Raw genomic sequence first — 115343 nt, forward strand, 5'->3', positions numbered from 1 at the left:
GCGGCCCAATATCCTTGAATAAAGCGGGTTAGGGGAAACTTATCGGCATAACCATCACTATAAATGATAAAATTTCGGCAATATTTAACCTGATTTATATTTAACCGATCCTGGCAGGAGAAATACCAGATCATGGATTACAGCAAGATTATCAAAGAAATTGGACGCGGTAAGAACCACGCGCGTGATCTGGATCAGTCCACTGCCTATGAACTGTATAAAGCGATGTTAGCAGGACGGGTTCCGGCGCTGGAATTGGGCGCTATCCTAATCGCTTTTCGTATTAAAGGTGAGTCCGATCAGGAAATACTGGGTTTCTATCAGGCGATGCAAGAGCAGGTGATGTCATTACGTGCACCACAGGGCCGCCCGTTACCGGTGGTTATCCCCAGTTATAATGGTGCGCGCAAACAAGCTAATCTGACCCCGTTGTTGGCGCTGCTGCTATCACGTATGGGGTTACCCGTGGTTGTGCACGGTGTGACAGAAGACAGTAGCCGCGTTACCAGTGCTGAGATTTTCCAGCAGTTGAACATGCCGTGGTCGCTTAATGCACAAGAGGCTCAACAGCGGCTAGATCATGGTTTGCCGGTTTTTGTTCCCGTAGCCGCATTGTCGTCTCAACTTGACCAGCAATTGCAGCAACGCTGGCGTATGGGGGTGAGAAACAGTAGCCATACGCTGGCAAAACTGGCAACACCGTTTATTCACGATAACGCGCTCCGGTTAGCCAGTGTTTCTCATCCCGAATATATGCAGAAAGTGGGTGGTTTTTTCCAGGCTATCAATGCGCCAGCCTTGTTGCAACAAGGTACTGAAGGGGAGGTTTACGCCAACCCATTACGTTGTCCACCAATTCATCGTATCAATGATGGTGAGCAGAGTATCTTGTTGGAGCGTCAAATCGAGCCAAACGAAGCTGAACTCCCCCCGTCGCGAGATGCCGCCATCACGGCTCGTTGGATCGAATCCTGTTTGGCTGGCAAGCAACTGATCCCTGAGGCAATTTTAAAGCAGGTTGCGTGTTGTCTGGTGGCAGTAGGGCGGGCGGAGAATGTCGGGCAAGGGCTGCAACAGATCGGCTTACTTCATTTTGATGGAAATGGCCATTCACCCGCTTTGCAGTGATTTATGCTATCTTACGCGCCAGAAAATGCTTATCAGAGAGTCAGTACGATGGAAAACAAAAAAATATTCCCAAAAGAAAAAAGCGGATTACATCCACGAAATCGGCATCGTTCGCGCTATGATTTTGATGTACTTTCAGTTAGTTGCCCAGAGTTGGTTTCTTTCCTGGCACCGACCGCCTACGGGGATATTTCTATCGATTTTTCTGATCCTCTGGCAGTAAAAATGCTTAATCGGGCATTGTTGAAACACTTCTATGGTATCGAGCATTGGGATATTCCTGCTGATTTTCTGTGTCCACCGATCCCTGGTCGTGCCGATTATCTGCATCATCTGGCCGATTTACTGGCGAGCAGTAATGCTGGCGTGATCCCGCAGGGTAAAAATATTGCGCTGCTGGATATTGGTGTCGGCGCTAACTGTATTTACCCGATTATTGGTCAGCGTGAATATGGCTGGCGTTTCACCGGTACTGAGATTGATCCACAAGCTGTCAGCGCGGCAAAAATGGTGGTATCAATGAATCCTACCTTGAGGAATGCGTTACGCCTGCGGCAGCAAAAAGATCCACAAGCCATTTTCGACGGTGTCTGGCTACCTAATGAACGCTATGATGCTACGCTGTGCAACCCGCCGTTCCACGCCTCTGCCGAAGAAGCGGCCGCAACGACCCGCCGTAAACTGCACAAACTGGGTAAAGGCGATGTTGCCGCCAAGCCTGTGCAGAATTTTGGGGGCAAAAACAGTGAGTTATGGTGTGACGGTGGCGAGGAAGGGTTCGTCAAGCGCATGGTTGTGGAGAGTGTTGCTAAGGGGCAGAACTGCTTCTGGTTTACCTCACTGATTTCCAAAAAAACCACCTTGCCAGCGATTTATCATGCACTACGTTACGCGAACGCTGTTGAGGTGCGCACCATTGATATGGCGCAAGGGCAAAAGGTCAGCCGTTTCGTTGCCTGGACATTCCTGACGCCAGAGCAGCAAGCCGCCTGGGCCGCAGAGCGCTGGTAATATTATGGCGCTGATAGCGATTTTTACTCAGATTAAGAATCAGCAAACAGTGATATAAGCAGTGTCAGTTACCGCAAATTGCATGAAAAAGGCGGGTGTCATTGAAGATACCCGCCTTTTTTCACGTAATGCCAAATGGCTTATCAGGAAACGTGTTGCAAGAATTCCCGTAAACGATCACTTGGTGGATGGGTGATGAGAGTATCCGGATCACCGTCCTGCGCCACCCGGCCTTTATCAATAAAGATCAGGCGTGATGCCACTTTCTGCGCGAAACCCACTTCGTGCGTCACGATGACCATTGTCATGCCTTCTTCCGCCAAATCTTTCATTACGGTCAAGACTTCATGACGCAACTCTGGGTCCAGCGCCGAGGTTGGCTCATCAAACAGCATTAGCTTGGGTTTAACCGCCAGTGCGCGGGCGATAGCCACACGCTGCTGCTGGCCACCAGACAACTCTGACGGATAATGATGGGCACGATCTTCCAAACCGACCTTAGCCAACAACGCGAGAGCCTGCTTATTAGCGGCTTCTTTGGATGCGCCGCGAACCCGTATTGGGCCGAAAGCGACATTTTCCAGTGCGGTAAGATGCGGGAACAGGTAAAACTGCTGGAACACCATGCCCGCTTCCTGACGAATCAGGCGTTCATCCACTTTGGGGTCATTGACATCCAGGCCATCGACAATCAACTGACCGCTGGTAATGACTTCCAGTTTATTGATACAACGCAGCAGGGTAGATTTCCCCGAGCCGGATGGACCAATAATCACCACCACTTCTCCCTTGGTGATATTCAGATTGATGTCGTGGAGCACCTGGGTTTTACCAAAGTGTTTGGAGACGTTTTTGAATTCAATCATATTATTTTCAGCTTTCTTTCTAACCGACGCAGAACGAAGCTCAGCGCCAGCGTGATAATCAGGTAAATAACCGCCACCGCACTCCATATTTCCATCGCGCGGAAGTTCCCGGCAATAATTTCCTGCCCCTGACGAGTCAGTTCAGCGACGCCGATGACGATAAACAATGAAGTATCTTTGATGCTGACGATCCATTGGTTACCTAACGGTGGCAGCATACGGCGTAGTGCCAGCGGTGCAATCACATAACGTAAGGTATCGCGTTTGGACAAACCCAGCGCCAGACCCGCTTCACGGAACCCATTATGGATTGACAGCACCGCACCACGGGTAATTTCCGCAATGTAGGCACCGGAGTTAATCATGATGGTGACGATCGCTGCGGTTAAGGGATCGATGCGCATTGGCATCATCATTGGCAGCGCAAAGTAGATAAACATCACCTGGACCACAATTGGCGTGCCACGGATCAATTCGATAAAAACTAATGCGATATTTCTACTCAGCCAACCGCCGTAAGCGCGGGCAAAACCTGCTACAACCCCAATAATCAGGCCGCCAAGCAACCCCAGGACCGAAATCCACAGGGTTAACTTGGCACCTTCAAGCAGGATTGGGATGGCGGGCCAAATAGCGCTCCATTCAAACTGCATGGATATTCTCCTGGTCTATACTCGTCAGACTTCGAACTGCATGTGTTGGCCGCTTTCATAGACCCGAATCATTGACAGGTGTCAACTCATCGGGGCTTATTCGCTTGCCGCCTTCCTGCAACTCGAATTAGTTAGAGTATAAAAATTTTAAAAAAAAGAATTACTTAGGTTCTACACCGAACCATTTTTTATAAATTACAGCGTAAGTGCCGTCTTCTTTCAGGGATTTCAGCGCGGCGTTAACTTTTTCACGCAGGTCACTGCCTTGTGGGAATGCGACACCATACTGCTGAGCTTTAATGGGTTCACCCACCGCTTTGAACTGGCCATTACCGGCAGTTTTAATGAAGTAAAGGATGTTTGGTGTGTCATGTAGCACCGCATCAGCGTTGCCCGTACCTAACTCAAGATAGGCGTTATCGATATTCGGGAATTGGCGCAGATCCTTGGTTTTGATGTTGGCTTTCGCGTAATCGACCGAACCGGTGCCGCTTTTCACTGCCAGCACTTTGCCTTTCAAGTCAGCTTCGCTTTTGATGTCGTTATTATTCGCTTTGACCATCACCAGCAGGCCGCTGTTGTAATAGCCATCAGAGAAGTCGACAGCTTTTTTACGCTCGTCGGTGATAGTGATCCCAGCCAATGCCAGGTCAACATTTTTGGTTTGTAGCGCAGGAATGATACCGCTGAAGTCCATTGGTTTCAGGGTATATTTCAGATCGAGTTTTTTCGCGATGGCATCCCACAAATCGATATCAAAACCGACATATTTATCCCCCTGTTTGAATTCAAAAGGAACGAAAGCGGTATCTGTAGCGACGATCAGTTCTTTTTCTGCGGCGTAGGTGTTAACGGCAAAGGCCAGCGTAAGTGCGGCCAATGAAACTTTGACAAGTGACTTCATAAGTGGGAGTTCCTTTATGCTTTTGTGGATTACCCTTGGTACATGGTGTCGCAGCAGTGCTGGCGGTTCCTGTTACTCGGCCCGAAAACAGGCCTCACTTTCAGGAGGCCGCTGCAAGCAGCGTGAAAATTTGCTTCAGACAGATTTGACACCCTATTTTCTGAACTAAATCAGTCTATTGGGATTTTCTGGTCGGTCTGGCTACAACGCCAATTACTTTGAGCATGGAGATCCGTTTTTTATATTTCAGAGTGCAATATGAAAAGATCGTGCCAGAAATGCAAGTTATTTAAAAATAACGATATTTTACTAAGTGATTAGCGTGCAATTACTTAGCTGACACCATTTGCACCAATATGACTCACCAAAACGGTGCGTTAATATCATTTTGGTGCAACTAATCCATTATTTGTTTATTATTAACTAGGAAGTAAATAATATGCAATCAATAGCTAACATTTATATAACAATATTGTTAACTATCTCTTATTTTGTTTGAAAAGGGGGTGATAAGGGTTTAGACGCTGGGGGTTATCTGAGTTGGCTATCTTTACTACCACGGCGGTTATATCCGGCATGGTTAGCCTGATGTTTATCTAATTCATTTTGGCAGGTCAGGCAATACTTAACTCCGGCGAGGGCTTTGCGCCGCGCTGCGGGAATAGCTTGTCCACACTCAAGGCAATACATTTCACTGTCACCTTTACCGAGTGCCTGGCGAGCGCGTTGCACGGCATCATCAAGGGTGGAGTCAATTTGATCCTGCACTGCGCCGTCACCTGCCCATCCGCTTGCCATATGGCCTCCGTAAACAGGGCCGGAATACCGGCCCTGTTGCGTAATAATAATGCATCTAATGCGCGTGATTACTCAATATTTGCTTCAAGGAACCACAGGAATTTATCCAGATCACGCGATGCGGCAGTGAACATGTCTGCGCTATCCTCATCCTTGACTTCTGTTATGGCCTTACGCACACAGTTCGCCACCACACCATATCTGTCTGCCAACTCTTTTAGGTGATCTTGCACCTTTTGAATGTGAGTTGGATAGCTCTTCAGTGGTGTTTTATCTGTAACGAGTTGTGCAGTACCCAGTGCCACGCCACCTAATTGCACTGCGCGTTCTGCAAAGGTATCCAGATGATCGGTGAGGGCAGTGCGGAAGCCATCCAGCATTTCGTGAACCGCGATGAAGTTAGCACCACGCATGTTCCAGTGAGCCTGCTTAGTGATAAGCGACAGATCGATAAACTGGATAACCATCTGGTTTAATAGCTTAATCGTAAGCTCTTTAGTATGTTCATCAACATTATTACGCGTATAGAGGAGTTCGGAGGATTTAGCTTTCACCAGTTTTGCTGTACTCATAATAGGTATCCCTTTATTGAGTTGATTACCAATTTCTTCACCGCAATAAGTATAACAAAGATATTCTATTTTGCAGGTTAGATTCGGCCTATCAATTAAATCGTCGACAACGACAGTTATTTTTAAATGTAATTTAATGTTTCGCTTTGAGAATAACGCGGATTTTATCCCAAGGTCTAATCGATAAAGGCTATCACTGTGATTTTTATGTTTCTTATTATTTAAATAGGGGGGTGAGCTGTTACATAACGCTGATTTATATGTAGCGATGGGGGAAGTCATTATTAATTAATGACTTGTCACCGTACTGGTGGAATGACATAGAAAGTAAGTAATATATTAAATAGAGAGTTTATTAGGTGGGCTGTTTGGCGAGCATATTATTTATAGGAATGAGCTGGAGAATGAATCTCACCAGCACTGCCGACGCGGTTATTATCGGGCCTGGGCGACAATAAATAAACGTGGCAACCCCAGTAAGCGGCGGACATCGGCTTGTTGCGGGCTGCTGTATCAATGCGAGCCAGATAATCTTGCAGGAAATCCTGCTGTGAGGTGTCGGGAGTGGCGCGCAGACAGTCGGCAATCGCCGCTGATAAGAACATTCGGTGGTAATAGATGGTGCGCCAAGTATCTATCTGATTAACATGGGAGGACAGCAAATCGGCATCAACGCCCACCAACTGGGCATCAGGAAAGTGTAAATGCAATATCAACGCTAACGTTGCTCCAGTGAACGGTGCATCACGTAAGCATCAACGTAGCCCAACTGACTATGATTAAAGGCTTTTGGCAAAGTGGCGATAATGTCGAAACCGAGTTTTTGCCACAATGTGACCGCCAAGGTATTGGTGCTGACAACAAAATTAAATTGAATAGCCCGATAACCGAGTGCTGTTGCCTGCTCAATACAATGTATCCCGAGAGCCTTGCCAATACCCAAACCGCGTACTTTGCTATCCACCATAAATGATGCATTCGCAACGTGACTACCGAGTCCGCGCTGATTATCGATCAATTTATAAATGCCAACCACTTGCCCCTCATGCAATGCAACCCAGCAACGAACCCCTGTACCAAACCAGTAATCGTAGGCATCCTGTTTGGGTGTGTCTGGGGTGAAAACATAGGTATCACCATGACCAATTATGGCCTGAAATAGTGGCCATATTGCGGCAAAGTCTGCTGATGTGGCGGTTCTGACGTCCATGACAACTCCCCTTTTATTCGGTGATTTGCTCTAACTGTGGCTTGGGTTTGATGGTCAGGGTGGCACCGATGGATGCGCAGATAATTGATGCCAGCGCCAACCATTGCACCATCGTCAGATGCTCATTTAAGAAAACCAGCCCTGAAACAGCCGCTAAAGCAGGCTCCAAACTCATTAATGTGCCAAATGTACGGGCAGGAAGGCGGGTCAGAGCGACCATCTCCAGCGAGTAGGGGAGGGCTGTAGACAATATTGCTACCGCCAGCGCAATAGGCAATATTGCCGGATCGAACAGCGCCATGCCGTTATAGACGACACCAATCGGGCAGAAAATAAGTGCGGCAATCAACGAACCGATCGCAACAGTTCCAGGGCCGTGATCGCCACCGGCCTTTTGCCCTGAAACAATATAGATTGCCCAGCAGGCACCGGCTCCTAATGCACAAGCTGCACCAAACAAGTCAATAGTATCGACGCTATGTCCCAGAGGCAGCAGGAACCATAACCCCAGAATCGCCAGCCCTACCCAGATAAAATCCACCGCGCGACGGGAGGAGAACATAGCGACCGCCAACGGGCCGGTAAACTCCAATGCAACAGCAATACCCAGTGGCACGGTTTTCAATGACAGATAAAACAGAAAATTCATGCCACCTAACGCAACCCCATAGACGAGCAGGGGCAAACGACTCCCCGCAGCAAATCGCATTCGCCAGGGTTTGAAGATAATAAATAGAATAAGAGTGCCAATTCCCAGACGCAACGAGGTAATTCCTTGCGCGCCAACCAATGGGAATAGGCTTTTTGCCAGTGATGCTCCACTTTGTATTGAGATCATGGCGATCACCAGCAACAAAATAGGGAGCAATGGGAGTGTATTTTTGGATGAAGGAGACAAAGACATCCTTTTGAGCCTCAAAGAAAAGTAGACGAACCCGTTTTTGCTAGTGTAAATGAAATGTCAGCGGAGTGTTTAAAAATCATCAATGCGGAAAAAAAAGAAAAAAAGAGCGTAAAAATTTATTATTGTTGTTTTTTTATTCTGTGATTGGTGTTTATTTGCACTGTTAAATTAAGAATTATCTGGAATGACTCTTAGTGATGTATGTCACAATAAGAGGTATAATGCACCAAAATATCTGAAGTATTAGTAACATAGAAGATGCTTGAAACTGTTTGTTACACCAAATAAATGATTAGACAACCATTAGCGGGCAGAGTTTCCCGCTGTTTATTGTTATAATTACATGGTGTTTTTGTTTCACTCTAAAATTTGCGTTTTTCGAGGTGGTTATGAAAAAAATTACATGTCTTTCAGCAGTGGCAGCTTGTGTATTAGCAGTGTCCGCAGGTTCAGCTTTTGCCGGTCAAAGCACCGTTTCTGGTGGTTATGCCCAGAGCGACTACCAAGGTGTTGCTAACAAATCTTCTGGTTTCAACCTGAAGTACCGTTACGAGTGGAGTGATTCTCAACTGGGTTACATCACTTCTTTCACTCACACTGAAAAAAGCAGCTTCGGCGATAGTTCAACTGTTTACAACAAAGCACAGTACAACTCTATCACCGCAGGTCCAGCTTACCGTATCAATGACTGGGCTAGCATTTATGGCCTGGTAGGTGTGGGTCACGGTCGTTTCAGCCAGAACTACCCAACTTATGCTAGCGACAAAAACAGCACCAGCGACTATGGTTTCACCTACGGCGCAGGTTTACAGTTCAACCCAATGCAAAATGTTGCACTGGACGTCTCTTACGAACAGAGCCGTATCCGCAATGTTGATATTGGTACTTGGGTTGCTGGCGTAGGTTATACTTTCTAAGTATAACCTGTGCTCATCAGCATTCACCCTCAACAGTGATATGCTGTGTCTGATAAAAATCCGCCTTCGTGCGGATTTTTTTCGTCTGTCGTTTGCGGCATAAGCAGGCAGTTGCAGAGTTTTGTGCTATTTCATTGTTGATAATGATAATTGATTTCATTATTATTGCTCACCTGATTTAATTAATAACAGGGAGTAATTAATGAGGTACGGCACAATAGGGTTGCTGGCATTACTGCTAACCGGATGCGGTGGCACATGGTTTCCTGAGCAAGGCAACTCAGAACCTCGCAAAGCAAAATTCAGTGTTTATGGCGATCAGCGAACCAGCGCACAGCGGGCATTATCATGCCATCGCACCCGCCATTGCACTAATGATGATTGGATGAACCCTGATCCAGACTATGTCGGGTTTGGTGTGAGTTACTGATGATATTATTGCGCGGGTATATTGCTTTGCCCGCGTTTGTCACAATTATACGCATCATCCGACCGTTTTTATCGCATCGTCAATCAGTGCGAGTACCTGCTGAGGGTGGGAGACTAAGGCAAGGTGACTCGAAGGCAATTCAACAACTTTTTGTGCCTGAATTCGTTCTGCTAATTCGCGTTGTGTCTCGACCGGCAACATTCGGTCTTCTGTCGATATCTGATACCAACAAGGTTTAATCCGCCAAGCCGGTTGAGCTGACTTATCTGTAAACACACGGGCGGCGAGCGGTTTTTGTGTCAACGCCATGACCAATGCTTCGTTTTTATCGATGTCATGACACATATTTTCATGGTACTTGTCAGTATCAATCCACAGAAAACCATTATCATCAGGGCGAATAGAAGCTGCGCCAATGGGCGGTTTACGTAATGCGAAAGTACTGGACAAACTTTCACCGGCATCGGGGGCAAAGGCCGAAAGATAAACCATGCCGACTACATTCTGTAGGTGGCCGACCTGTGTAATCACCATGCCACCATAGGAGTGACCGACTAAAAGTGTAGGGCCATATAACGCAGCGGTAATCTTTATAGCACGTTCTACATCGTATGCCAGCGATGTTAAGGGATTTTGGATCGCAATAACCCGGTGGCCCTGGGCATGTAAATCAGGAATGATATGACGCCATTGCGAGCCATCAGCCCAAGCGCCATGTACCAGCAAAATATTAAATTTCTTCGCCATATCATCCTCAGCATACTTGCAGTTACGGATACTATCTTGATGTAAAAATAGCGTTATATAAAGATAACCTTATGCAGAAATAACGTTTTTACGAATAGTACTTTTCGGTAGTTTAGCCATTGGCTAATGGTTTATACGGCGATGCTTAAATAACGCCATTACTAAAATTAAGTATAAGGAACTTTCAGGAAATAGCCTTAAGATAAAGATGAAAATGACAGACTAAATTAATATACCAAAGTGTAGTAGGCGATATAATATCATTGATGACAAAAACATCATATTTTAAATAAGTGAAAACAATAGATTAACACAGGATATGGCTAAGGACTTATTGTGCTATTTATTTGTAAAACTAGAATTATATGACAAACTATTATCAGCTCTGATTTATCTTCACTGTTCTAATTGTGATTCACTTGTCAAGGTGGATTGTAATTAAAAACAATGGGTTGTAATAAAAATAGGTGTAATCATGACGATACTCAGTGAGTCGGTTCCACCCATGCTGCATGACACCAAGCTTGAGCAGCAAATCCTAAGGCGTTCAATTTTTTGTACGCTATTTATTGCATCAATGGGGATAGTCTTCGGTATCGTATGTGGTTCAATGTCGATTATTTTCGATGGAATGTTCTCTGCACTGGATGCTGGAATGTGCAGTTTATCTCTGCTGGTTTCACGATTACTCGGGCAGCCTCACAGCCGGCGTTTTCAATATGGTTTCTGGCATGTTGAGCCGTTAGTATTGGCTTTCAACGGCAGTTTGCTGGCCTTTCTCTGCCTTTACGCATTTGTTAATGCGATCAAAGGTATTTTTGAGGGGGGGCGCGAACTGGAGTTGGGCTGGGCGATTGTGTATGCATTAGTTGTCAGTATTTTCTGTTTCACTCTCTTTTTAAAACAACGTCGTTTAAATAAGCGGGTTAAATCTGAGTTGATTGCACTGGATACCAAAAGCTGGTTGATGTCAGCCTGCATCAGCGCAGCCTTATTAGTGGCGTTTCTGATCTCCTGGAGTTTGGAGGGCACCCGGTATGAACACCTGATTGTTTATACCGATCCTAGTGTTCTGGCGCTATTAACACTGATATTAATACCTGTTCCGATTAAAACGGTGATTGCAGCTGTGCGCGAAGTGTTACAGATGACGCCGGATAGACTGGATAATGCCATTGAAACGCTAATGGAGCGGTTAATGGCAAAATATAAATTTATCGATTATTCCCACTATGCCACCCGCATGGGGCGAGGACTATTTATAGAGATTCATGTGGTTATTCCACCGGAAATGGAGACCCGTGGCGTGAGTTATTTCGACAAGATACGTGATGAGATCGCTAAAGAAATTGGTGAGTCTGGGCCTCATCGCTGGCTAACAATCTCTTTTACCCGTGATGCCAAGTGGCTTTAAACTGATTAACCAGGGAAATAATTATTATGGAAAAGATGATAGCTAAACGCCGTGTAACACTGAACTCGGTTGTGGCACCAATGGGCTTTAATACTGCTTGCTGTGTTCCACTGAGTGATAAAACCATCACTTTTCGCAAAGAAAAAATAATCAATAATATGCTCCGTGACGATATCGATTACCTATTGGTTTATGCCGATAAAGAGCATGGTGGTAATTTTGAGTATCTAACTGGATTTATCCCCCGATTCGAAGAGGCCGTAATGGTGCTGCATGTTTCAGGGGCCGTCTATTTATTGTTGGGTAATGAAAATTTAAAATTGTCTCAACATGCAAGGATCAATAATACTGCGATTCATGTGCCCTATTTTTCCCTGTCTAACCAACCGATGGAAAATAGCAAAACCTTGCCAGAATTATTAGCAGAAACAGGTATTGGGCAAGCTAATAAAGTGGGTGTGGCAGGTTGGAAACTATTTACCAGTAAGTTAGAGGGTAACGATCAACTATTTGATATACCTCATTTTATTTTGGATGCTATCAAGCAGGCCGTTTTACCCACAACAGCGGTTATTAATGCGACAAACGTATTTATTGGTTGCGACAACGCTGCCAGAATGACCAATAATGCCAATGAACTGGCACATTATGAATACGGAGCCAATTTAGCCTCCAATTGTATCCTCAATGCCTTGGCCGCAGTAGATATTGGCAAAACAGAAAAACAGCTTGGCAGTTATTTGGCGGGAGAAGGGCAACCCACTAGTGTTGTCATGATTGCGGCCACCGGTAATCGTTTTGAGCAGGCTAATTTGTATCCTGGCGATAAGGTTGTACAACAGGGCGATAAAATATCACTGACGACTGGGTTTAAAGGCGGCTTAAGCAGTAGAACCGGCTATGCAGTCCATCAGGCAGAGGAGTTGCCAGCAGCGGAAAAGGATTATCTCGATAAAGTCGCGATACCTTATTACACCGCCGTCGTGGCCTGGCTGGAAAATATCCGAATCGGTATGTCTGGCAAAGAGATGTATGCATTGGTTGAGTCTGTATTCCCAAAATCGCAATACCATTGGTCGTTAAATCCAGGCCATCTGGTGGCGGATGAAGAGTGGCTATGTTCGCCTATCTACAGTGGCTCCGAAGAGAAGATTAACAGCGGGATGATATTCCAAATCGATATTATTCCCTCGGTGAAAGGTTATGCGGGGGTGAGTGCCGAGGATGGTATTGCATTAGCTGATCAACAGCTTCGCCACCAACTGGCCACTGAGTACCCCGAAGTATGGCAACGGATTCAACAGCGGCGCGACTATATCCGTAACGTATTAAATATTTGTCTCAGTGAAGAGGTATTACCGATGTCGAATACCGTGGGTTATCTGCGGCCTTTCCTATTGGATAAATGCAGCGCACTGCACTGTATTGCGCAGTGATAACACAGATAACGTTATCAACTTGAGGGGCTATATCGCCCCTTTTATCGGTATCTGGCATTACCTTAATAGCCACTAGCCCCGGTATTTACCCGCTTGGTGAGATTTCGTGCAAAACTGAGGGCGATACTCTCGCCATCTTGTGGCATAATGCGCGCCGAATCACATTTTCTAATATTCTTGAATATCCCTATTCAGTAATCCAATCGAGAGCGAGCGCTGTGCTAAGTACTAACAATATCACCATGCAATTCGGCAGCAAGCCGCTGTTTGAAAACATTTCAGTAAAATTCGGTGGCGGTAATCGCTATGGCCTGATCGGCGCTAATGGTTGTGGTAAATCCACCTTCATGAAAATCCTTGGTGGTGACCTGGTGCCAAGCGGCGGTAACGTATTCCTCGATCCGAATGAGCGTCTGGGTAAGTTACGTCAGGACCAATTCGCCTTTGAAAACAACACAGTGCTGGATACCGTTATTATGGGTCACGGCGAACTGTGGGAAGTGAAAGAAGAGCGCGACCGCATCTACGCGATGGCTGAAATGAGCGAAGCCGACGGCTATAAAGTGGCTGATCTGGAAGTTGCCTACGGTGAAATGGATGGGTACAGCGCAGAAGCCCGTGCTGGTGAATTGCTGCTCGGTGTCGGTATTCCGGTTGAACAACACTATGGTTTGATGAGCGAAATCGCTCCCGGCTTTAAATTGCGTGTATTGTTGGCGCAGGCCCTGTTTTCAGACCCGGAAATTTTATTACTCGACGAACCAACCAACAACCTGGATATCGATACTATCCGCTGGTTGGAGCAAGTGCTGAATGAACGTAGCAGCACCATGATCATTATTTCCCATGACCGTCACTTCCTCAATATGGTGTGTACGCATATGGCGGATCTGGATTATGGCGAATTGCGTGTTTATCCGGGTAACTATGACGAATACATGACGGCAGCGACTCAAGCGCGTGATCGTCTGCTGTCTGATAACGCGAAGAAAAAAGCCCAGATCTCAGAGCTGCAATCTTTCGTCAGCCGCTTTAGTGCTAACGCCTCTAAATCCAAGCAGGCGACTTCACGCGCCCGTCAGATTGATAAAATTCAGCTTGATGAAGTGAAAGCGTCCAGCCGTCAGAACCCGTTTATCCGTTTTGATCAGGATAAAAAACTATTCCGTAATGCGCTGGAAGTTGAACTATTGACCAAAGGTTTTGATAACGGCCCGCTGTTTAAAAAACTGGATCTGCGCCTGGAAGTGGGTGAGAAAGTGGCTATCCTCGGGCCAAATGGTATCGGTAAATCGACTTTGCTGAAAACTCTGGTAGGGGATTACGAGCCGGATTCTGGCACCGTGAAATGGTCTGAAAACAGTAAGATCGGTTACTACGCACAGGATCACGCCAGCGATTTTGAAATTGACCTGACAGTATTTGACTGGATGAGCCAGTGGAAACAGGAAAAAGACGACGAGCAGGCTGTGCGCAGTGTGCTGGGCCGTTTGCTGTTTAGCCAGGATGATATCAAGAAGAAAGTTAAAGTACTTTCTGGTGGTGAGAAAGGCCGGATGCTGTTTGGTAAGCTGATGATGCAGCGCCCTAACATTATGGTAATGGATGAGCCAACCAACCATTTGGATATGGAATCGATTGAAGCTCTTAACATGGCATTGGAAATGTACGAAGGCACGTTGATCTTCGTTTCCCATGACCGTGAGTTTGTCAGTTCCTTGGCAACCCGAGTGATTGAAATGACACCGAACAAGTTAGTCGACTTTACCGGTAATTATGAAGATTACCTGCGTAGCCAGGGTATTCAGTCGTAATAAACGGATGAGTTGTTGATTGAATTGATTTTTAATAAAAAGCTGATGCATCGATAGCATCAGCTCAGTTTTTTAAAGGCAGGATTTCCCCCTGCCTTTATCTGTTATGTCTTCTCAGCCGTACTTAGCAGGCTCCTTTATCCTCCCAGACCTTATTCCAGCCGGTGCCGTTGCCTGTGGTGTCGGTTACTGCGTTATCACCGGGTATAGTCTCAGCAGAGACCCACCACTTGTTGATATAAACTCGCCCATCTTTACTGACTGTCGTCGGGGCGCTATAGACTTTCTGCTGCCAGGATGGCGCGCTACACTGTTGCGCAGCGACAGGTTTTGACTGGATTTTCAGCTCATCTTCAAGCGTGGTATCGCATATTCCATCGTCTTTCCAAACCTTACTCCCATCGGTGCCGTTACTGGTGGTGTCAGTTACTGCGGCATCACCTGGTACGGTTGCGGCGGATACCCACCACTTGTTGGTGTAAACACGCCCGTCTTTACTGATAGTAGTTGGTCCGTTATAAACTTTCTGCTGCCAGGATGGTACACTGCACTGCACTGGTTTTTCTACCGTTTCTGGCGTGGCTTCCTCAATAATTTCACCGCTTAGATATTGAGTGCCATCGTAACTTTCCAAGTATTCCCAATATGAATTGCTGGTTTGATTACTAGGGAAATACCAATATGATTTTGTTTTTAAACGGAAATAATCTCGAGTACCAGTGTAGTGATTATCGTATAGATAGAATGTACCTGGGATACCTTGACGGGATGCTTCACTCCAGTGATTAAAATCGCCCCCTACTTGGTAGCGCTGTTTGATCAGTTCATTGTAGGCTTCGCGGGGCGAACTATTTTCACCACTGGTTTTCAATTGCGTCGAACTGGCCAGTCTCATGGCCATATTATTGCTATCCGTTACAGTAACCGGAATGGACAGCATGGCATTTTGTAATACGTTACGTGGTGCTCGCAGGGTAATTTCTTTGCCATTATCCGCAATAACGTCAATGCCCTTTGGAATATCCCATTGGTAGGTCAAGGCTGATACATTGCGATTCGTCACCTCTACAGATACGCTGAATATATCCCCCGCATTGACTGTGTCAGGCACTCGTACATCGCCGGTAATATTTTGCTGGGTTAACGGGTAACTATGGACAACATTACTGTCTCTATTTTCCCAAATAGGTGTCCTTAAATCAGATAAATTCATTGCCTTTAATTGGGCGCTGGTTTCTTTTGTCGGTTTTATTCCCCATTTATGGAAAAAGGCTTTCAGATTAATACCAGAAACTCGGCTGGTTTCGAGCAGGAAACGCTGTTTTTTCTCATCGTTATTCTTTGGCCATTCTGCTGGCGGAAGTGTGCGATAACGATCACCAAGGCGTTGGTAGAAGTCCTTGCCGAATGCTAAATCCAGTTGCCAAAACATACCCAAACGGACAAATCCGTCGCCATCTTCATAGTTTTTGCTTCTTTCATTTAAAAAGGCGGTGATAGCATCCCAGCGTGATTCAGCTTCAAGACGTGAGGTTTCTCCCAGCGCTCGCTGAACATACAAAGAGGTCAGGTTTACCGTGGTTTCAGTATCATTATCAAAAGTCCATGCTGGCATTTGATAGTGGTGGCCCAATTCATGCCACGGTCCCCAGCCATCACTTTGTAATTTTTGGGGATTAATGACTTCTGCAATACCGCCAGTGTTGGAACCCAGCCAGTAATTGGATGCTGACATATAGCCGCCCGTACTATCTGGCTTGCTGACAAACTGGTATTGGAAAGGCGTTGCGCGATGGGGGAAAGCCCTCTCGTTACTGAGGCCGAACTGTTTTTCTGCGAGGTCGACAATACGATCCCACAACACCAATACACCTTTAGGATCGCTCGCTTTATCACGCATATCTTCGAGCGGCATGGTGAGAATCATGCGTTTGCCCACCAGTTCGGCAAAAGGAGCATCACCAAATTGTGCCAACTGTTGCCGCCAGTCTTCAACAGTATTTTCATCCAGAATAAAGCGAGGCATTGGCTTGCCGCCCTCTAGCAGATTAACTGTAATCTCACTGCTACCGGGTTGATTCGTTGCTGTAAAATAAATGGGGCCAGTATTCTGAACCTCAATCTCATTGATGCCTTGCTGTAGTTTAACGACCTGGCGATCAAAGTCCTTTTGCTGACCTTTATTAACCGGCACAATCCACAGCTCAGGCAACGTATCAATATCTTCCCCCTGATGTTGGTACTCAATGCGCAGACTGTCACCTTTACTTGCCCAAAAACCGCTGGATTGCGTTGGATGTGTAAGGAATTGACGCTTTTGTTGTGTATTAAAGTAATACGGAGAACCCTTTTGAGTCAGATGAATTTGTCTCGATGCTTCAGATGTACTATTGCTATTTGCAATTTCAGTTTGCTGAATTGACATGTTGGTCGGAATATCTGCAACGGAGGCGGATAATGTGGAAGAGAAGCCCAGTGCCAATAATAGGCTCAAAGCAATAGGTGTAGTACGTAAAACAGGGGGCAACATAAAGCTAACTCCGGATAGCATTCAACTCCACCATGAATAAATGAAGATTGAATTAAGTTAAGAAAATAATTTACGAGGAAAACATATTAGTACATCAATTATTAACTCACTATTTGACTAAGACGGAACAAAGAAAAGTCGAAAAAGGTAATGGTAATTAATGGAAAATAAGGGTTGTTGGTATCACTTACGCCCTTATTCCTTAAGAAAGAGAAGTAATAGATAAGCCTTAAAATATCGGAATCCAAAAAATAAGGGAGGCTATTAGCCTCCCGCAGGAGAGCGTTCATAATTCTGTGTCACGTTAAAAAATCATTACAACGTAATCACTTTATCGAGGCGGCCTTCAAAATAAATCGCCAACTGGGACAATGTCAAATTCCAGCTCTGGATCGGCATTGTCCATTTTTCCTGCGCATTCATTAATCCCAGATACAGTAATTTCAACAGACTGTTTTCATTCGGGAACGCGTCTTTCGTTTTTGTTAGTTTTCTGAACTGCCGATGCACCGATTCAATGGCGTTTGTCGTGTAAATGACCTTGCGGATCGTTGCCGGATATCGGAAGTAACACGACAGATTGGCCCATTTTCTCCGCCACGACTGAAGTACCACTGGATATTGTTGGCCCCATTTTTCTTCCAGTTCGTCCAGTGCGATTTCCGCTGCCTCTTTTGATACCGCACGATAAACTGGCTTTAAATCAGCCATAAACACCTTGTGATGCTTCGATGCGACATATTTTATCGAGTTACGGATCTGGTGGATGACGCACAACTGAACTTCTGTATCGGGGTAAATGCTGTTTATCGCTTCCGGGAACCCTGTCAGACCATCCACACAGGCAATCAGAATATCGTTCACACCACGATTTTGTAGGTCGGTCAGTACCGACAGCCAGAAATTAGCGCCTTCACTTTCAGACAGATACAGGCCCAGTATCTCTTTTTTGCCTTCCAGATTCAGGGCGAGAACAGTGTAGACCGCTTTGCTCTGATAACGCCCGTCTTCGCGGATTTTATAGTGGATAGCATCCAACCAGACGAAGGGGTATACCGCTTCCAGCGGGCGTTGTTGCCACTGTTTCAGCTCAGGAATAACTTTATCGGTGACCGCGCTGATGGTGGCACTGGACACGCTGAAAGCATATAAATCCTCAATTTCCTGGCTGATATCTTTGTAGCTCATGCCAAGTGCGAACATACGGATGATCTTGCGCTCGATCTCATCGGAAAGTGTGGTCTGGTGCTTCTTCACCAACTGAGGTTCAAAAGTACCATTGCGATCGCGGAGCGTGGCCAGTTCAAAGCTGCCAGTGGGTGTTTTAACGGTCTTTTTGCCTGAGCCGTTTTTACGGTTGGCTTCAACGTCCTGAGTCAGATGCGAATCGAGTTCAGCAGCTAATGCAGCTTCGGTTAACTGTTTGATTAATGGCGTTAAGATGCCATCTTTCCCGGTTAATGCCTGACCGGACTGGAGTGCCTTAAGCGCTTTGTCGAAATCGAAGGGTTGGGACATGTGTCATTCCTTTTTGATTGCATATTACTGGAATGACACAGAATTTCTAACACTCCCTCCCGCAGAGCGATAACAACGTTGATGAGCCGGGAATATACCGAGTGGGCCGTGGTGATGCCAGTTGCCAGAACGCGAACTGGCCCAGTTGTCTCGGTGCTATAAAATAGGTATATCAGCAACCTTACTGTTGCTGCAAACTTCACACTGGGGATCTTTTGCCAGCTTCAGGCTACGAAATTCAGCGGTCATGGCGTCATACATCAACAAGCGCCCAGCGATTACCTGACCATAGTTCGCCAGCAGTTTTATCGCTTCCATCGCTTGTAAATTACCAATAATCCCAACCAGCGGGGCCATCACGCCAGCTTCAACACAGGTTAAGGCATTGCTGCCAAATAACCGGCTCAGGCAGCGATAACAGGGCTGATTTTCCTGATAAGTAAACACACTCACTTGCCCCTCCATGCGGATTGCTGCACCGGAAACCAGTGGCTTTTGCTGTGCATAGCAAAGGCGGTTGAGTTGCTCGCGGCTGATAACATTGTCGGTACAATCCAACACGGCCTGGTGTTCTGCGATAACGGCGGAGAGTTTTTCGTCATCTAACTGAGAATCAAGGGTATTAAGTGTCAGGTGGGGATTGATTTCTGCTAGTGCTAGTGCCGCTGAAGCGACTTTTGGCAGCCCGATACGATCATCGTGATGCAGAATTTGCCGTTGTAAGTTAGAAAGAGAAACGGTATCAAAATCCAGTAGCGTAAGGTGGCCCACGCCTGCGGCAGCCAGATATTGCGCTGCCGCACAGCCAAGGCCGCCTAAGCCTACGATCAATACTCTGGCTGCTTTGAGTTTTTCTTGCCCGTCAAAATCGAAACCGCGCAAGACAATTTGCCGATTGTAACGCAGGGTTTCAGCATCGGAAAGTTCAGGCAACATATCTGTCTCCCAGCAATTTATTAACTCAATAAGCCATTAAACAGTTCTATTTCAACCGGCTCGCCAACAGCGACTGAACCGCGTTCACGTTCAAGGACGATAAAACAATTTCCCTGACTAAATGAGCTAAATACGTGAGAACCTTGATGGCCGGTGGTGCGTACTTCCAATTCACCTTGTGGGGTGGTAGAGAAAATTCCGCGCTGAAAATCTAAACGTCCCGGCGATTTCTTCAAGGCGGTGGTAGTTTTGGCTTTCAGGCGCAACGGTGGCTGCCATTGTGAGTGACCTGAGAGTTTTGCCACCAGAGGTTGCACCAATTGATAGAATGTCAGCGCGGCAGACACCGGATTACCCGGTAAGCCACAGAACCAGGCATTATCCAGTTTGCCAAAAGCAAAGGGTTTACCGGGTTTGATGGCTAATTTCCAAAAAGCGATATCGCCTAGCTCTTCCAACATCTGTTTGGTGTAATCCGCTTCACCGACTGACACACCACCGCTACTGATGACCAGGTCTGCTGTGGCATCTGCTTGCTGAAACGCGTGGCGCAGGGCGTCTTGATCATCATGGATAACACCTAAATCAATAATTTGGCAGCCTAACTGTTGCAGCATCAATCTGACAGCAAAACGATTAGTGTCGTAAATCTGCCCCTCAGCTAGCGGTTGACCGACCGGCTGTAACTCATCACCGGTTGAGAAAATGGCTACTTTTAGAGCGCGGAATACGCTGACTTCAGCAATCCCCAATGATGCTAACAGCGGGAGTTGCGCGGCACCTAATTTAACGCCTGCGGGGAAAACGGCTGCATTTTGTTCGATATCTTCACCTGCCAGCCGGATATTTTGCCCGATACGCGCATTACCATTAAAGGTAACACCTTGCTCACTAATAACGGCTTGCTCTTGCATGATAACGGCATCGGCCCCAGGAGGAATTGGAGCACCGGTCATTATTCGAATACAGCTATTGGCTGGCCATGCATCTTTAAACGGCGCACCGGCAAAGGCTTTTCCCGCCACCGGTAATGGCATTCCACTGCTAAGCTCATTACAGCGAACGGCGTAACCATCCATAGCTGAGTTCGCAAACGGCGGGACGGCAATCGGGGAGATAATTGCGCAGGCGGTGATACGGCTCGCAGCTTGCGTCAATGCGACCACTTCGGTTGCTTGTAATGGTGTGACCTGTGACAGCATTTTGCTCAGTGCTTGTTCCAGAGAGAGTAAATCCGAGGTATTACAGTGATCCATGCTGGACTCCGAGGTCTGGGGCACCGCAGTAAAAGGTGTCGTGGGTGCGGGGCTGTCATTCAAATAAGTATGGCATTATGGCAGAGATTACCTGGTGGGTGAATGGATGGGCGTGCCAAACCAGCCACAGACTGATGTTATCTTGATAAGTGTTATCCTTTTGCATTGGTATTAACATTATTTAGACAAAATAGGGGGCTGACATGGATTATCAAACAATTCTGAAGTTCTGGTTTAGTGAGATGGACTCTGCGTTGTGGTTCAAAAAAGATGAGGATTTTGACACCCTTCTACGCCAGCGTTTTGGCCCGGTTTGGCAGGCTGCATCGAAAGGGGAGTTAGCCCGTTGGCGGCAAAATATTGAAGGGCGCCTGGCAGAGATATTGATTCTGGATCAATTCAGCCGTAATTTATTCCGCGATTTACCGGCTTCTTTTTCCTGTGACGGTATGGCACTGGTATTAGCGCAGGAAGCCATCAGCCGTGGGCAGGCGGGGCAATTATCGGATACTCAGCGCGGTTTTCTTTACCTACCTTTTATGCACTCAGAATCGGCATTAATTCATCAACAGGCGTTAGAACTCTATACTGAATTAGGTAATGATATTCAGTTGGATTATGAATTACGCCATAAAGCGATTATTGATCGCTTTGGCCGTTATCCACACCGAAACCTTATTCTCGGGCGAGTCTCTAGCGCGGAAGAGCAGGCTTTCCTGTTGCAACCTGGATCTGCTTTTTAGTCTATAATGCGTACAGCGATAAGTTGCCAGTGGCATAGTTACGCAGGTCACTTATCGTTGTCTTATTTATTAATTATCAATTTTGCAATTGCTCTCACAAAAATATTCTCACTGAACAGTTGGGGCGACATATTTATCTGTTATGCCTCACAGGTTCATTTGAGGTTATTCCTAAACTACTGCCCGGTCTATAACTCCCATTGAAACAATATTGCCACCAATATATAACAATCTAGCAATAGGCAATATGTAAATGAGAGTTCGGTATCTGCGATGTCTTGGCTCTGAGCTCATATCAGCATGGAAGTTTAATAATATGGCAGACGCATCAATATGACTGAAACAACATCATTAGATACTACTGCGGCAAAGGGTAAGGCGACATCAGTACGTCTGACGGAGAGTGCGGATACCCGGCAACGGATACGAGCCATAGTAGGGGCTTCTTCTGGTAATTTAGTTGAATGGTTCGATTTCTATATTTACTCTTTCTGCGCGCTCTATTTTGCTCCGTTATTCTTTCCAAGCGATAATCCGACGACTCAATTAGTGCAAACCGCGGGGGTTTTTGCTGCCGGCTTTCTGATGCGGCCTATTGGTGGGTGGCTGTTTGGTTATATTGCGGATAAGCATGGTCGCAAGTTATCCATGTTAATTTCAGTCTATATGATGTGTGCCGGGTCACTGATGATTGCTTGCCTGCCAACCTATGCTTCAATAGGCAGCCTGGCACCGGTTTTGCTACTGGTTGCCCGCTTATTCCAAGGGTTATCTGTTGGTGGTGAGTACGGCACCAGCGCGACTTATATGAGTGAAGTGGCAGTGAAAGGGCGCAAAGGGTTTTATGCCTCTTTTCAGTATGTCACCTTGATTGGCGGCCAGTTGCTGGCGTTACTGGTATTAGTTTTGCTTCAGCAAACCCTGTCATCTGAAGTGCTTCACAGTTGGGGCTGGCGAATTCCCTTTGTTCTCGGCGCATTGCTGGCAGTAGTTGCACTTTATTTACGCCGTTCACTGAATGAAACGTCAGATGAAAAAACACGCAATAAGAAAGATGCGGGCAGCCTGAAAGGGCTATGGAAGAATCGTCGTGCATTTATTATGGTGCTAGGTTTTACTGCTGGCGGTTCACTCTCTTTTTATACTTACACCACTTATATGCAAAAATATCTGGTCAATACGGCGGGAATGGATGTGAAAACAGCCAGTCTGGTAATGACTGCGGCGCTGTTTATTTTCATGCTGATTCAGCCATTATTTGGTGCGCTCTCAGATCGTATAAGCCGGCGAACGTCTATGCTGACTTTCGGTTTGTTGTCTATGTTACTGACAGTGCCGATTCTCCATGCGCTGAAAGGAGTAACCAGCCCATATATTGCATTTATGCTAATCATAACCGCTTTAATTATCATTAGCTTCTATACTTCGATTGGCGGATTACTGAAAGCAGAAATGTTCCCACCGGAGGTCAGGGCATTAGGTGTGGGCCTGTCTTATGCTATTGCCAATGCTATGTTTGGTGGTAGCGCTGAATATGTCGCGTTATCCCTTAAATCATTTGATATGGAAAATAGCTTCTTTTGGTATGTATCGGCCATGTGTTTCCTAACTTTCTTAGTTTCATTACGTTTGCATCGTAAAGGACAAGAGATTGAGTTATAAAGAGAAACGTCAGATAATCGCTAAAGCCATGTAGCTATGGGGTTTTAGCGAGCTGTGATTAAATAATTCTCAATAGTCGTAAGCAATTTTCCTGTGCCACAGCATGTATCATTATATCCTTTGGTGTGCCTGCGGTTAATAACACGATCATGGGGGCAGCCACCGTGGCAGATAGGAAACCATTTACAATGGCGCATTTTTTCTGTTGCGGCTATCTCTTCACTGATAGCGTGCTGATCTTTCAATATTTCTGATAGGTATGATATCATCCATGTTACATTCCTTTGTTTTATATTAAATATCCATCCTGCATATTTATAATTCTATTGGCATAGGTAGACGCCTCATTAGAATGCGTGACCATAATAATGGTGGTGCCTGATTGGTTAATATTCCGGAGTTGTTCAAGTACACCTCGGGCATTTTTGCTATCCAGATTACCTGTAGGTTCATCAGCTAGCAGAAGTGCAGGACAAGACACCATCGCGCGCGCAATAGCAACGCGCTGTTGTTGACCACCAGAGAGTTGCATCGGTTTATGGTTTCTTCGGTTATCGATATTGAAATTTTTCAAAACCTGATTGATACGCTCAAGGCGGGCCTTTTTGGCAACGCCACGATACTTCAGTGGCAGTGCGATATTATCAAAGATGGAGAGATGTGGAATAAGGTTAAATGACTGGAATATATAACCTATTAAATCTCTCCTTAAGGCAATACGCTGTGAGTTACGAAGGTTGGCAACATCCTTCCCGCCCAGGGTAAGTGAGCCACTATCCAGTACGTCAAACATACCGATAATGTTGAGAAGGGTTGATTTCCCCGATCCTGATGGCCCCATAATCGAGACGAATTCACCTTTCTCGACATTAAGGTTCAGATGATGAATTACTCTGGTTTTAACTGTTTTTGTTATGTGGCATTTTTCTGCATTTTGTATCATTAGCATATTATTTAAACTCTATAGTAGTTGGGTCTATATTATTTTCTTTTTGGTATATAACAATCTGTTGCCCAGGATTTAGCCCCGATAAAATTTGTGTATTCGTTGCATCTCGACGTTTTGCTTCAACTTTAGTTTTAATGGCCAGATCATTTTCTTGTTGATAAATATATAAAAAATCATCCCCTTTTTTATTGGATATAATACTGTCGTTAGGGACTAACAAAATATGGTTATCTTCTTCCTGCAATGTAATACGTACCTCAACGGACTGGCCTCTTTTAAGATTGACAGTAGAACGTCCTATTGGTGTAAGTTTGGCTTTGAATTTACCGTTGTCAATAATGGTGGATACTGTTTCAATCAATAGTGGGATATCCTGACCATTTACTCTCGAAGTAATACGACTTTGTGGTATTATCTTGTCGAGGTAATACTCGCTGAAGTGAATATTTAAATAATATGAATCCAAATTATCAATTACCGCTATTTTTCCTCCCGGTTTTATTTGCTGGCCTAATTCAATGTCGAGAACTGATAACGTTCCATCAATAGGTGCTTTAATCACTAATTGCTCCATACCATTCTCAATGGTTTTCATTACTCCTTCAAGTAAAAAAATAGAATCATCAATACTTTTAAATTGTGATGGAAGTGACTTTGTATTTTTATTATCGTGATCTTGTAATATATTACATTTCATCTTCCAATTATTCAGTGTGTCAATTTGATACTCTAATTCGGACTTTGCAATCATTGATTTTTTGTCAAGCTCTTGATGTCTTATAAGTTTCTTAGATATGATCTCAATCTGATGTTTCGCTTCTTGTAATCTGAGTTTAGTATCCCGATTGTCTTGTTCTAATTGAATCTTAATTGTTCTTAGACTATTTATTTGCTCTGTAATATCTGCCATGCGGGATGTTGCTTCCAGCATGAAATCATAATTAGATAATTGGACTATAACCTCTCCTTTTTGGACGTTTTCAAATGCTTTCTTGGTTATTTTAGTGATTTTACCTCCACGTTCACTGGAAATAATAACGCTTTGATTAGGAACGGCTATAGCACGGCTAATGAGAACGTTTTCGTATAATGTAGGTTGAATTGTTTGAAAAATAACATCATCTCGTGAAATTAATAATTTATCTTTTGTTGTGGTTAAATGATAAATATAAAAAATACAAGAAAATAAAACAAGCACTATACAAAAAATTAGTAATTTAGGAAGTATTGTGTTCCGCTCTAGTTTTATATCCATAGGATCTGTTTTTTCTGTATGATATTCAATGTTTTTTGCTTGAAATTAATACTGCTGTCATAACTATCAGGATACTAACAATGAAGGTTAGAAATGCTCCTGTAGCATAGGCATATGACAGATGAGTGACAATGCTATATTGATGTAGCCATTTAGTTAATAACAAAATCCCTATAGGGTAGGATATTATTGCTGCAATAGCTATCGGAGTAATGTTTTGTTGTATAAAGAAAATAATATGAGTGAAAAAGGAACCTCCAATAAAATCCATTATTTTAAAAGTTTTTTCGAAACGTTTATATTCGGAGGATCCAATTATCATCGTGCTTATTAATATTATCGTAACAGATATTAAAGTTACAATGTTAATGACATTTTGAATTGACTTATTAATTCTAAGATATTCTTTATGTATCTCTTTTACGGTTTTTATTTGTTCAGAGTTGATACTATATGACTCAAGTATTTTCTTCGCTATATTAATATCTTGCTTGTCTTGAAGTTTCAATATGCCATATCTTTGTATATCATCCCTGATAAAGATCAGTATTGGCGGAGAATTTCCATTGCTACTGGCAAGATGAAAATCATTGACTACTTTTAGTATTCTTACCTCTCGTTTTGAATCTCCATCGCTAATGTAAAAAACATTATTCAGGATTTCATCATAGGACGTTTTTTTCATTGAATTCATAAATGATTTTGTAGCAATTGCATGATGGATATTTTTATTTTTACTTGCCTTTATCGTATTGTCATGGCCTGCTAACACTTTTAATCCCCAGGTGTTGATGAACTCTCTGTTTGCATTAAAAGTATTGATAGTAAGTAAATTATCTTCCTCTTGTTGATGAGAATGAGATATTGATGTAACTGACTTAGACATGTTAAATGGACGCCAACTACTTAATGTTAATGGCGATGTTTTAATAGTGTGTTTTAATTTATCTTGTAAGTTGTTTATAGATTCCGGTCTTTTTAGTTCATCACTTAATTGAAATGTGATGATGTTTTCTTTTTCATAGCCAAAATCATGTTGTTGCATGAAGCTATTTTGCGTTATAACGCCTGCCCATAAATAAATAATGACTCCTGCTATGATTATTTGCAGACATAATGTCCCTTGGTGCAGGTGGCGTGACAGAGGTTGTTCATTATAAGTCTTGTTATGACTTGAACGGTTAGGGAAAATCACAACACAAAGGTAGATGATATGAGAAAGAAGTATTGTAACGTAGACAGCGATGAATGTTGAAAAGAAGGTAATTAGACGCACCTTATTCTCTTGTTCTAATATTAGTGTTTTAATTGTGTCAGATGAATGTATTAGATATAAAAGGATGATGACGCCTACCAGCAGAACGAATATTGTTTGTATCGTTGCGATATAAAATGACTCTGCTAACAATTGAGTTTGGGATGCACCCATTGATTTCTTTATTTGAAAACTGTTTTTCTTGTTTGTATAAATAACGCTATTGATATTAAAGAAATTCATGATGGTTGTGAAAAAAACAAAAATGCCAGCAGCATATAAAGCATAAATATAGGATTTTGAAATGACCATACTCATTTCATCAGGTAATTCATCATCGTAATGGATATCGGCAATGTTGCTGTAAGTATCCCAGCTTTAGTTCCACGCACTTTTTGAGATTTCCGGGTTTTCAGCCATCAGCCGGTATTCTTCCGGTGTCAGGTTATTCAGGGATTCATGGGGCCGCTCACTGTTATATTCATTCAGCCAACGTTCCGTAATTTCCCGTGCTTCGTTCAACGTTCTAAACAGGTAAAAATCCAGTATTTCTGTCCGGTACGTCCTGTTAAACCGTTCGATAAATGCGTTTTGCGTCGGTTTGCCCGGCTTGATAAATTCCAGCATCACGCCATGCTCTTCGGCCCATTGCGCCAGAGCCAGTGATATCAGTTCCGGCCCATTATCCATCCGCATCTTCAGCGGATATCCACGGTTTGCTACTATTCTGTCTAGCACCCGCACGACCCGTTGCGCCGGGATATTTAGGTCAATTTCGATAGCCAGAGCTTCACGGTTAAAATCATCGACAACATTGAAAGTCCGAAAACGTCGGCCACATGTCAGCGCGTCGTGCATAAAATCAATCGACCAACTTTGGTTCAGGGCTTCCGGCGTTGCCAGCGGAGCCGGATTGCGTATCGGCAGACGTTGTTTACCCTTACGACGAAAATTCAGTTTCAGCAGACAGTAAATCCGGTGTACGCGCTTGTGGTTCCAGACGTGTCCCTGCCTGCGAAGTACCTGAAAAAGCTTCTTAAAGCCGTAGCGGGGATAGCGCTCGGCCACCTCTGTCAGCATTTGGATCACCGGTTCATCACGTCGTGTATCCGGTTGATAACGAAACACCGTCCTGCTCAGCGATAACGTCCTGCATGTCTGGCGTATGCTCATCGTAAACTGCGTGGTCAGATAGTTGACGAGCTCACGCTTTATCGCTGGTTTTAAAGCTTTTTTTCGATGACGTCTTTCAGTGCCCGGCATTCCAGACTCAGATCGGCAAACATCTGCTTCAGACGACGATTCTCGTCCTCAAGATCTTTGATTTTTTTGATGTCAGCGGCTTCCATCCCGCCATATTTCGCCTTCCAGTTGTAATAGCTGGCTTCGGAAATAGCAGCCTCACGGCACACATCTTTGACGGTCCTGCCCGCTTCGACTGATTTCAGTACGGCGATGATCTGGTGCTCTGTGAATCGGATCTTACGCATAGCGATCTCCTCAGGTGACATAATCAGTATGTCGGAAGATCTCTAAAAGTGAATGGGCCGTTTTGAGGGGATACTTACATTGCGAGCAGATAATTTAATGAATTCCTGTGGGCTAAAGGGTGCTCCGGGGAGCTGTGGTGCATAGCGGATAACAAGTGATTTTAGCTGCTCAATACTGGGTGTTGCTTGTGCTAACAGAGTGATAAAAGTGTAGGCGTGAGTATCATACCAATCATGTCTTTTTTCATGATAGCCATCTAACAGGTCGGGAGAGAACGCGATAACTGCGCCTGTTTTGAAGCGACTTGCCTTATTCAAACTCATGACCTCCTTGATAACAAAGGTTCCTTTATCCCCAAGTGTGATGGTATGACCCTTGGGATTATCGAATTTAAGATATTGCTGATTAAACTCAGGTGTAATAATAATCTCATTCATAGAGAGCTTGGGTGGGGGAAGTTGGTAAGGATTGAGGGCACTGAAAAAACCATCACTGACGGCATAAATCTCTACATCAGAATAGGTGCGGTTCTTCACCTGTAAGTTGAGGAAAAGGCGTAAAACATAATCGACACGTTTGATGTCTTTATCGTTCTGCAATGCAGAAATAAGCGGTAAGGGAGCGCGAGCCGATTTCACTTCATCGCCATTGGGTAAATTGAATTGTGTTTCTACCCGATAAATATTTTGGTAATCATCATGATATTTATCAATACGATTATCTGTTATGTAAAGCAGCAAGACTAAAAATGATGAAAGTAACCCGATCGCTGTGATTATTATTGCCATTATACTGGGTATAGGGCTAAGTTTCAGGTCACTAAAAAATTCACGTATCAACATGTTGTGATGTCTCGCTGGGTTTAATAACATCTAGTGATATCATCGCGTATAGTAAAAATTGTTAGTAATGCTCAGTTTAATCAAGTGAAAATTGATAGAGTAAACATATTATATATATGAGATGATTCAATAAGGATTAAGGCAGTGACGATTCAGCCTTAATCCCTTTCTTGAATGACTCATCGGCTATTTCAGTCTTGAGAGAAACTCTTCGACCAGTTCCATGCGGTTATTTTATTATTAGATGTACTATTTCTTAAGTCTTCTATTTCATTGCTATTAATATGTATCGGAATACTTTTAAAAAATTCTTGTAACGATAGTAACTTACTTCTCAATGCCGTTGCATTATTTACTCTGTGGTTTTTTGGGTGTGATGTTGAATTATACATATGATTCTCCATTTCAACTATTCCATTTTTATACCATTACGATCCCATTCAGTGAAACTGTTTATTTTTAATTCTTTTACATTAACTTATCAATGTTTTTTTTGATTTTCTATTTTAATTCGGATTTATTGTTAGTTGCTGTTATTATTATGTTGTTAGTTATTATCTATTTATATATTTTTAATATAGCGATAATTATTAATAGTTAAAAATAAGACCAATAAACCATGTGAGTCTTTCCGGCAACTGACAAACGACGGCGGTGCAATTTCAAAGGGTGAAGGGCAGGCAACAGAAAGCTTTCGCGCCAGGAATGGCGTGGCTAGAGCCTACATGGACTTTTTTTACTGCCAAGGGAATACGGTATCTTTACTCTCTGCCTATTCGCTCGATAGCGAGCACGTTGTCATTAATCTCAAGCCCCTTGCAGAGCTTGAGATTTAGGGCAAGGTTATGGATGCAAATATTCTGCATGGAAGCGCAGGTGATCTTCAATAAATGTCGCTATGGTGAAATAGCTATGATCATAACCCGGCTGAATACGCAGAGTTAACGGCCAGTCACGCTGACGTGCCAATTCGGCTAATTTTGCCGGCTGTAATTGATCGGCAAGGAACTGATCTCCATCACCTTGATCGACTAATATCGGCAGTGTGGTTTCTGCGTGTGTGAGTAAGTGACAGCTATCATATTGCAACCATTGGCTTTCATCAGCACCCAGATAGGCTGCAAAGGCTTTTCGCCCCCACGGAACCTGGCACGGGTTGACTATCGGCGCGAAAGCAGAAGCGGATTGATATTGCTGCGGATTACGCAGTGCCAACATTAGCGCACCGTGGCCGCCCATTGAGTGACCACAGATAGATTGACGATCACTGACACTAAAATGCTGGCGAATCAATGCGGGCAATTCCTGACTGATATAGTCGTACATATGAAAATGCTCAGACCAGGGTGCTTGGGTTGCATTGAGGTAAAATCCTGCCCCTTGGCCTAAATCGTAGCCCTCGTCATTTGGCACCTCATCGCCACGCGGGCTGGTATCTGGCATCACCAGTACCAGCCCCAGCTCTGCCGCGATCCGCTGTGCGCCTGCTTTTAGCGTGAAATTTTCATCATTACAGGTTAGCCCCGATAGCCAGTAAAGCACCGGCGGCGGGTTATCATCCCGTGGTGGTGGCAGATAGATGCTGAAAGTCATATTGCAATTCAGGCTGCTGGCGGCATGGCGATAGCGTTGCTGCCATCCACCAAACATCCGGTGCTCTTCGAGAAGTTCAAGTGACGTGTTCATGCGTTGTCTGCCTTCCTGCTCTATTTGTTTTGTAAAGAATGGTTTTGTGACGATTGATCAAAATGGATAACGGTACGGATAGATTTACCTTCATGCATTAAATCAAAGGCTTCATTGATCTGATCCAGCCCCATGGTGTGAGTAATGAAGTCGTTCAAGGCAAACTTTCCATCCAGATATTGCTGCACAATACCGGGTAATTCTGAGCGGCCTTTGACTCCGCCAAAAGCAGAACCACGCCAGATTCGGCCCGTTACCAGTTGGAATGGGCGAGTTGAAATTTCCTCACCTGCGCCAGCGACACCGATAATGACTGATTCGCCCCAACCTTTATGGCAGCACTCTAAAGCTGAACGCATAATATTGACGTTACCTATGCATTCAAATGAGAAATCGACGCCGCCATCGGTCAGCTCGATAATCACATCCTGAATAGGTTTATCATAATCTTTCGGGTTAATCAGGTCAGTCGCCCCCAGTTTGCGGGCCAGCTCGAATTTACTGGTATTAAGATCGATACCGATAATCCGGCTGGCACCGGCCATTTGTGCGCCAATAACTGCAGATAAACCAATGCCACCCAAGCCGAAGATAGCCACTGTATCGCCCGGTTTCACTTTGGCCGTGTTGATAACCGCCCCCATGCCAGTGGTGACGCCACAACCCAGCAAGCAAACTTCTTCTAATGGCGCTTCTTTATTGATTTTTGCCAGTGATATTTCTGGCACCACAGTCAATTCTGAGAAGGTTGAGGTGCCCATGTAATGAAAAATAGGCTGGCCATTCTTCGAGAAGCGAGTGGTGCCATCGGGCATCAAACCTTTACCTTGGGTACTGCGGATTGCCTGACACAGGTTGGTCTTACCGGAACGGCAGAATTTACATTCACCGCATTCAGGTGTGTACAGCGGAATGACGTGATCACCCACCGCAACACTGGTCACCCCTTCGCCGATAGCTTCCACAATCCCGCCCCCTTCATGGCCGAGGATGACTGGAAATATCCCTTCAGGATCTTTGCCCGATAAGGTGTAGGCGTCGGTGTGGCAAACCCCGCTGGCGACAATTCGCACCAACACTTCGCCTTTTTGTGGTGGCATCAAGTCAACTTCTTCAACGGATAGCGGCTGGTTTGGTCCCCAGGCGACAGCGGCGCGAGTTTTAATCATCTGCATGGTGTTGCTCCTATAGCTTACGTGTGATGAGTGTTATATAAATATATCTTTTATGTATCATATTTGTTGCGTGTATCTGTTTGTGATTTCAGCAACAGTACTTGTATAAATTATGGCCGAGAAGATGCTGTCCGTCAGGTATGTCACTGAGTTTCAATCTGTTCGATAATCAGCTCTTTTAACGCGCGGACATTAGGGCTAAAGGCATCCTTGCGCCAAATGAGCCAGGTTGCTGTCTCGGCAATATCGGGTGGCAGGTGATGCACTTTTACCCGCTCGTGGCCGGGGAGCAGCGCCAATACCGAATGCGGGATCAGTGCCAACCCCGCGCCACTTGCCACACAAGCGAGCATAGCGTGGTAAGACTGGATTTCCATGATATGCCCAGGTATACAGCCTGCCTGTCGGAACCAGCTTTCCAGTCGCAATCGGTATGAACAACTGGGGCGGAAGGCAAACAGAGTTTCATCCACGGCATCACGAGCTTGATTAATCGATAGATGATCCAGACAGGAAATGATAACTAATCGCTCTTCGAAAGAGCGGCAGCCGTGCAGTTCATCATGCTGTACCGGGCCATCAACCAATGCTGTCGCCAGTGTTCCGGCTCGGACTTGTTCGATGATTTCACCGGAGGTTCCTGTGATTAGCGACAAAGAGACTTTGGGATAGCGCTGATGATATACCGCGAGCAGGTTGGGCAGGCGAGTGGCTGCGGTGCTTTCCATTGAGCCTAACGGGAAATTACCCGCCGGTTCACCGGCATGGGTAATGCGCATCGCTTCTTCGCTCAGGGCCAGAATACGGTTGGCGTAGCAGAGAAAGTTATGCCCCATCGGTGACAGGCGCAGACGCTGCTTTTCACGAATGAATAGATCTGCACCCAGCTCAATTTCAAGCTGGCGCAGGCGTGTCGTCAGATTTGACGGGACGCGGTGCATCTGCTCCGCTGCTCGGGCAACGGAACCGGTTTCTGCCACGCAGCAAAACATGCGTAGCTGGGTCAGATCCATAACTGTTCTCTTTTTGTGATGAACTTGGTTAGTATTATTCATTTTTTGTGATTCTAATACTCAGGCATGATATTGGCAACTTTCTTTTAACCGGCTGGCAGTGCAATGAGCTGACAGCAACCAATGGGCAGGGCAGATGGCATTAAGAATCGCATTAAGTGGTTTTTTGGCATTGGTAGTAGCAATGGGTATTGGCCGTTTTGCTTTTACACCACAAGTACCGCTGATGATTGCAGAGCATCAATTCACTCTGACTGGTGCGGGGCTGGTCGCGGCGTTTAATTATCTGGGATATCTGTTTGGTGCTTTTGATGCCATGCGGGCCAGCCGCCATGTCGAGCGCCGTTTATGGCTCGGCTTGTGGGGGGCGGTAACATTAACATTGCTATCTGCGCTGGTAGATGGGCTGTGGTGGCATGGTGTGGTGCGTTTTGCTATCGGCTGGGCCAGTGGTTGGTCGATGGTATTGATCGCGGCCTGGACCAATGAACGATTGGCGCATTTTGGTCGCCCGGCACTCAGCGCCGCAGTTTTCGCCGGGCCGGGGGCTGGAATATTCATTAGCGGTATGTTGGCTGTGACGATTCATAACTATGGCCTATCAGCAGCCCAAGCATGGGGCGTTTATGGCGTATTGGCGCTAATTATTATTGCGGCCATTAGCATCAATCTGCCGCGTAGTGGTGAGTTACATCGACCGCATATTGCCGCCATCCCACTGACGTTGACACCCGCGCTGAAACGGCTGGTGTGGAGCTACAGTCTGGCGGGCTTTGGCTATATCTTACCGGCAACCTTTTTATCGCAGATGGCAAGCGCTCGTTTCCCGGATAGCCTGTTTGCCCAGTTTGTCTGGCCAGTGTTTGGTGGGGCGGCGGTGATTGGTATTATGCTCGGTATTGCAACCCGCCATCGGCTGACATCGCAGACACGTCTGGCATTGACGCTGTGGGTTCAGGCATTGGGTGTGTTGTGTGCTGAATGGGTGCCTGGGGTGAATGGGCTGGTTCTGGGCGCGTTGCTGACTGGTGGTGGCTTCCTCAGTGTGGTGCAACTTTCATTACAACATGGCCGTGAGCTGGCACCCGATCACACCCGTTATATGGCGGGTTTGCTAACCACAGGTTATGCCATCGGGCAGTTAGTCGGCCCGCTGTTATCTGCCACATCGACAGCATTAACTCATCGGCTGGAGCCTGCATTGTATGTCGCAGTGGTAGCGCTGATCATCGCCGGTGGCCTGGTGATTAAAACGCCAGCCCGCACCTGTGAAGCCGCTATCGGTTGATTGAGAGGGGGAGCGGTGCCGCAGATGCAGTTATTTCATCTTATTATGAGAAAAAAGCACTTTGAATATCTGCCCGCGATGGAGAACAATCACTGGATAATCATTTTGCTCTCCACTACAGTGGGGAGCAAAATCCGAACGTGATCTACATCATGTTTATCTGTTCGGACGCGTACGCCTGTTGGAGAAAAGAATGTCATCGCTAAGTAAAGAAGCCGAGTTGGTTCATGAAGCACTGCTGGCCCGTGGCCTTGAAACCCCATTGCGCAAACAAGAATTAGATGCACAAACGCGCAAGACCCGGATTCAGGAACATATGACGCAAGTTATGCAATTGTTGAATCTTGATTTATCTGACGATAGCCTGGCCGATACACCAAGACGTATTGCCAAGATGTATGTTGATGAGATTTTCTCTGGACTGGATTACGAAAATTTCCCTAAAATCACGCTGATCCAGAATAAAATGAAGGTTGATGAGATGGTGACGGTGCGAGATATCACGTTGACCAGCACTTGTGAGCATCATTTTGTCACCATCGACGGTAAAGCTACTGTGGCCTATATTCCGAAAGACAGTGTGATCGGATTATCTAAAATCAACCGTATCGTGCAGTTTTTCGCCCAGCGCCCACAAGTCCAAGAGCGGCTGACACAGCAAATCCTGTTGGCGTTGCAGACCTTGCTAGGGACAAATAATGTCGCTGTTTCCATTGATGCGGTACATTATTGTGTCAAAGCACGCGGCATCCGCGATGCAACCAGTGCGACCACAACAACATCGTTAGGCGGGTTGTTTAAATCCAGCCAGAATACTCGCCAGGAGTTCCTGCGCGCTGTTCGTCATAATAGCTAACACTACAACGGCTAATTAGCCTTTTGCCAGAGCGGGCACCAATGGGTGCCCCTAATACAGGATGTCGGGTATGCGTCAACGCATCGCAACGTTAGACAGTGCGCGAGGGCTGGCCATCCTTGGCATTTTGCTGCTCAATATCAGTGCCTTTGGCTTACCAAAAGCCGCTTATCTTAATCCCGCTTACCTTGGTCTGCCTTCTGTGTCTGATAGTTGGACGTGGGCCATTCTTGATATCGTCGCGCAAGCCAAGTTTCTGTCTATTTTTGCTATCTTATTTGGTGCCGGTCTGGAGCTGCTGCTTAAACGTGGTAAAGGCTGGATTAGGGCGCGGCTTTCTATCTTGTTGTTGCTGGGATTAATCCACGGCATCTTCTTTTGGGATGGAGACATACTGTTCGCTTATGGGTTAATTGGCCTGGTATGTTGGCGAATGATTCGTGATGCCAAAGATGCCGCCAGCTTATTACGCACCGGGGCGGTGCTTTATTTACTCGGGGTGGCGGTATTATTGCTGCTGGGGTTTGTCACCAGCGGGGAGCCGGGCCGTTTCTGGCAACCGGGGCCGGCAGATTTGCAATATGAGCAATTCTGGAAATTACAAGGTGGGGTTGAAGCCTGGAAAAACCGGCTCGATCTATTGTCATCCAATTTGATTGCTATCGGCGCACAATATGGCTGGGAACTGGCGGGTTCAATGCTATTGGGGGCCGGACTGATGCGTTGCGGTTGGTTGCGTGGTGAGTTCAGTTTGCGTCATTACCGTTTGCTGGCTGCCTGTTTGGTAGCGCTTTCATTAGTTATCCAAATATCAGGTGTGGCACTGCAATGGATGGTCGGATGGGATTTCCGTTGGGCCGGTTTCTTGCTACAAGTACCGCGTGAGCTTGGCGCACCCTTGCAGGCGGTAGGCTATCTGGCCTTACTTTATGGCTTCTGGCCAACATTATCGCGCTGGTGCGTCAGCCATTGGCTGGCACAGGTTGGCCGCATGGCATTGAGCAATTATTTATTGCAGACATTGCTATGTACGCTGATCTTCTATCACTTCGGCTTATATCAGCAGCTGGATCGTTTACAACTGTTAGCGGTTGTTCCGCTGGTCTGGCTGTGCAACGTGATTTTTTCACTGCTTTGGCTGCGCTATTTTACTCAGGGTCCAGTGGAGTGGCTGTGGCGTAAACTGACCGCCTATGCCTGCGGTCAATCGTTACAACCTCGTAACACTAAGCTATGAATAACACTGTAAAGTGAAAGTGGTCTGGCGGGTTGCAAATTTGTATGTAAACGTTTTCTTTCTTGTGACGTATTTCACGTGGCAATTTCAACAAACTGGGTAGGATAGGCCACCTACCATGCCCGGTTGCCTCAATATGCGCATGGTGACTTATTGACAAAATAAGACACAGGATAAGGTCATGGCCGCACTGCATCTCCCTGGAAATAGCATTACCATTCGCGATGTCGCCTCAAGGGCGGGTGTTTCGCAGGCTACAGTATCGCGTGTTCTCAATAACAGCGCAGCTATCCGGCCTGAAACCCGAGCAGCCGTATTGAAGGCTGTATCTGATCTGGGTTACCGCCCTAATGCTAATGCGCAGGCATTGGCCACTCAAAGTAGCGATACGATCGGTGTGGTGGTGATGGATGTGTCCGATCCCTTTTTTGGTGCATTGGTGAAAGCGGTAGACACTGTGGCACAGCGGCATCAAAAATATCTGTTAATCGGTAATAGCTATCACCAGGCAGACAAAGAACGCCATGCTATCGAGGTGTTGCTGCGCCAACGCTGCAATGCCCTGGTAGTTCACGCTAAGGCTTTGAGTGACCGCGAGTTAATTGCCTTTTTAGAGCAAGTTCCCGGTATGATTCTGATTAATCGAATTATTCCCGGATTTGAGCACCGTTGTGTCGGATTAGACAATGTTAGCGGTGCGCAAATGGCGTGTCGTCTGCTGCTCAAAAAAGGCCATCAGCGTATTGGTTTTCTCGGTTCCAATCACCCTATCGATGATGTCATTCAACGTCAGTGCGGCTACCTGAATGCTCTTAAAGAGGCAGGCATCACCGCGCCAGAAAGTTGGTGTGCATGGGGTACGCCTGATTTGGTTGGGGGCGAGCGTGCCATGATTGACCTGCTGGGGCGCAATTTACAGCTCAGTGCGGTGTTTGCCTATAACGACTCAATGGCTGCTGGCGCCTTGGCAGTGCTGAAGGAGAACGGTATCAGCGTTCCGGAGCAGTTCTCGCTGGTGGGGTTCGATGACATCCCCATTGCTCACTATACCAGCCCCAATCTGACTACAGTGCGTTATCCCATTGTTTCTATGGCGACTTTAGCTACCGAACTGGCTCTGGATGGGGCAAGTCGTGAATCTGATCCACATGCTGCTTATTGTTTCCAACCCACATTAGTGCCGCGTCATTCTGTCGCAAATTGTGGTATCGCTCACTAGTTCGGAATTTATTCTTGTGTAACCGTTTTCAATCTGTGAGAAAATTCACAGATTCTTAACAACGCCACGTCTATGCTCTAGTGGTTTTCTACCTTAATGTATCAATATGTCATCAGTTGCCGGATAAAAACATCACCCTGTACAACCCTACATAAACCCGGAGATACAAATGAATAAGAAGGTTTTCACATTAGCAACCCTGGCTGCCAGCATGATGTTTGGCGCGGTTGCTCAAGCTGATACCCGTATTGGTGTCACTATTTATAAGTATGATGACAACTTTATGTCCGTGGTACGTAAAGCTATTGAGAAAGATGCTAAAGCATCCCCTGACGTTACCCTGCTGATGAATGACTCCCAGAATGACCAATCCAAGCAAAACGATCAAATTGACGTGTTGCTGGCTAAAGGCGTAAAAGCGCTGGCAATCAACCTGGTTGACCCGGCAGCAGCGCCAGTGGTTATTGATAAAGCCCGCGCAAACGATGTCCCAATTGTGTTCTATAACAAAGAACCTTCACGCAAGGCGCTTGATAGCTACGACAAAGCTTATTATGTCGGTACTGACTCCAAAGAATCTGGCGTTATTCAGGGGGAGTTGATCGCCAAACATTGGCAGGCCAATCCAAATTGGGATCTGAACAAAGATGGCAAAATTCAATTTGTGCTGTTGAAAGGCGAGCCGGGCCACCCAGATGCTGAAGCCCGTACCACTTATGTTATCAAGACTCTTAACGAGAAAGGGATCGAAACCCAGCAATTGCAGTTAGACACTGCGATGTGGGATACCGCTCAGGCGAAAGATAAGATGGATGCCTGGTTGTCTGGCCCGAATGCGAACAAAATCGAAGTGGTTATTGCCAATAACGATGCTATGGCAATGGGCGCAGTTGAAGCGTTGAAAGCGCATAACAAAGCCAGCATTCCAGTGTTTGGTGTGGATGCCTTACCAGAAGCTCTGGCTCTGGTGAAATCAGGTAAAATGGCCGGTACTGTTCTAAATGATGCCAACAATCAGGCGAAAGCGACCTTTGATCTGGCTAAAAACCTGGCGGCCGGCAAACCTGCTGCTGAAGGCACCACCTGGAAAATCGACAACAAAATTGTACGTATTCCATACGTTGGTGTTGATAAAGATAACCTGGCTGAATTTACTAAATAACAGTCGATATTTGCTAGATGCCCAACAACAACGGGTAGGAAATAAATATTAACCTTCAGGTCCTGATACTTAAGCGGGCTGTCCAGTGTCGGGGCTGAAGGTTTTCTGTTGCATTGATCCTTATTTTAGAGTGCGCGCTGGCAGGCGGGAATTTTATACCCAGCAATTCAGTAGCGATTCTTAGCCAGGTACAACTATGGCCGATATTAATACAGCACAACCTCGCGAGTGGTTGCTGGAAATGAGTAATATTAATAAATCATTTCCAGGCGTAAAGGCGTTAGATAACGTAAATCTTAAAGTGCGGCCAAATTCTATCCATGCCTTAATGGGCGAAAATGGTGCAGGTAAGTCAACGCTATTAAAATGTCTGTTTGGTATCTATAAAAAAGACTCCGGGAGTATTCTCTTTCAGGGGCAAGAAATAGAATTTAAAAGTTCTAAAGAAGCATTAGAGCACGGTGTTTCGATGGTACATCAGGAATTAAACCTGGTATTACAACGCACGGTGATGGACAACATGTGGCTGGGGCGTTACCCAACCAAAGGTTTCTTTGTCGATCAGGATAAAATGTACAAAGATACCAAAGCTATTTTCGATGAATTGGATATTGATATTGATCCACGCGATAAAGTTGCCACTTTATCGGTATCCCAAATGCAAATGATCGAGATTGCTAAAGCTTTCTCCTACAATGCAAAAATTGTCATTATGGATGAGCCGACTTCCTCGTTAACCGAGAAAGAAGTTAATCATCTATTTACTATTATCCGTAAATTGAAAGAACGCGGCTGCGGAATTGTTTATATCTCCCATAAGATGGAAGAGATATTCCAACTGTGTGATGAAATCACTATTTTACGTGATGGTCAGTGGATTGCTACTCAGCCGCTGGAAGGGCTGAGCATGGATCAAATAATCTCGATGATGGTCGGGCGCTCACTGAGTCAGCGTTTTCCTGACCGCCTCAACAAGCCAGGTGAGGTCATTCTGGAAGTGAAGAATCTGACCTCACTGCGTCAGCCTTCAATCCGTGATATCTCCTTTGATCTACATAAAGGTGAGATTCTGGGGATTGCCGGATTGGTGGGTGCTAAGCGCACCGATATTGTTGAAACATTATTTGGTATCCGTGAGAAAGTGGCTGGTACGATTAAATTGCATGGTAAGAGCATTAATAACCACAGCGCCAATGAAGCCATTAATCACGGTTTTGCATTAGTGACGGAAGAGCGTCGCTCCACCGGGATTTATGCTTATCTCGATGTGGGTTTTAATTCCCTGATTTCTAATATTCGTAATTATAAAAATAAATTCGGGCTGCTGGATAATACTCGCATGAAGAGCGATACCCAATGGGTTATCGATGCTATGCGAGTAAAAACCCCAGGCCATCGCACCAGTATTGGTTCTTTATCGGGTGGAAACCAGCAGAAAGTTATTATTGGCCGCTGGCTATTAACTCAACCAGAAATATTAATGTTGGATGAACCGACTAGGGGGATCGATGTCGGTGCTAAGTTTGAAATCTATCAGTTAATGACTGAACTAGCGAAGAAAGGCAAAGGAATTATTATTATTTCCTCTGAAATGCCGGAGCTATTAGGGATCACTGACAGAATTTTGGTAATGAGTAATGGTCAAGTTGCGGGGATTGTTGAAACCAAACAAACCACGCAAAATGAAATATTACGTCTTGCATCCTTGCATCTCTAATCTAGTCGAAGGTTCTTATTATGAATGCGTTAAATAAGAAAAGTATGCTCACTTACCTTAAAGAGGGCGGGATTTACGTCGTATTATTCGTATTACTGGCAGTCATTATTGTCAAGGATCCGACATTTTTAAGTCTTATGAACTTAAGCAATATTCTGACCCAATCTTCCGTGCGTATTATTATCGCGCTCGGTGTTGCGGGGCTGATTGTGACTCAAGGTACCGACCTATCAGCCGGTCGTCAGGTGGGGTTAGCGGCGGTGGTTGCAGCAACCATGCTGCAAGCTATGGATAACGTTAATAAAGTTTTCCCAGATTTGCAGACTGTACCTATCCCAATCGTTATTTTAACCGTGTGTTTGATTGGCGCAATTATCGGTTTGGTCAACGGTATTATCATTGCTTATCTGAATGTGACACCATTTATTACCACATTGGGCACCATGATTATTGTTTACGGGATTAACTCCTTGTATTACGACTTCGTGGGTGCATCACCGATTGCCGGTTTTGACCCTGCATTCTCAACCTTTGCACAAGGGTTCTTGCGATTTGGTGATTTCAAACTCTCTTACATTACCTTCTATGCATTGATTGCTATCGGGTTTGTTTGGGTGTTATGGAATAAAACGCGCTTTGGTAAAAATATTTTCGCCATCGGCGGTAACCCAGAAGCAGCAAAAGTTTCTGGTGTGAATGTGCCACTAAACTTAATCATGATTTATGCGCTGTCTGGGGTGTTCTATGCCTTCGGCGGGATGTTGGAAGCAGGCCGAATCGGTAGTGCGACCAATAACTTGGGCTTTATGTATGAGTTAGATGCGATAGCTGCTTGCGTGGTGGGCGGGGTATCCTTCAGTGGCGGTGTCGGTACTGTTATCGGCGTGGTGACTGGGGTCATCATCTTTACCGTGATTAACTATGGGTTGACTTATATCGGTGTGAACCCGTACTGGCAGTACATTATTAAAGGTGCGATCATTATCTTTGCGGTCGCTCTGGACTCACTGAAATACGCCAAAAAGAAATAATCGGTCATTGGCTGTGAAAAATAGAGCAAGAATGGAAGCCAGTTTGGAGTTAATCAGACTGGCTTTTTATATTTATGTCAGAGTTCGGTATTGGGACATTTAAAATTACTATAAATAATGGCAATATGCATTTTATTATATAGCGGTGGCGACGTATTCTGTAAATGAGACGTGATTGCAATAGGACTGTGCCCTGTAATTTTGCTGAAATAGTTTGTTAATCCAGATCAAGCTTATCGCGATTTAATATATATTTGTTTATTTCAATACTTTAAGGTAGTTATCAACCATTTTTTGGGCTTAATTACTTTGGGTATATATGGATAGCATAAAAAAATTACCCCGCCCCACATTGGCTCAAGTCTGGCAAGACACATTGTTCACGGTATCGAAAAGGTTATTATTGCTGCGGGATATAACCGATTTAGTTAACGAACTCAGGAAACTCTCTTTTTCTGTCGTTCGTTTCCAGCGGGTCAATTTATTACTGCTTAACCCCCTGTATAACCAAATGACGCTCTATACCCACGATGATGTGTCTGACACCGTTGTGGCGTCGCAAAATATTTTATTTGCCGAAGGCCCCGGTGGGCTGGCCTGGCAGCAACAGACGCCTTTGCAAACTGATAGTCGCCGTATGCAAAGGGAGTTTTCTGCTGTTGGTGATTTAGCACCATATCAGGAATTACATTCTGGTTGCCATTTCCCTTTGGGCCATGATAACCATTGGTCGGGCTGTGTTGAGTTTATTAAAACCGATAGCAGTCAGTTTGATGAGCAAGCTATTACCTTTCTGGGTTTATTGGCAGAAGTGGTGGCTATTGCTGTCGATAATATTACTGAGATAAATCGGGCATTCTCCGAGCGCGAACGGTTGCGCTTTGAACGAGATCATTTTCGGATATTAGTTGATGTCACCAATACGGTTATTTCTAAACTAGAGTTGGATGTATTAGCGGCGGAGGTCTCAAAAGAGATACACCGCTTTTTCAATATTGATTACATCAGTTTGGCAATATGCAACACCCATACTGACAAAAATAAACTGAATGTTTTTTCTACTCGCTATCAGTTTGGTAAAACGGTGCAGCATCAACAAGCCTGGGTAGATATGACGGGTACATTAGCCGGGCAGGTTATACACAGCCGGGAGTTATTGCTCGTCAATCTGGCTGATAGTGCTCTCTTGGCTCCAGATGATAAACAACTGGCAAACATGCTGGATGCTGGCTTACAGGTAGTTTGCCTGTTACCGCTATTTTTCGGCCATAAGATGCTAGGCGTATTAAAATTAGCACAATGTCAGAGTGATATTTTCACCGACAGCAACCTAAAACTGTTACGACAAATAGCCGCGCGCATTGCTATCGCTGTCGATAATGCCTTGGCTTACCATGAAATTACCCGCCTGAAAGATTCATTGGTCAATGAAAATCTCTATTTGACTGACCAGATTATTCATAATGAAGAGTTTGGTGAAATTATTGGTCACAGCACAGCTATTCGAGCGGTGTTGGAACAGGTTGAAATGGTGGCATCCAGTGACTGTACGGTATTAATTCTGGGTGAAACCGGCACCGGTAAAGAGTTAATTGCCCGTGCTATCCATAATTTAAGTACCCGTAAGAATAAACGCATGGTGAAAATGAACTGTGCGGCGATTCCCTCCGGCTTAATGGAGAGTGATCTGTTTGGTCATGAAAAGGGGGCTTATACCGGTGCCGCCTCACAGCGCATTGGTCGTTTTGAAATGGCGGATGGCGGTACGTTATTTCTTGATGAGGTCGGGGATATTCCTCTTGAATTGCAACCGAAGCTCCTGCGGGTGCTCCAAGAGAGAGAAATAGAGCGGCTGGGGGGCAGTAAAATTATCCCAGTTGACGTTCGCTTGATTGCCGCGACTAACCGTGATTTAAAACTGATGATGGTAAATCGGGAATATCGCAGTGATCTCTATTATCGGCTTAATGTTTTTCCCATCGTTATCCCCCCGTTGCGTGAACGTCCTGAAGATATCCCTTTATTAGTGAAATTTTTCACTCAAAAAATAGCCAAACGCATGAACCGCACTATTGATACCATTCCGGGTGAGACATTGCGTTTACTCAGCCGACTACCTTGGCCAGGTAATATTCGCGAACTGGAAAATGTGATTGAGCGGGCGGTGATCCTCAGCCGTGGCACCACGCTAAATTTACAGTTACAAGAACTGGAATATCATTTATCACCATTAGAAGTGGCGAAACCTGTATTGGAGCGAGTGGTTCACAAACCATTATTACCTGAGAGTGAAGAACCAGAGTTTTCAGAATCTGAACGTGCGCGAATTATTCGGGTATTACGAGAAACCAATGGTGTAGTCGCCGGGCCGAAAGGAGCCGCAATTAAGTTAGGATTGAAACGCACTACTTTGTTATCACGGATGCAGCGGTTGGGAATCTCAGTAAAAAGTATCGAAGATGAAGATGGGATGGAATAACTTACGTAATTGTCTTTTTTGTTCTGATTTAGATTATCTATTCGCAAGCAGCAGAGTTGAACCAAGGCGTGATAAATCTTTCTACTCGGACGAAGCGTCGCGAGCAAAGCCAGTCTGGGCGCGCCCAGCGCACAGCTACCGGAGTGTACATAAGTACATGACGGTGGCGAGCACTGCGTAAACCCAGAATGGCAAAGCGCAGTAGCCGTTAACCGATCAACTCACTTCGGCTTCCCTACGTAACCGCGCCTTCAACTGGCTATACTCTTGCTGCACGTAATTTTCCGCCCAAGTTTGATCGGCAATGGCCTCCAATTTCACCGCACAATACTTATATTCCGGCGTTTTGGAAATAGGGTCCAGATGGTCCAGTGTCAGCTCATTACACGCACCGATCCACCACTGATAAGTCATATATACCGCGCCGACATTGATGCGTTCACTGACTGATACCCGAGTAATAACCTTGCCACGCCGCGATGCAACCCACACCAATTGTTGGTCCTGCAAGCGCATTTTATCGGCATCCTGCGGGCTGATTTGCACGTAACCCGGTTCATCGGCGAGTGTTTGTAATGCTGAGCAGTTGCCGGTCATGGAGCGGCAGGAATAGTGGCCGACTTCACGCACGGTACACAGCACCAGCGGGTATTCCTCATCCACCTGTTCCATTGGCGCACGCCATTCGCTGGCAAATAACAACCCTTTGCCGCCGGGGCGGTCGAACTTATTACCCGCATATAGCCACGGTGTGCCGGGGCTGTCTTCAGTGGTACAAGGCCACGGGATATAGCCCAAACCGGCCATTTTTTCGTAAGTTGCGCCGTAATACAGCGGACATAGCTCGCGTAGTTCGTCCCAAATCTCTTTAGTATTGTAGTATTTCATCGGATAGCCGAGGGCTGTCGCCATTAGGCTGATAATTTCCCAATCCGGTTTGACGTCACCTTGGGGTTCTACTGCTTTTTCAAACCGTTGGAAACCCCGGTCGGCGGCAGAATAAACGCCTTCATGTTCGCCCCACGACGTTGCTGGGAAAATGACGTCGGCTTCGGCGGCAGTTTTGGTCATAAAGATGTCTTGTACAATCAGCAAGTCCAATTCGCTGAATGCCTCGCGCATCATCGAAAGGTCTGGTTCGGTTTGCAGCGGATCTTCGCCCATCACATAGTTGGCTTTGATTTTACCTTCTTTGATCTTGTGCGGAACATCAGTCAGCGAGTAGCCAATTTCGCCCGAAAGAGAAGGAACCCCCCAGGCTTTGGCGAACTTCTCCAGTGTCGCGGGGTCAGTCACGGCTTGATAGCCGGGGTACATATTAGGTAATGCCCCCATGTCGCAGGCACCTTGCACGTTATTTTGCCCGCGCACTGGGCCAACGCCGACATTTGGGCGGCCTAAATTGCCGGTTAGCAGTGCTAACCCTGACAACCCTTTAACCACATCCACCCCCTGGCCCCACTGGGTAACACCCATACCCCATAAAATGGTGGCAGAAGGTGCGGCAGCATAGATGCGCATCGCTTCACGAATGGTTTGTGCTGACAGGCCGGTGATGCTTTCGACATACTCCGGCGTGTATTTGGCGACTATTTCACGATATTCGTCAAAACCTTCGGTATAACGCGAAACATAGTCTTTATCGTAGAGTTCTTCAGTAATAAGCACGTTGGCGAATGCATTCACCAGCGCCATATTGGAGCCATTTTTCAATGGTAACCACAGATCGGCAATACGCGCAGTTTCGATATGGCGTGGATCGCAAACAATAACTTTAGCGCCTTTCTCTTTGGCTTTGAGAATACGGCGGGCCACGATTGGGTGTGAATCAGCCGCGTTATAGCCAAACACCAAAATACACTTGGTATCTTCAATTTCGCAGATAGAGTTACTCATCGCGCCGTTGCCCAAGGTCACTTGCAGCCCGGCGACCGATGGGCCGTGGCAAACACGAGCACAGCAGTCAATGTTGTTACTGCCAGTGACTGCGCGGGCAAATTTTTGCATCACATAGTTGGTTTCATTGCCCGGCCCACGGGACGAACCAGTATGCATAATGGCTTGTGGGCCATATTTTTCTTTAATTGCGCGTAATTTACTGCTGGCGAATTCGATAGCTTCGTCCCAGGAAACCGCTTCCAGCTTGCCGCCTTTTTGGCGACGGATCATCGGCTGTTTTAAGCGCGGCGTCAGTAGCTTGGTATCATTGAGAAAATCCCAGCCATAATAGCCTTTCAGACAAAGTTCACCCTGATTGGTGACGCCATTTGCCCCTTCAGCGCCAACAACTTTGCCGTTTTCGACCAGTAAATTGATTTTGCAGCCGGAGCCGCAGTAAGGACAGACAGTGAGTGCCTTGTGCATATTAATTATCCTTTGTTCAAAAGTTCATCTCGTTGGCTTCGTCCAGTGCGGCGCGCAGCTGTTTCTTGCGTAGCATGGCTTGCAGGGTGTCACGACTCATCAGGTGTAGTGCCTGAGTGGGGCAAACTGAGATGCAGGCTGGCCCGGCGGCACGCCCTTCACATAAATCACACTTTTGCGCTTCAGCTTTCAGGCAAAAGCCCTGCGAGAGGCCGTTGAACATCACTTCAACCTGTTTGGTCACCACGTTCATGGCACCGTAGGGGCAGGCAACGACGCAGGTTTTGCAGCCAATGCATTTTTCCTGCAACACCTGAATACTGTCTGCCGCCCGCACAATCGCGCCGTTCGGGCAAACATTGGCACAAGGCGCATCCTCACAGTGACGGCACATAATGGTGGTACTGACATTCATTCCTTTGACCACTTTCAAGCGCGGGGCGAAATTGGCTTTGGTCATGGTATCCAGCTTGCCGCCGTTGTGTGCCAGCACGCAGGCAACCTCACAGGTGCGGCAGCCAATACAGTTTTTAGGGTCTGCGATTATGAACCGGTTCATTGTTTCCTCTCCTTACCCTTCATCTTTCAAGTTGCAGATGTGTTGGCTACGTTCAATCACCCGAATCACTGACTTGAGTCAGCTCGTCGGGATTCACTCTCTTGCCGCCTTCCTGCACCTTGAAAGCTATTGGGCATAAATTGAGTAGTTCTGGCAGATTGATGTTTTGAACAGCAAATCTGGCTCATTACCATACATATTGCATGGTTTATGCCAGATTGAAGTGATGGAGGGAATTTAACTAATGTGGTTGTTTTAAATGGGATTTGTCAGTTTTAATATGGCAGGAGGGAGTAGCGAAACTGTCGTCAAGAGTGACGTCGGCAAATTTGACGACGCCACACCGTCACTCAATTAGAGGTGGCTAAACCCGCCGTCACCGTGCCAGTGCGGTAATTGCTGATACAGTGTTTCGACGGCCTGTTTGACAACATCGGTCATCGGGAAGTAGAACGCCACCAGGGTTGGTTGGATGCCGACGAAGATAACGTCGCTGATATCTTCCTTTAACTGATCAATCAGAAAATTGAGCGGTAAATTATGCGTGCTCATGATGAACATCTCGGCAATTTTCTCCGGATCAATAATACGAATCTCTCCCGGAGACAGTTCCATATCGGCGGCATCAACAATAATCAGGCGGGTGGGCTGCAAAGCACGAATGCGATGCACCACATTTTCCGGTGCCGAGCCGCCGTCGATAACTTGCCAGCCAGCTAAGGGTTGCTCTGTCATGCGCTCAGCCAGTAACGGGCCAGCGCCATCATCGCCCATCATGCTATTGCCGACGGTTAACACGACATTGGTGACTGGATATTGATGTTTCATGGGCGGCGCTTCACCATTAAATAAATTGCCGGTTCCTGCTCAATATCGTACAGGGTTTGCAGCAGTTGTTGGCTCCAGGGCTGGTGCAATGAATCTGCATTCTGTGCCAGTGGCGCAAAGGCTTGGGCCAGCAATTGGGTATGGGTGCTGTCGATGGTGATTTCGCCAAATTTCAACAAACCCGCCATTTTGCGGCGAGCTTCACCTTCGGGTAATTGACTGAACCACTGCTGATACTCAGCCAGTGGACATTCCATAATGGCTTTTAAGCAATCAATGACGCCGACATGGTGGCCGATAGCCAGTGAGTAATACATCACTTGCTGCGCCTGTTCGGGCATGTCTTCATCACTGTCGAGGAACTTCTGGTTCAGGGCATAAAAGATCACTTTAGGCATCAACATGCCCTCCCACCAGTTGCGTCAGAGTTATCTGTTGCAGGTTAGCAAATATCTCATTTAAACGCGGATCATCTTGTTGCTGGAGGTAGCTCTGGCAGCGCTGTTCCAGCCCTTGCAACGGTTGATTGACCAGCAATGACAAAAAGCGGTCAGTGATTTCACGCCCGTGACGATACCCAGCCATACGGCGGGCCTCACGTTCTAATAATACCCGCAGCGTTAGCGGTGCATCAGGGTGAATAAGCGCCACGCGTTCATCGGCTGCTTGCTGGTGATCCTCACCTTTTAGCTTCTGTTCCAACAAGCCCAAAGCGACCGCAAAGCCATAAATGGTCGCTGCCGGAGTGGGAGGGCAACCGGGGATATAAACATCAATGGGCACAATGGTATCGCTGCCGCCCCAGACACAATACAGGTCGTGGAAGATGCCGCCGCCGCAACCACAAGCGCCATAAGAGACACAAATTTTGGGGTCAGGAGCGGATTCATAAGCACGTAAGGCCGGTGTGCGCATGGCGCGAGTGACGGCGCCGGTGAACAGTAAAATATCCGCATGGCGTGGTGAGGCAACCACTTTGATGCCAAATCGCTCGGTGTCGAACAGCGGTGTAATTGACGAGAAAATCTCAATTTCACAGCCATTGCAACCGCCGCAGTCAACTCGATACACATAGGCCGAGCGTTTGATATCTTTCAGTAATTTGCCTTTTAACTGGGCGATAGAAGAGTCAAGTGCAGCGGGTTGGCTAACGTGATGGCCCCAAGCTGGTTTCAATGAATGTGGTTGGCTCATCAATTGCTCCCCCCTTCAGGGTGGTGATTCGGTATCATGCTGTTATTCATGGAAACATTATTTTTTATCGAGACATTGTCATTACCTATAATGTTCTGTTTGCGCTTACAGTCAGGACAGGTTTCAAAATGGGGCCGCTGTTGCTCGACATCATCAATACTCATCCCGGAATGAATCAACAGTGCCATGACGTAATCCACCTCTTTTTTCGGCGCAAAAGGCTGCTGGCACTGCTGGCAATGGGCGAGAGTAAAGGTGGCGCGCTGGTATAAATCGGCTTTATTGAATACCGCCAATTCAAACTCTTGTGACAACACAATGGCGCGGGTCGGGCAGACTTCTTCACAGCGGCCACAAAAAATGCAACGTCCCAGGAACAGCTGCCACTGGCGAGTGCCCTTAGCAAGGTCGGTTTCCATCGTCAGTGCATTGGCGGGGCAGGCCATAGTGCAGGCACCGCAGGCAATGCATTGATCGGCATCATATTGTGGTTTGCCACGGAATCCGTGACTGACCTCAAGTGGCTTAAACGGATATTTTACCGTGGTATCGCCGACTTTCAGGAGGGTTTTAAACAGTTTTAACATTATTCATCCCTCTATTTGAGCGGCGAATGGGTGCGCTCAATGCCATAGCGTTCGATCTCTTTGTACGGCACGGTGACGGATTTCTGCTTGCGTACATCCACCAATGTCACCCGGTCGGTGCAGGAATAGCAGGGATCGAGGCTGCCGATAATCAATGGCGCATCAGAAACTGTATTGCCGCGCAGCATGTAGCGCAGCACCGGCCAATTGGCGTAAGTGGCAGCGCGGCAGCGCCAGCGGAACAGCTTCTGATTGTCGCCGGTCATGCTCCAGTGGACATCTTCGCCACGCGGTGCCTCCGAGAAGCCAAGGGCAAACTTATACGGCTGATAGTGGACTTTCTCCTCCAGCAACGGCCCGCCCGGCATATGGTTTAGCCCGTACTCAATCATGACCAGCGAGTCGAAGAACTCCCGCACCCGCACCAACAGGCGCGAATGCACGTCACAGCCATCAAGGCTAAACAGCTCTTTCGGGATATTGGCGTAGTTGGCGTAAGGGTGGTCGTGGCGCATATCGCGTGCATAGCCACTGGCGCGGATCATCGGGCCAACGGGGCTGAAATCACGAGCGATTTTGCGATCCAGTAAGCCAACGCCCACGGTGCGCTGCTCGATATTGGCGGTACTCATCAGCATATCCACCAACTCGCTGATATCAGCGCGCATCTCTGAGACTAATTGCAGCGTTTTAATCCGGTCGGCTTTCAGAATATCGCGCCGCACCCCACCAATGAGATTCAGGCCGTAGGTTTTTCGCGCGCCGGTGAGCATCTCGGCGATAGTCATGGCTTTTTCGCGCACTCGGAAGAACTGCATAAAACCGGTATCAAACCCGACAAAGTGGCAGGACAAACCGATATTGAGCAGATGGCTGTGTAGCCGTTCCACTTCCAGCAAAATGGTGCGGATCATCTGCGCTCGCGGTGGCACAATAATGCCGAGCGCATTCTCAATTGACGAGGTGTAAGCCACGCTGTGGGTGAAGCCGCAAATGCCACAGATGCGATCTGAGAGGAAAGTGACGTCGTTATAGCCCATGCGGGTTTCAGCCAGTTTTTCCATGCCGCGATGGACATAAAACAGGCGGTAATCGGCGTCGATAATGTCTTCACCGTCGACGAACAGCCGAAAGTGACCTGGCTCATCAGAAGTAATATGCATCGGGCCGATGGGCACCACCCGGCTGCTACTGCCCGCTTCGTTTTCAAACTGATAGGTTTCAGTGTTGCTGGTGGGGGTCGGGCGCTGGCGGTAATCCATAGTGTCTTTGCGCAGTGGATAGAGGTCGTCTGGCCAATCATCGGGCAGCACTAAACGGCGCTCATCAGGCAAGCCAACAGGTTGCAGACCATACATATCGCGCACTTCGCGCTCACCCCAGACGGCTGCCGGAACTCGTGGTGTCACGGACGGGAACTCGGGCCGTTCGGGGCTAATCAGCGCTTTGACAATCACCCAGCACTTATCACCATACTTTTTACCCGTATCAATGCCGTATTGTTCGCGGCCTTCCATTGACAGCACATAGTAGATGGCAAAATAGCCATTCAAACTGCGCTCGTCATTACCAAATAGCACTGATAACCAACCGCCTTGCTGATAATAAAGGTGTTCAACCACATCCGGCAGACTGTTCAGTTTGATGGTTATTGTCAGTTGATCAGGGGTTTGCCACTCTTCATCAAGAATTGCTGTTGGAAATTGTTCCCGCAGCCGGGCCACATAGGCGGCTCCCAGTTTTTCACCGCTGTGTGGCTGCCCTGAAACCAAATGAGCTGAAAAAGGCGTTTCGTGAGTCACGTTACATCTCCTGACGAGTCGGGGTGAATGGCAGAGCGGCGTGCGTATCTGCGATGGATGGGGTCAATAGGGCCGGAGAAATGTCTTGTATTGGGCTGGGCAATTGCCACGGCAACATAAAGGGCTGTTGGATAGGGTCGCGGCTGTCGTTATTGAGGACAATTTGCGCCGCATCAGTCAGCAAGCGGGTCACTGGCGTGGGAATATGCACTCCGAGCAATAGCATCAGCAGTAATAGAATCGCCATCGGCGCGGTAGTCAGAATACCCAGTTCACCTTTGCTCACCGCCGTCGGTGGGGTACCCAGCACCGTGCTGGCTATCATGCGTACCAACCCCGCCAGTACCAAAGTGAGCAGCAATAGCAACACAATAACTAAGGTAATATGGCCGGCTTTAATCGCTGCGGCGACCACCATAAATTCACTGATAAACACGTTAAATGGCGGCATTCCCGCCAGCGCCAATGCGCCACCGGCCAGCATCACCGCAGTGAGCGGAGCCACACGGATAATGCCTTTGATAGCGCCCATATCCCGCGTGCCATATTTCAGCAGCACATTGCCAGAACCGCAGAACAGTAAGGTTTTTGCCAGACTGTGATTCATGGTGTGAAACAGTGCGGCTAATACCCCCAGTGGGCCACCAATGCCTAAGGCCACGGCGATTAACCCCATGTTCTCCACACTGGAGTAAGCCAGCAAACGCTTCATATCGCGCTGTGCCAGAATGAAGAATGCAGAGACGGCAACCGACATCATGCCGAAGACCAACAGCAACATTTGTGGGAAATGTGGCCCGATGGCGGCACTGATAATAATGTAATAGCGAATGATCACTAGCAGGGCACAGTTGAGTAAGACCGCGGATAACAAGGCGCTGGTGGGGCTGGGGGCTTCGCTGTGAGCATCCGGCAGCCAGGAGTGCATGGGGAACAGGCCGGTTTTGGTACCAAAGCCAATCAGGATAAAGACAAATGCCAGATGCATCAGGCTAGGATCTAGCTCTTTGGCATGCTCGGCGACCACTGTCCAGAAGATAGCGCAGCCGGGGTCGGCCAGCACATTGGCAGCATTGGCATACACCAACACTGTGCCGTACAGCCCGAATGCCACACCCACGGTACAGATGATAATGTACTTCCACGCCGCCTCCAGTGAGGAGCGCTGGCCGTATAATCCCACCAAAAAGGCTGAACTGAGGGTGGTGGCTTCAATGCCAACCCACATCAGAATCAGATTATTGCTGGTCACCACCAACAGCATGGTGAATAGGAACAGATGGAAAAAGCCGTAGTAATTACACAAGGTGCTGACAGTAATTTCACCGTTATTCACTTCATGGCGCATATAGCCAAGGGAGTAAAGGCCAGTGATAAAGCCGATAACACCTAAAATAGCGAGGAACAGCGCACTGAGGCTGTCGATGTGCAGCCAAAGGTGAACCGCCAGAATTTCCCCGCCCACTGCCACCCGGCACACTACCGTCAATGCCACTATCAGCAGTAAACTGATGCCTGCAAAATGTACCCAAGTGGTTGCCATGCGGGCGGCACTCCCCAGGGCACGGCAAGCAAATGCCAGCAGTGAGGCTATCAGAGGTATCGCCAGCAGTAACAGCAGCAGGTCAGTATTGCTCATTTTATTACCCCTTTAGCGCTGTCAGTTGTTTAACATCCAGCGTATGCAGCGTGCGGTAAATTTTGCGCGCCATTAGCGTCATCACAATCACGGCGAAGATGGCATCAGTGGCAATACCTACCTCGACCAACTCCGGCGCGCGGAAAGCCAACAATGCCAACATTAGGTGCGCGCCGTTTTCCATCAGGCAATAACCGAAGATGTTTTTCAGGATATTGCGTTGGGTGACGATACACAGCAGGCCAATCAGGAAGTGCCCAAGTGACACCGCCAGCGCTGGTTTTAGCGCACTGACCATCGGCAATTGCACCGGCTCGACCACGAAGTAGCTCAATAAAATGATGATGGCGGCGATAAATATCAGGCCAGCGGTACCTACCACGCCGCCGTTGGCTTTAGGATCTTCCATCTGGCGAAATGCGCGATACATAATCCACGGCACCAATATCACTTTGGTGATAAAGGCGGTCAGCGACCACATATACAGCTCGTGGGCGTGCAAGGTTTCGGCTAATACCAGGAAAATCAGCACCAAGACTAGTGATTGCACAGCATAAAACAGCGCTGATGTGGCGGGTTTTTTCACGATAATCACCAGCAGCGAGGTAATGATCAGCAGGCCAGCCAAATTGTTGACAAGAAGTGTTCCGGTCATTTTTTACTCCCTTATCCGAGCCAGGCGACGGCAATAAAACTTGAACACACCGACATTATCACCAGTACCACCAGCACGCCCTGCATGGCTAATGGCAGTGGTTTGGCACTGGCGACGGCTTCTGAAGGTTTACCCGGTACGGTTTGCCCGAACCAGTAAAGGAACCAGCCAAAGCTGGCAACCGATTCAATCAGCGCCAGTACCAGCAGCGGTATCAGCAGCCAATGTTCATGAGAAAGTGAGAAACCGGCGGCGAAAATGGGGAATTTACTGAAGAAACCGTTAAATGGCGGTACCCCGGTGATGGCCAGTGCCGCCACACAGAATCCGACGCCCAGCAGTGGCATTTTGCCCATGATGCCTTTAAGTTTGGGCAACATACGGGTGCCGCAACTGTAACTCAGCGCCCCGGCGACCAGGAAGAACAGGCTCTTGGCAAATGCGTGGTTGAAGATGTAGGCAATGCCGCCATCAAAGGCCAGTTTCGATCCGTAGATAGCCAAAGACAGCGCGAAGAAAATATAAGACAGTTGGGTGATGGTGGAGTAGGCCAGTAGCCGTTTCATATCTTTTTGCGGCAGATACATAAAGAAGCCGTAAATCAAGGTGATAACCGCCATCACCATACCGACAGTGCCGATAATCTGCGGCACATCACCGGCAGAGTAGATGGCGCGAGCGAAGATATAGACGCCGACTTTGACCATCGACGCGGCGTGCAGATAGGAACTGACTGGGGTCGGGGCCTCCATCGCATCCGGCAACCAAATATGCAGTGGTAACTGGGCCGATTTCCCCCAGGCGGCAAACAGGATGCCACCGAATACAATGACTTTGGTGGTGTAGTCCAGTTGTGCCAGCGCCGTTAAAGCAAAGGTGCCGGTATTGACCAGTAGCACTGCCGCCGCCAAATACAGGCCGATGGCCGCCACATGGGTGACCAGCAAGGCTTTTAGCGCCGAGCGCAGTGACTTCTGGCTCTGGTAGTAACCAATCAAACCCCACGAGCAGCCGCCGGTAATTTCAAAGAAGAACAACTGACCCAGCAGGGTGGATGATAAGACCAGCCCTGCCATAGCGCCAATGAATACCAATAGCAGCGCATAGTAGCGGTTGGTGCCTTCGTGAGGGTGCTCGCGATTACCTAATGTCAGATAGCCGGTGGAATAGATACTGACCAGCAAGCCGAGGAATACCACGGCGAAAGCAATTAAGGTGCTGATGCGGTCGATGGTCAGACCGAACAGTGCCATATCACCGTAATGAATTAGATCAAAAGTGACATCCACCTTGCCGCCACTCAGATAGGCATAAGCCAGCAGCACGGTGCCGAGGGTGGCCAGCAGTGAGAAGAAGGTACAAGACCATTTCGCCCATTGCTGTGGTAAACAGGCAGTGAGAATGGCACCGACAAACGGAACCAGAATGGTCGCAAGGGCGATATTCATAAGAGCCAGGTTATCCATGATGGGGTTATTAGCTCCTTAAAGGCCGGTGAGATAGAAAACCAGAGACAAGGCAGCGACGCCAAACCCCAGCCAGGTAACACGGGAGGTCAACAGGAAGCGCCCACGGGCAATACTGTTTTCCACGATGGAGGCCAGTACAAACACCACCACCAGTTTGATAACACAGGCCACCAGCGCCCACAGCAAGCCCGGCCCACTCAGTACCGCCAGCTTGCCAAAGGGGATAAACACGCCGAGGAAAAGCTGCGCCACTACCACCTGTTTCAGGCTTATGCCCCATTTGACTAAGCCCAGTGACGCACCGGAGTATTCGGTCAGTGGCCCTTCCTGTAGCTCTTGTTCCGCTTCAGCGACATCAAACGGAATTTTGCCCATTTCGATAAATACGGCAAAACCGCAGGCCAACAGCGCCAGAGCCGTTGCGGTCGGTGACTGCCAGTGCCCTTGCGACAAAGCGATACTGATGGTGCCGATATTGGTGGAGCCAGCAATTAGCCCGACGACCAGCAGCGAAAGGATTAATGTCGGTTCAACCAACACCCCCAGCGTCAACTCGCGGCTAGCACCGATACCGGCGAAGATACTGCCGCTATCCAGACCTGCCAGTGAGAAGAAGAAGCGGAACAGCGCGAACAGATACAGCAGCGCTATCAGGTCGCCTGCCACGCCAAAGGGGGAGGCCTGCGTGAAAATGGGTAACGTCATGGCAATCAATAACATGCTGCCCAGCAGTACATAGGGCATCAACCGGAAAATAATCCCGGCATTGGCCGGTGCCACATCTTGGCGTTTCAGTAGCTTGGCTAAATCTCGATACTCTTGCAGGATGCCCGGCCCACGGCGCGAGTGCATGCGGGCTTTCACCATGCGCGAAATCCCCGCCATCAGCGGTGCCAGCGCCAGCATCACCAGCGCCTGCCCGATGGCGAAAGCAATCATAGAGAGCGCAGGCATATCAGTAGTTGGCATTGCTCGTCTCCTTAAATAGCCGCAATAATCAGCAGGGTTACCAGCGCGGCGACCACATACAGACAGTAGAGGCGGAAATCACCCTGTTGCAGCCATTGAATGCGTTGGCTGAGCCATTGGATAGAACGGATAAGCGGAGCCACTATTTTGTCATCCCAGACCGGTTCCACCCGGCCCGCACCACTGACGGAGTATTCCAGCGCGCGTTGCATCATCGGGGCGGGATCGAGTGTTTTACGCAGTCGATAGAGCGGGGCAAACATGACCCGCAGTGGCTGAGTAAAACCACCGGCCGAGACAGTCATGGCCTGCTCCCAGGCATAACCGCAAGCCCACGGGTCGCCACCATGACGAAATGCCAGACGACTGCCTCTGTAGAAACTGGCGACCAGTAAAATCACCAGCGGCAAAATCAATAAACCAAAGAAGATATATAGGGTGGACAGCATGGCCTGAGAGCGGTGTTGTGGGAATAACACCGCGCCTTGCGCTACCTGTAAAGAAGGCACCGGAGGAGCCGTTATCAAGCTGGAGGCAATGCGGCCAATCACTGGTGCGACGTGGGTGGCACCAATCCCCAAAGCCAGGCAGAGCAGCGCCAACAACAGCATGGCGGTGGTCATCGGCCAGGGGACTTCGCGCGCAAGGGCGGCTTTTTCTGTACGCGGCAGGCCGCAGAAGCTGATGCCATAAACTTTCACAAAACACATAGCCGCCAATGCACCGGTGATTGCCAGCATCACAATGGCGATTGGCCCGGCGAGGCGAATAATAAAACCGCCGTCTTTGGTCATGGTAAACAGTGATTGGTAGGTGAACCATTCACTGACAAAACCATTGAATGGCGGCAGGGCTGAAATCGCCATACATCCCACCAGAAAGGCCAGTGCGGTATAAGGCATCATTCGCGCCAGCCCGCCCATCTTTTCCATGTCTTTGGTGTGTAAGCGATAAATGACCGCACCGGCCCCGAGGAACAGCAGCCCTTTGAAAACGGCGTGGTTAAGCAGATGGTAGAGCGCGCCCAGTAAACCCAGCGCGGCGAGTACCGGCTGATGGCTGGCAATACCAATCATACCGACCCCGACCCCCATCAGGATGATGCCGATATTCTCAACCGTGTGATACGCCAGTAGCCGTTTGATGTCGTGTTCGGCTAATGCGTACAGCACGCCCAGCACGGAGGACACAGCACCAAAGCCCAACACCACCACGCCCCACCACAACTGGCTGGCACCGAGCAAATCAATGCCGACTTTGATGATACCGAAGATACCTATTTTCACCATCACACCGGACATCAGGGCAGAAGCATGGGAAGGGGCGGCAGGGTGCGCACGCGGTAACCAGCCATGCAGTGGCAGCATCCCTGCTTTGGCACCAAAACCGAAGAAAGCCAATAAGAAGATAACCGAGGCCATAATAGGTTGTGGATTAGCCTGCCGGAAGGCGGCAAACTCCAGGCTGCCGCTCAGGCGGTACAGCAGGAAGAACGCAATCATAATCAGCACGGAACCGGCGTGGGCAATCAGAAAATAGAGTAAGCCCGCGCTGATGGCATCGTCATCCTGATCGGAAATCACCAGGAAGTAAGACGCCAGCGACATCATTTCGAAGAAAATAATAAAGTAGAAAGCGTTATCCACCACCACCAACGCCACCATTGAGGCGATGAACAGGTTCATAAAGACCCCCATTCCCCACGCCCCGCGCCCTTTGTATTCCTGCACATAGGCCAGTGAATAGAGCGCGGTTATCACGACCAATAGTGAGATGACCAGTAGCATAAATGCGGCTAATGGATCAAGACGCAAGCTCAATGCCGCGAACGGGAATGGGCCGGCGGTGGTGAAGGTGATAAGCCCGCCGCCCAGCAGAGTGGGGGCCGCAGCAAACAGGCCAGCAACGCCCCCCAACAATGACGCCAGCCCGGAGGCATAAATCGCCCATGTTTCACGCCGCGCCAGCAGCAGAGAAAGCAGTGCGCCAGCCAGATAGAGCAGTAAGGAGAGCCACAATAGCTCAAGCGAATTCATCATCTTTTCTGCTCCTCGTGAGAGATAGCGGACGAGGTGTCCACGGCCATAAAGGGCAGCTCGTTGGCAAACCCACTGGCAGCGGCCAAGCGCTTGGCGTGATTTGCCTGTTCAATGCTGTGCTCATCCACCAGCATTAAGGCGTTAGTCGGGCAGACCCGCACACATTCCGGCCCCTGAGATTGGAAGCTGCATAAGTCGCATTTCACGGCAACAGTGCGTACGCCGGCATTCCAGGCAAGGAACGGATTCATGTTGGTTGGGCTGAATGGCACATCAGATAACAGGGTCATCGGAATGTATTCAGGGAAATTTTCTGGCACTGCCAAGGGTTTACTGCCAGCCGGTGTGATTGCGCCAAACGGGCAGGCGATACCGCAGAGCTTGCAGCCGATGCAGGTGGTTTCATCCAATTCGACGGCGTTATTGGTCAGGGTGATGGCATTGACCGGGCAAACCCGCGCGCACCATGCATCTTCACAGTGACGACAGAGAATCGGTGCCGTAACCGTGGCGTTACGCATAACAGTCAATCTGGGATGCTGTTGTAAACCCTTGGCTTTATGCACCTGGCTGCAAGCAGCCATGCAGGTATTACATCCAATACAAAGCCTCGGTTCCGCAATCACAAAGCGGTTCATGGCCATACCCTCCGGGACAAGACTCTGGTGACAGTCAGGCTGATAGCAATCATTTCTCAGCTCCAAAGCATATTCTGTGCCAGCACGATGACCGCCAATGCAAAAGAGTAGGGAAGCCGCGCCAGCAGGGCATTAAGCTGATCGCAGATAAAGGGCAGGAATTTAAAAGGCAGTAAAAACAGAGGGATTTCCGCAGTGAAGTATCGTCAATAGTGACGAAACCCTCACTGTCTGATGACACTTCGACAGTGATTATTCATCTCATGAATTTATATCGAACTGATTCTGATAAATAGCTATATTTTTCAATGCTTTATTTTGAATGTCGATTCCATAATATGGCCGGTATTACTGGCATCGTCTTTGCATTGATTTTGCCAGAGAAATCCATACTGGGAGAACAGTCATGCATGAGATTACCTTGTGCCAAAACGCTATTGCCATGATGGAACAGCAGGCACGGTTGCACGGCGCACAGAGAATTACCGGCGTGTGGCTGGAAACCGGTGCCTTTTCCTGTGTCGAACCACAAGCATTGGAGTTCTGTTTTGAGTTAGTGTGTCGTGGCACTTTGGCGGAGGGCTGTGTTTTGCATCTTAGCCAGCAGCAATCACAGGTGTGGTGCCATGACTGCCAGCAAGCGGTTAATTTGCTCAGCAGCAAAGTGACTCGTTGCCCGTTATGTGCGGGCAGCCACTTACGTATTGGGGCGGCTGATGATGGCGTGATAATTAAGCGGTTGGAGGTGGAATGAAGTTACTTTTCTTATACGCTGATACAGCGGGAGTCGGATTATGTGTATAGGCATTCCCGGACAAATTGTCGCATTAGATGACGTTCAACCAGGCACGGCATGGGTGGATGTCTGTGGCGTGCGCCGCTCGGTCAATATTATGCTGGTGGCAGCGGATGAGCAGGCCAGTACAGCATTAATCGGTCATTGGGTTTTGGTACATGTGGGATTCGCCATGAGTCGACTGGATGAAGATGAAGCGCTGGAGACCTTGCAGTTATTGCAAGAGATGGGGGAGGTTGAAAGTGATGTCGCGGCGTTTTTAGGGCAAAGGGAGTAGGTGGGGGCGCTTTTGATCGTTATTGACGTCAAAACAAAAGCGCATTCAAAATCATGGTGCAGGTGCAGGTGCAGGTGCAGGTTTTTTCGCTTTTTCTTCTGCCAGCCGGTGTTCCAGTTCAACCAGTTGCTCAGGGGATACGGCGGGGTAACCTTGGGCATCATCTGGTATCACGTGTACTGCCGGAATAGGGATTAATGGCCCAAGGAAACGTGGCTCGCGTTTCATAACATAGAGATCTGACAGCGCGCCAAGGCGGGCAAAGATCTCACGTACCCGAACATTGAGCATATTTTTGGGGGACGGCACTGCAAAACACTGCGCTTGAATCCCCATATGCATTGCGATAAACAACGCCCGTTCGCAATGGAAACGCTGGGTAATGATAATAAAATCATTGGTATCAAATACTTTTCGAGTACGTACAATAGAATCTAATGTGCGAAAACCAGCATAGTCCAACACGATATCAGAAGGCGCGACACCCGCTGCAATCAAGTCACGGCGCATGGTCATCGGTTCGTTATAACTTTGCAGGGCGTTATCACCGCTAAGTAGCAAGTAGCTTACTTTACCGCTGTTGTAGGCATTTAACGCGCCTTGAATTCGGTATTGATAAAACTGATTAATACCACCGGTTTTATAATACTTAGCCGTACCTAATACCACACCAACCTGCCGGTGCGGTAAGTCTTGCAGCTCATCGTAGATAAAAGGGGCTGTTTTCCAGCTAATCCAGCGATCGAGTGCAATAGCTGTCACCATCAGCAACCCTGCGATGATAATTAAGCTAATAATCAGGCGTTTCCACATTCTCTGGCCTTCGATACATTCAATTCACTGGTGATATTGCAAGGCTACTGTACCCGCCTGTGTTGCGCAATATATATCCCCTTCGTTCTTGAAGCTACCGTGTTGTTAGCTTGCCGCCTGGCTGTAACTTCAAGGACTTTGGGGTGAAAGCAGTACAGGCCGGATATTAACTAGAACGACGTTCGTTTGTAGCTACGATATTGCGGTTGCCAATAGTTGTGCTCAATGGCTTTGGCTAATGCTTCTTCAGACGTGACAATAGCGACCCCTTGCAACTGTGCGGCTTTCCCTACTTGCATAGCGATGATTTTTGATACTGCCTGAATGTCGTCGATATTGGGCAGTAGCGCCCCTTCACCACTTTCCGCCAGCGGTGAACACTGTGCCAATGCACGGCTGGCTGCCATCAGCATACCGTCGGTGACACGCTTGGCACCGGATGCCAGCACCCCCAAACCAATACCTGGGAAGATATAAGAGTTATTGCACTGTGCAATCGGATACAGTTTCTCTTTATAACTGACTGGCGAGAAGGGGCTGCCTGTTGCGACCAATGCTGCGCCATCTGTCCAGTTAATGATATCTTCAGGCCGTGCTTCTACCCGTGATGTTGGGTTCGACAATGGCATTACTATCGGGCGTGTACAGTGCTTGTGCATCTCGCGGATCAGCTCTTCGGTAAACAACCCCGGCTGGCCAGAAACGCCAATCAGCACCGTGGGTTTGGCATTACGCACCACATCCTGCAACGAGATTGAGTCGCTGGCCAGATTCCAGCTTTGCAACGCATCGCTTTTTTGCACCAGTTTACTTTGGAAATCCAACAGATTAGGCAGTTTATCCGTTAACAGGCCAAAACGGTCGACCATAAAGACACGCGCCCGAGCCTGTTCTTCACTCAGACCTTCCGAAATCATCTGCGCAATGATTTGTTCAGCAATACCACAACCGGCTGAACCTGCGCCGAGGAAGGTGACGGTTTGGTCACGCAACTGGCTGCCAGCGGCATTACTTGCCGCAATCAAACTGCCCAGAGTGACCGCTGCTGTGCCCTGAATATCATCATTGAAGCAGCATAATTCATCGCGATAGCGGTTGAGCAGTGGCGTGGCATTGTTCTGCGCAAAATCTTCAAACTGCAACAACACATTTGGCCAGCGGCGTTTGACTGCCTGAATGAATTCATCAACAAAGGCATAATATTCGTCGCCGGAAATCCGCGGGTGACGCCAGCCCATATACAGCGGGTCGTTCAGACGTTGCGGGTTGTTGGTGCCCACATCCAGTACCACTGGCAAAGTATACGCCGGACTAATACCACCGCACGCGGTATAGAGAGACAGTTTACCAATGGGAATACCCATACCGCCGATACCTTGGTCGCCAAGGCCGAGAATGCGTTCGCCGTCAGTGACCACGATAACTTTCACGTTCTGCTTGGTGGCATTTTGCAGCATGTCATCAATGTGTTCGCGGTTTGGATAAGAGATAAATAACCCGCGCGCGCGGCGATAGATATCCGAGAAGTGTTCGCAAGCCTCACCCACGGTCGGGGTATAAATAATAGGCATCATCTCGCTGAGATGGGCTTCCAGCAGGCGGTAGAATAGCGTCTCATTGGTATCTTGAATATTACGCAGATAAATATGCTTATCGTCGTCGTTTTTGAAATCCTGATATTGGCGGTAAGCCCGCTCCGCCTGTTCTTCAATGGTTTCAACCGCGTCTGGTAATAAACCGTGTAAATTGAAGTGGTCGCGCTCATCATTGGTGAACGCGCTACCCTTGTTCAATAAAGGGAATTCTAATAGGATCGGGCCAGCGTAGGGGATGTACAGGGGGCGTTTACTTTCGTATTCAAGTTCCATGAGTTTTTACTCTTATGACTGTGGGGCTGGACAGTAATTGTTACCCCCGATCCTAAAAGATAAGAAGAATATGTACAGCTTTTGTTAGTTAAATATGTCGGTTGCCCGTAAAAGTGCGAGTTAACTTGCATATTTGGTCATTGATAGTGAGAAAATGTTGTTTTTTTGCCAAGGGGTTAACGATGTAACCCCATGTTCGGTTCTATCTGTTTAAAATGTCACGCGTTCTATATCCGAACAACCCAATGCGGCCAGTGTTGCGCGGGTGGCATCCCACTGAGTTAGTTTCGGTTTATTGCCTTCAACCAGCACCGCTCGGTGGATAGAATTACCATCCTTATCGGACATATTCGCCATAATTAACGCCGCTTGCAGCGGTGGCAAGCTTGGGTTAAACGCGGCATTTTCCGCATAGCGGCCGGTATAAATAATGCCGTCGGCGGTTTCCAAAGCCACACCACTGTGGGCGTTGCTGTAAGGCGCATGGCTGTGGTTTGCACCAGCAAGTGCTGCCTGAGTCAGTTCATCAGTTTCAGCAATTTTATAGCCGTGATCGATAGGGTCCATCAGCAGGGTGGTGATAGCCAAATCTTTCGGGCCGAAAGCGTCTGGCAAATACTGCCCCAGTGTTAATGCAGGGCGGCCCGGTAGATGGATATGCAGGCCGCTTCCGCTGTTCAGCTCATTCATAAACTGGCGGCAATGACCACACGGCGTATAGTTGACCGTAATGGAGACCAAACTGGCCTCATTATTCAGCCACGCATGGGTGACGGCACATTGTTCGGCGTGGATGGTTTGTTGCAGTGGCGTACCCATGAACTCCATATTGGCACCGAAATAGAGATTGCCGCTGATACCGCGAGCAATAGCCCCGACATTAAAATCAGATACGGGTGTTAATGCACAAGCCGCTGCCAGTGGTAACAATGCAAACGCCAGCTCATCATCATCCAACCCACTGTTGCTTTTCACCGTTTTCACTTGCTCTGCTGTCAGCATGGCAGGGAAATCGTTTGCGTTCATGATAGGTTTAAGTGCTGATTGCAGTGAGGTGGACAACGTTGCCCAAGCGCCATGAAAACGTGTTTGCATAGGGTTCTCTCCAATAGTTACGGGGAACTATTTTAGGCAGCTTAGGGGTTTCTTGGTGTGATCTATATCTCGTTATATATGAAATCTATGCAAGTAAAATCTCAAATGAGATATGTATCTCAAATTTATACCCTAATCCTTACTATTCCTAACTAGATTTCCAGAGGCAGGGATGCAGCTTGCAGCGGCCTCGCTGAGCGAGGCTCATGGACGGGCCGAGTAAAGAACGCAGCCAACACATCCGCAGTTTGAAAGGTGATGACGGTATTATCCAAATAAATGTAGCAGCACCGGAAACAAGAACGGGGCTAGCAGTGAGGTGATAATCCCACAGATAACCAGCGCGAGTGAGCTGAATGCACCTTCCTGAAAATCCAGCTCGGCACAACGGGCGGTACCCAGGGCGTGCGATGCAGTCCCCATTGCCAGCCCGCGTGAGGCTTTAGTGGTGATTTTCAATATATTCAGCAAGCTGTGACCAAACACTGCACCCAAAATCCCAACAAATATAACGCACACTGCGCTGATGGCGGGTAGGCCATGAATAGATTCGGCCACCGCCATCGCAATCGGTGTGGTGACGGACTTAGGCAGCACTGAGGCGGCAATTTCAGGGGTTGCACCCATCCACAGGGCCACAGCAGTGCCGCTAACCATCGCGGTGATACTGCCGATAAAACAGATGCTAATGATTGATTTCCAGCGCGCACGAATCTGATGCAACTGCTCATACAGCGGGAAAGCCAACGCCACCACGGCCGGTTGCAGCAGATCATTAAGCATTTTGCTGCCCACAAAATAGTTGGCATAAGGCATATGCGTCACTAATAGCAATGGAATGATGACAATCATTGATATAAGCAATGGATTGAGCAACGGCATTTTCAGCCAGCGGGCTAAACGACGCGCACTGAAGAACACAATTAACGTCAGTGGCAGTGACCACCATAAGTTGCTGATCATTGGTCCTCCTCCGTACGGGTCGGAGAACCCATCACCTTGCGCTCACGATGGACATAATGCGAGCTGTAACCTACCACCAACATTACTATCAGGGTACTGACAAAGCAGGAAACCACGATCGGGCCAAATTGTGTGGTCAGTTGATCATAATATTGCATCACGCCCACACCTATTGGCACAAACAGCAACGCCATATAGCGGATCAATATATGACAGCCCGGTTTTACCCACTTGGATGGCAAGATTTGTGAGGCAAGCAGAGCAAACAGAATCAACATCCCAAGGATGCTACCGGGGATAGTGATAGGCAGCAGTAGAGCCAGCGCTTTACCGGCCCATAAGCACAGATAAATGATGGCGAAAGCCCGTAGGTACTGCCAGCAAAGTGAAGGCACATTGCGCATAGAATGGGGTCCTGAGTTACGGAATATATTCATCATACAATTAAGTTTGAATCTGTGCTACTGATCACGCCATGAATAATATCAATGGAGACATTCCGATCGCGACTACTTATTTAGGCGATAAATCATGAGGCGTTAGATCCGGCTTTCCTGCGCTTTGGCCAGTCGATAACCGCGATAAAAGAATGCCAGCCCTAAAATAGCCGCGATAATTAGCATGTAGAACATCATCTGAGGGGCCGCATAAGCTAACAGGAGGCCGCAGAGCACCGGATTCAGTGCACCGCCCAACTGACCGAGGTTCTGTACCCCATAGTAACTGCCTTTGAGATTCGCCGGAGCAATAAAATCGATAAACATATACTCGACTGGGATAACAATAATTTCACCCAATGAGAAAATTGCCATTGCTAACATCCATAACGGAATTGAATCCTGAGCTGCCATAAACCCTATCAGACCAATAATAAAGAACAGTGTCCCCATCATCAGCCAGCGCATTAAGTTCTGTTGATTCATGCGGCGGCTCAATAGATATTGCAGGGTAATGACAATCACTGCATTTACCGTCATCACTGCGCCGATAACCTGATAGGCAAATTTAGCATCAGAAACCGTAATCAGATATTGTGATAAATAGCCAGAAAACTGGCCGAACACGATGGCACTGAGCATACTGCCGAGAGTGAAGTAAATCAGCCGTTTATCCTGACGCAGGATAGTCAATGTTTGGCGGAAATCAGGAGCTGATTCAGTTTCTGAACGTTCCGTTACCGACATATCAATGTGGCTTATTCTGAATTTCAGCACGACGGCAACCAGTAACGCTAATATGCCTGAAATGATAAACGGCATTTGTGGGCCAAAACCAACCACCAGTACCCCCAGCGCCGGGCCAACCGCCCAGCCGACATTGACCAGCGTGTAGTTGGCCGAAAAAGCTTTGATGCGCTCATTGACCGGCAACCAGTCGGCAAAACAGGCTTTAATGGCAATACTATAGACTGAGTATGCCGAATGTAATAATGCCAAAATCAGGATAATCCACGCCGGATGTTCAACCCACGGCAAGGTAAGAAAGGTGGTAGAGAACAGGGTGATCGCCAGCAAAATCAACTGCTTTTTATTGAATTTATCCACCAGATAACCGCCATACAGACTGGTGAAAATACCCAATGTCAAACTCGCCCCCAACACCAGCCCAACCTTGTCTGGCGCTAGCTGAAAGTGCTCGGCCAAATAGATAGTGATAAACGGCAGCGTTACGGCTCGGCCAATGGTCAACACCAGCGAGGCAATCAGCAGGTTAGTGACACGCGATGGAAATCCTTTCATGGTATTTTCTTATTTTTAATTATGGGTAATAAGTTGTTTCTATGCGGATTATTGCCAATAAAAGGAATGACACGCACAGCATTTCGACGCGGCTCAGCCAATTACAGTAGACTATTGCAGGAGCGAAAGAGAGAGGGGGAGGAAATTTTTTTTGCAAATAGCAGATCGACCAGAATCGACCCGCCATTAATAGACTTGCCCAAAGTCATTGGCGTTGCAGTCAGGCCGCCAGCTAACCCCCTTGCGGCTTTAAGGAGAACGGGATGATTAACCTAAATATTCGATGATAGATAGCCCGCCATTATAATCGGTGCTGTAGATAATCCCTTGAGCATCAACAAACACATCACATGACTGAATAACTTGTGGGCGACCTGGTCGTTTATCCATCATTTTTTCCGGTGCCGCAGGCACCAGAGCGCCCGTTTCCTTCGGCTGATACGGGTTGCTGATATCATAGGCCCGAACCCCCGCATTCTGATAAGTGGCAAAAATCAGCGATGAACTGATAAAACTGCCCGGCCGGTTTTCATGCAGATTATGCGGGCCAAAATGTGCGCCTTTTTTTACATAATCTCGCTCGTCAGGCACGGGGAAGGTTGAGATACTCACCGGATTGCTCGGCTCACGAATATCAAATAGCCAAATATGTTTCTCGCCATCCTCTTGGTTATCCAGCACTGCTTCATCCAGCACCACCAGTAAGTCGCGATCTGGCAGAGGAAGCGCGGTGTGAGTCCCGCCACCAAAAGGGGGGTTCCAGTTACGATGACTGATCAGTTTTGGCTCAGTGCGGTCGCTGACATCTAATAGTGTCAGGCCACCATCACGCCAACTGCCGTAAGCTGTATCACCACTGACAATAGCATGGTGTAATGCATAGCGCTGACCTTCAGGCCAGCTTGCTTGCTCGCCCGCAGCGGTATGCATACCGGCTAAAGCATAACGCCCGGCAACCTGTGGTTTTTGCGGATCAGCCAAATCAATGGTCAGAAAAATATAATCACTGTAGCCGTCGAGCAGCGCAGAAACATAGGCCCAGCGCCCACCGACATACCAGATACGGTGGATACCGATGCCATCAAGTGGCAGGAAACTTATCTCACGGGGCTTGTCCGGTATCGAAATATCAAAAATACGTAAACCGGCACTCCAACTACGGCCTTCTTGCCGGGTATTGACCGTTTGGGCCACCGAGCGGGTGTAATACACTTTCTCTTCGGCAAAACGGACATCAGCAAACAAGTCACGGGCATTAATCACCAGTAGCAGGTCATCATGCGTTTGTAAGTGCACATTCCACGTATTGGGTGGCGCGGCGATGAAACCTGCCGGACGTGGGTTTTTTGCGTCTCGTACATCAATAATCGAAACGCCCTGCGACACCATATGGCCGACATAGGCAAAACCACGATGCACCATCACCTGCACGCCATCGGGCTTTCCACCCTGATCACTGTGACCAATCAGTCGCATATTGCGGCTGTATTCGGGAGTAGGTAAAAAACCTTGCGTTGCCATCTATTTCCCTCCAAAGCGATTAGCGTTACTGGCCGTTTTGGGTGGCAAGAGTGGCAAACCACGGTGAGTTGAAATCATCTGATTGGCCCCAGCCCGGAATAATCTTACTCAAACCTGTAACGTTAATCGGGCCGGGTTGGCTCGCCAGCAACGCTTGTGGAATAGCGGCAGCACGGAATTCATAACTGGCAGGGGTCTCTTCACCGGCAATTTTCTTGGCAACCAGGCGTAAGTTAACGGCACCAATCAGCTTAGGATCAACTGCAACACTAACTTTCCACGGGCTATTTGCTTCACGCATCAGTTGCAAATCCTGATTCGAGATATCAATACTGTACAATTTGATTTCGGTACGGCCATTCTCTTGTAAGGCTTTATAAGCGCCTTGAGTAAAGGCATCCCAGCTTCCCCAAATTGCATCGATTTTGCCTTTCGGGTATTTCGCCAATATGGCACCCACTTTGTTGGCGGTATCCCCCTGAACATCGGATGAAACAGCCCCGATAGATTCCAGTTCAGTAATGCCTGGATTTTGTTTCAGCAGTGCCTGATAAGCGGCCTGGCGACGTTCCATTGGTGGGAATCCGGCTACCCAGAGTTTGATAATATTCGCTTTACCGTTGAAGTCTTTGACCAATTGACCGAAGGATTCATTGGTCAGTGAGGCATCATCTTGTTGGGTGACAGTCAGACCGGGGATATCCCCTTGAATGGCGGTATCAAATACAGATACGGCAATGCCGTTCGCCGCAATGCGTTTTACCAGCTCAGTTGAGTAGGGGGCACGGCCCTGGGAAAGAATAATCCCATCGTATTTCTGGCTGATAGCCTGATTAACAAAATCTTGAAAACGTGCGTCATCACCGTTGCTCAAGAAAGTATCGACTTTGAAACCCAGTTTTTTGCCTTCTTTCAATACACCAGACAGGAATTGAGTGGTGTTATCGTCAGAACCTAAATTACGGATCACCGCAATTTTAATTTGCCCTGGATGCCTGGCAATGGCATCAGGAATAGGGGCTACCGTGGCGATGTCTGCAGCGAATGCTGGCAGTGCCATCAGCAGGTTTAGGGCCAGTAATGGGGAAGCAATTTTTTTCATCCGGAACTCCGTCATGGTGTTGATAAGTTGTGCAATATGTACAGTGCTGTCATTGTTATGGCTATCTTTGCGTCTAGACGTCTATTTCCCTGTGTAGCATCATAACCATAACTATTTTGATAAGGAATTAACTTTGTTATGAATTTTTGGATCGCGTTATATCTTTTAGTTTGGAATGCGTAAACAACAAGCAGAATGAGGGGGAGAGCCTGTATCGATAGCCGTAATAGCCATTCATTTATTATGGTTTATTTTATTATTTACTTTCATTTGAATTTTTTTTGATGATCATGGTCATTATTAATATGTTATTTCACTACGACGCGAGTGCTGATATTCTAAATAACTGGGGCTGTAGCGATAAATAAAAGAGATAGGCGAGTGCTATAAGTTTACAGTTTGTTAAATAAGGTATTAATGATGCTTAAAGGATTAAAGTCACTATGGGTAAGATTAGCAGTCTATGTAAACTTGGTACGGATAGCGCTCGAATAGCACAACTGAATTTCAACAACTTACGCGACAATACGACTTCTTTTTATGTATCACGCAGCGAATTCTTGTTTCTATTTGTCCGTTATTTGTTAGCGTTAATAATAATTATTATTTTACTGGCGGTGTTATTGCCGGATTTATTTGATGAACTACTGCTCATGTTCTTGCAGTCCTTTCCAGCGATTTTGTCACTGGTCTTACTGCTGCCTTGTTCGCAACGATTAGCCGCACAAGGATTAAGTTCTTATTTATTGATTTGCCATCTTTTCCCGCTAATCAATTACCTCCCAGCAAATAAATTAACCTTACCTTTGGTTGGCGCATTTTGTCTTTATCTACTATTTATCAACATTTATTCAGCCCGGCCACCCGAGTATCAATATCAAAAACAGCAAAAAAGAGAGTTAACAGGAGAGTATCCCTTTGGATTAACATTGGTTTGTTTCTGTCTGTTATATATAAGTTTTTTCCTCCTGTTTGAATTAGATGATGCGATTATTTTGCTGATGGCGTTATCGTGGATATTTTTCTTACTGGCTAAATGGCATTGGCCGGTTGTAGCACTGAATACATTAGGGGCTGTGGGTGTTTTTTTGTTTTTCTCTTCAGGTTTAGTGGAGTTAAAACATCATGAGAATATTATTATTGAGGCACTCATCAAGATATCACTGCTGGATAATATTTTATTCCTGATTTTCTCATTAAGTCTGTTTCTTAATATGCTGTTTTGGTTAGAGGCATGGCAACGAGGGCGGCGGCCACTGCGAGTCACGGAAGGGTAACGCTATTCATTAATAAAAAAGCCGGTCAAGGGTAACTTGACCGGCTTTTACCTCCTAACTTCCAGAGGATATTTGCCTGAAAATTATTTAACCTGCATCCCGGGTTGTGCGCCGCTATCTGGGCTGAGTAGGAAGATATCACTGCCGCCAGGCCCGGCAGCCATCACCATACCCTCTGAGATACCGAAGCGCATTTTGCGTGGTGCCAGGTTCGCGACCATCATTGTCAGGCGGCCTTCCAGCACTTTCGGATTAGGATAAGCCGAACGGATGCCGGAGAATACCTGGCGGGTTTCGCCACCAATATCCAGCGTCAGTTTCAACAATTTATCCGAACCTTCCACCAACTCTGCCTGTTGAATTAGCGCGATGCGCATATCTACTTTGGCAAAGTCATCGAAACTGATGGTTTCCTGAATTGGGTCATCGGCTAATGGGCCAGTTACCGCGACTGTTGCCGCCATATCTTCTTTAGAAGACGCAACCATTTCGTTCACCTTATCCACATCAATGCGGTTAAACAGCGCTTTGAAGGCATTGATCTGATGGCCTAACAGGGGCTGTTCAATGCCATCCCACGTCAATTCAGTATTGAGGAAAGCCTCAGTGCGTTCAGTCAGGGAAGGGAGCACCGGTTTTAGGTATGTCATCAGTACCCGGAACAGGTTGATACCCATTGAACAAATAGCTTGCAGATCGGCGTCACGGCCTTCCTCTTTCGCCACCACCCACGGAGCCTGTTCATCAACATAGCGGTTAGCCACATCGGCCAGCGCCATAATTTCACGAATCGCTTTGCTAGATTCACGGCTGGTATAAGCATCAGCAATACTAACTGCCGCATCGGTGAAGGTCTTATACAGCGCCGGGTCAGCCAACTGGTCAGCTAATTTTCCGCCGAAGCGTTTATTGATAAAACCGGCATTGCGTGAGGCCAGATTAACCACTTTATTAACGATATCGGCATTAACGCGCTGGACGAAATCCTCCAGGTTTAGGTCGATGTCATCAATCCGTGAAGAGAGCTTCGCGGCGTAGTAATAACGCAGGCAATCGGCATCCAGATGTTGCAGGTATGTGCCCGCTTTTATAAAGGTGCCACGGGATTTTGACATTTTTGCGCCGTTTACCGTCACATAACCATGAACGAAGACGTTGGTCGGTTTACGGAAGTTACTGCCTTCCAGCATCGCCGGCCAGAACAAGCTGTGGAAGTAAACAATGTCTTTACCGATGAAATGATACAGGTCGGTTTTAGAATCTTCACGCCAGAACTCATCAAAATCGATATCACCGCGCTTATCACACAGATTTTTAAATGAACCCATGTAGCCGATGGGCGCATCCAGCCAGACGTAGAAATATTTACCCGGTGCATCGGGCACTTCAAAACCGAAGTAAGGCGCATCTCGGGTGATATCCCATTGTTGCAGGCCAGATTCAAACCATTCCTGCATTTTGTTCGCGACCTGTTCTTGCAGTGCGCCGGAGCGTGTCCAGGCTTGCAACATATCGCTGAAAGCAGGTAAGTCGAAGAAGAAATGCTCAGATTCACGCATGACCGGTGTGGCACCGGAAACCGCGGATTGAGGGTTGATAAGTTCAGTTGGGCTGTAGGTTGCGCCACAGACTTCACAGTTATCACCATATTGATCCGGCGCTTTACATTTCGGGCAGGTGCCTTTAACAAAACGGTCGGGCAAGAACATGCCCTTCTCAGGATCATAGAGCTGAGAAATGGTGCGATTCTTAATATGACCGTTCGCTTTCAAACGGCTATAGATCAGGCTCGATAATTCACGGTTTTCATCACTGTGGGTCGAGTGATAGTTATCATAACTGATAGCGAAACCGGCGAAATCCTGTTGGTGCTCCTGGCTCATTTCGGCAATCATCTGCTCCGGTTCGATACCCATTTGCTGAGCTTTCAGCATAATTGGGGTGCCGTGGGCATCATCTGCACAGATAAAATGAACCTGGTTGCCGCGCATTCGCTGGAAACGAACCCAGATATCCGCCTGGATATGCTCGAGCATGTGGCCGAGATGAATAGAACCGTTAGCGTATGGTAGCGCGCACGTCACCAATATTTTTTTCGCGACTTGAGCCATAGTGGGAAATTGCTTTCTTTATGTCGATTAAAGGGGCTTTGATGTTAACCGATATACTGGCTTGTCGCTAGGGTAAGGCAATCTGTACGTTGTCTTAAGCCATAACCGGCCCATTTTGACGACGCTTTGGCATATTTGGTTATTAACCATACCGGGAATGTGGCGTGATGCTATTTTCTCGCGATTCGGGCCACACAGGTGTTATCGAGTTCTGGTACACTGGTATAGGTTAACAACGATAAATTCAAGGAGCCGGGATGAGCCAAAAATCCCCCGAGCAGACCACCCCTGACCTGCTGCAATCACAAATTTCAAAGGTTCTTACTGCCTTTAAACACCCAACCTTGCAAAAGAGCCTGAGTGCGCTGCACGCTATCCATCACTGTGCGTTATTGGATAATGTGCTGCATATCGAACTGGTGATGCCTTTTGCCTGGCGATTTGGTTTTGATGCATTGAAGGAGTCGGTCAGCGGAGAACTGCTGGCTGTGACCGGTGCCAAATCCATTGATTGGAAGCTTTCTCATAATATCACTACCTTGAAGCGAGCCAACGACCAGCCCGGTGTTAAAGGGGTGCGCAATATTCTGGCGGTTAGCTCCGGTAAGGGCGGGGTGGGGAAATCCAGTATCGCCGTGAATCTGGCGCTGGCACTGGCAGAAGAGGGCGTTAAAGTGGGTATTCTGGATGCAGATATCTACGGCCCATCCATTCCAAACATGCTGGGTACCATGAATCAGCGCCCAACCTCGCCAGATGGCAAGCATATGGCACCGATTATGGCCCACGGTATGGCCACCAACTCCATTGGTTATTTGGTCACCGATGAGAATGCTATGGTATGGCGCGGCCCGATGGCCAGTAAGGCATTGATGCAGATGTTGCAAGATACCTTATGGCCAGATTTGGATTATCTGGTCATCGATATGCCACCGGGCACCGGTGATATCCAACTGACGTTGTCGCAAAACATTCCGGTCACAGGCGCGCTGGTGGTGACCACGCCACAGGACATCGCGTTGATTGATGCCATGAAAGGTATTGTGATGTTCGAGAAGGTGCATGTGCCGGTGTTGGGTATCGTTGAAAATATGAGTATGCATATATGCAGCAACTGCGGTCATCTTGAGCCTATTTTCGGTACTGGCGGAGCTGAAAAACTGGCACAAAAATATAATTGCAAGTTGTTAGGGCAAATCCCACTGCATATTTCACTGCGCGAAGACCTTGATCGCGGCGAACCCACGGTTATCAGCCAACCAGACAGCGAATTTGCTGATATTTATCGCCAACTGGCGGCGAATGTGGCGGCAGAAATGTACTGGCAAGGTGAAGCTATCCCGACGGAAATTTCATTCCGCGCAGTGTAAGCGCCATAACCCCTGCGCCTTGAAAGACGCAGGGGTTATGACTCACTGTAATTTCTAGTACGCAGGGTATAGCGCTGGCATCAAACCCGCTAACTCCTTATAATTGCCGCGCTCGAAGCACCTTGCGTGCTTTGTCTCCCTCCACACTTCGTAATCAGGTCTTTAATTTTATGACTGACAAAGCACACCAGTGCGTCATTATCGGGATAGCCGGCGCTTCTGCCTCCGGGAAAAGTCTTATCGCCAGCACGTTATATCGTGAATTGCGCGACCAGGTAGGCGACCAACATATTGGCGTCATTCCTGAGGATGGTTATTACAAAGACCAGAGCCATTTGTCGATGGAAGAGCGGGTCAAAACCAACTATGACCACCCGAGTGCGATGGACCACAACTTATTGCTGGAACACCTGCGATCGTTGAAGACGGGTAAGTCCATTGAGCTGCCGCTTTACAGCTATACCGAGCATACCCGTAAGAAAGAAACAGTACATTTAGAACCGAAAAAGGTGATTATTCTGGAGGGGATTCTGTTATTGACGGATATTCGCCTGCGCCAGGAGATGAACTTCTCCATCTTTGTCGATACGCCTTTGGATATCTGCCTGATGCGCCGTATGAAGCGCGACGTGAATGAGCGTGGCCGTTCAATGGATTCAGTGATGGCCCAATACCAGAAAACGGTACGTCCGATGTTCCTGCAATTTATAGAACCATCCAAACAATATGCAGATATTATCGTTCCACGCGGCGGAAAGAACCGGATTGCGATCGATATTCTAAAAGCGAAAATCAGTCAGTTCTTTGAGTGACGTTATTCTGGACCTTTGCTTCTTTATATGGCAGCTTTCGTAGTATCTAAGCTGTAACATACGAATTTTGATGGGGATTTTGTAATGAGACTGTGCGATCGTGACATAGAAGCCTGGCTGGACTGCGGGAAATTAGGTATTGATCCTCGCCCACCGGTAGAACGTATCAATGGTGCCACGGTCGATGTTCGCTTAGGCAATCAATTCCGCGTTTTCAATGGTCACACGGCAGCATTTATCGATTTAAGTGGCCCGAAAGATGAAGTTAGCGCCGCGCTGGAACGGGTGATGAGCGAGGAGATCAATTTGCCAGAAGGGGAGGCGTTCTTCCTGCATCCGGGTGAATTGGCGTTGGCTGTGACACTGGAGTCGGTAACCATCCCCGATGATTTGGTCGGCTGGCTTGATGGCCGCTCCTCATTAGCTCGTCTTGGGCTAATGGTACATGTTACTGCCCACCGAATAGATCCGGGCTGGCAAGGCAGGATTGTGCTGGAGTTCTATAATTCAGGTAAGTTACCGTTGGCACTGCGCCCTGGAATGCTGATTGGTGCACTCAGCTTCGAACCGCTCTCTGGCCCGGCAGCCCGCCCTTATAATAGCCGTCAGGACGCCAAGTATCGTGGTCAACAAGGCGCTGTAGCCAGTCGTATTGATAAAGATTAGCCATTTTTCTCGCTGAGAATTCTAGCCTGTTTAGACTTTTCGCCTGTTTAGACAAGAGGATGTCATGAGACGATTACTGACGACGTTAGTTATCCTGCTGGTGGTATTGGTAGCAGGTATGAGCGCATTAGTACTGCTGGTAAATCCTAATGACTTTCGCGCCTATATGGTGAAACAGGTTGAAAAGAAAAGTGGTTACCATTTGCAGTTGGAGGGTGACCTCCGCTGGCACGTTTGGCCACAACTTAGCATTATCGCGGGCCGCACCGCATTGACGGCACCCGGTGCAAATTCACCGGTGATCAGTGCGGAAAATATGCGCCTGGATGTCAAACTTTGGCCGCTGTTATCGCATCAGCTTGATGTTAAACAGGTCATGCTGAAAGGCGCGGTCATCCGCTTAACGCCAGATAGTGAAGCCCAGCAGCAACCCGATGCCCCTGTCGCCCCGTCAGGCAGTGCTCCTATTAATGCACATAAAGCCTGGAAGCTTGATATCAATAAGGTTCAGATTGCTGATAGCCTGTTGATTTGGCAGCGGTCTGATAACGACCAAGTAAATGTTCGCGACATCAATCTTGAGCTTAAGCAAGACGCCCAGCGCCAAGTCCATGTTACCCTCGCCAGCCGCGTAAACCGCAACCAACGTGATATTGCCTTCTCACTGGTTATCGATGCGGATATGCGGCATTACCCCCAGCAGTTCAGCGCTAATATCAGCCAGTTTACCTATAAAATGGAAGGGGCTGGTATTCCTGTTGGTGGGGTTAGCGGTGAAGGGGCGTTGCAAGCCAGTTACCAAAGTGATGTCCAACAGTTATTACTCAACCAACTAAGTTTTACCGCCAATAATAATCAACTGACCGGTAGCGCAAAAGCCACTTTGGGTAAGGTGCCGGATTACATCGTCAATCTGGCTGCCGATAATCTGAATCTGGATACTATTTTCGGCTGGGAACCCAAAAATGCTTCGGCGAGCAAAGAAACAGCAAAACAGCCAGCGATAACAGCCCCCGTTATTGCTACTGCTGCTGAGGATGATGTCGGGCAGGATTTACAGGTGTTACGCGATTTCACGGCACAGGTTTCACTGACGGCGAATAAGCTAGTTTACCGTGGGATTAACGTCAGCCAACTGTATCTGCAAGTATCAAACCAACAAGGTGATATGCAGATAAGCCGCTTGACGGGCAGTGCGCTTGAGGGGGATTTCTCCCTGCCGGGCACGTTGGATGTCACTGGCAAGAAGGTGCGGGCGATGCTGAAACCCGTGATAAATCATATGGAACTGGCTCCGGTGTTGTTGGCGGCAGGCTTGCCTCAGGTGATGACCGGCAAATTTTCGATGAATGCCTCTTTGTCAGGTGAGGGGGTGAGCGTCGAGGCATTTAACCATCGTTGGAAAGGGGATGCCCAATTCAGCATGAGCAATGCGCAGTTGCAAGGGCTTAATATTCAACAACTTATCCAGCAGGCGGTCACTCGTAGCTCCAGTGATGTCAAAGGCCAGGATCGTTACGAACGCTATACCGAGGTTAAACAGTTACAAGCTGACCTGGCGCTCAATCGTGGTGCGATGAAAATTAGCAACCTGAGTGCGGATTCAGCTCTGATTGCTATCACGGGGAACGGGACACTTGATTTGCCAAAGCAATTGTGTGATATGAGCCTTGCCGTGCGGGTGATTCAGGGTTGGAGTGGGCAGGATAGCTTGGTGAAAATACTGCAAAATACCGATATTCCGCTGCGAATCTACGGCCCGTGGACCAAACTAAGCTATCAACTGGATGTTGACCAGTTGCTGCGTAACGAACTGCAACAACGCGCGAAAAAAGCACTCAGTGACTGGGCTGAGCGTAATCAGCAAAGTCGCAGTAGCAAGGACTTAAAAAAGCTGATTGATAAGTTGTAGATATAACATCGCCTCTGGTATTGCGTTTTTTTTATTTCCGGAGGCGATGGTGTCGTTTTGCCGTTGCGTTTTTGTTACTTGGTTGTTCTGGAAGTTAGTCATTGTAAAGATAGAAATCTTCTCTCTGCTCACAATCTGGTTTTTGTTTCTTAAATCCCTATGAATCATTGATAAATGTCATAAACTTGCCAATCGACTTTGGGCAGAGTGCAGAGCGATTAATGCATTTTAACTATAATAATGCTGAGGCAACACTTAGCAACACACAGCAACAGGCGAGTTCAGAGAGGGTATATGTTAGATCTATTAATTGGTGTTGTCGTGGCTGTAGGGGTAGGCCGTTACATCATTAAAGGCTATTCGGCGACGGGTGTGCTGATGGTCGGTGGTTTACTGCTTTTAATGATCAGTGCCTTAATGGGCAAAAGTGTATTACCGGCCAGCGCCACCTCAACAGGCTGGCGTGCTACCGATATCGTTGAGTACGTCAAAATCCTGCTGATGAGCCGGGGTGGTGACCTCGGCATGATGATCATGATGCTATGCGGTTTTGCGGCTTATATGACGCACATCGGTGCCAATGATGTGGTCGTGAAGATAGCCTCTAAACCACTGCAAATGATTAACTCACCTTATTTATTGATGGTTGCCGCTTATATTGTGGCCTGTTTGATGTCTTTAGCGGTATCGTCGGCGACCGGATTGGGCGTATTGTTGATGGCGACCCTGTTCCCAGTGATGGTTAACGTGGGTATCAGCCGTGGTGCGGCTGCTGCAATCTGTGCGTCTCCGGCAGCAATTATTTTGGCACCGACTTCAGGTGATGTGGTGCTGGCAGCGAAAGCCTCCGAAATGCCATTAGTAGATTTTGCCTTTAAAACCACCTTACCTATCTCTATTGCGGCTATCATTTGCATGGCTATCGCGCACTTCTTCTGGCAGCGTTATCTGGATAATAAAAGTCAGGAAAAGCATGAAATGATGGACGTGAATGAGATCACGACCAATGCGCCAAGCTTCTATGCGATTCTACCATTCACACCAATTATAGGTGTGCTGATATTCGATGGGAAATGGGGGCCAGAACTGCATATCATCACGGTATTGGTGATTTGTATGCTCATTGCCGCGCTGATTGAATTTGTGCGCAGTTTCAGTGCCAAAACGGTATTTGCTGGTCTTGAAGTCGCCTACCGAGGAATGGCTGATGCCTTTGCTACCGTGGTTATGCTGCTGGTTGCTGCTGGGGTATTCGCTCAAGGCTTGAGTACCGTTGGTTTCATCAGCGGTCTGATTGGTTTGGCTCAATCCTTTGGTACCGGAGGCATCGTGATGATGCTGGTACTGGTCACCATTACCATGCTGGCGGCCATGACCACAGGTTCAGGTAACGCACCGTTCTATGCGTTTGTTGAATTGATCCCGAAACTGGCGGTGCAGATGGGGATAAATCCAGCTTACCTGGTTATCCCGATGCTACAAGCGTCGAATCTGGGACGTACTTTATCCCCAGTTTCAGGCGTGGTGGTTGCGGTGGCTGGGATGGCGAAAATTTCACCTTTTGAAGTGGTAAAACGTACCTCAGTACCGGTTTTAGTTGGGCTGGTGGTGGTGGTGGTCGCAACTGAAATTTTGGTGCCAGTACACTTATAATCGCGCTATGCAGCCGTAAAAAGCCGGGCGGCGTAGGCTACCCGGCTTTTACTTTTCATTTCAACCGTCAATTATACTTCATAATCAGGGTCAGGCACTTTCAACGGCGTAATTTTCACCTTCAAGATACGATGACTGCTGACTTCCAGCGGTTCAAACAGATAATCACCAATCTTTAGTTGCTCACCTACCTGCGGAATTCGTTGGGTATACTCCATCAATAATCCCGCTAACGTATGATATTCACGTTTATCATCAATCGGCAGCGGCAGATAGAGCACTAAATCTTCCAGCGGCATATAGCCATTCGCTACCCAGCAGCCATCATCAGTTTGCTGAATATCATGGCGAGCATCCAGCTCTTCCCCGGCGACAGGCAAGTTGCCCGCGATAGTCTCCATAACATCAGTCAATGTAACGACCCCTTCAATAGAGCCAAATTCATCCACGACAAAGGCAAAATGGGTTTGCGCCTGACGGAATTGCTCCAACGCCATCAGCAATGAAACTTGTTCTGGAAAAATCAGTGGTTGGTGGATTAATGCGCGTAAATCGAGTTTTTCGTTCGCTAATTGCTGCTTCAATAAATCAATGACGTGAATGACACCCAGAGGTTCATCAGTTGAACTGTCTTCAGTGACCACAATTCGGGTATGCAGATTTTTCGTCAGTAACTGAGTCAGTTTCTCGGGTGGATCATTCAAATCGAGATACTCTACATCATGGCGAGAAGTCATGATGCTGCTGACCGTCCGTTGCGCCAGCCCCAATACCCGCTCAATCATCCGCCGTTCCTGCTCATTGAACACTTCCCGGCCCACACTGGTATTATCTGCAATTAAATTGGCTGTATGGTTATCCAATTCTGCTTCTTCATGTTTGCCACTGAGCATTCGCAGCACTGCTTCTGCTGTTCTCTCCCGTAATGGGCGGACGGTCGACAAGAAGCGGCGGCGGTTGAATTGTGCAAACTGATTCAGTGATTCAATAATCACCGAGAAACCGATAGCAGCGTACAGATAACCTTTCGGAATATGGTAGCCAAAGCCCTCCGCCACTAAGCTGAAGCCGATCATCAGTAAGAAACTAAGACAGAGAATGACGATGGTTGGATGCGCATTCACAAAGCGCGTCAATGGTTTACTCGCCAGCAACATCAGACCAATGGCAATACAGACAGCAGCCATCATTACAGCCAGATGATCTACCATACCGACGGCGGTAATGACCGAATCCAGCGAGAAGATGGCGTCCAACACGACTATCTGTGCGACCACCGGCCAAAAACGAGCACCTTTGCGCTGTTGACCTTGCAGGTGGTCTTTACCTTCCAACCGTTCATTAAGCTCCATAGTGGCTTTGAACAGCAGGAATATCCCACCAACCAGCATAATTAAGTCACGCGCACTGAAAGGGTGCCCGGATAGCGTAATCAGTGGGGCTGTCAATGTTGCCAGCCACGAAATACAGGCTAATAGAACAAGGCGCATCAATAACGCGCACAACAAACCGGTAACTCGGGCTTTATCTCGTTGATGGCGAGGAAGTTTTTCTGCCAAAATGGCAATAAATATCAGGTTATCAATGCCCAATACAATTTCTAGCACAACCAGCGTTGCCAGTCCTGCCCAAATAGTAGGATCTGCGATCCATTCCATATATCCCATTTCACCTTTTATTTCTACGGCTTATGCCGCTAATGTGGATGATGGCCTCATCGTTTGAAATTTTCAAATCTAAATATAATAATTGGATGATAGTGAAAATAAAAATCGTGCTAAATAGTAGCAGATAATTGATATGTAACCGATTGAAGTTGGTCTACAATAGTGCATGTGACTTTCTAAGTGGTACTCAAGACTAACAGATATTTCCTAGTTTAAGTTAATGCGTTATAATGGATAATAAAAGAAAATGACTATTTGGGTATAATTTGCTCAGTAGAGTCACGCATCTTTAACTTAGGACAGACTAAAATAACGCTGTAAATATGACCAAATAGCTATTGGTAGCTGTAAAGCCAAGGGCGGTAGCGTTGTTAAAACCAATAATTCAATTGATTATTATTTCAAATGTAATTGTTTTTATTCTCATTTGAAGCGGTGGTACTTTTTTAGTACAAAACTTTATGGTGATTAAGGATATATGATGTTACTTCCCGTGATTATGGCAGGTGGAACGGGCAGTCGCCTGTGGCCAATGTCGAGAGAGCTCTATCCAAAGCAATTTTTACGCTTGCACGGGGTAAACTCGATGTTGCAGGAGACTGTAAATCGTCTAGAGGGAATTTCTGTCAGAGAACCGGTTGTCATTTGCAACGAAGAACACCGCTTCCTGGTTGCAGAACAGTTACGACAAATTAATAAACTTTCACATAATATAATATTAGAACCTATTGGCCGTAACACCGCTCCCGCCATTGCTCTAGCCGCACTAAATGCCATATCTCAAGGCGATGATCCTATAATGTTAGTATTGGCCGCCGACCATATCATCAATAACTGTGAAGCATTCCATCAAGCCATTATTAATGCTATTCCCTTCGCTAAAAAAGACTGTTTGGTGACTTTCGGTATTGTACCTACCGGCCCTGAAACAGGTTATGGCTATATCCAGCGCGGAGAGTCGACAGTCAAAGATGCTTCGGAAGCTTTTGATGTTAAAAGGTTTGTTGAGAAGCCTAATTTAGAAACTGCTGAGCAATATATCAGCTCTGGTGAGTATTATTGGAATAGTGGCATGTTTATGTTTCGTGCCAAACGGTATATTCAGGAATTAGAGAAATTCAGACCAGATATTCTTGATGCCTGCAAAGCGGCAATGAAGGACTCCGATTCAGATAAAGATTTTATCACCATTGATAAAGACCGATTCAGTGCTTGTCCCGATGAGTCGATCGATTATGCAGTAATGGAACAAACTAATAATGCGGTAGTTGTAGCATTAGATGCAGGTTGGAGTGATGTAGGTTCTTGGTCTGCACTTTGGGACGTTAGTAATAAAGATAAATCAGGTAATGCTATTACAGGTGATACCTTCCTACATGATACACAGAATTGCTATATTAATACGGATGAAAAATTAGTGGCAGCCGTAGGGGTTGATAATTTAGTTATTGTCAGTACTAAAGATGCTGTATTGGTAGTAGATAAATCTAAAGTGCAAGATGTTAAAAAAATTGTTGAGTACTTGAAACAAACAAAACGCAGTGAATACCGCCGTCACCGTGAGACTTATCGTCCTTGGGGTCGTTGCGATATCGTGGTTAATGAACAACGTTTTAATGTGAACCGGATTACAGTTAAACCCGGCGGTGCATTCTCTATGCAGATGCATCATCACCGGGCAGAGCATTGGATTGTATTATCAGGCACGGCAAAAGTGACGATTGGCGACAAAACATTTTTAATTACTGAAAATCAATCGACATTTATCCCTATTGGTTCGCTCCATATGTTGGAAAATCCAGGTAAAATTCCACTTGAGCTTATTGAAGTCCAGTCAGGTTCTTATCTGGGCGATGACGATATTATTCGAGTCAAAGACCATTATGGCCGTTGCTGATTAAGAGGAAACAATGAATACCTTAACTTGTTTTAAAGCTTATGATATCCGTGGGCAATTAGGCTCAGAACTGAATGAAGATATCGCTTACCGTATTGGTCGCGCTTTTGGCGAATATTTAAAACCAAAAACAATTGTCGTCGGTGGTGATGTGCGCTTAACCAGTGAGCCATTGAAAATGGCGTTAGCCGAAGGGCTGATGGATGCGGGCAGTGACGTATTAGATATTGGTTTGAGTGGAACAGAAGAAATCTATTTTGCTACATTTCATTTACGTATCGACGGTGGAATAGAAGTCACTGCTAGCCATAATCCAATGAATTATAATGGTATGAAACTGGTACGTGAAGATGCTAAACCGATTAGTGGCGATACGGGGCTGCGTGATATCCAAAAGCTTGCTGAAGAAAATAACTTCGCTGCACCCGAAGCGAGCAAAAGAGGGCGCTATAAAAAGGTCTCGGTTCTTAATGAGTACGTCGATCATTTGATGGGCTATATCGATTTTAAAAACTTTACCCGGCCTTTAAAATTAGTAATAAACTCCGGTAATGGCGCAGCCGGGCATATTATTGATGAAATAGAAAAACGCTTTATTGCGGCACGACTCCCTATCGAATTTGTAAAAATTCACCATCAGCCTGATGGCAATTTCCCCAATGGTATTCCTAATCCTTTGCTGCCTGAATGTCGGGCGGATACGGCAAAAGCCATTTCTGAGGCCGGTGCTGACATGGGCATAGCATTTGACGGCGATTTTGACCGCTGCTTCTTATTTGATGAAAATGCACAGTTTATTGAAGGATATTATATCGTTGGTCTATTAGCTGAAGCTTTCTTGAAAAAAGAACCAGGAGCGAAGATTATTCATGATCCTCGCTTGACCTGGAATACGATAGATATCGTTGAGAAAGCAGGCGGCATTCCTGTTATGTCAAAAACGGGGCATGCTTTTATAAAGGAAAGAATGCGCAAAGAAGATGCAATATATGGTGGAGAAATGAGTGCTCATCATTATTTCCGAGAGTTCGCTTATTGTGATAGTGGTATGATTCCTTGGTTATTGGTTATTGAGCTTCTCTCCACTGAGTTTAAGAGTTTAGCTCAATTAGTAGAAATAAGAGTTAATCAATTCCCATGCAGCGGTGAGATTAATTATAAAATAGGGAACTCGGAAGATATAATTAGAAAAATAAAGAATTTTTATATAAATGAAAATATTAATTTAAATGAAATTGATGGCGTTAGTATGGAAATGCTTAATTGGAGATTTAATATAAGAACATCAAATACTGAATCCCTATTACGATTGAATATAGAAACACGGAATGATTTAGACTTGGTTTCTAGCTGCATCGCAAAAATTGAAATGATGATAAAGGAGTAATATATGTCATCATCAATGGTCAGAATTCTTTGGGCATATAGAGGATTTGTACTTGGTAGCGTCAAACGTGAATTCCAAGCAAAGTATAGAAATTCTTTATTAGGTGCTACATGGAACGTACTGAATCCACTATCAATGATAGTGGTATATACAGTTATTTTTTCACAAGTGATGAAAGCTAAATTGCCAGGTGTTGATAGCAGTTTTGCATACAGTATTTATCTCTGCGCAGGTATTTTAACATGGGGTCTATTTTCAGAAATTGTAACTAGGGGGCAGAATGTTTTTTTAGATAATGCAAATTTATTAAAAAAAATCAGTTTCCCCCGTCTCTGTTTGCCAGTGACGATCGTTTGCAATGCTCTCTTAAATTTCATTATCGTTTTTGGATTATTCACACTGTTTCTCATCGTTAGTGGGAATTTTCCAGGTATTGTTTATATTGGGCTTATTCCCGTTCTCAGTATATTAATCCTATTCTCCATAGGATTAGGTATTACTGTTGGTATACTAAATGTATTTTTCAGAGATGTAGGCCATTTTTTTGGAATGATTATGCAATTTTGGTTTTGGTTAACCCCAATAGTATATTCAGGCGAGATACTACCAGAAAATATTAGACGTTATTTGATATTTAATCCTCTGGCTGGTGTTGTAAAATCCTGCCAAACGATACTAGTTAAAGGTGAATGGCCTGATTGGGGTTCTTTATTTCCTGCTGCATTGTCAGGATGTATATTATGCTTGTTCGGCATGCATCTATTCCGTAAACATTCTGGTGAAATGGTGGATGAACTTTAATGCATAGTGTATATGTTGAGAAGCTTGGTAAAGCTTATAAGCAATATCCAAGTCGTTGGGGACGCCTTATTGAATGGATATATCCAAATGGCAAAAAAAGGCACAATTTAAAGTGGATATTAAAAAATGTAAATTTCACCGTTGATCCGGGTGAAGCCGTGGGAATTATCGGTGTAAACGGTGCGGGGAAGAGTACTCTACTTAAAATGATTACGGGCACAACTCAACCAACTGTAGGGACAGTTTCTGTTATTGGGCGAGTTGCGGCTATGTTGGAATTAGGTATGGGGTTCCATCCTGAGTTCACTGGAAGACAAAATGTTTATATGGCAGGGCAATTGTTAGGATTAACAATTGAAGAATTAACATATTTGATGCCGGAAATTGAATCTTTTGCTGAAATTGGGAGTTATATTGACCAACCTGTCAGGGTGTATTCGAGTGGGATGCAGGTTAGACTTGCATTCAGTGTTGCAACTATCGTTAGGCCAGCGTTACTTATCGTAGATGAGGCCATGTCTGTCGGTGATGTGTATTTTCAGCAAAAATGTATAGAAAGAATTGAAAAATTCAAAAGGGAAGGAACCAGCATATTATTCGTAACACATGATTTTTCAGCTCTTCATACAATATGTGATAAGGCAATTTTACTAGCCGATGGCGAATGTCAGTTTATTGGGCGTACAGTAGATGCAGTTGAGCTATATTATGGCTATTTAAATAAGAATAAGGCTATTGCAAGTACTGAAACCGAGATAGGACAAAAATATATAGGGATAAAAAAATTTATAAAAAAAATAAGCTTAAAGAGCGAAAGTGCGAATGTTGTTAGTTGCATAGAAAATGAAACAGAGTGTTGTTTTGAAATTGAACTACAAGGACTTCATGAATTTGACTCACCACATATTGGCTTCAGAATTCAGGATCGATTAGGGCAAGTAATATATGAAACTAATACTTTCTGCCAAAAAATAAATATGCCAAGTACTTCTAATATAAATAGAGTATATTTTAAGTTTTATAATAATCTATGTCCCGGGGAATATACATTAGCGATGGGAATAGAAGCAGGTGGTCACGGTGACGGTATGTTCAATATGGTAATAGCACTAACTGAAAGAGTAACATCTTTTCAGGTTATAGATAGGCCTACAGCGAACAAGTGGGCGGGCCTTACTAACTTAAATCCAAAAATAACTGTAGAGTAGAGACATATTAATGATTTATTATGATGTAACTGATATTATTAATCATGCAAAATTCTCAACAAGAGTAAGTGGCATTCAGCGTGTTGTTCTAGAAGGGATGAAAGGACTTCAGGGGAACTTCGCTATTTTCTTTATCAGCCCAATTACAGGGAAAACTTATACAATTAAAGGATTAGACGATATAGATATTAAAGACCTTTCTGTATTTTCCAACTTATGGGTATATGCCGATATTTTTATATCAAATGATTCAAATTCAATTGCAGTATATATAGAAAAATTTAAAGACCGTAGCAATAAATTTAAAATTGTAAATTTATTATACAAAATGGCCAGGTTATCTTCTGTCACAAAAAGAATTTCAGAGCGTCTTCTTAAATCTAAAATTAGAAAAAATATACATATTGAGAAAAGACTCATTATATCCGAACTCACTTCTTTTAAAGAAAATTCTCTTGTTGCATTATTTGGTGGTGTATGGAATTTCCAAGATAAATATGAAGAATTATTCAAGGAAAGACTACAGAAAGTAGAAAAAATATTTATGGTATACGATATGATTCCTATTGTATCACTATTTGTTCCTGATGAACTTAAGGGGATGTTCAAAAAATATATTCCATTTGTTTTGGAACATGCAAATAAAATTATTGTAAATTCAGATAGTTGTAAAAAAGATTTAATTAACTATGCCATAGAAAATGGCAATAGCATACCTGAAATTGATATTATCCATCTCTCACACAAATTACCAGTAGTTGAAACTGCTCTTAATAATGCTAACCCTTCCCTTCCTCTAAGAACTCGTAAGCTAAGTCGCGAAACTTATGCGCTTTGTGTTGGCTCAATTGAGTCAAGAAAAAATCATATTAACTTAATTTTAACATGGACTAAATTCTTCAATAGTGAAGAATATGCAAATCAGAAACTTGTAATTGTAGGGAAATGGTTATGGGATACGGCTGAGCTAAATGCCGCCTTAACTTACACCGGACATGTTAGCGGTAGTATTATTGTGATACCTGATGCAAGCGATGAAGAAATTGCAGAGTTATATAAAAATTGTCGATTTACAGTTTATCCATCTCATTATGAGGGCTGGGGGCTACCTCTGGGAGAATCATTAACAGCGGGAAAACCTTGTTTGCATTTTGATACATCTTCATTAACTGAAGCAGGTTATGGTTTAACAACAGCGGTAGAATATCTAGATTATAAAACTTTCAACCAGCAGTTTAAAGAAATAATGACTAATGACAGCTATTATGAGAAATTAGTCAAGAAAATAAATGATAATAAGCATATTCTTCGAGATTGGACTAATTTCTCCTCAGATCTTCACGAGATGTTTATAAGAAAAATATAGGTTCTATATGTGTAAAAATCTATGGATAGGAAATAACCCACCAATTGGCTTTGTCGGATTAGACCCAATCTGTATCGACGGAAGTGGTTCTCTTAATAGTATAGAGCATTTTGGAAAGTATACTGAGATTCAATTTGCGCAATTTGCAATATCATCCTTTAGAAATTGGCCTATTATCTTGGATTATATTTTCAGGTTTACAAATGGAGAATGTTTATTTGAGATAAGATTTAATTCAATAGATAAATATTTTTCAATTCCTAAATTCTATAGGCTTATATATTTATTTTCAAACGGAAGTATTAATTTCTTATCAATAAGAAACTACGAAGATAAACCCGGAGAGTACGTCATTCGATTTACAGCTACGAGACGGTCTTTTAACAATGACCCCGGCTGGAGTTTTGGTATTCTTTGGGATGGTAAAAATGAAAGTTACTTAAGGAGTTTTATTGAAAGTATAGAGTCTCAGACTGAGCATAATAATGCATATGAAATAATTGTTTGTGGTCCCGAGATTATCAATAGCTATAAGACAGAAATTAGATTTATTGAAAGTGATGATGTTAGTGAACTTTACTCAAATATCTCAAGAAAAAAGAATAAAATAATAAAGTCTGCACGTTATAACAATATTTGTATTACTCATAATAGATATGAATTAGCCAGTAATTTCATTAAGTCATTTGAATCGATTAAATATGAATATGATGTTTGTATTATTCCCCAAAAGTTAAAAAATACCGACGTCAGAGTTCCCGACTGGGTTAGCCAAGCATCAGACCAAAAATTGACATCTAACTATTTGATTGACTATGGGGAATATTCTCCATATCAATATATTCCAGGCGGATTAGTCATTTCTAAACGAGATATTCTATTGGCAAATCCTTTCAATGAGTTAGCTACTTGGGACATGGCTGAAGATATAGAGTTGTCGCAGAGACTAACAAATCTTGGATATCAGTTTAAACTGAATAAGAAAACTCATGCAAATGTTTTATCTCTTAGAAAGGAGATCCTAGATGATTTCAAAGTGGCAAACATTGATAGATTCTACGAAAACATTGACTTATTCAGTATCGAAAATAGAGTCACTGAAGGTAAGAATTTAAAAAAATATTTTTTCCTAGCTGTTAACTTATTTAAAAATGATCCAAAATTACTATTAAAAGTAATATTGAAGCGAATGGGATTTAGAAATGAAAGTGAATGATATTATTATCGATATAGGTGCTAATTATGGAGGTTTTTCTTTAGAAATTGCCAAGAGAAACCCGAACAAGATAGTCTATGCTATTGAAGCTGAGCTGTCTTTAGCCCAAATATTGGAGTCTGAGGCAAGTAAGAAAAAACTTAATAATCATATAGTAGAAAATATTGCTATCAGTGATACTGAAGGCATTGCTGATTTTTTTATATCGGAACTTGGTGACCATGGCACCTCCAGTTTATTGAAGTTTTCGAAAGAAAATATTATTAATGATGAATATTGGGCTGGAAGACAGGATCTTCAACATACGAAGAAGACTACAGTTCATACAAAACGTTTAGATAGCTTTCTAGATACCATTATATTCAATGAAATTGACTTTATTAAGATTGATATACAAGGTTTTGATTTAATCGCCTTAAAATCAGCAGGTAAATATTTATCTAGGATAAAAGCAGGTATGCTTGAGATGCCTGCTATTTGTGAAAAGTCTTTATATGAAGATAACTATGATGACTTGAGAGTTGCACTAAATTATCTGCATGATAATAATTTCATTGTATATGCTATTAAACCAAATGATGAGGCATCGAATGAATTTAATATATTCTTTTTTCGTAATGGAGAGAGTAAAGAAAAAATAGAATGTGATTTAAATATTAAGAATTTTTTATACTATGATGGTAAAAACTATTGGCATGCACCTTCTCATAAACTTGAAAACCCAGAGCAACACATTATTAACCTTAACATGACCCTCGAGCAAGAAAAGAAGAAGTATGATGATTTAAAATGTCAATTTAATAAAGAAAAAGAAAATAATAACAAATTAAATGAAAAGCTAAATAATATTAAAAGTTCATTTTTATTAAAAGTTCTATCTAAATTAGGTTTTTTTAAAAATATCTGAGGTTATCATGCTAAATATAGTTATTCCGATGGCAGGTGCTGGTAGTCGTTTTGCAAATGCAGGATTTGTAGATCCGAAGCCTTTAATTTCTGTAAATGGTATCCCTATGATACAGTTAGTAATTAAAAATCTAACTCCCAAGGAAAAGCATAGATTTATTTTCATTGTTCAATCCGAACATGAGAGAAAGTATAGCCTTAGAGAAAAATTATCTGAATGGGCACCTAATTGTATTGTTATTGAAACTAATGGCGTCACTGAGGGGGCTGCTTGTACGGTTCTTTTGGCAAAGAATTATATTAATAATGATGATTCTCTGATGATTGCGAATAGTGATCAATATATTGATTGCAACATTAACTCTTATTTACATGAGCTTGAAAAAGAAGCTATAACTGGACTTATTATGACGATGAAAGCAAATGATCCAAAATGGTCATTTGTCGGTGTTGATAATAATAACAAAGTAACCAAAGTAGTTGAAAAAGAAGTTATATCTGATGAGGCAACAGTAGGCATATATAACTTTAAGCGCGGTTTTGATTTTGTTGCTTCAGCAGAAAGTATGATTTTAGCTAATGAACGTGTTAACAATGAGTTTTACGTAGCACCTGCGTATAATTATTTAATAGAGTTAGGTCATGATATAGGAATATATAATGTTGGTTCAGAAGCTAATGGTATGTATGGTTTGGGAACCCCGGCTGATTTAGATATTTTTTTAAAGTTGCCAGTTTCACTCAAAGCAATAAAAGGACTATAACATGAGAATTATAAGCCATAGAGGCTATTGGCGTAATTCGGCTGAAAAAAATTCGATAATTGCTTTCGAACGCTCTTTCGATCTTGGCTATGGCATAGAGACAGATATTAGAGATTTAAATAGGACCTTAGTAATATCACATGATATGCCCTCTGGTGATGAATTAACGTTAAAAGAATTAATTAAAATTATGGGAGGCCGTAATCTTCCATTGGCTTTAAACATTAAATCTGACGGACTCGTTGACCAAATAAGTCAAATCATCAAAGAAGAGAAATTATCAAATTCATTTGTATTCGATATGTCGGTACCAGATCAATTCTCTTATATTAATGATGGTAATCTGTCTGTTTTTACTCGAATGAGTGAATATGAAAAAAAACCAGCATTTTATAAAAAAAGCGAAGGGGTATGGTTAGATGCATTTCATAGTACTTGGTATAATATGGAACTAATTTCTAATCTACTTAAAGATAATAAGCAGGTTTGCATTGTATCTCCAGAGTTACATAAGCGTGATGATTATAAAATTCTTTGGAGTGAACTTAACGCATCCGGAATTTCGAAAAGTGACCGTGTTATTTTATGTACTGATTTTCCAGAAGAAGCGACACACATCTTCAAGGAGGATATATGATCAAGGCAATTATTTTTGATATGGATGGTGTTCTTATTGAAGCAAAAGAATGGCATTATGAGGCGTTGAATCAATCATTAAATCTATTCGGTTTCAATATTGAACGTTATGATCATCTGACTAAATTTGACGGTTTACCGACAAAAGATAAACTAAAAATACTCAGTGCTGAGTATTCATTACCTGTGGAATTGCACTCTTTCATTAATGAAATGAAGCAGCAATATACGATGGAAATAGTACACACCAAATGTAAACCTTCATTTATTCATGAATATGCACTTTCACAACTAAAGCAGCAAGGTTATAAACTAGGTGTTGCATCTAATTCAGTTAGAGATAGTGTCATTACTATGATGGAGAAGGCCTCGCTAACAAGCTATCTTGATATTATTCTTTCTAATCAGGATGTTAAAAACGGAAAGCCTAATTCGGAAATATATGATAAAGCTATTGCAATGCTTGGTTTTTCTCCTAAAGAATGTGTCATCGTTGAAGATAATGAAAATGGAATTAAAGCCGCACAGGCTTCTGGGGCACATGTTTTAGTGGTTAATGATGTAACTGATGTCAATTATACAAATATTAAAGGATTCATTGACCGTTTAAATAAAGGAAATGAACTGTGAATATACTGATCCTTGCTGCTGGAGATAACTATATTGATCCAGATGATAAAAATTATCCATTGTGTCTCTCAGAAATAAATGGAATTCCATTAATTCAGAGAGTCACCGAGCAAATTTCATTCAATGACGGAGGGAACGTTTATTTATTTCAAGATAAGTATATTAAAAAATACCATCTGGATGATATAGTGAGATTAATCTCTGATAAAAAATCTAAAGTTTTCCCTGTGCCTGATAATACCGCTGGTGCTGCATGTACAGCATTATTAGGAACAGTTAGCCTACCCCAATCAGAGCCTCTGCTTATTATTAGTGGAAATCAGTTTATCGATATAGATATCAAGGTTTTTGTCGATGAAATGAATAAAAATAATTACGATGCAGGTACCATTATTTTTGATTCTATACACCCGCGGTACTCTTACGTAATACTAAATGATGAAAAACTTGTTATTGAAGCATCGGAAAAAAAACCAATAAGCAAGAATGCCACTGCCGGCACTTATTGGTTCAAGAGAACATCAGATTTCATTGATGCTGTTAAGGATATGATTCGAAAAGATGCAAAAGTTGATGGGAGTTTCTACATATGCCCATCCTTTAACGAATTAGTATTAAAAGGATTACGTATTGGTGTTGTTAGGATAAACCCTGAACAATATCACCCATTTAAATCAATTAGACAAATCGAGATGACATAGCCAGGCGGTTAGATGGAAATCCACAATATCAATGATATGGTAGGCGGTTGGTTCGTAGGAGCTTTTTCACCAAGTGTATTTCACACCGAGGGTTGTGAAATTGCAGTAAAACGATATAAAAAAGGAGCCTGCGAAGACGAACATTTTCATAAAATTGCCACTGAGATAACTTGTGTTATAAGTGGCAAGATCATGATGTGCGGTCAGGAATGGACAGAAGGAGATATAATTGTATTATCGCCTGGAGAAAGTACGAATTTTCAAGCTCTAACGGATGCTGTCAATGTTGTAGTCAAACTTCCTGGAGCATTGGATGATAAGTATTTTTTGACTAAATAAATTCTTTCGAAAACTATTACGATGTAGAAATTTATTCAAATCTATCAAGGTGTGTGATTTATATAGATAATCACATCTTCCAAATATGTAGGCATAGACTAATAATGAAAACTGCAGTAATTACTGGTATTACAGGACAAGATGGTGCATATCTGGCTGAATTATTACTTGAGAAAGGCTATAAAGTTTATGGGACCTACCGCCGTACAAGTTCTGTTAACTTTTGGCGTATCGAAGAGTTAGGCATTGATAAACATCCTAATTTGCATTTGGTTGAATATGATCTTACCGATCTCTCTGCCAGCATTCGCTTGTTACAAACTACGCAAGCTACTGAAGTGTATAATCTGGCGGCGCAAAGTTTTGTCGGTGTTTCTTTTGACCAACCAGCAACAACGGCGGAAATTACCGGTATTGGTCCACTGCACTTACTAGAAGCTATTCGTATTGTTAACACTAAAATTCGTTTTTACCAAGCTTCTACCTCTGAAATGTTTGGTAAAGTCCAGGCTATACCACAAGTTGAGGACACACCGTTCTACCCACGTAGCCCTTATGGTGTCGCTAAATTGTACGCGCACTGGATGACAATCAACTATCGTGAAAGTTACGGTATTTTTGGTTGCAGCGGCATTCTGTTTAATCATGAGTCGCCACTGCGCGGCCGTGAATTTGTGACTCGTAAAATTACTGACTCAGTTGCAAAAATTAAATTAGGCAAACTGGATATTCTCGAATTAGGGAATATGGATGCTAAACGTGACTGGGGTTTTGCCAAGGAATATGTAGAAGGTATGTGGCGTATGCTGCAAGCAGATGTCCCTGATACTTTTGTTTTGGCTACTAACCGTACAGAAACGGTACGTGATTTTGTTTCCATGGCTTTCAAGGCTGCTGGTTTTAATTTGCGCTTTGAAGGCAAGGATGAGAATGAAATTGGGATTGATGTCGCCACAGGGAAAACTTTAGTTAAAGTTAATCCTAAGTTCTACCGCCCGGCAGAAGTTGAACTGCTAATTGGTAACCCGCAAAAAGCTAAAGATGTGCTGGGCTGGGAGCCAAAAACAACTTTAGAAGAACTTTGCCTGATGATGGTTGAAGAAGATCTTCGCCGTAATCAACAAGGTTTCTCATTCTGATGGTAATGAATGGCAAGCGTGCCTTGATCACCGGTATTCAAGGATTTACGGGCCATTACATGGCAGCGGAGTTATCTGCTGCCGGTTACCGGGTATTTGGTTTAGGCTCACAGCCATCAAATGAGCCAGATTATTATCAAGTAGATTTGCTCGATGCCAACGGGCTTATTTCTGTCGTTGAGCAGGTGAGACCACATCTTGTTATTCACCTCGCTGCAATTGCATTTGTCGGTCACGGTGATCCTGCCGCTTTTTATGATGTCAACGTTGTTGGCACCAGGAATTTATTAGTCGCGTTGAGTCAGGTTGCCGATACTGTAGACGCAGTTTTACTTGCCAGTAGTGCTAATGTTTATGGTAATACACAAGCTGGCATGTTGAGTGAAACCGCTGTAGTAAACCCTGCAAATGATTACGCTGTCAGCAAGTTAGCCATGGAGTATATGGCTAAGTTATGGTCTGAAAAATTGCCCATTATCATTGTTCGTCCTTTTAACTATACCGGTGTTGGGCAATCAGATAATTTCTTACTCCCTAAAATAGTTTCTCACTTCAAACGTAAAGCTGATGAAATAGAGTTAGGGAATTTAGATGTATGGCGCGATTTTACGGATGTTAGAGCATTAGCAAAAGCATATTTAGGCCTACTAATAACTAAACCCATTGGCGAGATTGTTAACGTCTGTTCTGGTAGAACCTATTCATTACGTGAAGTCATTAGCCTATGCGAAGAAATAACTTCACATAGGCTATCTATTCATGTTAATCCAGCCTTTGTTCGTGCGAATGAAGTAAAAACGTTATGTGGTGACTCGAGAAAATTGCAAAGTATTGTTAATGGCTGGAATACACCGCCATTAGAACAAACACTGCGCTGGATGCTGGAAAATAAATAATGAGAGTGGTTTTTTCTACTGACTCTATTAAATACCCACTGACGGGTATTGGTCGCTATACCTATGAGTTAGCACGACAGTTGCAAAGCAGTGATGATATCTCAGAACTCTTGTTTTTGCAGGGTAGAAAAATATCTCGTGATTTACCTACTGTTAAGGCTGAGTCGAATGCTGCTTCAGGGTTGAAAAATGCGGTTAAAAACAATGCAATTGCGAGTGAGCTGCATCGACTTTTAGTTCCGTGGCTAAAAAGTTTGGCATTAGGGCCGTATAAGAATTTTATTTATCATAGCCCTAATTTTTTTTTACCGCCACGAGTTGATAATGCTGTTGCAACTTTCCATGATCTCTCGATTTTTAAATGGCCCCAATGTCACCCTATAAATCGTGTGCGATACATGCAAAAAGAGTTATTACTCACCTTAAAAAGGGCGAAAGTCTTAATTACCGATTCTGAGTTTACCCGCACTGAACTTGCTGATTATTTTAATTATCCTATAGAACAAATAGTTTCAGCCCCACTAGCTAGTAGTGATGAGTTTTATCCGCGCGAGTATACATCTCTACAAAGTTTAATGACGCGATTGGGCTTGGTGGCGGGGCAGTACGCATTATTTACTGGTACTATTGAACCAAGAAAAAATATTTCAACCTTGCTTGATGCTTATGAGAGAATGCCTTTAGAGCTTCGAACTCGATTTCCATTAGTAATTTGTGGTTTTTCTGGTTGGAATAGCGAGTCCTTGCATCGTCGTTTTGAAAAAGCTGCTCAGCAAGGTTGGCTATTATACCTTGGCTATTTAAGCTCTAATGATCTTCCTTTGCTTTTCTCTGGTGCTAGGACGTTTTTATTTCCTTCGCTGTATGAGGGGTTTGGCTTGCCGGTTCTTGAGGCTATGGCGTCAGGTGTTCCTGTTGTCTGCTCAAATGCTGCTTCATTACCTGAGGTTTTAGGTGAGTCGGGTTTGATGTGTGAGGCTTTGGATGTTGAGGGATTGACTACTGCTATCATTAAAAGCCTGGAAGATGAAGATTGGCGGACCACCGCAATAGCAGCTGGTCTCGTCAGGGCTAATACCTTCTCCTGGAAGCGATGTGCTCAGGCAACAATTAAAGCCTATAAGCAGGTGTAATAATATAATGCTAAAAGTACTGCATTTTTATAAAACATATTATCCAGATTCTTTCGGCGGTGTTGAGCAAGTTATTTTTCAATTATGTGAAGGTGGGGGAAGTCGTGATATTGACTCGACAGTACTTTCTTTAAGTAAACGTGGCAGTATTATAAATAAAAAAATAGGATCACATACAGTATACTGTTCACCAGTGAATTTTGAAGCAGCGTCAACACCATTTTCATTTCAAGCGCTTAAAGATTTTAAAGAACTGGCTAATCAGGCGGATGTAATCCACTACCATTTCCCATTTCCTTTTATGGATATGGTTCACTTTCTATCTGGTATTAATAAGCCTACAGTTGTTAGTTATCATTCGGATATTGTTAAGCAAAAAAATATTTTAAGAATATATGCACCGTTAATGAATCGATTTCTTGGTAGTGTTTCGCGGATTGTTGCTGCATCGCCAAATTATGTTGCTACTAGTATAACTTTAAAAAAATTCGCTCATAAAGTGAGTGTTATTCCTTATGGTCTTGATGAGAACTCTTATCCGACGCCAACATTAGAACGTCTGGAGTTATGGAAAAATAAATTTGGTTTGCGTTTTTTCCTGTTTGTGGGTGCCTTTCGTTATTATAAAGGCCTGCATATTCTTATCAAGGCAGCTCAAAACTCAACTTACCCGATTGTTATTGTTGGGGCTGGGCCTATCGAGTCGGAACTGAAAAAACAGGTAGAAGAGTTAAAAATTGAGAATATCCATTTTCTTGGCGCTGTATCCGATGAAGATAAAGCAGCACTTTTGACTCTCTGTTATGCAGTAGTTTTCCCATCTCATTTACGTTCTGAGGCTTTCGGCATCACTTTATTAGAAGGCGCTATGTATGGTAAGCCTCTAATCTCAAGTGAAATCGGAACAGGAACAACATTTATAAATGTTGATCAACAGACTGGAATAGTTGTTCCTCCATCGGATCCTGCTGCATTGAGAATTGCTATGGATAAATTATGGGATAATGTTGAGCTGTCAGAAAAATTTGGTCACAATGCTAGAAGTCGTTATTTAGACAATTTCACCTCTGACAAAATGGTTTCAAGCTATATTGATTTATATAATGAAATTATTGACAACTAATTGTTAATTTTAGCACTCATACTATTGTATAAAATTTATTTTTATTAATAGCCTGACATTCATTCAACTTCCTGTTCATGACACTGGATGAAATATTTGCTGATATTTTAAGAATGTTATCAGGAACATTCTGATGTAAACTTTTACCTAGATAAATGAATAATGAACAACTCGAGCTTATTTTTTCTTAATCCACAGAATTAATCTAACCAGATTTAGCTGTTTAAAGTTGAAGAGGTCATAGCAATGAAGTCTTTGAAAGCAGTCATTCCGGTTGCCGGGCTTGGCACTCGGATGTTACCAGCGACTAAAGCAATTCCGAAGGAAATGCTGCCAGTAGTTGATAAACCCCTGATTCAATATATCGTGGATGAATGTGTTGCTGCCGGGGTCAAAGAGATCGTGTTGGTGAGTCACTCTTCCAAGAATGCAATAGAAAACCATTTTGATACATCGTTTGAACTTGAAGCGGCCTTGGAATCTCGGGTTAAGCGGCAGTTATTAAAAGAGATTAAGAATATTTGCCCGCCAGATGTCACTATCATGCAAGTGCGTCAAGGTCACGCCAAAGGGCTAGGACATGCGGTACTGTGTGCTCAACCGATGGTGGGTGATAATCCCTTTATTGTATTGCTGCCAGATGTGTTACTCGATGATTCAACGGCTGATTTGTCGAAAGAGAACCTTGCCAGCATGATCAAACGTTTTGAAGAAACCGGGCGTAGCCAGATCATGGTGGAACCGGTGCCTCAAGCAGATGTGTCCAAATACGGTATTGCTGATTGCGGCCATGTCGATTTAGCGCCGGGTGAAAGTACCCTTATGACTGCGGTGGTAGAGAAGCCTTCTGTGGCTGATGCGCCGTCTAATTTGGCTGTAGTGGGCCGCTATGTTTTGTCCAAAGATATTTGGCCGCTGCTGAAGAAAACTCCGCGCGGTGCTGGTGATGAAATTCAACTGACTGATGCTATCGCGATGTTAATGGAACAAGAGCCGGTTGAAGCTTTCCATATGACGGGTAAATCTCACGATTGTGGCGATAAATTAGGCTATATGAAAGCCTTTGTGACTTATGGTGTTCGTCATAATACCGAAGGTGAAAAATTTACTGCCTGGCTGAAAAAACAAATCAATTAACATTGGTTTAGCAGCTAAAAATAGAATAATTCTAAATTCGAAAGAGAAATCAGTAGGTTAATTATGACCAAATTGAAAGCAGTGATCCCTGTAGCCGGTTTAGGTATGAGAATGCTGCCAGCGACGAAAGCCATTCCGAAAGAAATGCTGCCAATTGTTGATAAGCCATTAATCCAATATGTGGTTAACGAATGTGTTGCTGCTGGTATCAAAGAAATCATTTTGATAACTCATTCATCAAAGAATGCGGTAGAAAACCATTTCGATACCTCTTATGAACTGGAAGCTATGTTGGAGGCGCGAGTTAAGCGCCAGCTATTGGATGAAGTGCAATCTATCTGCCCTCCGGGTGTAACGATTATGCATATTCGCCAAGGGCATGCTGAAGGATTGGGTCATGCTGTGCTATGTGCCAAGCCACTGGTGGGCAATGAGCCATTCGCGGTGTTGCTGCCGGATGTATTGATTGATGATGCCAAATCAGATCTGACTAAGGATAATTTGGCTCAATTGGTTAAACGCTTTGATGAAACCGGTGTCAGTCAGGTATTGGTACACTCGGTCGAGCCAGAGGCATTATCTAATTACTCGGTGATTTCTTGCGAAAAATCCGATTTGGCACCGGGTGAAAGTAGCCGTATTAAAGCCATGGTCGAGAAACCACAAAGTCCAGTTGACGTACAGTCAAACCTGTCTGCCGTTGGGCGCTATGTTCTGTCTGCTGATATTTGGCCACTGTTGGAACAAACCAAGCCAGGTGCCTGGGGCCGAATTCAACTGACTGACGCCATTGATGCATTGACGGAGAATGCGCCAGTGGATGCTGTAGCCTTGACCGGGCAATCCTATAACTGCGGTGAGAAACTCGGTTATATGCAGGCATATGTCGCTTATGGCCTGCGTCATCCGCAGCAAGGTGCAGAGTTTAAAGCCTGGCTGAAAGAATTTATGTCCTAACCAACGGTTAGATAAATGAAAAGCAATCCATGTGGTTGCTTTTTTTTTGTATAAATTGGCACGATAAATAAATCAGGTTGGCCGTTATCTCTGATAAAGCAAACGTGTGCGAACAGCAACTGGTCAGTTGTGCTATCTATCGCACCAATCACTACCCAGCTGACATAATCCTGAGTTAACATGTTTCCCACAGCAAAAACCTGTTGGCCTCAAGGCCGGTAACAGGTGTCATCTCTCAGACAGGAGTTTTTTAATGTCCAAACAACAGATTGGCGTTGTCGGTATGGCGGTGATGGGCCGTAACCTGGCGCTCAACATCGAAAGCCGTGGCTATTCCGTTTCTATCTTTAACCGTTCATCAGATAAAACCGACGAAGTCGTGGCCGAAAATCCAGGTAAAAATCTGGTGCCGAGTTATACCGCGGAAGAATTTGTTGATTCACTGGAAAAACCGCGTCGTATCCTGCTGATGGTGAAAGCGGGTGAAGCCACTGATAAGACTATCGCTTCACTAACGCCACACTTGGATATTGGTGACATTCTGATTGATGGTGGTAATACTTATTACAAAGACACCATTCGCCGTAACCGCGAACTTTCTGCGCAAGGCTTCAACTTTATCGGTACGGGTGTTTCCGGTGGCGAAGAGGGTGCATTGAAAGGCCCATCCATCATGCCTGGTGGGCAGAAAGAAGCCTACGAGCTGGTAGCCCCCATTCTTGAAAAAATTGCTGCCCGCGCTGATGATGGCGATGCTTGTGTTGCTTATATCGGTGCAGATGGTGCTGGCCATTACGTTAAAATGGTTCACAACGGCATCGAATACGGCGACATGCAGTTGATCGCAGAAGCGTACTCTCTGTTGAAACAGTCTTTGGGCTTGAGCAACGAAGAACTAGCAAGCACCTTTGCTGAGTGGAACAAAGGCGAGCTGAATAGCTACCTAATTGATATCACTAAAGATATCTTCACCAAAAAAGACGAAGCCGGTAAATATCTGGTTGACGTTATTTTGGATGAAGCCGCGAACAAAGGTACCGGTAAATGGACTAGCCAAAGTTCTCTGGACTTAGGCGAGCCATTAACATTGATCACTGAATCTGTGTTTGCCCGCTATTTGTCTTCTCTGAAAGATCAACGCGTTGCAGCCTCTAAAGTGTTAACTGGCCCTACAGTGAAACCTTTCGAGGGTGATAAAGCTGAATTTATCGAGAAAATCCGTCGTGCATTGTACTTGGGTAAAATCGTGTCCTATGCGCAAGGTTTCTCTCAGTTGAAAGCCGCTTCTGAAGAAAATAACTGGGATCTGCATTACGGTGAAATCGCTAAGATTTTCCGTGCTGGTTGCATCATCCGCGCTCAGTTCCTGCAAAAAATTACAGATGCGTATGCCGAAAATGCTGATATTGCGAACCTGCTGTTAGCACCTTACTTCAAGCAAATCGCTGATGAATACCAACAAGCATTGCGTGATGTGGTGTCTTACGCTGTTCAAAACGGTATCCCAACACCGACGTTCTCTGCGGCGATTAACTACTACGATAGCTACCGTTCAGCCGTGCTGCCAGCCAACCTGATTCAGGCGCAGCGCGATTATTTTGGTGCGCATACTTACAAACGTACTGATAAAGAAGGTGTGTTCCATACCGAGTGGATGGAATAATCCATTTAACGGATTACGCTTTGTCTTGATTTTTTGGCAAAGATGATTCGATGACTTAAAACAGGTGGAATGCTCAGAAGAGTAAAGCGTCCGCGCCAGGACGGCGCGGCTCGAGCCTCCAGGGACGGAGTAATGGCGTCTTTACGATCTGAGTGTTTCTCCTGTCTTACTGCGGGCAATTAAAACTTCAGTATTTGATATTTGCCTTAATAAAAACGCCCTCGATGCTGAGTTGAGGGCGTTTTTTGCTGATAAGAAAGGCAATCAGGTAATTACTTCTCGTGACGTTCGCGCAGGCGACCTATCACTTTACTCAGATCCAAGTCCTGATCCTGCAATAACACCAGCAAGTGATACATCAGATCTGATGCTTCATTTGTTAGCTCTTCGCGGTCATTCACTGTCGCGGCGAGGGCAGTTTCTACCCCTTCTTCGCCCACTTTCTGCGCGATACGTTTAGTCCCGCTGGCATACAGTTTTGCAGTATAAGAACTGGCTGGATCTGCTGATTTACGTGAGGCTAATAACTGTTCTAGTTGATACAAGAAGCCCCAGTCGCTGGCAGCCGGTGCAAAGCAACTATTATTGCCTAAATGACAGGTTGGGCCGATAGGATTGACCAGAATCAGCAGAGTATCATTGTCGCAGTCTGGGTAGATATTAACGACATTGAGGAAATGGCCAGAGCTTTCGCCTTTGGTCCATAAACGCTGTTTAGTGCGAGAGAAAAAAGTGACTTTGCCGGTTTCTTCTGTCACTGCCAGCGCTTCTTTGTTCATGTACCCCATCATCAGAACTTCACCCGATACGGCATGTTGAACGATGGCTGGCATCAGATTGTCGACTTTTTCCCAATCCAGTTGGTTAATTTGTTGTTCGCTTAACACACTCTTATCTCCACGCCTTGTTCAGACAAATACTTTTTCAATTCGCCGATATTAATGATTTGCTTATGGAACACAGAGGCGGCTAGTGCGCCATCGACATCCGCATCTCGGAATGCTTCCAGGAAGTGCTCTGGTGTTCCGGCACCGCCAGAGGCGATAAGCGGAACATGGCAGATGGCGCGCATCTGTTTCAATTGGCGCAAATCATAGCCGTTACGCACGCCATCTTGATTCATCATATTTAGCACAATCTCACCGGCTCCGCGTAACTGGACTTCTTTTATCCAATCTTCGGTCTGCCAGGTGGTGGCTTTGGTCCGTTTTTCATCGCCGGTAAATTGATAAACCTGATAACTGTCACTTTCCTCGTCATACCAGGTATCAATACCCACCACGATGCATTGTACGCCATAGCGGTCAGCCAGGCGGGTAATTAACGTCGGATCAGCCAGTGCGGGTGAGTTGACAGAGATTTTGTCTGCTCCGAAAGTTAGGATTTGACCGGCATCTTCCACACTCTTAATGCCACCTGCGACGCAAAACGGAATATCAATCACTTCCGCAACTCGTGATACCCAACTTTTATCAACAACCCGTCCATCAGAGGAGGCAGTGATATCGTAAAATACCAGCTCATCAGCGCCTTCCTGTGCGTAGCGCTGTGCCAACGGCACGATATCACCAATGATTTCATGATTGCGGAACTGGACGCCTTTAACCACTTGGCCGTCTTTTACATCCAGACAAGGAATTAACCGTTTTGCCAGCATGCAATCGCCTCCTTCACGTTAAATTTGCCGTCCAAGAGTGCACGGCCGACAATCACACCTTGCACACCGCTGCTGCGCAAACGGGCAATATCATCCAGACAACCAATGCCGCCAGAGGCCTGGAATGCCACTTGTGGGTAGCGCTGGCACACTTCCTGATACAGCTCGACATTCGAGCCACTCAAGGTACCATCACGGGAGATATCCGTGCATAGCACATGCTTTAGGCCGAAAGGCAGATATTGTTCGACAATCTGCTCCAGTGTGGTGTTGGAGTTTTCCTGCCAGCCACTGATCGCCACTTCTTTGCGGCCCGCATCATTAATGCGCACATCCAGCGCTAATACAATGGCTTCAGCACCGTAGCGCTCAAACCATTGTTGCACCATTTCCGGCTGTTTAACGGCGGTTGAGCCAACGACAACTCGTGTTGCGCCAGCTTCCAGCAGTGCGACAACATCTTGCTCATTACGGATGCCACCGCCAACTTGCACCGGGACATCAACACCGGCCAGTAGCTCACGCAATAGCGGGATCTGGCGGGCGGCGGGATCTTTAGCGCCGGTCAAATCGACCAGATGTAATACTTGAGCACCTTGCTGCTGATAATCCTGCAAGCGCGGCAAAGGGTGATTGCCATAATCGCGCTGTTGGCCGTAATCGCCCTGATGCAAACGCACCACTTTGCCTTCGATCAAATCCAAAGCGGGAATAATCATGGTGCTTACATCTCCAGAAAGTTTTTCAGCAATTGGGCTCCAGCCGCTCCGGAGCGTTCCGGATGAAACTGCACGCCAAAGAAGTTGTCTTTTTCGACTGCGGCGGTAAACGGCTCGCCGTAATTGGCTTGGGCGATAGTATTTGGGCATATTGGCATTGCATATCCGTGCACAAAGTAGAAATAAGTTCCGTCTGGGATAGCACGGAACAGATGATTGCCCGCCTGAGGCGTAATCTGATTCCAACCCATATGCGGCAGTGGCAAACCAAAGTCCATCATCTGTTTTACCGGCGTATCAATAATACCAAGCGTTTCAATACCGCCGCTCTCTTCACTGCTGGTTGCCAGTAATTGCATTCCGAGGCAGATACCTAACACCGGTTGGGTGCAGCTCTTGATAAGCTCAATAAGATCGCGTTGCTTCAACTGATCCATCGCCGCGTGAGCTGTGCCCACACCGGGTAAAAACAGCTTATCGGCGCGCAGAACGATTTCCGGGTCACGGCTGATAACCGGTGCATAACCTAAACGCTGCACCGCGTAGGTGACAGAGGAGAGGTTGGCGCAACCCGTATCCAGAATCACCACATTCATCAAAGCACCCCTTTGGAACTTGGCAGGGTATTACCCTCAACACGGATTGCCTGACGTAAGGTACGGCCAAACACTTTAAACAGACTTTCTACCCGGTGGTGATCGTTGCGGCCTTTGGTTTTCAGGTGCAGGGTGCAGGCCATAGCATAAGAGAGGGAGCGGAAGAAATGCTCGACCATCTCAGTGCTCAGGTCGCCGACGCGCTGATAGTTAAACTCCGCTTTATATTCCAAATGTGGTCGACCGGAAATATCCAGTGCGCAGCGAGCCAGGCATTCATCCATTGGCAGTACAAAACCAAAACGGCCAATACCGCGTTTGTCGCCCAAGGCGTTGTTAATCGCCTCGCCCAGGGCCAGTGCGGTATCTTCTACGGTGTGGTGATCATCGATATAGAGGTCGCCACTGACCTGGATATCCATGCGGAAGCCGCCGTGAGTCGCGATTTGGTCCAACATATGGTCGAAGAAACCGACGCCGGTTTTTATTTTGCTACCGCCTTCGCGATCCAGCCAGACATCGACATCAATAGCAGTTTCTTTCGTGACGCGGTTAACGTGAGCATGGCGATCACGCAGGGTCAGTTGCCTGGCAATTTGTGACCAATTCAAGCCATCGCGCTGATAACGCAAGCCACTGATGCCCATATTTTGCGCCAGTTGTAGGTCAGTCTCGCGGTCGCCGATAACATAGCTGTTGGCACTATTCATTACGCCTTCGGCCAAATAGCTTTCAACTAAGGCGGTTTTGGGTTTACGGCAAGCGCAGTTGTCCGCCGGTAAGTGTGGGCAAATCAAAACCTGCTCAAAATTGATCCCCTGAGAGCTAAAAATCTGCATCATCAGGTTATGGGGAGGATCAAACGTTTCCTGTGGGAAACTGTGGGTACCCAAGCCATCTTGATTGGTTATCATCACCAAACGATAATCCGCTTTTTGCAGTGCCAGCAAGGCCGGGATCACTTCTGGCTCCAGCGCCAGTTTGTCCAGCCGGTCAACCTGAAAGTCTTCCGGTGGCTCAGCAATCAGGGTGCCGTCTCTGTCAATAAAAAGAAATTTCTGGCTCATATCGTTTCCTTACGCAGGCTGGAGGTATTAGTGCTATTGGGGCTATTGATACCGGGCAGGGGAGCAAGGGCGGCAATCACTCGCTCACACTCCTGACGGGTGCCTACCGTAATGCGCAGGCAGTTGGATAACCCAGGTTGCTTATTTTGGTCACGCAGGATGATGCCTTGGTCCCACAGTGTTTTGAATACATTGCTGGCGGCGGTAAAACGGGCCAGTAAATAGTTACTTTCACTGGTAAATACCTGCTCAACACAGGCACAGTCTTGCAGCGCGCTTTGTAACCATGCGCGGTTAGTTCGTACTTCGTTTACCCGCTGGCGCATTTGCTCAAGACCTTGTGGGCTGAGCGCTTGTGCAGCAATATCGGCCACCGGTGTAGACAACGGATAGGGCGCGATCACTTTCAGCAACAATTGGATGATATCGCTGTTGGCCAAGGTAAAGCCACAACGTAAACCGGCCAATGCAAAAGCTTTCGATAAGGTGCGCAAAATGACTAAATTCGGATAATCTTTTAGCCAACCGCTTACCGAGGCCTGTGGACAGAACTCGATATAGGCTTCATCGATAGCCACAATAGCGCGGCCTTGTGCCAACTCCAGTACTTCGCGCAAATCAGCCGGGTTGATCAAATTACCGGTTGGGTTATTCGGGCTGCAAATATAGATCAGTTTCACCCGGTCCAGATTGGCTTTAATCGCCGGTAAATCTAGCTGCCAATCCGCTTTCGTTTGTACGGTGCGCAATTCAACACCAAAGGTTTCGGCGCTGACGGCATACATACCATAGGTCGGTGGGCAGAACAGAATGGCATCCTGACCCGGCTCGCAGAAGGCGCGGATTAGCAGCTCAATCCCTTCATCAGCCCCACGGCTGACCAGGACGTGATCCGTTGCTAAACCGGCATAAGCAGCGTAACGCTCGATAACCAGTTTAGGCTGGCATTCAGGGTAGCGGTTGAAGGTCTGCGCCGTTAGTTGATATTCCGTCGCTAATGGATATTCATTGGCATTGAGCCATACATCGCCATTACCGCCCAGACGGCGGGCAGACATATAAGGGGTCAGGGCACGGACATTGGCGCGGGCCAACTCAGTGACATTGGCAGATTGACTCATGCTTGTTCCTTTTTGGCGGCGGTCAGGGCAGCGACACGTAGGGTAACGGCGTTTTTGTGGGCGGTCAGTTGTTCAGCCTGAGCCAGCGTTTCAATGGTTGATGCCAGACCCAGCAAGCCTTGCGGGGTTAGTTGCTGCACGGTCATGCGCTTAACAAAATCAGCCAGTCCCAAACTGGAATAGGTTGAGGTGTAACCATAAGTCGGTAATACGTGATTGGTGCCAGAGGCATAGTCACCCGCTGATTCTGGCGACCAGTCACCCATAAACACTGAGCCGGCATTATCAATCTTATCGATAATATCTTCCGGCTGGCGTATTTGCAGAATCAAGTGCTCTGGCCCGTATTGATTACTGATATCAATACATTGCTGCAAGTCTTTGGTGATGATCAAACGGCTACTTTCCAGTGCCTGACGGGCAATGTCAGCGCGCGACAACTGCTGAAGTTGTTGCTCAACTTCGACTGCAACGGCCTGAGCAATCGCGGCATCGGGTGTCAGTAAGACCACTTGTGAGTCTGGCCCGTGCTCGGCCTGAGACAGCAAGTCTGAGGCGATAAACGCCGGTGTCGCGCCGCTGTCAGCGATAACCAATACTTCAGATGGGCCGGCTGGCATATCGATCGCTGCACCATCCAGACGCTGGCTGACCTGACGTTTTGCTTCTGTGACGTAAGCATTGCCCGGCCCAAAGATTTTATTCACTTTCGGCACTGATTCGCTGCCAAATGCCATTGCAGCAATCGCCTGCGCGCCACCAATTTGGAACACTTCCTGAATACCGCACAATTGCGCGGCATACAGAATTTCATCAGCAATAGGCGGAGGAGAACATAAAATAACGCGCTGGCAACCGGCAATGCGCGCTGGGGTGCCGAGCATCAATACGGTAGACAGTAGCGGAGCAGTACCGCCGGGAATATACAGGCCGACGGAAGCAATCGGGCGGGTGATTTGCTGGCAACGCACGCCCGGTTGAGTTTCAATATCCACCACTGGCATTTTCTGCGCGTTGTGGAAGATTTCAATATTACGTACCGCTTGCGCCATAGCTTGCTTGATGTCGTCATTCAAGCGCCCGGCAGCAGCGGCTATTTCATCGCGACTGATGCGAATATCAGCCACCTGCACGGTATCAAAGCGTTGGCTAAAATCACGCAAGGCGCTGTCGCCCTCGGCTTTCACCCGGTCAAGGATTTCACTGACGGTTGCGGTGATTCGCTCAGAAGCATTAATAGCCGGGCGGCTCAACAGCGCTTTTTGCTGCTCTTCGCTGCATTGCTGCCAGTCGATTAGGGTATTGAAATTCGTCGGCTGCATTCCTTACTCCATCATCTTTTCAATCGGTAATACCAGAATAGAGCTGGCACCCAGCGCCTTCAGTTTTTCCATCGTTTCCCAGAACAGGGTTTCGCTACTCACCATGTGCATCGCAACGCGGCTCTTGTCACCCGCCAGTGGTAGAATGGTGGGGCGCTCGGCACCCGGCAGCAGCTTGATGATTTCGTCCAGACGTTCACTTGGCGCGTGCATCATGATGTATTTGGATTCGCGTGCTTGAATCACACCCTGAATTCGGGTCATCAGGCGGTCAATAAGTTCTTGCTTTTCAACTGGCATTTCGCCATCGCGCTGAATCAGGCAAGCTTTAGAGCGGTAAATCACTTCAACTTCGCGCAGGCCGTTAGCTTCCAGGGTGGCACCGGTTGATACCAGATCACAGATGACATCGGCCAAACCAGCCCGTGGTGCCACTTCAACTGAACCGTTCAGCAAACAGGATTTAAACGTCACGCCTTGTTTATCAAGATATTGCTTTAAAATGTGCGGGTAAGAGGTGGCGATACGCTTATTTTGTAAACATTGTGGGCCGGTGTATTCGGTATCCAGTGAGGCAGCCAGTGACAGGCGGCAACCACCAAAATCCAGACGGCGTAAGGTGAAGTAACGCGGGTCTTCGCCTTGCGCGCGGCGGCTTAGCAACTCTTCTTCCAGCACGTTTTCGCCAATGATCCCCAGATCAACCACTCCATCCATCACCAGCCCTGGGATATCGTCATCACGCACACGCAGGATATCGATTGGCATATTTTCAGCAAAGGCGATCAGGCGTTGTTGTTGTAAATTGATTTTAATCCCGCAGCGCGACAACAGCTCATGGCAATCGTCACTGAGGCGGCCTGATTTCTGCATCGCAATGCGTAAACGTGTTTTATCTAACATGGTAATCCTCTTAATCTATAAAATAATGAGCAACAAAAAAGCCCTCGGAAGATAATCTTCCGAGGGCTTTCTCTATTGCGTTCTACCGCCACCTGGAAGATTTGTTAACCGTCTCCCAGCACACATCGGCCTGCAAGACTAGTCAGGATGATGGTGATGATGGTGATTAAATTGAACGCTATTCATAGTTGCTTCTCTGTTTGGGCTTTCTGACATAATCAAATAGCCATATTTGTGACGTGCCATAATTTCTGTCAATCAACGTAAACCATCCTGCGGGTAGCGCGCAACCTTTTTTTCACCTGACGGCTTTATTTCATGGTGACAAGTTGCGGTTTATCGACCAGCAATCGTTTTCTTTTTAGCGGTTATCTCTCATTTTTCTGTCAGTTTAAGCAGGAAATTGTTACGTATAGTTATTACACCGACAAATAAAAACACGCGCATAATCTCGAGTAATTGTTAGGTGACATTGGTTGGCGTAGGTTATTAGTATGGAGTGGGTTGTCGGTATGAACCGGTCGAGGGTAATTGAGATGAAAAAAGTAGCTATTATTGGTTTGGGCTGGCTGGGAATGCCATTGGCGCAATCACTGGTCCGTCGTGGCGTGCAGGTTGTCGGAAGTAAAACCACGCCAGATGGCGTTGAAGCTGCCAGAATGAGCGGAATTAATTGCTATCAACTGCAACTGACGCCGGAGCTGATTTGCGACCCGGATGACTTAGAACAGTTAATGACGGTGGATGCACTGGTTATCACTTTGCCCGCCAGTCGCACAACTGACGGTAGCGCACAGTATTTTCAAGCGGTGCAGATGGTGGTCGACAGTGCGTTAGCGTTCGGTGTGCCGCGTATTATTTTTACCAGTTCTACCTCGGTTTATGGCGAAACCCGTGGCCGAATCAAAGAAAACTCCCCCCTGCAACCGGTGACCACGGCGGGCAAAACGTTGGCAGAACTCGAACTCTGGTTGCACAAATTACCCAATACCTCGGTGGATATTTTACGTCTGGCCGGGTTGGTGGGCACAGATCGCCATCCGGGCCGCTTCCTTGCGGGTAAAACCAATGTGAAAGGCGGTTCGCAGGGCGTTAATTTGGTGCATCAGGAAGATGTCATCTCCGCCATCGAATTACTGCTCAATCTGCCCAGAGGCGGCCATATTTACAACCTGTGCGCGCCAGCCCATCCACGTAAACGTGATTTTTACCCTGAGTGCGCACGCGCGTTACAACTGACACCACCTGAGTTTGCACCAGAAGAGGCAGAGGAAGCACCACGCGAGATTGATGGCAGTAAGATTTGTAGTGAGTTGGGGTTCGAGTATCAATACCCAGACCCGGCAAGAATGCCTTTGAATTAATTATCTTATCGGCTACTGCGCGCTGTACGCACTCAGTCTGACTTAGCTCGCTACGCCTTGAATATTCTAAAAAAGCGCAGGCTATCAGCATGAACTCGATCAGAAGCGGTAAGGACAGGTAGAAGAGTAAAGCGTCCGCGCCAGGGAGGGCGCGGCTCGAGCCTACAAGGATGCTTGTTCTAACCAAAGAAGTACGGCGTCTTTACGATCTGCCTGTTCACTGCGCTGGGTTGCGATCTGGTTAATTCATATATCACCGCTTCTGATGAATATAGGTTAGTGCCAGCGCCAGCGCCAGAACCAATCCTTTGATAATATCCATCGCGTAGTAAGGCACTGACAGCATCACCAGCCCGTTTTGTAGCACACCAAGGATAACCGCGCCAATTAAGGTGCCGAAGGCATTGGGTTTGCCGGAACCGGCGAGTGAAAAGCCAATATAGGCTGCTGCTACGGCATCCATCAGATAGCCGCCGCCAGCATTGACTTGTGACGAGCCAATTCTGGATGCCAGTAAAATTCCACCCAGTGCCGCCAGCAGAGATGACAATACATAAGCCAGCACCCGATAACGCACGGTTTGAATGCCTGCCAAACGTGCCGCTTCCGGATTCCCACCGATGGCATACATCCGTCGGCCATGTTTGGTCAGCGACAAATACAACTGCACTACAATCGTTACCGCCAACATAATAAGCACGATCACCGGCACTTGACCCAGTGCTGAAAACATCTCAGGAATGACGCCTTCCGCCATATCGCCGCTGGGTAGCAGCATATTCTGCGTGATAGAACCGCCATAACTGTACGTCATGGCCACGCCTTGAATCACAAACAGGCTGGCTAGGGTTGCCAGCATATCGGGGATTTTCAGCACCACAATCAGAAAGGCATTAAACAGCCCCACCAGAGTACAAATAAGCAAGGTCAGGATGATGGCTCCGGTCGTGCCAAACCCGTACCAGACAAACAGTGATACCACGATGGCATTCGCCAGTGAGGCGGTGGAACCGACCGATAAGTCAAAGCCGCCAATCGACAGGGAAATCGACACGCCGATGGCAATCACCGTCACAATGGCAATGGAGCGTAAAATGTTGATGATATTGTTGGGATCAAGAAAATTGTCTGAGGCCAGGCCAAATAACGCGATTAGCGCCACAACGGTGAGTAACATCCCCCATTTGTAGAGAAAATCAAACAACTGGTGACGCCACGGCTGCGCGTCTGGCTGGGGTATTTCTTTACTCACTGAGGGGTTCCTCCGGTTGAAAATAGTAATAATGTTTCTTCATCGACATCGGCGGCATTCAGTTCCGCCACAATACGCCCATCCCACAACACACAGATACGAGAGCATAAACCGACTAATTCAGAGAATTCACCTGAAGCATAAATAATGCCTTTTCCCTGCTGCGCTAACCCATCAATCAGATTGAATAGATCCTGTTTGGCTTTGATATCCACCCCTTTGGTTGGCTCATCAAAAATCAGCACTTGGGCATTCCCGCGCAACCACTTGCCTATCGCCACTTTTTGCTGATTTCCCCCCGATAAACGGGCCAGTTTTTGTTGCGGCGATGAGGTGCGGACTCCCAGTCTCTGAATGAGCTCTTTGGCCCAACTCAACTCCTGGCGGCGACTAAAAATACTCCAGCACGAAAAGCTGTCATCAGCGGCCACACTCAGGTTCATCGGGATACCTTCGTGAATAAAAATGCCCTCTTTACGTCGCTCTTCTGGCACCAAAGCCAACCCCTGCGCGACAGAGTGGTCTGGCGAACGCGGTTTCCACGGTCTGCCCTGTAATTCGCCCTGATCAACACGGCTCGGTGTAGCGCCAAACAAGGCTTTGCACAATTCGGTTTTACCCGCGCCAGCTAACCCGGCAATCCCTAATATTTCCCCTTCATGTAATGTCAGGGAGATATCGCGTAACTTGTGTTGGTCATGTAACCCCTTAACAGACAATAAAATTTTGTCACTGATAGTTGTTCGTCGAGGGGGGTAAATATCATCCAAGGTATGGCCGAGCATTTTTTCGACAATTTGTTCACCACTCAGGTCATCCATTGCATCATGGCTGACCTTGCGGCCATCGCGTAATACGGTCAATTGATCACAAACTTCCCGTAATTCATGAATGCGATGCGAAATGAAAACGATGGCTATCCCTTCGGATTGCAGGCGGCGAACCACTGTAAACAAACGTGCACTCTCTGCTTGATCCAGTGGCGCAGTGGGCTCATCCAGAATCAGAAAACGGCATTGATGAGAAAGGGCGCGGGCTAACAGCACCTGCTGCTTTTCGGCTAATGTGCAGGATTCCAGGCGCTGGCGTACATTCAATTTGAGATCGAGTTGCCCGAGTAGCGCTTCTGCCTGACGGTACAGTTGCGGCCAGTTAAACAGGTGCCCCTGTTCAGCCAGCGTATCCAGCATAATATTTTCTGCTACCGACAGAGTTGGCACCAGCGCAACATCAACTTCTTGCTGAACCACATGAATACCATGCTGTTTTGCCTGACGGGGTGAGTGAATATCTACCTGCTGACCATCAATGAAGATCTCACCACGATAGTGACTGTGAGCGCCGGAGAGGATCGCCATCAAGGTCGATTTACCTGCCCCATTAGCACCGATTAAGGCATGAGTCGAACCACCTTCCAGTGTGAAATCAACTTGTTGCAGGGCATGAAATCCAGAAAACGAGATAGAGATATTTCGCATCTCAAGGCGGGCGGGAGTGATGGTAGACATAATTTCGATAACTGCCCTATAAAAGATTGTAACGAAACAGGCAGTCAATAATGCTGCTGATATCATTCTTTTTTAACATAGTTTCTATTATTCGCAACAAACTAAAATAGTTAAGGTATATCAAAAAGTTATTAAACAATGATAAGTATGCCCTTAAGATGGGAAAACGCAGATGACATCACAACTTAAAATAAATAATGAGTTAAAAGGGATAGGGGCATGAGCACGAACGCAATCCGAGTGCAGGTGGGGCCTGCCAACTATTTTTCTTTTCCAGGCGCTATCGGCAAACTGAGTGAGTTTTATCCCCCGGCGGTACTGGAAAATGCGCTGTGGATCTATGGAGAGCGCGCTTTGGCCGCAGCCATTGATTATCTGCCAGCAGAATTTAACCGCCCTCAGGCGGTGCGCGCGTCATTTTCGACCCATTGCAGTGAATCTATGGTTGCGGATTTGGTGAACACGGCGGGCAGTGATCGCCAAGTGGTGATAGGCATTGGGGGCGGGGCGGTATTGGATACGGCAAAGGTGGTGGCACGTAAACTGGGTTTGCCAGTCGTGGCGATTCCCACTATTGCCGCAACCTGTGCGGCCTGGACTCCGCTTTCCGTTTGGTATAACGATGTCGGACAAGCACTAAATTTTGAAATTTTCAACGATGCCAATTATTTAGTGTTAGTCGAACCACGCATTATTTTACGGGCACCGGTGGAATATCTGTTGGCCGGGATTGGCGATACCCTGGCGAAATGGTACGAGGCGGTGGTTCTTAGCCCGCAACCGGAAACGTTATCTTTGACAGTCCGTTTGGGGTTACAGGCTGCTTTGGAGATTCGCAATGTGTTGCTCAAACAGAGTGAAGCCGCATTGCAAGCGGTGAAGCAGGGAGAACTGACGCAAGATTTCCTCGATGTGGTTGATGCGATTATTGCCGGTGGTGGCATGGTTGGCGGGTTGGGCGAACGCTATACCCGCGTGGCGGCTGCTCATGCGGTACATAACGGTTTGACGCTATTGCCGCAAACTGAACATTTTTTGCATGGCATCAAAGTCGCCTATGGGATATTGGTTCAGACCGCCTTGTTGGAGCAGGATGAAGCCTTGCAATCCCTGATTGTGGCATTTAATCAATTGGGCCTACCGACACATCTGGCGGCATTGAATGTTGATATTAATGACCGCACTGCCATTGAGCTGGTGATTAACCGAATTCTGAAGCCGAGTGAGTCAATTCATTATCTGCCCGTTGAGCTGAATTCAGACAAAATGTGGGCAGCGATTGAGCGGGTAGAAATGGCCGCTCAGCGCTGATACAGCCTAGAAAGAGCAGTTTAGATCAAACTGCCATAAGAATATTGTTTCAAGCGGTTTAACATCTTGTTTTTTGCTCCCAAGTTAGGGCAAAATACGCGCCATGCAATAACCGACGTTTAAACGCGTCGGTTATTTTTTTGCATTCGTGTTTTCACAAACCCAAGAGGCCGGACAACGATCCGGATAGATAAACAGGTTCGCGAGCGATTATTCACATACGAAAATCGCCGTTATGAGGAAAGAAAGATGGGGCAATTATTCACACTGGCACCGGTGCCCACCGGTATGCGCTGCACATGCAGCGATTATGGCGCAACAGGTATGGCACATACCCGTTACACCGCTCTCGTTTCCCCACTTACGTATCCCAGGCAGATACGAAGTTTCCCCGTCACCTTTGACCTGCGAGCTAGACTTGCAAATTGGGTTAAAGGTATGGGGAGGCTGAATCATGACGCATAATGCAACTGTTGCAGTCGGCACCAATCAAACTGGCACCAATAACCGTGTTCAACTTAGAAAAACACTGACGTTGGTACAAGTTGTGATGATGGGGTTGGCTTATTTACAGCCAATGACCATTTTCGATACTTTTGGCATCGTTTCCGGCCTGACCGATGGTCACGTCGCGACTTCTTACGCCATTGCGTTGATAGCGGTGCTGTTCACTGCCATCAGCTATGGCAAATTGGTTAAGCGCTTCCCGTCTGCGGGTTCGGCCTATACCTATGCTCAGAAATCCATTAGCCCCAATGTTGGCTTTATGGTGGGTTGGTCATCATTGCTGGACTATCTGTTCATGCCGATGATTAACATTCTGTTGGCGAAAATTTATCTCGAAGCGATTTTCCCTGGTGTGCCATCGTGGATTTTTGTTGGCGCGCTGGTCAGCCTAATGACGCTGTTCAACCTGCGTGGCATCAACGTGGTAGCCAACTTGAACTCGGTTATTGTTGTGGTTCAGGTGGCAATCATGGTGGTCTTCATGGGGCTGCTGATTCATGGTGTTTATCAGGGGGAAGGTGCGGGCACATTGGTGAGCCCACGTCCGTTCTATTCTGAAAATGCCCATTTGGTGCCGATGATAACCGGGGCCACGATACTGTGCTTCTCATTCCTTGGTTTCGATGGCATCAGTTCGCTGTCTGAAGAAACCCCGAATGCCGGCAAAGTGATCCCGAAAGCGATTTTCCTGACGGCATTGATTGGCGGCGTGATCTTTATTGTGGTGTCTTATTTCCTGCAACTCTATTTCCCGGACATTTCACGCTTCACAGATCCTGATGCGTCGCAGCCGGAAATCATGTTGTTTGTTGCGGGTAAATTCTTCCAGTCAGTTATTCTGTGCTTCTCCTGTGTCACCGTATTGGCATCAGGTATGGCCGCACACGCCGGTGTTTCGCGTCTACTGTATGTGATGGGGCGCGACGGCGTATTCCCGGAGAAAGTGTTTGGTTATGTGCATCCGAAATGGCGTACCCCGGCAATCAACGTATTGTTGGTGGGCGGCGTAGCACTGTCTGCTATTTCGTTTGACTTGGTGACGGCAACGGCATTGATTAACTTCGGCGCGCTGGTGGCCTTTACCTTCGTTAACCTGTCGGTGATTTCACAGTTCTATATCCGTGAACGGCGTAACAAGTCGTTCAGGGATCATTTCAGCTACCTGGTTCTGCCAATGATTGGCGCAGGAACGGTTGGTGTGCTGTGGATGAACCTGGAAAGTAGCTCAATGACGCTGGGTTTGGTGTGGGGTGCCATTGGCCTGCTTTATATGGTCTGGAAAACCCGTGCATTCCGTCAGGCATTGCCACAGTTTAATGGTGAACTGGCCCAATAACTGTGTTGCTATGGCGTTTCAGATGGCCGACAAAGTCAACTGAAGGGGAATCGTGCCGTTGGGGTCGTAGTCGCGTAAGCGACCGGAGCGCCCCTAGGTGCGGTAACCCCTTCGCTCTCTGTGTGACCTCAACGGAGCCTGAAAATGGCTCCGTTTTTTATTGGCTATTTATCACTGGTGGGGTTAGCTCACCAGATCTCTGGCATAGTCAAACAGGGCTTTTAGCAGTGCCAGCTTCTCTTTATCATCCTCATACTGGTTATAAAACTGTTCCAGTTGCAGCACATAG

The 115343-nt window shown here is 46.2% G+C and carries 103 protein-coding genes, 2 pseudogenes and 1 other annotated feature (1 of these 106 running past the window's edge); of the genes and pseudogenes, 47 read left to right on the forward strand and 58 right to left on the reverse strand.

Annotation, left to right across the window (positions count from 1 at the left end; all coding sequences use genetic code 11):
* The first annotated feature begins 132 nt into the window (after positions 1 to 132).
* Positions 133 to 1128, forward strand: coding sequence for a DNA-binding protein YbiB (gene ybiB / locus AT01_RS19195; protein WP_042548279.1), 996 nt, complete (start codon positions 133 to 135; stop codon positions 1126 to 1128).
* Between the two features lie 48 nt (positions 1129 to 1176).
* Positions 1177 to 2139: a 23S rRNA (adenine(1618)-N(6))-methyltransferase RlmF gene (gene rlmF / locus AT01_RS19200; RefSeq protein WP_167335178.1), complete on the forward strand. Its 963-nt coding sequence runs from the start codon at positions 1177 to 1179 to the stop codon at positions 2137 to 2139.
* A gap of 143 nt (positions 2140 to 2282) precedes the next feature.
* Here the strand turns inward: rlmF and glnQ are convergent, their stop codons facing one another.
* From glnQ to rhtA, 8 genes are all read right to left on the reverse strand, one after another.
* On the reverse strand, positions 2283 to 3005 hold the full coding sequence (glnQ, locus tag AT01_RS19205) for a glutamine ABC transporter ATP-binding protein GlnQ (RefSeq protein WP_042548281.1): 723 nt from the start codon (positions 3003 to 3005) through the stop codon (positions 2283 to 2285).
* Positions 3002 to 3658, reverse strand: a complete 657-nt coding sequence (glnP, locus tag AT01_RS19210) for a glutamine ABC transporter permease GlnP (RefSeq protein WP_004699468.1) — start codon at positions 3656 to 3658, stop codon at positions 3002 to 3004. Before glnP ends, glnQ begins: the two co-directional genes overlap by 4 nt.
* Positions 3659 to 3818: 160 nt before the next feature.
* Positions 3819 to 4562, reverse strand: a complete 744-nt coding sequence (glnH, locus tag AT01_RS19215; protein WP_042548282.1) for a glutamine ABC transporter substrate-binding protein GlnH — start codon at positions 4560 to 4562, stop codon at positions 3819 to 3821.
* 531 nt (positions 4563 to 5093) lie between these two features.
* Positions 5094 to 5360: a DksA/TraR family C4-type zinc finger protein gene (locus tag AT01_RS19220; protein WP_004699466.1), complete on the reverse strand. Its 267-nt coding sequence runs from the start codon at positions 5358 to 5360 to the stop codon at positions 5094 to 5096.
* Positions 5361 to 5428: 68 nt separating this feature from the next.
* Positions 5429 to 5932 (reverse strand): DNA starvation/stationary phase protection protein Dps, encoded by a 504-nt coding sequence (gene dps / locus AT01_RS19225; protein WP_042548283.1) that lies wholly within the window; start codon positions 5930 to 5932, stop codon positions 5429 to 5431.
* Between the two features lie 380 nt (positions 5933 to 6312).
* Positions 6313 to 6648, reverse strand: coding sequence for a hypothetical protein (locus AT01_RS19230; RefSeq protein ID WP_042548284.1), 336 nt, complete (start codon positions 6646 to 6648; stop codon positions 6313 to 6315).
* A gap of 2 nt (positions 6649 to 6650) precedes the next feature.
* Positions 6651 to 7142, reverse strand: a complete 492-nt coding sequence (locus tag AT01_RS19235) for a GNAT family N-acetyltransferase (protein WP_042548285.1) — start codon at positions 7140 to 7142, stop codon at positions 6651 to 6653.
* 13 nt (positions 7143 to 7155) lie between these two features.
* A complete protein-coding gene (gene rhtA, locus AT01_RS19240) occupies positions 7156 to 8046 on the reverse strand; it encodes a threonine/homoserine exporter RhtA (RefSeq protein WP_042548286.1) in 891 nt (296 codons plus the stop codon).
* 389 nt (positions 8047 to 8435) lie between these two features.
* Here rhtA and ompX point away from each other — a divergent pair, with 389 nt between their 5' ends.
* Both ompX and AT01_RS19250 read left to right on the forward strand, forming a co-directional pair.
* Positions 8436 to 8963 carry an outer membrane protein OmpX gene (ompX, locus tag AT01_RS19245; RefSeq protein WP_042548287.1) on the forward strand — a complete coding sequence of 176 codons (528 nt, stop codon included), beginning with the start codon at positions 8436 to 8438 and terminating at the stop codon, positions 8961 to 8963.
* 202 nt (positions 8964 to 9165) lie between these two features.
* Positions 9166 to 9393: a hypothetical protein gene (locus AT01_RS19250; RefSeq protein ID WP_042548288.1), complete on the forward strand. Its 228-nt coding sequence runs from the start codon at positions 9166 to 9168 to the stop codon at positions 9391 to 9393.
* A gap of 54 nt (positions 9394 to 9447) precedes the next feature.
* On the opposite strand, the gene AT01_RS19255 is transcribed toward AT01_RS19250, so the two are convergent.
* Positions 9448 to 10140, reverse strand: a complete 693-nt coding sequence (locus AT01_RS19255; RefSeq protein WP_042548289.1) for an alpha/beta fold hydrolase — start codon at positions 10138 to 10140, stop codon at positions 9448 to 9450.
* Between the two features lie 475 nt (positions 10141 to 10615).
* Between AT01_RS19255 and AT01_RS19260 the strand changes: the two genes are divergently transcribed.
* From AT01_RS19260 to AT01_RS19270, 3 genes are all read left to right on the forward strand, one after another.
* Entirely contained in the window at positions 10616 to 11554 is a 939-nt protein-coding gene (locus tag AT01_RS19260; RefSeq protein ID WP_042548290.1) for a cation diffusion facilitator family transporter, read from the forward strand.
* Between the two features lie 80 nt (positions 11555 to 11634).
* Entirely contained in the window at positions 11635 to 12990 is a 1356-nt protein-coding gene (locus AT01_RS19265; RefSeq protein WP_235427322.1) for a M24 family metallopeptidase, read from the forward strand.
* Between the two features lie 221 nt (positions 12991 to 13211).
* A complete protein-coding gene (locus AT01_RS19270; protein ID WP_071841554.1) occupies positions 13212 to 14807 on the forward strand; it encodes an ABC-F family ATPase in 1596 nt (531 codons plus the stop codon).
* Between the two features lie 124 nt (positions 14808 to 14931).
* Here the strand turns inward: AT01_RS19270 and AT01_RS19275 are convergent, their stop codons facing one another.
* The 4 genes from AT01_RS19275 to moeA form a co-directional block, all read right to left on the reverse strand.
* Positions 14932 to 17337: a M60 family metallopeptidase gene (locus AT01_RS19275; RefSeq protein ID WP_042548292.1), complete on the reverse strand. Its 2406-nt coding sequence runs from the start codon at positions 17335 to 17337 to the stop codon at positions 14932 to 14934.
* Positions 17338 to 17652: 315 nt separating this feature from the next.
* Positions 17653 to 18855: an IS256 family transposase gene (locus tag AT01_RS19280; RefSeq protein ID WP_042548293.1), complete on the reverse strand. Its 1203-nt coding sequence runs from the start codon at positions 18853 to 18855 to the stop codon at positions 17653 to 17655.
* A gap of 156 nt (positions 18856 to 19011) precedes the next feature.
* The gene (gene moeB, locus AT01_RS19285; protein ID WP_042548294.1) at positions 19012 to 19791 is read right to left on the reverse strand and encodes a molybdopterin-synthase adenylyltransferase MoeB; all 780 of its coding nucleotides are present in this window, start codon (positions 19789 to 19791) and stop codon (positions 19012 to 19014) included.
* Positions 19792 to 19811: 20 nt separating this feature from the next.
* Complete coding sequence (moeA, locus tag AT01_RS19290) at positions 19812 to 21047, reverse strand: molybdopterin molybdotransferase MoeA (RefSeq protein WP_042548295.1); 1236 nt, start codon at positions 21045 to 21047, stop codon at positions 19812 to 19814.
* A 203-nt stretch (positions 21048 to 21250) separates the two neighbouring features.
* Between moeA and AT01_RS19295 the strand changes: the two genes are divergently transcribed.
* Both AT01_RS19295 and AT01_RS19300 read left to right on the forward strand, forming a co-directional pair.
* Entirely contained in the window at positions 21251 to 21790 is a 540-nt protein-coding gene (locus AT01_RS19295) for a DUF924 family protein (RefSeq protein ID WP_042548296.1), read from the forward strand.
* A 333-nt stretch (positions 21791 to 22123) separates the two neighbouring features.
* Positions 22124 to 23452: an MFS family transporter gene (locus AT01_RS19300; RefSeq protein ID WP_042548297.1), complete on the forward strand. Its 1329-nt coding sequence runs from the start codon at positions 22124 to 22126 to the stop codon at positions 23450 to 23452.
* A 44-nt stretch (positions 23453 to 23496) separates the two neighbouring features.
* Here the strand turns inward: AT01_RS19300 and AT01_RS21170 are convergent.
* The 10 genes and pseudogenes from AT01_RS21170 to ptrR form a co-directional block, all read right to left on the reverse strand.
* Positions 23497 to 23688 (reverse strand): annotated as a pseudogene (locus AT01_RS21170) (darobactin maturation radical SAM/SPASM protein DarE); the annotation flags it as partial.
* A gap of 53 nt (positions 23689 to 23741) precedes the next feature.
* Complete coding sequence (gene darD, locus AT01_RS19305; RefSeq protein WP_042548298.1) at positions 23742 to 24401, reverse strand: darobactin export ABC transporter ATP-binding protein; 660 nt, start codon at positions 24399 to 24401, stop codon at positions 23742 to 23744.
* A gap of 1 nt (position 24402) precedes the next feature.
* Positions 24403 to 25656 carry a darobactin export ABC transporter periplasmic adaptor subunit gene (darC, locus tag AT01_RS19310; protein WP_042548299.1) on the reverse strand — a complete coding sequence of 418 codons (1254 nt, stop codon included), beginning with the start codon at positions 25654 to 25656 and terminating at the stop codon, positions 24403 to 24405.
* A 25-nt stretch (positions 25657 to 25681) separates the two neighbouring features.
* The gene (locus AT01_RS19315) at positions 25682 to 27223 is read right to left on the reverse strand and encodes an FtsX-like permease family protein (protein ID WP_052489985.1); all 1542 of its coding nucleotides are present in this window, start codon (positions 27221 to 27223) and stop codon (positions 25682 to 25684) included.
* Between the two features lie 66 nt (positions 27224 to 27289).
* A protein-coding gene (locus AT01_RS19320; RefSeq protein ID WP_144404905.1) for an IS3 family transposase occupies positions 27290 to 28401 on the reverse strand; the annotation gives its coding sequence in 2 pieces (ribosomal slippage) (positions 27290 to 28140 and positions 28140 to 28401; 1113 coding nt in all).
* A gap of 72 nt (positions 28402 to 28473) precedes the next feature.
* A pseudogene (locus tag AT01_RS19330) lies at positions 28474 to 29244 on the reverse strand (darobactin export ABC transporter permease subunit); the annotation flags it as partial.
* Positions 29245 to 29435: 191 nt separating this feature from the next.
* Complete coding sequence (gene darA, locus AT01_RS21175) at positions 29436 to 29648, reverse strand: darobactin family peptide antibiotic (RefSeq protein WP_327212964.1); 213 nt, start codon at positions 29646 to 29648, stop codon at positions 29436 to 29438.
* A 439-nt stretch (positions 29649 to 30087) separates the two neighbouring features.
* Positions 30088 to 30930 (reverse strand): S-formylglutathione hydrolase, encoded by an 843-nt coding sequence (gene fghA / locus AT01_RS19335; RefSeq protein ID WP_042548300.1) that lies wholly within the window; start codon positions 30928 to 30930, stop codon positions 30088 to 30090.
* A gap of 20 nt (positions 30931 to 30950) precedes the next feature.
* Entirely contained in the window at positions 30951 to 32105 is a 1155-nt protein-coding gene (locus tag AT01_RS19340) for an S-(hydroxymethyl)glutathione dehydrogenase/class III alcohol dehydrogenase (RefSeq protein ID WP_042548301.1), read from the reverse strand.
* A gap of 143 nt (positions 32106 to 32248) precedes the next feature.
* Positions 32249 to 33118, reverse strand: a complete 870-nt coding sequence (gene ptrR / locus AT01_RS19345) for a putrescine utilization regulator PtrR (RefSeq protein WP_042548302.1) — start codon at positions 33116 to 33118, stop codon at positions 32249 to 32251.
* Between the two features lie 136 nt (positions 33119 to 33254).
* On the opposite strand from ptrR, the gene AT01_RS19350 reads away from it, so the two are divergent.
* The 8 genes from AT01_RS19350 (at position 33255) to flhA (ending at position 44107) form a co-directional block, all read left to right on the forward strand.
* Positions 33255 to 34406, forward strand: a complete 1152-nt coding sequence (locus AT01_RS19350; protein ID WP_042548303.1) for a YbfB/YjiJ family MFS transporter — start codon at positions 33255 to 33257, stop codon at positions 34404 to 34406.
* 193 nt (positions 34407 to 34599) lie between these two features.
* Positions 34600 to 35262, forward strand: coding sequence for a GTP cyclohydrolase I FolE (gene folE / locus AT01_RS19355; protein ID WP_004699438.1), 663 nt, complete (start codon positions 34600 to 34602; stop codon positions 35260 to 35262).
* A 70-nt stretch (positions 35263 to 35332) separates the two neighbouring features.
* The gene (yeiB, locus tag AT01_RS19360) at positions 35333 to 36499 is read left to right on the forward strand and encodes a DUF418 domain-containing protein YeiB (RefSeq protein WP_042548304.1); all 1167 of its coding nucleotides are present in this window, start codon (positions 35333 to 35335) and stop codon (positions 36497 to 36499) included.
* A gap of 181 nt (positions 36500 to 36680) precedes the next feature.
* Positions 36681 to 37718 (forward strand): HTH-type transcriptional regulator GalS, encoded by a 1038-nt coding sequence (gene galS, locus AT01_RS19365; RefSeq protein ID WP_042548305.1) that lies wholly within the window; start codon positions 36681 to 36683, stop codon positions 37716 to 37718.
* A 169-nt stretch (positions 37719 to 37887) separates the two neighbouring features.
* Positions 37888 to 38880 (forward strand): galactose/glucose ABC transporter substrate-binding protein MglB, encoded by a 993-nt coding sequence (gene mglB, locus AT01_RS19370; RefSeq protein ID WP_042548306.1) that lies wholly within the window; start codon positions 37888 to 37890, stop codon positions 38878 to 38880.
* Between the two features lie 196 nt (positions 38881 to 39076).
* On the forward strand, positions 39077 to 40597 hold the full coding sequence (mglA, locus tag AT01_RS19375) for a galactose/methyl galactoside ABC transporter ATP-binding protein MglA (protein WP_042548307.1): 1521 nt from the start codon (positions 39077 to 39079) through the stop codon (positions 40595 to 40597).
* 20 nt (positions 40598 to 40617) lie between these two features.
* Positions 40618 to 41628 (forward strand): galactose/methyl galactoside ABC transporter permease MglC, encoded by a 1011-nt coding sequence (gene mglC / locus AT01_RS19380; RefSeq protein WP_042548308.1) that lies wholly within the window; start codon positions 40618 to 40620, stop codon positions 41626 to 41628.
* 319 nt (positions 41629 to 41947) lie between these two features.
* Entirely contained in the window at positions 41948 to 44107 is a 2160-nt protein-coding gene (gene flhA, locus AT01_RS19385) for a formate hydrogenlyase transcriptional activator FlhA (RefSeq protein WP_042548309.1), read from the forward strand.
* Positions 44108 to 44323: 216 nt separating this feature from the next.
* Here flhA and fdhF read toward each other — a convergent pair whose 3' ends face one another.
* The 13 genes from fdhF to AT01_RS19450 form a co-directional block, all read right to left on the reverse strand.
* Positions 44324 to 46471, reverse strand: coding sequence for a formate dehydrogenase subunit alpha (fdhF, locus tag AT01_RS19390; protein WP_042548310.1), 2148 nt, complete (start codon positions 46469 to 46471; stop codon positions 44324 to 44326).
* A 16-nt stretch (positions 46472 to 46487) separates the two neighbouring features.
* Complete coding sequence (locus tag AT01_RS19395; protein WP_042548311.1) at positions 46488 to 47030, reverse strand: 4Fe-4S dicluster domain-containing protein; 543 nt, start codon at positions 47028 to 47030, stop codon at positions 46488 to 46490.
* Positions 47031 to 47384: 354 nt separating this feature from the next.
* Positions 47385 to 47858: a hydrogenase maturation peptidase HycI gene (hycI, locus tag AT01_RS19400; protein ID WP_071841555.1), complete on the reverse strand. Its 474-nt coding sequence runs from the start codon at positions 47856 to 47858 to the stop codon at positions 47385 to 47387.
* Positions 47855 to 48256 carry a formate hydrogenlyase maturation HycH family protein gene (locus AT01_RS19405; protein ID WP_042548728.1) on the reverse strand — a complete coding sequence of 134 codons (402 nt, stop codon included), beginning with the start codon at positions 48254 to 48256 and terminating at the stop codon, positions 47855 to 47857. The genes hycI and AT01_RS19405 overlap by 4 nt, the downstream gene beginning before the upstream one ends.
* Positions 48249 to 49052: an NADH-quinone oxidoreductase subunit B family protein gene (gene nuoB / locus AT01_RS19410; protein WP_042548312.1), complete on the reverse strand. Its 804-nt coding sequence runs from the start codon at positions 49050 to 49052 to the stop codon at positions 48249 to 48251. The genes AT01_RS19405 and nuoB overlap by 8 nt, the downstream gene beginning before the upstream one ends.
* Positions 49052 to 49639 carry a hydrogenase 4 subunit H gene (gene hyfH / locus AT01_RS19415; RefSeq protein ID WP_042548313.1) on the reverse strand — a complete coding sequence of 196 codons (588 nt, stop codon included), beginning with the start codon at positions 49637 to 49639 and terminating at the stop codon, positions 49052 to 49054. Before hyfH ends, nuoB begins: the two co-directional genes overlap by 1 nt.
* Positions 49640 to 49650: 11 nt before the next feature.
* The gene (locus AT01_RS19420) at positions 49651 to 51441 is read right to left on the reverse strand and encodes a hydrogenase large subunit (protein ID WP_042548314.1); all 1791 of its coding nucleotides are present in this window, start codon (positions 51439 to 51441) and stop codon (positions 49651 to 49653) included.
* Between the two features lies 1 nt (position 51442).
* Complete coding sequence (locus AT01_RS19425) at positions 51443 to 53080, reverse strand: hydrogenase 4 subunit F (RefSeq protein WP_042548315.1); 1638 nt, start codon at positions 53078 to 53080, stop codon at positions 51443 to 51445.
* A gap of 4 nt (positions 53081 to 53084) precedes the next feature.
* A complete protein-coding gene (gene hyfE, locus AT01_RS19430; RefSeq protein ID WP_042548316.1) occupies positions 53085 to 53735 on the reverse strand; it encodes a hydrogenase 4 membrane subunit in 651 nt (216 codons plus the stop codon).
* A gap of 11 nt (positions 53736 to 53746) precedes the next feature.
* The gene (locus tag AT01_RS19435) at positions 53747 to 55201 is read right to left on the reverse strand and encodes a hydrogenase 4 subunit D (protein WP_042548317.1); all 1455 of its coding nucleotides are present in this window, start codon (positions 55199 to 55201) and stop codon (positions 53747 to 53749) included.
* An 18-nt stretch (positions 55202 to 55219) separates the two neighbouring features.
* Entirely contained in the window at positions 55220 to 56173 is a 954-nt protein-coding gene (locus AT01_RS19440) for a respiratory chain complex I subunit 1 family protein (RefSeq protein WP_004699420.1), read from the reverse strand.
* Between the two features lie 11 nt (positions 56174 to 56184).
* Positions 56185 to 58212, reverse strand: coding sequence for a hydrogenase 4 subunit B (gene hyfB / locus AT01_RS19445; RefSeq protein WP_042548318.1), 2028 nt, complete (start codon positions 58210 to 58212; stop codon positions 56185 to 56187).
* On the reverse strand, positions 58209 to 58850 hold the full coding sequence (locus tag AT01_RS19450) for a 4Fe-4S dicluster domain-containing protein (RefSeq protein ID WP_013649608.1): 642 nt from the start codon (positions 58848 to 58850) through the stop codon (positions 58209 to 58211). The genes hyfB and AT01_RS19450 overlap by 4 nt, the downstream gene beginning before the upstream one ends.
* 406 nt (positions 58851 to 59256) lie before the next feature.
* Here AT01_RS19450 and hypA point away from each other — a divergent pair, with 406 nt between their 5' ends.
* The gene (hypA, locus tag AT01_RS19455; RefSeq protein ID WP_004699418.1) at positions 59257 to 59604 is read left to right on the forward strand and encodes a hydrogenase maturation nickel metallochaperone HypA; all 348 of its coding nucleotides are present in this window, start codon (positions 59257 to 59259) and stop codon (positions 59602 to 59604) included.
* A gap of 40 nt (positions 59605 to 59644) precedes the next feature.
* Entirely contained in the window at positions 59645 to 59923 is a 279-nt protein-coding gene (locus AT01_RS19460; protein WP_042548319.1) for a HypC/HybG/HupF family hydrogenase formation chaperone, read from the forward strand.
* Positions 59924 to 59974: 51 nt separating this feature from the next.
* Here the strand turns inward: AT01_RS19460 and sanA are convergent, their stop codons facing one another.
* From sanA to AT01_RS19500, 8 genes are all read right to left on the reverse strand, one after another.
* Positions 59975 to 60736: an outer membrane permeability protein SanA gene (sanA, locus tag AT01_RS19465; protein WP_042548320.1), complete on the reverse strand. Its 762-nt coding sequence runs from the start codon at positions 60734 to 60736 to the stop codon at positions 59975 to 59977.
* Positions 60737 to 60906: 170 nt separating this feature from the next.
* Complete coding sequence (locus AT01_RS19470) at positions 60907 to 62604, reverse strand: NAD-dependent malic enzyme (RefSeq protein ID WP_042548321.1); 1698 nt, start codon at positions 62602 to 62604, stop codon at positions 60907 to 60909.
* Positions 62605 to 62814: 210 nt separating this feature from the next.
* On the reverse strand, positions 62815 to 63699 hold the full coding sequence (cdd, locus tag AT01_RS19475; RefSeq protein WP_042548322.1) for a cytidine deaminase: 885 nt from the start codon (positions 63697 to 63699) through the stop codon (positions 62815 to 62817).
* A gap of 267 nt (positions 63700 to 63966) precedes the next feature.
* Positions 63967 to 64662, reverse strand: coding sequence for a CidB/LrgB family autolysis modulator (locus AT01_RS19480; protein ID WP_042548323.1), 696 nt, complete (start codon positions 64660 to 64662; stop codon positions 63967 to 63969).
* Positions 64659 to 65066, reverse strand: coding sequence for a CidA/LrgA family protein (locus AT01_RS19485; RefSeq protein ID WP_042548324.1), 408 nt, complete (start codon positions 65064 to 65066; stop codon positions 64659 to 64661). The genes AT01_RS19480 and AT01_RS19485 overlap by 4 nt, the downstream gene beginning before the upstream one ends.
* Positions 65067 to 65201: 135 nt before the next feature.
* Complete coding sequence (locus tag AT01_RS19490) at positions 65202 to 66401, reverse strand: MFS transporter (RefSeq protein ID WP_042548325.1); 1200 nt, start codon at positions 66399 to 66401, stop codon at positions 65202 to 65204.
* 267 nt (positions 66402 to 66668) lie between these two features.
* Positions 66669 to 67922, reverse strand: a complete 1254-nt coding sequence (locus tag AT01_RS19495) for an LVIVD repeat-containing protein (protein WP_042548326.1) — start codon at positions 67920 to 67922, stop codon at positions 66669 to 66671.
* Between the two features lie 25 nt (positions 67923 to 67947).
* A complete protein-coding gene (locus tag AT01_RS19500) occupies positions 67948 to 69024 on the reverse strand; it encodes a sugar ABC transporter substrate-binding protein (RefSeq protein WP_042548327.1) in 1077 nt (358 codons plus the stop codon).
* 443 nt (positions 69025 to 69467) lie between these two features.
* On the opposite strand from AT01_RS19500, the gene AT01_RS19505 reads away from it, so the two are divergent.
* Positions 69468 to 70301, forward strand: coding sequence for a hypothetical protein (locus AT01_RS19505; protein WP_082039661.1), 834 nt, complete (start codon positions 69468 to 69470; stop codon positions 70299 to 70301).
* Positions 70302 to 70384: 83 nt separating this feature from the next.
* On the opposite strand, the gene metG is transcribed toward AT01_RS19505, so the two are convergent.
* On the reverse strand, positions 70385 to 72412 hold the full coding sequence (gene metG, locus AT01_RS19510; RefSeq protein WP_042548328.1) for a methionine--tRNA ligase: 2028 nt from the start codon (positions 72410 to 72412) through the stop codon (positions 70385 to 70387).
* A 257-nt stretch (positions 72413 to 72669) separates the two neighbouring features.
* Between metG and apbC the strand changes: the two genes are divergently transcribed.
* The 5 genes from apbC (at position 72670) to dcuC (ending at position 78825) form a co-directional block, all read left to right on the forward strand.
* The gene (apbC, locus tag AT01_RS19515; protein ID WP_042548329.1) at positions 72670 to 73782 is read left to right on the forward strand and encodes an iron-sulfur cluster carrier protein ApbC; all 1113 of its coding nucleotides are present in this window, start codon (positions 72670 to 72672) and stop codon (positions 73780 to 73782) included.
* 170 nt (positions 73783 to 73952) lie between these two features.
* A complete protein-coding gene (gene udk / locus AT01_RS19520; RefSeq protein WP_004699404.1) occupies positions 73953 to 74594 on the forward strand; it encodes a uridine kinase in 642 nt (213 codons plus the stop codon).
* An 84-nt stretch (positions 74595 to 74678) separates the two neighbouring features.
* Positions 74679 to 75260, forward strand: a complete 582-nt coding sequence (dcd, locus tag AT01_RS19525) for a dCTP deaminase (protein ID WP_004699403.1) — start codon at positions 74679 to 74681, stop codon at positions 75258 to 75260.
* Between the two features lie 64 nt (positions 75261 to 75324).
* Positions 75325 to 77172, forward strand: coding sequence for an outer membrane assembly protein AsmA (asmA, locus tag AT01_RS19530; protein ID WP_042548330.1), 1848 nt, complete (start codon positions 75325 to 75327; stop codon positions 77170 to 77172).
* A gap of 294 nt (positions 77173 to 77466) precedes the next feature.
* The gene (gene dcuC / locus AT01_RS19535) at positions 77467 to 78825 is read left to right on the forward strand and encodes an anaerobic C4-dicarboxylate transporter DcuC (RefSeq protein WP_042548331.1); all 1359 of its coding nucleotides are present in this window, start codon (positions 77467 to 77469) and stop codon (positions 78823 to 78825) included.
* Between the two features lie 71 nt (positions 78826 to 78896).
* Here dcuC and AT01_RS19540 read toward each other — a convergent pair whose 3' ends face one another.
* The gene (locus AT01_RS19540) at positions 78897 to 80483 is read right to left on the reverse strand and encodes a TerC family protein (protein ID WP_042548332.1); all 1587 of its coding nucleotides are present in this window, start codon (positions 80481 to 80483) and stop codon (positions 78897 to 78899) included.
* A 490-nt stretch (positions 80484 to 80973) separates the two neighbouring features.
* Here AT01_RS19540 and AT01_RS19545 point away from each other — a divergent pair, with 490 nt between their 5' ends.
* The 19 genes from AT01_RS19545 (at position 80974) to gndA (ending at position 100391) form a co-directional block, all read left to right on the forward strand.
* Positions 80974 to 82389, forward strand: a complete 1416-nt coding sequence (locus AT01_RS19545) for a mannose-1-phosphate guanylyltransferase/mannose-6-phosphate isomerase (RefSeq protein WP_042548333.1) — start codon at positions 80974 to 80976, stop codon at positions 82387 to 82389.
* Positions 82390 to 82402: 13 nt separating this feature from the next.
* The gene (locus AT01_RS19550) at positions 82403 to 83776 is read left to right on the forward strand and encodes a phosphohexomutase domain-containing protein (protein ID WP_042548334.1); all 1374 of its coding nucleotides are present in this window, start codon (positions 82403 to 82405) and stop codon (positions 83774 to 83776) included.
* Between the two features lie 15 nt (positions 83777 to 83791).
* Positions 83792 to 84577, forward strand: coding sequence for an ABC transporter permease (locus tag AT01_RS19555; RefSeq protein WP_167335179.1), 786 nt, complete (start codon positions 83792 to 83794; stop codon positions 84575 to 84577).
* A complete protein-coding gene (locus AT01_RS22515) occupies positions 84577 to 85785 on the forward strand; it encodes an ABC transporter ATP-binding protein (protein ID WP_042548336.1) in 1209 nt (402 codons plus the stop codon). The genes AT01_RS19555 and AT01_RS22515 overlap by 1 nt, the downstream gene beginning before the upstream one ends.
* A 10-nt stretch (positions 85786 to 85795) precedes the next feature.
* Positions 85796 to 87151, forward strand: coding sequence for a glycosyltransferase (locus AT01_RS19565; protein WP_042548337.1), 1356 nt, complete (start codon positions 85796 to 85798; stop codon positions 87149 to 87151).
* Positions 87152 to 87158: 7 nt separating this feature from the next.
* Positions 87159 to 88367: a hypothetical protein gene (locus tag AT01_RS19570; RefSeq protein ID WP_042548338.1), complete on the forward strand. Its 1209-nt coding sequence runs from the start codon at positions 87159 to 87161 to the stop codon at positions 88365 to 88367.
* Complete coding sequence (locus AT01_RS19575) at positions 88354 to 89274, forward strand: FkbM family methyltransferase (RefSeq protein WP_042548339.1); 921 nt, start codon at positions 88354 to 88356, stop codon at positions 89272 to 89274. The genes AT01_RS19570 and AT01_RS19575 overlap by 14 nt, the downstream gene beginning before the upstream one ends.
* Before the next feature lie 7 nt (positions 89275 to 89281).
* The gene (locus AT01_RS19580; protein ID WP_042548340.1) at positions 89282 to 90037 is read left to right on the forward strand and encodes a glycosyltransferase family 2 protein; all 756 of its coding nucleotides are present in this window, start codon (positions 89282 to 89284) and stop codon (positions 90035 to 90037) included.
* 1 nt (position 90038) lies between these two features.
* Positions 90039 to 90674: a PI-PLC domain-containing protein gene (locus tag AT01_RS19585; RefSeq protein ID WP_042548341.1), complete on the forward strand. Its 636-nt coding sequence runs from the start codon at positions 90039 to 90041 to the stop codon at positions 90672 to 90674.
* On the forward strand, positions 90671 to 91303 hold the full coding sequence (locus tag AT01_RS19590; protein WP_042548342.1) for an HAD family hydrolase: 633 nt from the start codon (positions 90671 to 90673) through the stop codon (positions 91301 to 91303). The genes AT01_RS19585 and AT01_RS19590 overlap by 4 nt, the downstream gene beginning before the upstream one ends.
* Positions 91300 to 92004, forward strand: a complete 705-nt coding sequence (locus AT01_RS19595) for a sugar phosphate nucleotidyltransferase (protein ID WP_042548343.1) — start codon at positions 91300 to 91302, stop codon at positions 92002 to 92004. Before AT01_RS19590 ends, AT01_RS19595 begins: the two co-directional genes overlap by 4 nt.
* A gap of 12 nt (positions 92005 to 92016) precedes the next feature.
* Positions 92017 to 92343: a hypothetical protein gene (locus AT01_RS19600; protein ID WP_042548344.1), complete on the forward strand. Its 327-nt coding sequence runs from the start codon at positions 92017 to 92019 to the stop codon at positions 92341 to 92343.
* A 104-nt stretch (positions 92344 to 92447) separates the two neighbouring features.
* Positions 92448 to 93482, forward strand: a complete 1035-nt coding sequence (gmd, locus tag AT01_RS19605) for a GDP-mannose 4,6-dehydratase (protein WP_042548345.1) — start codon at positions 92448 to 92450, stop codon at positions 93480 to 93482.
* Positions 93483 to 93487: 5 nt separating this feature from the next.
* Positions 93488 to 94378 carry a GDP-mannose 4,6-dehydratase gene (locus AT01_RS19610; protein WP_390169969.1) on the forward strand — a complete coding sequence of 297 codons (891 nt, stop codon included), beginning with the start codon at positions 93488 to 93490 and terminating at the stop codon, positions 94376 to 94378.
* Complete coding sequence (locus tag AT01_RS19615) at positions 94378 to 95511, forward strand: glycosyltransferase family 4 protein (RefSeq protein WP_042548347.1); 1134 nt, start codon at positions 94378 to 94380, stop codon at positions 95509 to 95511. Before AT01_RS19610 ends, AT01_RS19615 begins: the two co-directional genes overlap by 1 nt.
* 7 nt (positions 95512 to 95518) lie before the next feature.
* On the forward strand, positions 95519 to 96634 hold the full coding sequence (locus AT01_RS19620) for a glycosyltransferase family 4 protein (protein WP_042548348.1): 1116 nt from the start codon (positions 95519 to 95521) through the stop codon (positions 96632 to 96634).
* A gap of 246 nt (positions 96635 to 96880) precedes the next feature.
* Positions 96881 to 97771 carry a UTP--glucose-1-phosphate uridylyltransferase GalU gene (galU, locus tag AT01_RS19625; RefSeq protein WP_042548349.1) on the forward strand — a complete coding sequence of 297 codons (891 nt, stop codon included), beginning with the start codon at positions 96881 to 96883 and terminating at the stop codon, positions 97769 to 97771.
* A 63-nt stretch (positions 97772 to 97834) separates the two neighbouring features.
* Positions 97835 to 98728, forward strand: coding sequence for a UTP--glucose-1-phosphate uridylyltransferase GalU (gene galU / locus AT01_RS19630; RefSeq protein ID WP_042548350.1), 894 nt, complete (start codon positions 97835 to 97837; stop codon positions 98726 to 98728).
* 253 nt (positions 98729 to 98981) lie between these two features.
* Positions 98982 to 100391: an NADP-dependent phosphogluconate dehydrogenase gene (gene gndA, locus AT01_RS19640; RefSeq protein WP_042548352.1), complete on the forward strand. Its 1410-nt coding sequence runs from the start codon at positions 98982 to 98984 to the stop codon at positions 100389 to 100391.
* Positions 100392 to 100663: 272 nt separating this feature from the next.
* Here gndA and hisIE read toward each other — a convergent pair whose 3' ends face one another.
* The 9 genes from hisIE to hisL form a co-directional block, all read right to left on the reverse strand.
* Positions 100664 to 101278: a bifunctional phosphoribosyl-AMP cyclohydrolase/phosphoribosyl-ATP diphosphatase HisIE gene (gene hisIE, locus AT01_RS19645; protein WP_019081014.1), complete on the reverse strand. Its 615-nt coding sequence runs from the start codon at positions 101276 to 101278 to the stop codon at positions 100664 to 100666.
* Positions 101272 to 102048, reverse strand: a complete 777-nt coding sequence (gene hisF / locus AT01_RS19650; RefSeq protein ID WP_042548353.1) for an imidazole glycerol phosphate synthase subunit HisF — start codon at positions 102046 to 102048, stop codon at positions 101272 to 101274. Before hisF ends, hisIE begins: the two co-directional genes overlap by 7 nt.
* Complete coding sequence (gene hisA, locus AT01_RS19655; RefSeq protein WP_042548354.1) at positions 102030 to 102767, reverse strand: 1-(5-phosphoribosyl)-5-[(5-phosphoribosylamino)methylideneamino]imidazole-4-carboxamide isomerase; 738 nt, start codon at positions 102765 to 102767, stop codon at positions 102030 to 102032. Before hisA ends, hisF begins: the two co-directional genes overlap by 19 nt.
* Positions 102768 to 102772: 5 nt before the next feature.
* Positions 102773 to 103363 (reverse strand): imidazole glycerol phosphate synthase subunit HisH, encoded by a 591-nt coding sequence (gene hisH / locus AT01_RS19660; protein WP_042548355.1) that lies wholly within the window; start codon positions 103361 to 103363, stop codon positions 102773 to 102775.
* Positions 103363 to 104430, reverse strand: coding sequence for a bifunctional histidinol-phosphatase/imidazoleglycerol-phosphate dehydratase HisB (gene hisB / locus AT01_RS19665; protein WP_042548356.1), 1068 nt, complete (start codon positions 104428 to 104430; stop codon positions 103363 to 103365). The genes hisH and hisB overlap by 1 nt, the downstream gene beginning before the upstream one ends.
* Positions 104427 to 105551: a histidinol-phosphate transaminase gene (gene hisC / locus AT01_RS19670; protein ID WP_042548357.1), complete on the reverse strand. Its 1125-nt coding sequence runs from the start codon at positions 105549 to 105551 to the stop codon at positions 104427 to 104429. Before hisC ends, hisB begins: the two co-directional genes overlap by 4 nt.
* Positions 105548 to 106873: a histidinol dehydrogenase gene (hisD, locus tag AT01_RS19675; protein ID WP_042548358.1), complete on the reverse strand. Its 1326-nt coding sequence runs from the start codon at positions 106871 to 106873 to the stop codon at positions 105548 to 105550. The genes hisC and hisD overlap by 4 nt, the downstream gene beginning before the upstream one ends.
* 3 nt (positions 106874 to 106876) lie before the next feature.
* Positions 106877 to 107776: an ATP phosphoribosyltransferase gene (gene hisG, locus AT01_RS19680; protein ID WP_042548359.1), complete on the reverse strand. Its 900-nt coding sequence runs from the start codon at positions 107774 to 107776 to the stop codon at positions 106877 to 106879.
* A 32-nt stretch (positions 107777 to 107808) separates the two neighbouring features.
* Positions 107809 to 107939 (reverse strand) — a sequence feature (His leader region).
* Positions 107915 to 108022: a his operon leader peptide gene (gene hisL / locus AT01_RS22520; RefSeq protein ID WP_315850522.1), complete on the reverse strand. Its 108-nt coding sequence runs from the start codon at positions 108020 to 108022 to the stop codon at positions 107915 to 107917. Its footprint overlaps the feature before it by 25 nt.
* 290 nt (positions 108023 to 108312) lie before the next feature.
* On the opposite strand from hisL, the gene AT01_RS19685 reads away from it, so the two are divergent.
* Positions 108313 to 109140 carry an SDR family oxidoreductase gene (locus tag AT01_RS19685; RefSeq protein WP_042548360.1) on the forward strand — a complete coding sequence of 276 codons (828 nt, stop codon included), beginning with the start codon at positions 108313 to 108315 and terminating at the stop codon, positions 109138 to 109140.
* 253 nt (positions 109141 to 109393) lie between these two features.
* Here the strand turns inward: AT01_RS19685 and AT01_RS19690 are convergent, their stop codons facing one another.
* Both AT01_RS19690 and AT01_RS19695 read right to left on the reverse strand, forming a co-directional pair.
* Positions 109394 to 110317: an ABC transporter permease gene (locus tag AT01_RS19690; protein WP_407703561.1), complete on the reverse strand. Its 924-nt coding sequence runs from the start codon at positions 110315 to 110317 to the stop codon at positions 109394 to 109396.
* A 71-nt stretch (positions 110318 to 110388) separates the two neighbouring features.
* Positions 110389 to 111900 carry a sugar ABC transporter ATP-binding protein gene (locus tag AT01_RS19695; protein ID WP_042548362.1) on the reverse strand — a complete coding sequence of 504 codons (1512 nt, stop codon included), beginning with the start codon at positions 111898 to 111900 and terminating at the stop codon, positions 110389 to 110391.
* Positions 111901 to 112119: 219 nt separating this feature from the next.
* On the opposite strand from AT01_RS19695, the gene AT01_RS19700 reads away from it, so the two are divergent.
* Together AT01_RS19700 and AT01_RS19710 are read left to right on the forward strand one after the other, a co-directional pair.
* Complete coding sequence (locus AT01_RS19700) at positions 112120 to 113211, forward strand: oxidoreductase (protein ID WP_042548363.1); 1092 nt, start codon at positions 112120 to 112122, stop codon at positions 113209 to 113211.
* Between the two features lie 454 nt (positions 113212 to 113665).
* Positions 113666 to 115054, forward strand: a complete 1389-nt coding sequence (locus AT01_RS19710) for an APC family permease (protein WP_019081005.1) — start codon at positions 113666 to 113668, stop codon at positions 115052 to 115054.
* Positions 115055 to 115237: 183 nt separating this feature from the next.
* Here AT01_RS19710 and sbcB read toward each other — a convergent pair whose 3' ends face one another.
* Positions 115238 to 115343, reverse strand: the final stretch of a protein-coding gene (sbcB, locus tag AT01_RS19715; protein ID WP_042548365.1) for an exodeoxyribonuclease I. The gene runs 1325 nt beyond the window's last position; only the last 106 of its 1431 coding nucleotides appear in the window; its start codon lies beyond the right edge, outside the window — the gene reads right to left on this strand; it ends in the stop codon at positions 115238 to 115240.

This window comes from Yersinia aldovae 670-83, from assembly GCF_000834395.1.
Lineage (GTDB): Bacteria > Pseudomonadota > Gammaproteobacteria > Enterobacterales > Enterobacteriaceae > Yersinia > Yersinia aldovae.

What these genes read in the sequence shown, in the direction of transcription:
- hisB (WP_042548356.1), bottom strand. Translation starts at nt 104,430, where the DNA reads ATGAGCCAGAAATTTCTTTTTATTGACAGAGACGGCACCCTGATTGCT.
- nuoB (WP_042548312.1), bottom strand. Translation starts at nt 49,052, where the DNA reads ATGAGCCAACCACATTCATTGAAACCAGCTTGGGGCCATCACGTTAGC.
- hycI (WP_071841555.1), bottom strand. Translation starts at nt 47,858, where the DNA reads ATGAAACATCAATATCCAGTCACCAATGTCGTGTTAACCGTCGGCAAT.
- udk (WP_004699404.1), top strand. Translation starts at nt 73,953, where the DNA reads ATGACTGACAAAGCACACCAGTGCGTCATTATCGGGATAGCCGGCGCT.
- hisA (WP_042548354.1), bottom strand. Translation starts at nt 102,767, where the DNA reads ATGATTATTCCCGCTTTGGATTTGATCGAAGGCAAAGTGGTGCGTTTG.
- asmA (WP_042548330.1), top strand. Translation starts at nt 75,325, where the DNA reads ATGAGACGATTACTGACGACGTTAGTTATCCTGCTGGTGGTATTGGTA.
- gmd (WP_042548345.1), top strand. Translation starts at nt 92,448, where the DNA reads ATGAAAACTGCAGTAATTACTGGTATTACAGGACAAGATGGTGCATAT.
- hisC (WP_042548357.1), bottom strand. Translation starts at nt 105,551, where the DNA reads ATGAGTCAATCTGCCAATGTCACTGAGTTGGCCCGCGCCAATGTCCGT.
- AT01_RS19495 (WP_042548326.1), bottom strand. Translation starts at nt 67,922, where the DNA reads ATGGCAACGCAAGGTTTTTTACCTACTCCCGAATACAGCCGCAATATG.
- moeA (WP_042548295.1), bottom strand. Translation starts at nt 21,047, where the DNA reads ATGGATCACTGTAATACCTCGGATTTACTCTCTCTGGAACAAGCACTG.
- AT01_RS19620 (WP_042548348.1), top strand. Translation starts at nt 95,519, where the DNA reads ATGCTAAAAGTACTGCATTTTTATAAAACATATTATCCAGATTCTTTC.
- AT01_RS19690 (WP_407703561.1), bottom strand. Translation starts at nt 110,317, where the DNA reads ATGTTACTCACCGTTGTGGCGCTAATCGCGTTATTTGGCCTGGCCTCA.
- ompX (WP_042548287.1), top strand. Translation starts at nt 8,436, where the DNA reads ATGAAAAAAATTACATGTCTTTCAGCAGTGGCAGCTTGTGTATTAGCA.
- AT01_RS19590 (WP_042548342.1), top strand. Translation starts at nt 90,671, where the DNA reads ATGATCAAGGCAATTATTTTTGATATGGATGGTGTTCTTATTGAAGCA.
- AT01_RS19340 (WP_042548301.1), bottom strand. Translation starts at nt 32,105, where the DNA reads ATGCAGATGATTAAAACTCGCGCCGCTGTCGCCTGGGGACCAAACCAG.
- metG (WP_042548328.1), bottom strand. Translation starts at nt 72,412, where the DNA reads ATGGCTCAAGTCGCGAAAAAAATATTGGTGACGTGCGCGCTACCATAC.
- AT01_RS19505 (WP_082039661.1), top strand. Translation starts at nt 69,468, where the DNA reads ATGGGTAAGATTAGCAGTCTATGTAAACTTGGTACGGATAGCGCTCGA.
- hyfE (WP_042548316.1), bottom strand. Translation starts at nt 53,735, where the DNA reads ATGACCGGAACACTTCTTGTCAACAATTTGGCTGGCCTGCTGATCATT.
- AT01_RS19490 (WP_042548325.1), bottom strand. Translation starts at nt 66,401, where the DNA reads ATGAAAGGATTTCCATCGCGTGTCACTAACCTGCTGATTGCCTCGCTG.
- fdhF (WP_042548310.1), bottom strand. Translation starts at nt 46,471, where the DNA reads ATGCACAAGGCACTCACTGTCTGTCCTTACTGCGGCTCCGGCTGCAAA.
- AT01_RS19485 (WP_042548324.1), bottom strand. Translation starts at nt 65,066, where the DNA reads ATGCGCAATGTGCCTTCACTTTGCTGGCAGTACCTACGGGCTTTCGCC.
- AT01_RS19220 (WP_004699466.1), bottom strand. Translation starts at nt 5,360, where the DNA reads ATGGCAAGCGGATGGGCAGGTGACGGCGCAGTGCAGGATCAAATTGAC.
- AT01_RS19350 (WP_042548303.1), top strand. Translation starts at nt 33,255, where the DNA reads ATGGCATTAAGAATCGCATTAAGTGGTTTTTTGGCATTGGTAGTAGCA.
- AT01_RS19580 (WP_042548340.1), top strand. Translation starts at nt 89,282, where the DNA reads ATGCTAAATATAGTTATTCCGATGGCAGGTGCTGGTAGTCGTTTTGCA.
- AT01_RS19435 (WP_042548317.1), bottom strand. Translation starts at nt 55,201, where the DNA reads ATGGATAACCTGGCTCTTATGAATATCGCCCTTGCGACCATTCTGGTT.
- AT01_RS19265 (WP_235427322.1), top strand. Translation starts at nt 11,635, where the DNA reads ATGGGCTTTAATACTGCTTGCTGTGTTCCACTGAGTGATAAAACCATC.
- AT01_RS19480 (WP_042548323.1), bottom strand. Translation starts at nt 64,662, where the DNA reads ATGATCAGCAACTTATGGTGGTCACTGCCACTGACGTTAATTGTGTTC.
- glnP (WP_004699468.1), bottom strand. Translation starts at nt 3,658, where the DNA reads ATGCAGTTTGAATGGAGCGCTATTTGGCCCGCCATCCCAATCCTGCTT.
- AT01_RS19315 (WP_052489985.1), bottom strand. Translation starts at nt 27,223, where the DNA reads ATGGTCATTTCAAAATCCTATATTTATGCTTTATATGCTGCTGGCATT.
- hyfH (WP_042548313.1), bottom strand. Translation starts at nt 49,639, where the DNA reads ATGTTAAAACTGTTTAAAACCCTCCTGAAAGTCGGCGATACCACGGTA.
- AT01_RS19450 (WP_013649608.1), bottom strand. Translation starts at nt 58,850, where the DNA reads ATGAACCGCTTTGTGATTGCGGAACCGAGGCTTTGTATTGGATGTAAT.
- AT01_RS19610 (WP_390169969.1), top strand. Translation starts at nt 93,488, where the DNA reads ATGAATGGCAAGCGTGCCTTGATCACCGGTATTCAAGGATTTACGGGC.
- darA (WP_327212964.1), bottom strand. Translation starts at nt 29,648, where the DNA reads ATGGAGAATCATATGTATAATTCAACATCACACCCAAAAAACCACAGA.
- AT01_RS19585 (WP_042548341.1), top strand. Translation starts at nt 90,039, where the DNA reads ATGAGAATTATAAGCCATAGAGGCTATTGGCGTAATTCGGCTGAAAAA.
- AT01_RS19615 (WP_042548347.1), top strand. Translation starts at nt 94,378, where the DNA reads ATGAGAGTGGTTTTTTCTACTGACTCTATTAAATACCCACTGACGGGT.
- dcd (WP_004699403.1), top strand. Translation starts at nt 74,679, where the DNA reads ATGAGACTGTGCGATCGTGACATAGAAGCCTGGCTGGACTGCGGGAAA.
- AT01_RS19545 (WP_042548333.1), top strand. Translation starts at nt 80,974, where the DNA reads ATGTTACTTCCCGTGATTATGGCAGGTGGAACGGGCAGTCGCCTGTGG.
- mglC (WP_042548308.1), top strand. Translation starts at nt 40,618, where the DNA reads ATGAATGCGTTAAATAAGAAAAGTATGCTCACTTACCTTAAAGAGGGC.
- sanA (WP_042548320.1), bottom strand. Translation starts at nt 60,736, where the DNA reads ATGTGGAAACGCCTGATTATTAGCTTAATTATCATCGCAGGGTTGCTG.
- dcuC (WP_042548331.1), top strand. Translation starts at nt 77,467, where the DNA reads ATGTTAGATCTATTAATTGGTGTTGTCGTGGCTGTAGGGGTAGGCCGT.
- hypA (WP_004699418.1), top strand. Translation starts at nt 59,257, where the DNA reads ATGCATGAGATTACCTTGTGCCAAAACGCTATTGCCATGATGGAACAG.
- fghA (WP_042548300.1), bottom strand. Translation starts at nt 30,930, where the DNA reads ATGAACACGTCACTTGAACTTCTCGAAGAGCACCGGATGTTTGGTGGA.
- AT01_RS19570 (WP_042548338.1), top strand. Translation starts at nt 87,159, where the DNA reads ATGTGTAAAAATCTATGGATAGGAAATAACCCACCAATTGGCTTTGTC.
- glnH (WP_042548282.1), bottom strand. Translation starts at nt 4,562, where the DNA reads ATGAAGTCACTTGTCAAAGTTTCATTGGCCGCACTTACGCTGGCCTTT.
- hisL (WP_315850522.1), bottom strand. Translation starts at nt 108,022, where the DNA reads ATGGCACGTCACAAATATGGCTATTTGATTATGTCAGAAAGCCCAAAC.
- darD (WP_042548298.1), bottom strand. Translation starts at nt 24,401, where the DNA reads ATGCTAATGATACAAAATGCAGAAAAATGCCACATAACAAAAACAGTT.
- hyfB (WP_042548318.1), bottom strand. Translation starts at nt 58,212, where the DNA reads ATGATGAATTCGCTTGAGCTATTGTGGCTCTCCTTACTGCTCTATCTG.
- AT01_RS19250 (WP_042548288.1), top strand. Translation starts at nt 9,166, where the DNA reads ATGAGGTACGGCACAATAGGGTTGCTGGCATTACTGCTAACCGGATGC.
- moeB (WP_042548294.1), bottom strand. Translation starts at nt 19,791, where the DNA reads ATGTTGCCTGAACTTTCCGATGCTGAAACCCTGCGTTACAATCGGCAA.
- hisD (WP_042548358.1), bottom strand. Translation starts at nt 106,873, where the DNA reads ATGCAGCCGACGAATTTCAATACCCTAATCGACTGGCAGCAATGCAGC.
- AT01_RS19500 (WP_042548327.1), bottom strand. Translation starts at nt 69,024, where the DNA reads ATGAAAAAAATTGCTTCCCCATTACTGGCCCTAAACCTGCTGATGGCA.
- AT01_RS19685 (WP_042548360.1), top strand. Translation starts at nt 108,313, where the DNA reads ATGAAAAAAGTAGCTATTATTGGTTTGGGCTGGCTGGGAATGCCATTG.
- cdd (WP_042548322.1), bottom strand. Translation starts at nt 63,699, where the DNA reads ATGCAAACACGTTTTCATGGCGCTTGGGCAACGTTGTCCACCTCACTG.
- AT01_RS19470 (WP_042548321.1), bottom strand. Translation starts at nt 62,604, where the DNA reads ATGGAACTTGAATACGAAAGTAAACGCCCCCTGTACATCCCCTACGCT.
- galU (WP_042548349.1), top strand. Translation starts at nt 96,881, where the DNA reads ATGAAGTCTTTGAAAGCAGTCATTCCGGTTGCCGGGCTTGGCACTCGG.
- hisH (WP_042548355.1), bottom strand. Translation starts at nt 103,363, where the DNA reads ATGAATGTGGTGATTCTGGATACGGGTTGCGCCAACCTCTCCTCTGTC.
- glnQ (WP_042548281.1), bottom strand. Translation starts at nt 3,005, where the DNA reads ATGATTGAATTCAAAAACGTCTCCAAACACTTTGGTAAAACCCAGGTG.
- AT01_RS19405 (WP_042548728.1), bottom strand. Translation starts at nt 48,256, where the DNA reads ATGCCTAAAGTGATCTTTTATGCCCTGAACCAGAAGTTCCTCGACAGT.
- AT01_RS22515 (WP_042548336.1), top strand. Translation starts at nt 84,577, where the DNA reads ATGCATAGTGTATATGTTGAGAAGCTTGGTAAAGCTTATAAGCAATAT.
- rlmF (WP_167335178.1), top strand. Translation starts at nt 1,177, where the DNA reads ATGGAAAACAAAAAAATATTCCCAAAAGAAAAAAGCGGATTACATCCA.
- AT01_RS19395 (WP_042548311.1), bottom strand. Translation starts at nt 47,030, where the DNA reads ATGAACCGGTTCATAATCGCAGACCCTAAAAACTGTATTGGCTGCCGC.
- AT01_RS19540 (WP_042548332.1), bottom strand. Translation starts at nt 80,483, where the DNA reads ATGGAATGGATCGCAGATCCTACTATTTGGGCAGGACTGGCAACGCTG.
- apbC (WP_042548329.1), top strand. Translation starts at nt 72,670, where the DNA reads ATGAGCCAAAAATCCCCCGAGCAGACCACCCCTGACCTGCTGCAATCA.
- AT01_RS19425 (WP_042548315.1), bottom strand. Translation starts at nt 53,080, where the DNA reads ATGAGCAATACTGACCTGCTGCTGTTACTGCTGGCGATACCTCTGATA.
- AT01_RS19565 (WP_042548337.1), top strand. Translation starts at nt 85,796, where the DNA reads ATGATTTATTATGATGTAACTGATATTATTAATCATGCAAAATTCTCA.
- AT01_RS19440 (WP_004699420.1), bottom strand. Translation starts at nt 56,173, where the DNA reads ATGCCAACTACTGATATGCCTGCGCTCTCTATGATTGCTTTCGCCATC.
- flhA (WP_042548309.1), top strand. Translation starts at nt 41,948, where the DNA reads ATGGATAGCATAAAAAAATTACCCCGCCCCACATTGGCTCAAGTCTGG.
- folE (WP_004699438.1), top strand. Translation starts at nt 34,600, where the DNA reads ATGTCATCGCTAAGTAAAGAAGCCGAGTTGGTTCATGAAGCACTGCTG.
- AT01_RS19235 (WP_042548285.1), bottom strand. Translation starts at nt 7,142, where the DNA reads ATGGACGTCAGAACCGCCACATCAGCAGACTTTGCCGCAATATGGCCA.
- AT01_RS19300 (WP_042548297.1), top strand. Translation starts at nt 22,124, where the DNA reads ATGACTGAAACAACATCATTAGATACTACTGCGGCAAAGGGTAAGGCG.
- hisF (WP_042548353.1), bottom strand. Translation starts at nt 102,048, where the DNA reads ATGCTGGCAAAACGGTTAATTCCTTGTCTGGATGTAAAAGACGGCCAA.
- gndA (WP_042548352.1), top strand. Translation starts at nt 98,982, where the DNA reads ATGTCCAAACAACAGATTGGCGTTGTCGGTATGGCGGTGATGGGCCGT.
- yeiB (WP_042548304.1), top strand. Translation starts at nt 35,333, where the DNA reads ATGCGTCAACGCATCGCAACGTTAGACAGTGCGCGAGGGCTGGCCATC.
- AT01_RS19295 (WP_042548296.1), top strand. Translation starts at nt 21,251, where the DNA reads ATGGATTATCAAACAATTCTGAAGTTCTGGTTTAGTGAGATGGACTCT.
- galS (WP_042548305.1), top strand. Translation starts at nt 36,681, where the DNA reads ATGGCCGCACTGCATCTCCCTGGAAATAGCATTACCATTCGCGATGTC.
- AT01_RS19460 (WP_042548319.1), top strand. Translation starts at nt 59,645, where the DNA reads ATGTGTATAGGCATTCCCGGACAAATTGTCGCATTAGATGACGTTCAA.
- AT01_RS19555 (WP_167335179.1), top strand. Translation starts at nt 83,792, where the DNA reads ATGGTCAGAATTCTTTGGGCATATAGAGGATTTGTACTTGGTAGCGTC.
- ybiB (WP_042548279.1), top strand. Translation starts at nt 133, where the DNA reads ATGGATTACAGCAAGATTATCAAAGAAATTGGACGCGGTAAGAACCAC.
- AT01_RS19695 (WP_042548362.1), bottom strand. Translation starts at nt 111,900, where the DNA reads ATGTCTACCATCACTCCCGCCCGCCTTGAGATGCGAAATATCTCTATC.
- mglA (WP_042548307.1), top strand. Translation starts at nt 39,077, where the DNA reads ATGGCCGATATTAATACAGCACAACCTCGCGAGTGGTTGCTGGAAATG.
- rhtA (WP_042548286.1), bottom strand. Translation starts at nt 8,046, where the DNA reads ATGTCTTTGTCTCCTTCATCCAAAAATACACTCCCATTGCTCCCTATT.
- AT01_RS19275 (WP_042548292.1), bottom strand. Translation starts at nt 17,337, where the DNA reads ATGTTGCCCCCTGTTTTACGTACTACACCTATTGCTTTGAGCCTATTA.
- AT01_RS19575 (WP_042548339.1), top strand. Translation starts at nt 88,354, where the DNA reads ATGAAAGTGAATGATATTATTATCGATATAGGTGCTAATTATGGAGGT.
- mglB (WP_042548306.1), top strand. Translation starts at nt 37,888, where the DNA reads ATGAATAAGAAGGTTTTCACATTAGCAACCCTGGCTGCCAGCATGATG.
- ptrR (WP_042548302.1), bottom strand. Translation starts at nt 33,118, where the DNA reads ATGGATCTGACCCAGCTACGCATGTTTTGCTGCGTGGCAGAAACCGGT.
- AT01_RS19255 (WP_042548289.1), bottom strand. Translation starts at nt 10,140, where the DNA reads ATGGCGAAGAAATTTAATATTTTGCTGGTACATGGCGCTTGGGCTGAT.
- AT01_RS19710 (WP_019081005.1), top strand. Translation starts at nt 113,666, where the DNA reads ATGACGCATAATGCAACTGTTGCAGTCGGCACCAATCAAACTGGCACC.
- AT01_RS19700 (WP_042548363.1), top strand. Translation starts at nt 112,120, where the DNA reads ATGAGCACGAACGCAATCCGAGTGCAGGTGGGGCCTGCCAACTATTTT.
- AT01_RS19550 (WP_042548334.1), top strand. Translation starts at nt 82,403, where the DNA reads ATGAATACCTTAACTTGTTTTAAAGCTTATGATATCCGTGGGCAATTA.
- galU (WP_042548350.1), top strand. Translation starts at nt 97,835, where the DNA reads ATGACCAAATTGAAAGCAGTGATCCCTGTAGCCGGTTTAGGTATGAGA.
- hisG (WP_042548359.1), bottom strand. Translation starts at nt 107,776, where the DNA reads ATGTTAGATAAAACACGTTTACGCATTGCGATGCAGAAATCAGGCCGC.
- darC (WP_042548299.1), bottom strand. Translation starts at nt 25,656, where the DNA reads ATGGATATAAAACTAGAGCGGAACACAATACTTCCTAAATTACTAATT.
- dps (WP_042548283.1), bottom strand. Translation starts at nt 5,932, where the DNA reads ATGAGTACAGCAAAACTGGTGAAAGCTAAATCCTCCGAACTCCTCTAT.
- AT01_RS19260 (WP_042548290.1), top strand. Translation starts at nt 10,616, where the DNA reads ATGACGATACTCAGTGAGTCGGTTCCACCCATGCTGCATGACACCAAG.
- AT01_RS19280 (WP_042548293.1), bottom strand. Translation starts at nt 18,855, where the DNA reads ATGTCCCAACCCTTCGATTTCGACAAAGCGCTTAAGGCACTCCAGTCC.
- AT01_RS19600 (WP_042548344.1), top strand. Translation starts at nt 92,017, where the DNA reads ATGGAAATCCACAATATCAATGATATGGTAGGCGGTTGGTTCGTAGGA.